Below are 115,343 nucleotides of genomic sequence, written 5' to 3'. Positions count from 1 at the left end.
GCAGCACCTTGATATGGGGGGATCAAAATCCAATCATCTTTTCTTAAAATGGTTTTGGTGTTTGCTTCTAACACTAAAGTATTTCTACCCTGATCAGATTTCCCCATAAACACATTTAATAAATCTTGGCTATCCTGCACGGTGGACTTACTTCCTACTAATTTCGCCAAAGAGGCGAATAAATCTACCTGACATACAAGCGCATCTGAAGTTTTAGGTTGAATCCTACCCTTCCAATAAGTAATAAATGGCACTTTGGTTCCCGCTTCAAACATGGAATATTTTCCACCTCTTAACCCTCCTGTAGGTTGATGATCTCCCAAACGCTCCACAGCTTCATCATAATAACCATCATTTAATACCGGACCATTATCACTGGAAAATACAATTAAAGTATTCTCCAAAAGGCCTTCCTTTTCTAGCGTTTTCACCAACTCGCCTACACACCAATCTGCTTCTACGATGACATCTCCCCTAGGTCCTAAATCAGTCGTACCAATAAATCTTGGATGAGGAATACGAGGAACATGCGGCTGTTGCATCGCATAATATAGGAAAAAAGGCTCATGCTGATGTGCACGCACATAAGCTTTGGCCTCTGCCAGAAAATGGTCTGCCATCTCAATGTCTTTCCATTTTGCAGACTCCCCCCCTTTCATAAAACCAATTCTTGGCACACCATTAACAATGGAATTATTATGCCCGTGATGCCATTTCATTGTTGTCAGCTCGGGCTGCTCCAATCCTGTAGGTTCCCCTGGGAAATTAGCCTCATAGCTTACTCTTATAGGGTCTTGTGGATCAAGCTTATCTACCTTTCCATCCTTGATATAAACCGTTGGGACACGATCCTGAGTGGCAGCCATTATATAAGAATAGTCAAATCCAACATCATTAGGATTCGGACTGATATGCTGATTCCAATCGACTTTACCATCCCCCAATCCTAAATGCCACTTCCCTACAACAGCAGTATGATATCCCTCGGCTTTTAACATTCGGGGGATTGTCATTTGATTAGTTCCAATTAACATGGGCGCTGTCCCAGGTAAAATTTTAGCATCCCTATTCCTCCAGGGATATACACCCGTTAATAAGCCGTAACGGCTGGGTGTGCAAGTAGCCGAAGTGGCATAGCCCTGTGTAAACCGTACTCCCCCATTTGACAATGCATCCATGTGGGGAGTAGGAATTCCAGTCGCCCCATAAGCTCCTAGATCACCATAACCCAAATCATCCAGGTAAATAAAGATGATATTAGGCTTATCCATCTCTGTATCCTTCCTATTAGGTCCCTTGGGCGAACAGCCCATATGAAATAATAGGACAACAGCAAAGATCGCATAAAATGTACTACGCATATAGTTTAAATTTTATTATAAATATTGAAAAAATGCCACTGTATTAAGAGCATGTATAAAAGCACATCCTCCGATTGTTAATTGCGTTTTAGAAAGCGATTTTGGATAATTATTCAACAATAGCCCTGCTATTCTCTCACAAATAATTGGGTACGGCTTCTGCAACACTTCAAAATTTTGCTGCGAATGTTGGCTCTCAAACACGCGCAATCAAAAACATAGTCTGATATATCATTACAATAATGACACTTAAACATTCCTGATTTTATTACATATATCCCCACAGGTTGAAGAACCACTGCTCAAAAAAATAAGATCAGACGATTTATCCCTCAATAAGCAGCCTACAGCCCTGGATTAGCTTTCTGGAAAAAATATTATTTATCATAAAAATATCAGTTTTCACGAAGGTAGTTGAACTAAAAATAAACACCAGAAAAAGTAGCAAATCGGTCAATATAGATTCATAATCTGTTAAAATTGCCCTTTTATATACCCCACAGAATACGCAAATTGCATAACATAAAGGAATGAGCGGGCCCGAATAATGACGACTTATAGGAGGGATTCAAAAAAGCATTATGAGTTAAAGATGAGTTTCCCTCTCACCTGAATTTTTCCTGGGAAAAACAATTCCTACCAATTGAATAAAAAATACTATAATGAGAAGAAGTTTATTTTTTAAATCGACCCTTTGGGCCATCCTAAGCTTATGTAAGCTTGAAACTTTTGGCCAGCATGTTCCATTGTCTGATCCCGAAAATAATGCAAACTGGATTCTAAATGAAAACCTTTCAGATGAGTTCAACGGCGAGGAGCTCGACAAGACCAAATGGTGGATTTTGGGGGAGAACAATGATTATCGTAGCAAATGGAAAGGCCGTGCTCCCGGACAATTTGCCCCCCATAATGTGAAGGTGGAAAACGGAGAGTTGGTGCTGATCAGCAGATGGGATCCGGACTTTAACTATGACCACAGCAAAAACAATGATGTTTATTATGGCGGGACCAAAGAGGCTGCGGACAAAAGTTGGCCCATTACCCAAGCCTGCATTATGAGTGAGTCTTTCTTCCGCTACGGCTATATGGAAATTCGTTGCAAGGCAGCCGATGCCCCGGTAACTGCCGCTTTTTGGACCACCGGCTACCAGTCTGAAATCGATATGATTGAAAATTTCGGAAAACTTCCCATTGGGAATCCAGAAAAAAAGCCGGAAACTCTGGAACGAAAATATCGCACCAATCTAATTAGTTGGGACCCGGATAAATCCAAAGATCACAAAAACTATAAAGTAGAAGATGTGCTGGAGCAAAGAGTAGCTGATGACTATTTTGTATATGGCTTCGAATGGGACAAAAATTATATCAAAACTTATTTCAATGGAAAATTAGTACGCCATGCCACACGGGAGGAACTGGAAGCGAAGAACCAGTGGAAATATGATGTACCCCAAGAACTATGGCTCAACTCGGAGGTTTTTAGCTGGTACGGACTGCCCACCGAAAAAGATCTGGCCCAACCGGCAGCCTTTAAAGTAGATTATGTGCGTATCTGGCAAAAAGAAATCACCGGACCGGAATTCGCGGCACTAGACTTTGAGGGCCCTTTCCATTATCAGGGCAGAAGCACCAACTGGTGGGCTCCGAAAAACTCCTGGTGGAGGATGAAAAATGAAAAGGCAGCCAGCGGGGAAATGAGTCTGCGTTTCAAGCCGGAAGCGCCTTTTAAAGGAGCCTACTCTGCCTTTTCCCCTTATGGTGCTATTGATTTACCTGCAGGGGATAATGAGGTGAAATTCAAAATATGGATCGACCCGGAAACGAAAATAAAGGAAATGAACCTGATTCTAAATGCGCCCTTCACCAAAATACCAGTAAATTTATCCAAAATTAAAAAAGGAGAATGGGTGGAAGTGAGCCGGACCTTTAAACATCCCCGTGCTTCCGTAACCGGCCTGGACAAAAATGCTGACCGACTACAAATAATGATTCCAGCTGATCAGATCAAAAGCCGCGAAGCCTTATTATACATTGATGACATTTCCTTTGGTAAAATGAATACCCCTTTCTAAAAGCTTGTTTAAAAGCACACCATCCGGCTACAAATTCGAATTATGGGAAGCGATTTTGGAGAATTTCTCAACAATAGCGATGTTATTCTCTCAAAATAATCCTTTATCCCTTCTGCAATACTTCAAATTTTCGCTGCGAATTTTGGCTTTTAAACACACTCTACGGCAAATCAGACACTGCCGGACTTAATAATCCTCCCAGGGCTAATCATTGCCGGTTGATTATCGGCTTCTTGGCAAACGAAAAAAAGCCCGGTCGGGAGAAAGGCTACATTGAAGTCCGAATTTAAATTAGCTGAAGTGATTTAAAAGCATTTCAGCCATTCTACAGATTTTCGCTACGAATCCAACTTATAAAATCATTCTTAAACCCCTTTGCGTAATTGGAAACCTTTTCGTAAAGGGGTTTTATTTTATTCTGCCCTAACAAAAAAACACCATTTACGCAAGTAAAAGATAAAATAAACTCATTTTTTAATAATATATAGCAATTCGAAAAATTGGATTTAACTTACATTTATATAACAAAATAAACTGTAATTTTTAAAAGAATCCGGCTAGGCTTTCACGCAAACAGGTACCGGAACTGTATTCCCTCAAAGGCCTGAATACCTACGGTCTTTATAATTGATCTGCATTTTTTTACCCAAAATAAAATACTATGAAAACCCAAAAATTTATCCACCTTAATACGGTGAAGTCTCTGCTAATGAGCAGTCTTATCGCTCTCTTCTATTCCTGTAGCCCGCAGGAGGAAATGTTACTGAACGAGCAAACTAATGCAGAAGCATCGCTCCCTCTTTCCTCTACCCTTTCAGATGCATTCAATAGTTCCAATTTTTACAGCTCTCCCTCAGGAAATTTGCCAAAGCTAACATTTAATGGGAGTACCAGCGCTAGCCTAAACACCTTTATTAAAAACGCAAGCAATGACGGAGGAGCTGTTATTACCATTCCCAAAGCCACCTACAAATGGAATGATATCCTACTACAATCAAATGTGCATTTAGAGATTGAAGCCGGTACTATTATTCAACCAGAATCAAATTCAACGCGAAGAATTTTTAATCTGGGAGGAAATAGTTCAAATAATAGTAGAATTGAAAATGTAAGTATTGAGGGAGTAGGTGGAAGGTTTACAGTAGACATTTCTGACCCGGCTTTTACCAATAATAATTTAGTGGCTTTTCGTGTTGGAAGAGTAGATAATTTTAAATTATTTAGTTTTGATATTGAAGATCGCAGATCGTCAGTTGCCTCTATTTGTTTAGTTTATGTAGGCAATACAAATGAAACACGCCCTTGGGCAACAAACGGAGTGATTCAGGGCATCACTCAATATAATGCTCATACCGGCTATGGCTTAGTACAATGCTACAGTGCGGAAAATATTTTGTTTAAGAATATCATTTGTCATGGTGGTGTTACCTTAAGACTGGAAACAGATGACAAAGTGATGAAAGAAGAAATTAAATTTGGAGCTAAAGAAGCTGGAGTAGATCAAATATTCGCTTCCAATGTACGCTGCACTAACGGCATCAGCCCACTGATGTTCTCGCCTCATTTCATGAAAAACGGGAGCGTCACCGTTGACCGGGTAGTGGCCAATGGCTGTGCTTTTGCAGTAAGAGTTGAGCAGGGATTTGTGGAGCTTTTTGATGTGGATTATCAATTCAGCACCGCCAACAATACCGAACGGGATAAATTTAAAGCCTTTATTGAGAGCCAATTCAACCTTTCCAATGGTCAGTCTGCCACCTCCGGCAATCCTTACAAAAGAAATAACGGTACTCAATGGGCGGTTAGACTATCCGCAGCCGCCATTAATGCTCCCCGAAATGCATACGTCTCCAATCAGCTGGGGAACCTGATGGCCGGGGAATTTGCCACCTCTTACGTAAGTGACATCACCGCCAATTACCGGAATAATGGTGCCAAAATTAAACAGGCACACTTAGGCTATATTCCTTGCAGTGAATGGTCTCGACTATTAAATCCTACCACTTCCTTGGGGATGTTTAATGGTTTTGAATACCATGGCCCTTCTGTTGCTTTAAGTGTAGATAATACCAATGGCACTTCGAACAATGGCAACTATATCATCCAACTCAGTGGACAACAATTCAGTGGGTTCCCATCCGGTCATATTCAAAATATAAAAAACAATACCGGAAAGCTCTGTAATAATAATGTAAATTCAATCACAACTTATGTGGCGGAATTTTAATTGAAGCAGCTGAAAAGCGGACCGGGGCTGGCTATGTAAATGCCTTAGCCTGCAAAAAGCGTAAATCCGCTTATCATAAAATCATTAAAAAAGGATTCCCCTCAGGCCGGAATCCTTTTTCTTTTACCTGAACACCAACATCCGCCCCTCATTACCCTGATCAGGCCTGTTGGGTATTCGCAAAAACCAGCGGAGGAGCATAGCATGCCGATACTATCCTTATCCTCTCCCGCTAGGGCAAAATTTGCCCCAACAACAAAAGTCCCCCTTTTGAAAAAATCCTTATATTGCAAATGATAATTCTAAACCGCAGCATGAAAGCATTAGCCATTAGGGCAAACGCATCAGGAGATGATGGATATAAGGTAGTTATGATCCATTGAAGCCTTGTATCTCCTCTTTTTCTTACTGAGTTTATCATCCATTCTAGAAATTCTCTGCAGTGCGATTTTTCGGAGGATATTTAAGTTTTCAGCGGAATGATCCTTTCTGGCTCTACAAGCATCCTCATTAAATGTCACATCCAAATGCCAGTGCAGTTGATTCTCTATGCTCCAATGTCCTCTTGCCAATAAATTGTAGTATTTTGGATCTGAAATTTCTTCAGAACTCATGTAGAATCTAACCTGCTTACTTTCCTTCCCTTTAACATTTCGATTACTCTCAATCTTAACAATAGTTTTTAGCCCTTCCCAACCAGTTAATTGCTCCTCTTCCGGCAAAGATGCCATTGAAATTATAGTGCATTTACGTTCTTCTTTTCTTCCATGCCCTTCTTCAATCATTAAGTCAAATTTGCTAGGATTGTGGAAGCGGAATGCATCTTCAACAATCTGATAACTGTTCCTCTGGTTTTTTTTAAGCGAAAGAAAGTATTGAGCATCACAATCTTGTGTTATTTTTTGAGCAATCTCCCTTTGACACCCTATCGCATCAATACTCACCGTAGCGCCGGCCAATTCTATGCTATCAAGTAATTCAGGAATGGCTGTAATTTCGTTGCTTTTATTTTTAACCTTTTGTTGGCCTATGCAAATATTATTTTCACCAACCCAAGCACTTAATATGTATAAACCTTTATTCCCTTTTTGATTTGGAGAAACTCCCCTTAATTTTTTCCCATCTAAAATCACCTGCTTTTCATTTACAACGTCCAGTAATTGTTGCCCATCTTCTTTGAGACTATTCAGCAATGAGTCTGGTCGTAATCTTTGTAGAACTCGATTAAAGGTATCATGAGAGGGGATACCATTCGATAAATCAAGGCACTCGGCTAGCCATTCATAATTTTGCTCTCCGAAAATTACCATATCTTCAAAATCTTCGCCATTACAAATCATTGTTGCTAAGGCGATAAAAAGGATATTTTCTAATGGATGAAGACATCTCCACTCTTGGCGAGGGTCTTCTACTCCTGAAAAAATAGTCGTGGGTGTATTCATAGGGCAAAAATAAACCAATTTCTCAATAGTTTTTAACTTGATGCGTTTGCCCTACATCGGAATGGTTTATCGAGTGACTGTAATCTCCAACCAAATGGGTACCACCCTTCCAATCGAAAAGGGTACCATTTGAAGTAAAATAAATAGGCTAAAAGCCCATGGTTGTTTTCAATAAATTATGCCTGTTGTGTAAGATTCATTGCCTCTCCTAATCGATAAGGATGCCCTTCCCTATCGCAGTCTCTTTGATTAGGAGTGGAACCTCTGTAATTGGTGGTTGTATCGGAAGCTATGAGCAGTGTTGCGGATTGAGCTATTAAAATATTAAATTGAAACTCTAAGACTAACCTCTTGCTACCCGCCGGCTTTTTTAGCACCTTGTCAACAGCCTAAGTAATCACATTATGAACAACATGATACAGACCTATAAAATCACCTTGAAAAGGAATCTTAAGATGCTTCAATATGCAGGATTTCTTTTGGTTTCACTGTTGATTCTAATATTGATAATGGCTAATAGTCAGGGAGTCTTTTTTGTTTACGATTCAAGCTTTGTAGTGATATTTTTTGTCTTTGAAATTCCGGCCATCATACTTCATGTCGAATATTTTATCGAAAACTATCAAACGGAATTGACGATTGATTATAAAGCAAGGACGATTCGCATAAAAAATCGCAATAAGTCATATGCCTATGATTTTGAAGATATTATGATATCAAAACTTTATAAATCTATTTACTATAAATATGAAACCGATAATAACCGTAGATGGAAAACGCCCTTTTCGGATTATGGTTATTGGTTTGTAAGATTCAAAGATGATAGAAGGTTTTATTTCACATCATTAATGATTGATACATCTGCAAAACCTTTAATAGGAGGAGCCGAGGTTAAATACCCTTTATTCCCATTAATTAAAAGAAACGAATTGACAGATGATGAAATAGAACATCGATTCGAATCTAAAGTAAAAAGCTATATGGATAAAAATCAGCATTTGACAATTCATGAGCTTTCCAACAGAATAAAAATGAAAGGTTCATTTAAGAGGGAGGTAAATGAGGCATTATCCCGATTGAAGAGTGTAAAGGAGGAGGATATTGGGGCTAAATAGCGATGATGAATTAGGAAGTGGGCAGGTCAAAATTTTTAAAGATATAACAAATAATAAATGACTTCCTCTGTACTTTGGCACCTGTCTAAGACTAGCTCGTCGAAAATTCAAAAAAAAAAGCGATTCCTGAAAAAAGGTTAAATTTGAGTATCTAATCCATCATTCAACCTTACCAGAATCGCCTTAAATAATAAAAACAGGAAACATTATCCTAAAAAGAAAAATACCATAACGATTCCTATTGCGGTGTGGCGCAAACTCAAAGTAAAAGTCAAGCGATTAGAGGCTCGTGAGGGGCAGCGGGTGAAAAAGGATATCCAAAAAAGACCAAAAACTTTTCAGCATTTGGAGGGCAAAAAAACAAAAACCACTGTTTCTGGCTATTTCGGTTCGAATCTGCGAGGTTTAGAGTATTCGGTTCCAGGCCTACATGAAAATTCCACGTTAACTCGTGTGTATTCCAAATTATTACAGGGCCTTGTAGAATTAGCCCGAATTATTCATACCCTTTATATCTAAAGAGATTTTGGTAGTGTATTTCCTGATATCTTTAACAAATGGAGTGGCACTTAAAATGATGAGGTGTATTATTTATTTATTCGGCTTTCAATAGCGAGATTTTAAGGCCAAAATACCAATTTGATGCTTGAAATAGCAGATTAGAGTGATTTGGACGGACCTCTTCCATGAAATTGGATTGTTTTTGCGAATAAATCTATTGCAGTAGTTCTAAAAATAATTTTTGTTGTGGAAATGCCTTGGAGAAGCTATAATATACTCGTCTAACCGTCGATTTTATCGTCCCACCAATTTTTAATAGGCACAGGCGAATCGTATCCACTTGCCATTTTTTTGCCCATTCATGCTTTGTCTGACTTATTTCTTTTTTTATTAACCTAAAAATTTCATAAGCCATCGACGATAGAATTAATCTGAAAAAGTTCGGCCAAAAAAAATGATTGGACAACCTATCGGCGAAACACATATTTTTCACTTCTTTTATCCTGTTTTCGCTGCTTTCTCCCCGTTTAACATAGAAGCCAAAATATATATCTCGTACACTTGCCTCATCCATATTACTGATTACAAATCGAGTGTTAAGTCCCTTTCCGGTCCATTCGACTTTAGCTATGCAATTTTGTTCTTGTTCCCAGGTTTGAGCCTGATATTGGAAATTAAAAAAGTGCTGATGTTTTTCGGAGCCATCTTCAAAAATATGACGCACAGCGCTTTGTACCTTCTCTGCTTTAGCCTTTAATATTGAATTACTGGCAATACCAATAGTATACTTCAAATTACATTCATTGGCTAATTTATAAAATGGAGCACAGCTAAACCCAGCATCTGCGCGAATGACAATTTCTATCTCGGGATAATGTGATCGTATTTTTTTAACTAACCTTTTTAAGATCGCGACAAACCAACGATTTGAATGACTATTGCCTGGACGTAATACTGGTAGAACTATTTGTCCTGTTTCCCCATCATGGACAAATAATTGATGATACATATGGTGCCCGTAATAGCCATTGAATAAGGCTAATTGCTGGTGCCCATGTGTTTTATCGTCTGTTCCATCAAAATCTAAAATGATTTTTTTCCTCCCTCTGAGTGAGTTAATGTAATGACTGACAAAGCTTTCACATAGCGAATAGATAACTTTTCGATCAACGCTCATCTCAAATCGGGATAGTGTTGGCTGAGAGGCAAGAGAACCATTTAAAATACTGGAAATCACGGGATCATTTTTTAAATAATTCACATCATTACAGTCCTGATATCCTAAGACTAAGCCGAAAATCCTCTGTTTGAACAAATCAACGGCTTTATGATGAATCAAACTTTGATTTCGGCTATCAATGTAAGCCTTACTTATTTCATTTATATAACCGAATTTCTTTTCTATTTTCTCCAATAGAACAACTCCTCCATCAGAAGTCATTTCATCACCATGAAAATCAACGAAAACGGCTTTACTCTTTTGATAAAATACTGTATTTTGATTGCTCATATTTGGGCTATAAATCGATGCTATATTTTTGATTTAACTAATTGTAATATAGTGATTTATAGCTTTTTTTGTGTGTTTTGTATGAATAATTCGGGTTAGGTATTGATTGCATTGCCCGGAGAACGAAATCTCGAAAGCTGCTCATATTGGCTCACTCAAGCTGTATGAATTTAAGGTGAGTTGGTGAAGATTGTGGATTCTACTCCCGTGGCTAACATTATCACCTTAAGCCACCACGATTTTATGAAAACAAGCACGGACTTTTAGCCCATTAGTTTAAATTTTATAAGTGCCCTTTTCGATTTGAAAAGTGATACCCATTTGGTTGGGGATTTAATAATTCGTAATCGAACCTGCAATACATCAAATTTTCGCCGCAAATTTTGGGCTTTAAACCCACTCTAAGCCTTAAGCATTATGTAAAATAAAAAAATCTGCCCCCAATAATGAGGCAGATCCCAACAATGATTTGATTAGAAATTATAACCTTAAACCCGCCATAGGCTTGAAGGGAATCTCTACAAAATCCGACAATAGTTTACCATCGGCGGATTTAGCTCTTACTCGAATAGTCGTTGGCTGATCCGTTGCCTGCACGGCCAGCAAACACTGTCCGAAATGGGTGGAGACCGTTTTGCTCTTAAAATTTTTCAGTTTGGCAGTATCCCCGCAATCCGTGCCCAGGAAAGTATGGGCTCCTTCGATTTCGAAAGTAACCTCTTCTTCCTGATATTTCACCTCACGGCCTTTTTTATCGACCAATTGAGCCACAAAATGCACTACATCGGTATTATTGGCGGTCAATGTTTTCTGGTCCGGGCTTAGACGAATAGCCACAGGCCCACCGGCGGTTTCCAATTGCATGCTGGCTTTCTTTCCATTTTTCAGTCCTTTCGCCATTAGCTTGCCGGCTTTATAGTCTGTTGCCCATTTGTAGGTATAGTCTTCCTGATCTTTCAGGTATTGTTTGCCCAGTGATTTTCCATTCTGGAAGAGTTCAATCTCCTCACAATTGGAGTACAGTTCCACTATCACTTTCTGGCCTTTTTCATAATTCCAGTACGGGTTCACCTCCTGCCATTCTCTCGGTGCCATTTTCCAATATCCTTTCTGCTTTTCCACGACCTTTCCATCCGGATTTTTGCTATATATGGACTTTTCTTCAGTCTGGGAATACATACTGATTACCGGAATATCATCCCGCCAAAGTGCTTTAAACATATAGTAGGAACCCCTCGGAAAACCTGCAATATCCAGAGGACCATGAGGAGTTACCTTCACAGGCCAATGATTCGCCCGGCACTCTCCCATATAATCCACCCCGGTCCACAGGAACAAGCCTGAAATAAAATCCCGCTCAATGACCGCTTTCCACTCATACCAACGCGGCACATTTTCAGTGCCCATCATCACCTTGTCCGGATAAGTTTCCTTAAAGTAGTCATATTTATGGGGTTTATAACTATAGCCAACCACATCCAGCACATCCGTATAGCCGGTCTCAAAACTGGAAGTAGGCAAAATACAATTGGCTGTAACCGGGCGGCTGGTGTCCATTTCTCTGGTCCAGTCTGCTAGTTTGGCCGCCGTCTCCCCGATATTGAAGGTTTGCTCCGGAAAGTCAGCCCAGAAAGCCCTGACTTCCTCCGGTTTGTGAGGTGGAATTTCCGTGCGCCAAAGCGTCCAGTCTATTTTATCATCTTTATTGGTTTCTTTAAAGATACCGGTCGCACCGCGATTCCCGGGATAGGTCCATTCTATTTCATTTCCGATACTCCACTGGAAAATACTGGGGTGATTTCTACTGGAAAGCATGACATTTTTCAAATCCGTTTCTGCCCATTTCTGGAAATGCTCCGAATGCCCGCGAGTGATATAATCGACTTCCTTATCATGCATATTGTAGCGCTTATCCTTAGGCAAATCCCACTCATCATAAAACTCATTTTGCACCAAAAAGCCCATTTCATCACAAAGGTCCAGGAACTCATCCGAAGCAGGATTATGTGAGCTGCGAATGGCATTACAACCCATCTCTTTCAACATGGCCAGTCTTCGACGCCAAACATCCTTGGGTACCGCTGTCCCCACCAAACCGGCATCATGGTGCAGGCAAACCCCTTTAATTTTCATATTCTCTCCATTCAGGAAGAAGCCTTTGTCCTTATCAAAATGAATAGAACGCAGGCCAAAAGTGGTCAGCCTTTCCTGCTTTTCCATACCGGAAGCAAGAATATAAGATTTTGCCTGATAAAGTTGAGGATTATCCACGCCCCACAATGCCGGACTATTTAAAGTTCCTCTTTGTTGCAGGCTGATTTTGTCCCCTGCCGCAATGGTGAAATCCGAAGTCAAACTGCTAACCTTCTTTCCATCCGGCGCATAGATATCCGTTACCAACTGGCCGGATTTATCTTGATTATAGCTATTCTCCAACTCAATTTGGAAATTCAAATTGGCCGTTTTCTTTGTAGGAACATCAGCGGTGACAAAAGTTCCCCATACCGGAATATGTAACTTATCCGTGACGAGCAGTTCTACATTCCGGTAAATCCCGGAACCGGTGTACCAACGGGAATCCGCATAGCGACTATGATCCACTCTGACGGAAATCCGGTTCTCCTCCCCTTCCGGGGCAAGCAAATCGGTCAGGTCGTAATATATCGGCGCATACCCATAAGGGTGATTCCCTAGTCGCATCCCATTGATCCAAAATTCTGCATTATTGTATACGCCGTCGAAAATGATATAACACTTTTCATTCTTGTTAATCGGCGTATTAAAAATTTTGGAATACCAACCGATACCACCGGGCATAAAAGCCGTACAACCTTCCAATTCCGGAGAGAAATCAAAATCGATGCTCCAGTCATGTGGAAGATTTACTGAAGTCCAGTGCGTTGGTGAATAAGTGGTAAAAGCAAATTCTGCAGAATCAGCCAGGTTAAATAACCAGTCCTCATTAAAATGCTGAGGATTTCCTTTTTGGGAAAAGGCCTGCAGGTTAGCATTAAGTAATAAAAAACATAACACTCCCCAAATACCTCTGGGAAAGTGCTTCAATAGTTGGATTGGAAAAACCATTTTAAAAGTCGAGCTAAAAAGAAAAAAATTACTCAACAAATAAAATGTAAAATTCACAAATTATATGTTTGTTTTTTAGCCTATAGTAGATGGATATTATCGGAATAAATCAAACACCGATGGCATAAGCCGAATTATTCACCGCTAAATTTAGTGACTCGCCTTAAATTGCTTATTGTCAATTCATTACTCTCACGCTAACTAATTTTTTTGAAACTATTCCTTCATTTTTTCCGCCTTACAACTAAAGGAGGATAAAAGCATGAGTAATCCGGGATAAACCACTGTTCTCCATCTCTTTTGAAGAAGACCAATCAGTGCAGTTCAACCGCTTACCTCAGACCGATTTCTTGCACACATTACAGATAGGCTTTATCCCTATTTACTTCTTCAGGAATTCCAGTCCAGGACCTCAAAATGGTTCAAATTACGATCCTGCTCGCTAAAGTGCATCCCCAGCAAAACCACCGACCGACCATCATTTAAATAAGGTTGATAATATTGCTGATCTATAATTTGTTGTATGGCTTCCCCTTGTTCATTTTCCCTGGGTTTTGAAGGCGTAACCTTAAACTCCACTATGTAAATATGAGTTGGCGTTTCCATGACCATATCTATTCTCCCCTGACTTGTGGGCTGCTCGGTATAAGTTTTTAAACCCAGCCCCAAAAGATAACAATACATCACGGAAGCATAATATCCCTCAAATTTTTGTAGGTTATTTTGTACAAAATTATTGTAAGGAATGGCTGCAAACATACTTCGGATCGAATGTTCGAAAGCCACCATATCATGATTAAATATGGCCCGAAGTGCATTTTGCTGTTGATGTTGAGCATTTTGCTGAAGATGGGTCAGGCTAGTCAAAAACAACGCATTCAGTGAACGCTGCACTTCACGATTAGGGGTAGAAAGCACAAAGCTCTGCCCTCCAAAGGGTTCCTCGATAGTTTCCACGATGGTAAGATAGCCTGTCTGCCAAAGCAAAGAGACCAAATTCAGATTTTTAAGAGAAAAATGGTGAAGCTCCTCAGCCGGCAGTTCCAAATGTCCCAACTGCTGTGGATGGTACTCTCCTTTTTCAAATAATCGCGCCAGAAAAGAGGGGGTTCCGGTTTGCCACCAATAATTTTGGAAACTTCCTTCTTTCTTCAAAAAGAGTAAAATATCAAAGGGATTGTATACTGAATCACCCAGATAATTATAGCCATTGTACCAGAGCTTTACCAACTCCATATCATAAGGCTCAAAGTAATCACCAAATCCCTGCTCCAGCTCGCCCTGAGTAAATCCACAAATAGAGGAATAGGCCGGATCCAGCGAAATATCTTCGAAATTATTGGCGCCACTGAACAAGCCCATACCAGTAAATTTAGTGATGCCTGTCATAAAGCAAAAACGGATATAATCATCCGAAGCTTTAATGGCACTATAAAACCCTCTTAATTCATCCATGGCTTGGGAAGCAAGTTGGCCTTCCCTGTTTAAAGTATCCTGAATCGCCTTATCATATTCGTCTACGATAATGACAACCTGCTTTTGATACTTTTCAAAAAGCTGAAATATTAAGGACTTAAAAACACTGGCCTGATCAGGTCCCTCTTCTAATTGAATCTGATGAAGTTGGGCATTTTCTTTTAATACAAATTGCAATTTATTCTTTACGGCCTGCAAATTGCTATAATTAGTCGCACTCATGTCCAGCCGAATGACCGGATGAGTGACGGACCAATCCCAGTGGTTTTCAATAAATAAATTGTTAAACAGGTCATTTTTACCGCTAAACAGGGCTTCCATAGTTGAACAAAGCATGGATTTCCCGAATCGCCGAGGTCGTGAAAGAAAGTAATAGCCCCGGTTTTGGGCAAGTTTGTAAATAAGGTCTGTCTTATCCACATACAAATAATCCTCTTTCCTGATGTTGGAAAAAGATTGTAATCCTATCGGTAATGCCTTTTTAAGTTGACCCATTTTTTACTCGTTTCACTAACAAAGATAATAATAGGACGCAGCTTTTTCATAAAGATAGTGGATCTTCCCTTGATATTTTTCAAAACGGGCTGTGACTCCCCCGCTCTCTCTCATTATCTGATAAAAAACTAAATAAATATCAAGGCTTTGATCTCTTCCGGAGGCCATCAAACCATTGTGACCATCAAAGCCCTAAGCCGAATTATTCACCGCTAAACTTACCAACTAAGTTTAATCAACTAAATTTCAGGTTTTTATAATCTACTTTCTTTGATTTATTATAGCCCAATATTTAATCATCAAACGTTTCTTTTTCATTTTTTCTTGATAAAAAACGAAACAAAAAATCAAGGCTGTGATCAATGTCGGCGGGACAACGAACCTGCTGGCGGAATCCATCAAGGCGACATTTGGACAGGGTGGAGACTGGTAAAATCTTGAAGAAATGTCGCTGTGATGCCTTCTGGTCGCCACCAGAACCCTTGCCTAACCGCCCATTGATCAAGGCCGATTATTGTAATGGAAGGTTTCGTAGTTACCTTCATTCTAAAAATCATTCGTGGCATTCATGGCATTGTGGCAAAAAATCTTCTTTCCAACTTCTCATCCAAAACAAGTAAAATAAAAAATTAAGCAAGACGGATCGTTGTGATCGTAAGTTTCCACAGCAAAGCGCATTAGTCAATCCACCTTCAAAATAATTCGTGTGACTTGGAGCAATTCAGGTTTAAAAGTCCTCTCCATCACCCCAAACTTTACAAAATTCCTTTTCATTTTTTCTTGATAAAAAACGACAAAAAAAATCAAGGTCGGATTGTTGAAGCGGAAGATTTTATATTATGAAGTCAATGCTAAAAAGATAGAAAGCTAACCCATAAACTAGCGCTCAAATCAAATAGACGCTCATTGGGAACCAGATCATTCCTATAATTTTCCCAATTGTAGTTTTATGAAAAAGCCGTGACCCATTATTAGAATCCAAAAATGTTGCATTTGAAATCATCATTCAGGGTATAAGGAAATTATAGAACAAAAAAAGCCTTAGGTGAACGCAATCGCTTCCCTAAGGCTGTAATCATTATATCAAGATGATCGTTACTGGTGCTATTTAAGATGGTATTTATCCATACGTTCGAGATCATACACATCCCACTTGCGGTCGATGATCCACAGTGGTGCAGGATGATGTCTTTCCCACTCCCATATTTTCTTATACATTTTCCTCACCTTATCCGGATAAGTCAATGCCAGGTCATTGGTTTCGGAAATATCCTCGGCAATATTGTACAATTCTGCCGGACGATCTGCATAGCGGATCAGTTTCCAGTCCCCTTCACGGAAAGCAGCACGCTCGGCTTTTTTCCAGTACAACTCATCGTGAGGGGCATTTGGTGTAACGGCATTCACAAAGGGCTTGAGGTCTTTACCATCCATGATCTTGTAATCTTGGGCTTTCAAACCGGCAGCTTTCAGGAAAGTTGGACCGAAATCAAGGGTAGAAACCGGCTGATCATAGGTTAAACCAGCGGGGAAGCCTGCTGGCCAAGTCATGAAAAACGGAACTCGAATGCCTCCCTCCAGGTAATTGGATTTGGTACCGCTCAAAGGCAGATTGCAGGACGCATTTTTATCCGTTGGACCGCCGTTATCCGAAACAAAGGCGATAATGGTATTGTCACTTAAACCCAACTCTTCCAGTTTATTGAAGATCGTTCCACAAGCACGGTCCAGGGCAAGGGTCATACCCGCGAGGACTTTACGCTTACCGTTCAGTTCCGGAAATTGAGCCGTATCCTCCGGCAAATATTCCAATGGTGTATGCACCGCATTGAAGGATACGATTTCGAAAAAAGGACCTTCTTTATGTTTTTCGATAAATTTGGCTGCTTCATCCCCTAAAAGATCCGTCATATAATATTCCGGTTCTTTAAATTTCTTATAGCCCCACTCCATTCGCTTATACTTCATATGGGGCTTCTTCAATTCTTTTTCCGGATAGGCAAAATAACTCCGACTACCATCACGGAAACCGATAAACTCGTCAAAACCACGCTTAGTCGGGTGGAACTGATCGCCATCACCCAAATGCCATTTACCGAAAAATCCGGTGGCATAACCTGCTTCTTTTAAATAGTTGGCCAAAGTTTTTTCACTTTCCGGCAAGCCCATATTCTCTCCCTTGAGGGCGGAGTTTTTATCCATATATCCGATGATATTGATCTGCTCGTAGCCGAAACGCTGCTGATAGCGACCGGTGATAATCCCGGCACGGGAAGGCGCACAAACGGCTGAAGTCACATAGCCCTCTGCGAAACGCACTCCGGAAGCACAAGCTTTATCCAGATGAGGTGTTTTCATGATCTTACTCCCCTGGAAGCCGAAGTCAGCAAAGCCTGCATCATCACAGATGATCAGTACGATATTGGGCTTTTTTTCCGCCCGGGCACTGAAGCATAGCGGTAAAAATAATAAAGCCAGAAAAAATCTTACAACGTTTTTCATACATCTAATAATTAACCTAATTCCACTACTAATTTGAGAAAAAATTACCGAAAATTATGAGTGAATTTTACGCCCTACTTCATCAAAATTGACCGAAAATACACCGATCCTGGAATTATTATTTTGACCCACTATTATCCAGAAACATTAATCAACCTGTCAGTTTCTGAAACCAAAAATTCTAGTCAAAAATAAAGCCCTGTGCAACAGTCACACAGGGCCCAAACATATCACAAAATTAGTATCTAATGATTATTAGAATAAACAACAGTGTCTTTTAATCAATATTTTTCTGATTGGAAGTAAAATGTGCTTTCCAAGGCTGAAAACTTCCACAAAGCTTTCGGGCCAGGGATGAAGGCGGAGGCGGCAGCCGTTTGTGGAGCTCTTTACCGGCGGACCTTAAAAACGAAAACAGCAAAGATTTTCCGCCGGTAAAAGCGACCGCCGCCAGCCCGGCTGCGCTTGCGCAGGGCCCCCGAATACTTCTACTACACCGGTTGTGGCAAGGCTATTTTTGTGGCGGCCACTATCTTGTCGAAATGCTGACGCAATTCGGCTTCTTTGCCTTCCACCATTAAGTCTTTGGGCAATAAGGAAGAACCCATTCCCACGCCTACGGCACCCACCTTCAGGAAGTCCGTGATGTTGTCTGCGGTTACGCCACCAGTGGGCAATAATTTGATGGTATTCAAAGGCGCCAGAATGTCTTTGATAAAGGTGGTGCCCAACTGCGTAGCCGGGAATACTTTTACGGCATTGGCGCCCAGTGTCCAGGCTTTATAAATCTCAGTCGGGGAATAGGCGCCCGGAAATACGGGTACCTGATTCGCCACACAGGTCGCGATGACTTCCTCATTCATAATGGGCGTCACGATGAATTGGGCACCGGCCTGCAAAGCACTTTCCAGATCTTCCAGTGTACAGACCGTGCCGGCACCGACATTCATTTCCGGATAACGCTCACTCATGTCGGCAATCAGCTCTAAAGCGGAAGGCGTATTCATGGTGACCTCCAGGGTGCTCAGGCCAGCGGCCAGATAAACGGGCACGAGGCGGTCAATAGTGGCCTGATCCAGATTTCTTACAATTCCCACCACCGGGCAGGCATTGAATTTTTCCCAGTGAAATTTACTCATAAGTTGCTAAAATTTTTCGTTGGCCTAAAAGGAAGGCATGTTCAAATTGTGCGGCGGTGATGAAGGTCAGGCGTTGCTGATCTTCCACTATGGTGGTCAGCGCCAGACGGTAAAGCTGCTCTAGTATGCCGGAGGCTGCCACCGCAATGGCCTGCTTTTCCTGCTGGAGATAGCGCAGCTCTTCGCCGATCAACAAACCACTCAGGAAGTAGAAGTTCTCTGTTGCGGTGGTCTTTTGCAGAAGATCCAACGCGCGAATGGAGAATAAGGAAGCACTGCTTTGTCCTTCGGCCGCTTTGGCGACTCCTCTCAAAAATGCGGTGCGGGCCTTTTCGTCAAAATCTCCGGCTTTTACCGAAGCGGAAAGAATACTTTTGGTGCTGATCAGGTCAAATAACTCCCCGGTCATAAAGGTTTTGAAACGGGTGAAATGGCCGGCTTCAAAACTCATATGTTTACTGTGGGTTCCGGGTAAAAGTAAAACGCCATGATCTTTCACATTCAGCACATCTGCCAGTCCTACGGCCTGAATTTCTTCCCCCCGCATCACCCCGGCATCATCATGTACGCCGGAGACCAGAATCAGCTGCAATCGCTCATTCAAAGGCAAAGCTTCGCGGTAAAGGGTTTCTCCCGAGGCCGCAAAAGGTGCGGCCACATAGGGTAATTCCTTCAGGCCAAGGGTGGAAGTAACCATGCCGGAAGCCACCACCTGATAAGCGGTTTCATTGCCGACCAGTTTTTCAATTTCCTGAATAAGGTACTGGGAGAAAAATTCAGTCTGTGACTGTTCGTTTTGCTGGCGGAAGTCCTGATTCAGGGACTTCACGCCAACATTACTTTTTCTTTCCTGCAGCACCTCCAGCGAATTTTTATCGACCAGTCGGAGGCGCAGATTACTCGTGCCCCAATCGCAACTGATAAAATGCTCAGGCTGCTGCATATTATAATTTTTTAGTGATTCTTTTCTTCTGCAGATAATCATCCAATGCCATGAAAGAGCAATCCATGCTGATGCCGGCATCTTTCACCCCGATGTGTGGCAAATAGATATCGTACTTCACGCCATTGATCTGCACTTCCCCGAATTCCAAAGCCATGGCCATTTCCTGCTGTAAAGCTTCGTCTTCGGTGAAAACATAAGAAGCCAGACCGGCATCCACGGAGTTGGCATATTTGATCACCTCTTCCTTGGTTTCGAAAGCACAAATCAGGGCTACCGGACCAAAGATTTCGTTCTGCAATACGGCTGCTTCGGGATTATCCAAAACAATTACCGTTGGTGGATAATAATAGCCCGGACCTTCCAGAGGAGCCCCACCATGCAATATTTTTCCGCCTTCCGCTACGGCCTGCTCTACAATGGCATGCACACTCTCCACGGAAGCTTTATTGGCCAAAGGCCCCATATCCGGCTGGTTTTCCCGTCCGTGGCCTACTTTCATGCTTTGTGCCTTGGCTACCATGCCTTCAACGAAAGCGTCAAACCTGGATTTGTGAATATAGAAACGATTCGGTGCCACACAGATCTGTCCGGAATTTCCAAACTTCACCCCGCCTCCAATGGCCAGTGCTTCGTCCATATCGGCATCTTCAAACACGATGAAAGGCGCATTGCCCCCGCACTCCATGCTGAAACGCTTGATGGAAGTCTGGCTACTCTGAACAATCAGGTTCTGTGCTGTACGGGTGGAACCGATCATGGTGATCAATTGCGGAATTTTAGATTCACACAACGGAATGCCCACATTCTGACGATTTCCGCAAAGCACATTGATCACCCCTTTCGGGAAACCAATTTCATGGGCAATCTCCCCGATCAGACAGGCTGAAATCGCGGAAGACTCCGAAGGCTTCATGATGATACTACAACCTGCGGCCAAAGCCGGACCTAATTTAAAGCCCATGTTCAGCAGTGGGAAATTGTAAGCCAAAAAGGCCACTACAACCCCCAATGGCTGCGACACGATTTCGTGCTGATGGGTGCCCTCTTTATCGGCGATTTCAAAGGACTTGCGGGAAGAGATTTCGTCTGCATAAAACTGCAGCGCATTGGTGATACTCACCAAATCTTCCTCTGAACCTTCCCATGTTTTACCCATTTCATCCATAATGGCGGTACGTAGCTCATCACCACGCTCCAGAATGCGGGTACGCAATTTCAGCATCCACTCCACCCGCTCTGCTACCGGCAATTTTGACCAGTAAGCAAAGCCTTCCTTTGCGGCCTGCAAAGTGGCTTCCGTATCGCTTTTTTGCGCCCAGGAAATGGTGGCAATCGGTTCCTCTGTGGCCGGAGACAACAATTGATAGGTTGCTCCACCGGTGGCAGGAACTAATTCCCCATTGATATATAAGTTTTTATGCGCGTACTTCAAACTCGCCGCTGATGGTTGTGTTGTTGCTTGCATATTTTTCTAAAAATTCCTGATTAACATCTACTCCTAAACCTGGTGCGTCCGGCACCGGTATAAAGCCATTATCAAATTTTAAAGAATGATTTACTACATCATCCCGCAGTGGATTTTCCGTCCGGTCCAGTTCGATCATCGGACATTCCCGGTTCATACGTCCCGGGTTCTGATCCAGGTTCCCGACCAGGTGTACAGCTGCACTGATGGCAATCCAGGTACCCCAGGAGTGAGGAACGATATCTTTATGATAAGCCTGGGCCAGGGTGGCGATGCGCTTCACTTCTGTCAATCCGCCTGTTGCGCAAATGTCCGGCTGTGCAATATCCACACAATCATTCTCGAACAATCGGCGGAATCCGTGTCGCAGGTATTCACATTCCCCTCCGGCAATCGGGATGCTGGTATTTTCTCTCAGCTTTTTATATCCATTATAATCATCCGGAGCAACAGGCTCTTCAAACCAGCCGATATTTAAATGCTCAATCTGGCGGCAAAGTTCATAAGCCTCCCGGTAATTATACCCATGGTTGGCGTCAATCATCAGGCGTACATCCTCTCCCAACGCTTTGGACAGGAAGTTGACCCAGTAAACATCTTTTTCCAAACCAAGGCCCACCTTCATCTTCGCCGCCTTGAAGCCTTGTTGTTTATACAATTCGGCTTCCTTGATGAAATCTTCCTCCATCGTTGGTGCATCAGTGAAATAAAAGCCGGTGGCATAAGGCTGAATCACCGGGTTTTTCACCCCACCCAAAAGCACGGATACCGGCTGATTCAAAACTTTGCCCTTCACATCCCATAGGGCCACATCAATAGCTGCGATTGCGGCCTGGAAAATGCCACTCCGGCCGAAATCCAGGGAACGCAGGTACATGATCTGCCAGATGGTTTCCGTCTCCAGTGCATTCTGTCCAAGAATATGAGGTTTAAAGAATTCGATTCCGGCTTTTATCACATCTGCCGGACCGTATCCTTCCCCCCAGCCATAAGTACCATCTTCCAGGGTTACTTTTACCAGACATATTTTACGACTGGCATAATGCCACTGAGAAAAATAAAATGGATTTTCTAGCTCCTGTTCAATCACCCAGGGCTGTATATCAACAATCTTCATCGCTTTCCGCTTTCCTATTTAAAAAACTATTCCATATTGGCATAACCCAGGATACAGGTCGCCACAATCAGTACTGCCAAGCCCATTAATAAAATCTTAAATGGTCCTTTAGCGCCTTTCCACTCTCCTGAACGATATCCCCAAATATTACTAATGATCAATGCTAAACCTAACAACATCGGCCAGCCAATTACCGGACCCAAAGGCCCCATTAAAGCAGCACCACGACCATAAACACCCAAGGCGGCGAACCAGAACAAACCGGCTAAAATCGCCCAGCCATAGGCTTTTTTACTATTGGCTACTTTGAAGGATGACCAGCTTTTGTTACGAGTCAATTTATATAATGCATAACCGCCATTCATGATGAAGGCTCCGATCAGTACCACTGCCCAGGCGACCAGACTGGCATCTTTCGGATCTGCTCCGAATTCATTGATGGCCATCTCCGCCACCGGCGTTGCGTTAGAAAAACCTACATTCAAAAAGGCAGACAATACCCCGCTGGTAACGGCAATCAATACCCCTGTTTTAATGGATTTTTGCTGCACATTTGTATCCGCTTCGCCTTGTAATAACTGGTCACGCTTCACCCCGGCAATAGCGGTAATTAACACGCCCACGAGCAATAGCCCCACACCGGCCAACACAATATAAAAGGAAGGTTCAGAAGTAGCACCTTCAATCTGGAACAATGGAATGATGGATCCGACCGAAGCGGCCAATCCCATTACAATACCATAGGTGATCGAAATTCCCGTATACTCCACACTCACCCCAAAGAGAATACCGCCAATCCCCCATAAGAAGCCATATAACATGGCATAAAATAGTACAGACTGATCCGTCAGGCTAATAATCGTAAATGTCTCAGGTACGGCGATATAAGACCACGCCATTACCATCAAAATCATGGCTACAAATGAATGTACCAACCACCAAGCCTCCCACTTCAATGGCGCCATATGCTTCATTCCCAAACCAAAAGAGCCCTGAAAGAAACTCGCAAAAATGATTAAAACTATCGCTAAAAAATGCATAATGAATATCTTTTATCCTGTACCAAAGGTAACTTTTCCCTTCCTGATAAAATGGAGGTATTTATCCCTTTACCTGCACTATTTTAACCATTCAGGATTTTGTTTCCTTAAAACGTTCGGGGTACTCTTTTACTATGACTTTCCATGCCCTTCCAAACCAAAACGGAATACCTTTCTTCGCAATTTTATTTAAGAAGCTTATAAGACGGGCGTAAGACTGAGGTCGCACTAATTGCCTGGGGATGTCCCTTTTCTAAAAAAACATTCGAGTACATTAGGGACATTTGTGGCTAAAATCATCACTCCTGGTCCTCAAACACTCATTAGTGGAATTGGCGTAATTGGTGGTTCTAAAAACACATTCCCTGAACCTTTCTTTTCATTTTTTCTTGATAAAAAACGAAACAAAAAATCAAGGCGGTGATCAATGTGGGCGGGATAATGCCCGGGCTGTCGGAATCCATCAAGGCGACATTTGCAAAGAGCTGTAAACTAGCTAATGATTAGTTGAAATGTCGCTGTGATGCATTCAAATTCGACAACCCAAGCATTCTCCTTTCGCCCATTGATCAAGGCCGTCCTGTTGGAGTGGAAATTTCTTCACTATATTTCAAAAAAGCACTAATTGCCAATGAATGCCCCTTTTCTAAAAAACATTCGAGCACATTAGGGACATTCGTGGCTAAAATCATCACTCCTGGTCCTCAAACACTCATTAGTACAATTGGCGTAATTCGTGGTTCTAATCATCACCACAACTACCCAACACAAAAATCAATAATAATTTGTGAAATTTGTGGCAAAAAATACCACTTCTATTCCTCATACAATAATTGAGGTAATTCGTGATTCCAAAAATACATTCCTTGAACCTTTCTTTTCATTTTTTCTTGATAAAAAACGAAACAAAAAATCAAGGCGGTGAGCAATGTGGGCGGGATAATGCCCGGGCTGTCGGAATCAATCAAGGCGACATTTGCAAAGAGCGGTAAACTAGCTAATGACCAGTGGAAATGTCGCTGTGATGCATTCGAATTCGACAACCCAACCATTCTCCTTTCGCCCATTGATCAAGGCCATCCTGTTGGAGTGGAAATTTCTACCATTTATTTCGAAAACATCACTTATGGCTCATCTATACCCCTATTCTAAAAAAACATTCGAGCACATTAGAGACATTCGTGGCTAAAATCATCACTCCTAATCCTCAAACACTCATTAGTGGAATTGGCGTAATTCGTGGTTCAATTCATCACCACAACTACCCAATATAAAAATCAATAATAATTTGTGAAATTTGTGGAAAAAAATACCACTTCTATTCCTCATACAATAATTGGGGTAATTCGTAATTCCAAAAATACATTCCCTGAACCTTTCTTTTCATTTTTTCTTGATAAAAAACGAAATAAAAAATCAAGGCGGTGATCAATGTGGGCGGGATAATGCCCGGGCTGTCGGAATCCATCAAGGCGACATTTGCAAAGAGCTGTAAACTGGCTAATGATCAGTTGAAATGTCGCTGTGATGCATTCGAATTCGACAACCCATCCATTCTCCTTTCGCCCATTGATCAAGGCCATCCTGTTGGAGTGGAAATTTCTTCACTATATTTCAAAAAAGCACTAATTGTCTGTGAATGCCCCTATTCTAAAAAAACATTCGAGCACATTAGGGACATTCGTGGCTAAAATTATCACCCCTGATCCTCAAACACTAATTTAGTGAAATTGGGGTAATTTGTGGTTCCAAAAATACATTCCCTGAACCTTTCTTTTCATTTTTTCTTGATGAAAAACGAAACAAAAAAATCAAGGCTGTGAGCAATGTTGGCGGGATAATGCCCGGGCTGTCGGAATCCACCAAGGCGACATTTGCATAGAGCGGTAAACTAGCTAATGATCAGTTGAAATGTCGCTGTGATGAATTCGAATTCGACAACCCAAGCATTCTCCTTTCGCCCATTGATCAAGGCCGTCCTGTTGGAGGGGAAATTTCTTCACTATATTTCAAAAAAGCACTAATTGCCTGTGAATGCCCCTTTTCTAATAAAACATTCGAGCACATTAGGGACATTCGTGGCTAAAATCATCACTCCTAATCCTCAAACACTCATTAGTGGAATTGGCGTAATTCGTGGTTCTAATCATCACCACAACTCCCTAACACAAAAATCAATAATAATTTGTGAAATTTGTGGCAAAAATCACCTTCCTACCCTTTAAAACTAGCCACATATTCTGTAATCGTATTCGGGGCATCCGTACACTGCAAGGGGGTATCATGTTTTATATGCTGCAAATGGTTAGCCGGAAATCCTTCCATCGATTCCTGATATAAAAAGACGGCATAATTCCCACCTATGGCCGTTCCATTCGTATTATTGATGCTCAAAGCCATGGAAGGCCCATGATATTCAAAACCGTTAGGCATCCCTAAAGAAGTAGTTGGATTTTTAATCTTTGACCATTGATCACAAGGGATATAGGCCAATTGGTTCTGCTTAATTTTTGCACCAAAACTTCCGTAAATGGCTTTAATATCGCGCACACTGGAGGTTAGGAAACTTCCTGCCTGAAGGTTCCCCAATTGAGCGGAGATATAAGCGTTTCTACTGGCCATAGATCCTTCCGAGGATAATCTTACCGCCCACTGCTGTCCATTATTTCGCTTATAAGGGTTGCCTGAGGTGGCGCTTACGCCTGCCGGCAGATCAAATTGGTTTTCAATAAATTGTTTAAACAATTCCCGGTTGGCATCGTCATTGGTGGGGAACTGGCTATCTTCATCAAATACTTCAATAAACCCATGCTCCACCCGAACAGCAAAAGCACAAGCCGTGGCCTCCACTTTTTGAATGGTTACTTCCCCGTTGGTAGTGAAATGCGGAGAGAACATCACCGGGCCAATTCCTTTGCTACATTTAATATCATAGGCAAAAATATCATGTATTCCGCCTTCTTTCTCTCCAAACTTAATTTCATCTTTCATCACCCGGTCGTCAGTCTCCATACGAAGCGTCACTCCACCCTCACAATCTAATTGCCTGAAAAGCACATGGTCTGCACTATAACACTGGATCAAGCCATAACCGGTATGGGCATTGGTCTGGCTGATATCGGTGATTGCGCCATTGGTTGGGAATGGACTCCTTTCGGAGGTATTTCCTACAAAAACTAAACAAATAGAAGCTACTGCCGAACGTCGGTCACGAATATTAAATCCTGAAATACTAAAATTATTTATACGGCCTATGCGACAAACCAGAATCTTTTCATTTGAATAAGCGGCATCGTTCATATCCACGGTAAAGCGCTCATCCAAAGCGGCAATACTTACATTCTCAATACGACCGTTATCTCCTCCACCATCTCCACCTAAATTAAAAATTCTGCGCGTAGTACTGCGCTCCGGCTTCACCACCGCCCCGGATTCAAAGACCAGGTGAATATTGGACTTCAGGATAATATCTTCCCAAAGATATTGCCCCTGTGGAATACGAATAACACTCCCGCCATTTTGAGAAAGTTGCTGCATTAAATTATTGATGTCTGCACTACTGGTACCCTCAAAGGTGACGGTATCCAGAGCCGTGGGCGCGGTAAAGAAGTGAGCCGTTTCAAAGATATCCGGCATTTCCTCCTCATCCGGTTCTTCCACCTTTGGGGGCTCTTCTACCTCCTTGTCATCATCCCCCGGCAATACCTCTTCAGGTGATTTTACACAGGACATCAAAAAAGAAAGACATAAAAAAATACTTAAAAATCGATACTTCGTAATCATGATGTTGAAATTAGATGTAAAAAAAGATTTCATATAAAAAAATCACCTCATCAGCCAGAGCAAAGCAGCCAGTGGCCGTCATCCATCCAAACTCCATTCTTCCCCTGAGGCTATACAGAAAAGGGAGTACCTGACCAGCACCCCCTTTGAACTATAAAACGGAAATATTACATACTGTTGATTACCAAACTACTGGCATAAATACGGTCATCTCTGCTGTTCCACGGTTAGACCAGCTGAAATAAGGTACCAACTGTGCGGTATAATCTTTCCATACCGGCTTACCTACCTGACGGTACATCCCGTCTTTTTTATCTTCGCGGATTTTCAGTTTCGCTTCAATAGTGGTTACTCCACCCAGGAAGTCTCCTTTGTAGTTCGCTTTCAGTGGCGCGTTACCATCGATATACACATCCAATACTTTTGCGTTTGCCGGAAGATCCGGAGTTTCGATACAGTATACAACCGGGCCGCGTTTCACTGCCACCTGATTTCTTACTTCCTCAATACGTGGATGGCCTTCCATGAATACCGTCTCCATTGGCATATCTAAATCAATCACATCTCCTTTTTTCCACTTACGATTGATCGTTGCAAACTCACCGGCATTTACTGCTGTTGTTACCGCTTCACCGTTCACCTTCACGGTAGCCCCTTTGGCCCAGTCCGGAATACGAAGCATAACATCGAACTCGCCCTTCTTACACTGATCCAAAGTAATTTTCACTGCACCATCCCATGGATAATTGGTCTCCTGTGTCAAAGCAATTTTAGATCCATCCTGCAATTTCGTTTCCAGCTTATTTCCACCATAAAGGTTGACTGCCACCCCATTTTTAGGTAAGCTATAAGCCCATGCAGACATTTTCGCCACCGTACGCACAATGTTTGGAGGACAACAGAAACAATCCAAATATGGCTCACGGTGAGGCGTTTCTGTATTATGGTGATTATAGTCACGAGCACCATCAACCATACGCAAAGGATTCGAATAGAAATAATCTTTTCCTTCTAAGCTGATACCGGACAATCCACTATTGAACAATACCAATTCCATTACATCCGCATATTTAGACTTTCCTTCCAGCCCCAACATACGGTAAGAGAACATGGAGTTACACACATTCGCACAAGTTTCATTATACGCGGTCATGTTCGGCATCATGTACTCATCAATGAAGCCTTCCTCAATCATATCACGATTGGTAGAAGCACCATAGTGCGCCTGCCCACAAGCACCGGTTACATACATTTTCTTCTCGGTCACATTTTCCCATAAACGGTTCAATGCATCCAATAATTCCTGCTCACCGGTTTCTGCCACTACATCCGCCGCACCTGCGTAGTAATAAAGTGCCAATACTGCGTGTCCTACCGCCTCATCAGCTTCACGAAGGGCAGTACGCTCCTGTACCATATCCCCGATAGGATAACCTTCGGTAGTCGGGGTTTCTTCTACCTTATATTTACCACGATTGTTAATGAATCGCTCGGCCAATTTCAAGTATTTCTCATCACGGGTGGTCCGGTACATTTCCACCAATCCCATGATTTGCGTTTGGTTAAAACCAAAACGAGCATAATGCTTATTCTCATGACCAAAGACCGAATACAACTGGTCGGCATGCTTAATGGCAATATCCAGGAAGTTACGCTGACCGGTGATGCGGTAATGAATACAGGCACTGGTTAACAAGTGACCGGTATTATACATCTCATGGTACTTACGATTTTCATAACGATCCACCTTCGGATTCAACTGTACCTGCGTTTGCAAATAACCATCTTCTTCCTGGGCCTGCGCGATAACGGCGATGCATTCATCAATATCCTTAAGGATTTGCGGATCTTTATTCTGTGCGTAAACATACATAGACGCTTCCATCCACTTATAAAAATCTCCATCATGCCAACGCATACCCTGATGCTTCCCTTCTTTCATCCCGGCGGCAATTTTGAAGTTGTTATAGGCATGGCCTACATCCCCTTTCAAAACCTGACCCATATAAGGCACCATAGATTCTTCACAAACATGGAATTTATCTGCCCAAAAACCTTCAGTCCATTGGCAATCTCCAATATTTATACTTTTCAACTTAACATGTGGGCTTTCGGCATGTCCCAAAATCCCCTTATCCTGCGCAATGGACATTTGCATCGCTGCAACGCCCAAAAGAGTCAAAACAAAACGCTTCATAAAAAAATAATTAAACGATATCAAACACTAATCTTCATCCCGCACTATATGCCTCCTCCAAGGCCTGAACACCGGGCTGAATTGATGATCTAAAATTCGGGATTCCCTTGAAAAAAAGTAATAGTTTGAAAGTGCTAAAATGACTTATAGGGGGTTAAAAATGACTCATAAACGCCCTCCAGGCCTATTTTCATAGGTTGCCTTCTATTTTAGAATGATTTTTTCACCCCAAAAAAGCCCTGCAGTATATATTTCCAAAAGGTAAATCCCCGCCGGATAATCCAGGGTGAAGCACGCCTTCCCTTCCCCAAATTCAAACTCCTGCAGGCATTGTCCATTCATCGTTCGCAGTACGACCTTGGCATGCACATGGGGTTTGGGCAATTGTATATTCAGGAAGCCCTTGTTTGGGTTAGGATAAACAAATGGACGACTCGCCCTGCTTTCCGCCTTCAAGGGAGGTTCGAGCGGCTTATCCTTCAGCAAAAAATCATCAAAATAACAAGCGCCCTGCCCACTGACCGTTGCCATCACCAAAACTGAATCCGAAGCCTGTGGACTAAAAGAGAGTGGGTAGGTCTGATAATCCGAACCTCTGACCGGAAGCTTGACCTCCTCTCCCCCGAAATACGACACTGATAATAAAGCCTGCTGTCCGGGAGCGCATTTGGCACTTGCTGCAAGCTCATATGGTTGTCCGGCAGTCAAGCCATAAACCCATTGTTGTAGCGTCCCATTTTGAACTTTGGCTGAAAAGTTTCCGGCCGCCACCTCGGTCGGGTCTCCGGTAATCGTTACAGAAGGGCCACTCGCCAGCCAGGAATCGAGTGTACCAGATTCAAATCCCGGATCGCAAATTTTTCCCATGAGATTATCCTCACAAGCAATACTTCCCACTTCTACCAAAGTCACATTATCCAGTCTGACCTCCACTCCGGGATCATGGCCGGGACGGTTAAAATCATAATTAGTAAAAAACAGATTTACTTTTTCGGCGACGGCACCGGTGGAAAAAGCGATGCTGTAAGACTGCCACCAGTGGTGAAACATTAACTGATTGCGGATCTCCCCCTGTTCATTTTCTATTCCTAAAAAGCCATTATGCCAAATTCCAGTATTGCGCCAGGCAGGTTCGAGCGTACCCGTGGTATTGGGACAACGCATATAAGCGGTGGCGACATAATGCGTATTGGGCTTCAGTAAAATTTCCTGACTGATCCTGGCTTTTGAACCAGACAGTACGGCGCATTTCATGCCTTTGGGATTATTGTGTTTTTGATCTCCGGCGGTAGTCATTTCTGCCTGGTGGGCATTTTGATAATCCCATCCGTCAAGATCATTTTCAAATTCCCCATTCAGGACCAGATTATTTTGACGATTAACGGCATCATCAGGGAGCTGCTCCCTTTGCCAGGTGCGGATATATTCAATGTCAAAAACCACATTTTCATAATCCTCGGGGCCCAGCAAATCCAGGTCATTTCCAAAAAACAACTCACTATCCATCCAGATGCGCATAGGCTCCACCACACACCAGGCATGCACTGGCGGACGCGCATTTTGTTCATCCGTCCCATAGCCATTGTAGCCAAATTTAATTTTTTCGGCTTCTTCCCTGCTAATCTCCCGCACCAGCTTCCCATCGAGATAAAACCTCAGGCCTTCCGGGCTCCAGTCCAGGGCATAGATATGGAAATCAGCCGTATAATCCGCTTCCATCAGGTGCTTATGCGTCCAAATCTTATTCTTCCAGTCATCTCCTCTCGGCCGCTCCAATTGCCAGTTGTGAATGGACATCTGCATCGTTTTCGCCATTTGCGGATCATTCTCAGTCTGATGATATTTTTTTGGAAAATGCTCAAAGACATCGATCTCCCCGCTATTCGCATTGTCTACTGCCCAAAAAGCACTAGAAATAGGGCCATTGGCGGCTTTACACTTAATCTCCATATAGCCGTATTTCAAAAGATTTTTGGAGATGACCGCCCCGGAAATCACCCGGCCATTTTCAAAGGTGGTGCGGAGTTTAAGCCTTCCGCCTTCCACGCTGATGGCTTTCGGATGAAAATCCTGTATGTAACGGCCTTTAAAGTTATTGTAAAAGGTGCCATTCAGTCCTTGCTGATGCCATTTGTCATGATCAAAGTCTCCCTCAAATTCATCGGAATGCAGGGGCTGAAATACCCATTGCTCCTTGTTATCGGGATCAGTATGAGGGAAATACTGGGCCATTGCTGAAGGGAAGATTCCCAGGCAGCCGATGATTAAAAAAAGTATCTTTCTAATTTCCATATAATAAAAAAAATAAGCCTCTACCCCTTAGAGATCGGGGAAGCAAAAAATTGCCCGAAGGAATGGTAAAGATCCCTCCGGGCAATTCAGACTAAACCATTATTGCTTTATAATTTTTTGCAGGGAAATGCGGGCGTCCGCAGCTTGTATTTTCAGCAAATATAGCCCGGCAGGAAGGTGAGATAAATCCAGTATAGCGGTGTCATGGGAAATTTCAAATACGCCCATCAACTGACCATTCAGATTCATTACTTCCACTTTTTGTAAGCCTGTACCTTCCAATCGTAATTGGCTTTCCACCGGATTTGGATACAGGCGCAAACCGCTGATCTCCTCCGCGGATAAAACAGGGGCATAAGTTGCCTTCAGACTAATATCTTGATCAGGCATAAAGAAGGTCTGGATTTCATCCTTCGCATCCACTATTCCAGCTGATTCAAGATCTCCCGTCCACTTCTCAAATAAAGTACCTGCCGCCGGGGCATTCGCAATAATGGTGACCTGCGCTCCTTGGGCGTAATCCCCACTACCGGAACCATTTTCCACCTTTAAGCTGTAGGTCGGAATGGCCGAATAAGTTGCCGTTAAATTTATTGCAGCGGCCGGCATTTCGAAAGAAATCCTTGGCTGGCTGGCATCCACCTCTGGTATTAAATGAAGATCTCCGGTCCAGCTGGCAAAGACTTCACCGGCAGCTGCTGCGTTAGCCTCCACTGTAACGGTTGCTCCCTCGGCATAATCTCCGGATCCTGTCCCATTAGTCACCGATAAGGTATAGTACTCATCCGGGGCCGAAACTTCTCCCCAAATTTCAACCTGATCGATATAAATTAAACCGGCTCCCTCATTCGGTTTCAAACGGAAGCCCAGGCGACCCCGATCGGTTAAGTCCTCCTCCAAAGTGAAATCAAAAGACAGCTCATTCCATTCCCCTTTTGTAAGGTTGGCCAATGAAAAAGGATAGACCGCCACCACATCCCCATACAGGACAAGCAATTCATTGAGGAGGCTTCCCTCTTCCACATACACCTGTGCTTTGAAGGTATAATCATTCCCATTTTCTAATGTCAGGCTTCCTCGTGGAGAGAAAATATTATGCTGACTAGTCGTGCCGGTCGTGCTTACGCGCAGCGCTTTACTTCCATGGAAAGCCATTTCATCGGAAATATCAAAATCAGTATCTGCTAAGCCGGCCCATTCGCCAAAAGGATCATTAGTCTCAAAGCTAAAATAGTTTTGGTCCAATAGATTATCAATGATCACGGGCACTTCCGGTTCATAGCCCAGCACCTGAATTTGATCAACATAAATCGTCCCGACCCCCTCTGAAGGTTTAACCCTAAGTCCTATTCTGCCTTCCTCACCCCACTGGTCGGAAGCGACAAAAGGCACCAAAACTTCCACCCATTTGTCTTTTTCCAAACTGCTCATCGTCGTGCTGCCAATGACTAAATCCGTGCCCTTGGAACCATAGGTATAGGTAAATTCGCTCATTTCACAATCTGCCGGAATATACAGATGGAATTTCAAATCATATTCCTCCCCGGCTTCCAGCTTCATACTGCCAAAGGGACTAAAAGTGTTTTCCTGTGCATTATCAGCAGTCGCATTGGTCACTTTCAGGGCATGGGCCCCATGCAGTGCCCTTTCATTCGTGACGGAAAAAACACTTCCGCTATTATTCGACCAGGCCCCATAAGGGTCGGTGGTTTCGAAACTAAAGTAGTCCTCATGCAAGTAGTTATAATCCTTGGCCGGTGGAATAACTGATGCCGCGGGAATGGTGACCTCAAAAACCTTTTCCTCCTGCAATTCGCCCAGGGTCACCAGGGCGGTCATAGTCACTTTTACTTCTTGTGCCTGTGGGTTTACCACTCCCGTTTCAGATAAAAATTCAGGGGCAGAGGAAGTCCATTCCACGCTTGCGCCAAAATCAATGATCGTTGGTAATTCGATATCTTCCCGAACAATGGCCGGCAAATTCAGGGCTTCCAGCGCAATCGCTAATTGCTCCGCCTCCGAAAGTGCCAATACACTTAAAACAAAAGTCTTCTCCACACTTTGTCCTTCTTTAATGATGGTGGCGGTGAGCGTCACCGTAGCAGCTTCTGCCGCACGGGTCACGATTCCTTTCTTAGAAATGGTTTCGGGCAGCTCACTTTCCCAGCGGATCAAGGTACCGTGCAAACCTTCCGCCGGCAGGTCTAAATCTGCGGTAACATGCTCGGCATGGTCTCCTTCCACAAAACCGATGGCCAAAGCTTCCCGGGCTTCTTCCAAAAGTGCCGGAACCAATTCGGCCGGTGTCGGGCCATACAATCTAAAATTGTCCATATAAAAATGGCCTTCATTTACATCTGCACCCATCACACGAATCTTAAGATGTCCGTCTTCAGAATCCCTTAAGTCGCGGGGAAAATCCAGCTTGCCACTGACTTCCACCCATTCATTTTTGGCAATATCTGCCGTACTGATGATCAACTGTTCGGTAGCGGCATCGCCTACCAATACCCGCAAGGCGGATAATGTTGTCCCCTCAGGAATATAAAGCTGTGTGCTTAACATATAAGCCCCTTCGGAAATTTTAACCGATCCTTTAGCAGCAGACAAGGTCTTATTTCCCGAGACTAAATCTTCGGCTCCCATAAATTTCAAAGCCTTTTGTCCTTCAAAAACCTGCTCTTCGGAAATTTCAAAATAGGGGGCCAGATTATTGGTAATATTCCAGCTGAAAACCTCATTCGCTTCAAAACCATAATAATCCTCTGCCAGATAATTATAGGTCGGGTCCGGAATGCCGCCATCAAAAGATTCCACCGAAATATCATCCAAATAGAATTGAACCGTGCTTCGTTCCGTGTCAGCATCGGCCAAATCACCGGACTGCAATAAAATGGAAACCGCTCCGCTGTAGGCCATGCCCAACTCCAAAGTCACCTTGAACTTCACCTCCTGCCATTCCCCACGTGGCAAATGACGAATGTCGACGGTATTGTTCACATTCGGATCTTTCAGATTGAACTTGAAACGATTCACCCGGCTATTCTCCGGCACTTTCACCATCGCCCGGAAAATGTGGTCGCCAGCGGCCAAACGTACTGCCCCTTTAGGGCCATGGGCAGCACCTTCTTCAAAAAAGAAAAGACTATGCGCTCCACCATGAAATTCAGAGGCAGAAATGGCGCATCCATTGCCTACCGTCCAGTTTTTATTCGTGCCATCAATTTTGACCGGACCTTCAAATCCGAAGAGCGTAGCATCAAATGGTTCACTATCCTGCACATTGCCGGCATTGGGATCTCCTCCTTCCTCTATGGTAATGTCATCAATATAAAGATTGGAATTAGCCCCCCCATTGGTGTCTCCCGGCTGGATAACGATGGACAAAGTTCCCTCCGCTGTAGTTCCTCCAAAATCAAAAACTTTCTCCACTTCCACCCATTGCCCATCGGCTATGCCGGCCAGGCTAATAGGGTCCAGGCTATGCCCGGGGTTTTTAAAGTTAATCCGCAAGCGATTGATCGCACTGCCCGCTTCTTTCCAAACTTTCATTCTGATCGTATAGATGCCCGCTTTAAGCTGCACCGCTCCCGCAGGTGCATGTGCCGCCGCATTTGCTGATAAAGCAGCGGTATGACTGATCTTTAAACTCTGTGAACCGGTGGCAGCCAGCTCAGTGGTATAGGCGGTAATATCGTTAAACGCCCAATCTTTCCGGGTATCATCAATAATGGCGCTGCCCTCAAAACCAAAAAGGGTTTCATTTAATGGCAATACGGACTCCTCCACCGTGGGCAATTCCGGAATTTCCGGACCTTCGGTAATCCACTGTAAAAATTTGGTTCCTGCCCCGTACAGCTCGTTATATTCCACCATCTGCCTTCTGAGCTCTGCTTCTAATTCCAGGGCAATGGCCATATTGCCCGCTTCATCAATGGCATTATGTAATTCCTGCGGATCGTTCTCCAGATCGATCAGCCAGGGCGTTTCTTTATTATTCAACACCAATTTATAGCGCTGATTCATCGCACTCACCCACCAGGAAGCATCTTCAGTAACGAAAATGGTATTGTCTCCGGTCTCATTTAAATTAGTACTCACCAAAATATCGGAGCGGTCCACCCCGTCAATGGCGGTCATGGCCGGCATGTCCATCAAGCCTAGCACCGTGGCAGCCACATCCACATTGACGATAGGCGTACTGATGATTTTCCCCGAAGGAATACGATCGGGATAGCGAATTAAGAAAGGCACTTTGGCCGATGGATCGTAGGGGACGCCCTTATTGATCCGGCTATGCTCGAAAAGCATATCGCCATGGTCCACGGTATAAATGACGATGGTATTGTCGGCAATGCCCTGTTCGTCCAGAAAATCGAGCATCCGGCCCACATTATCATCCACGCCGGCGACCATTCCCCAGTACTCCTTCATATAGTCTTCGTCAAACTCATGATATTTCCCGTCCTCGCCCACATCATTATTGTTCGCTTTATCAGCCCAGAATGGTCTTCCGTTTTCGTTGGCGTAAGTCATGGTCTCCGGTTCGGAAAAGCCCACTCCCTGACTCCACTCCACATGACGTTTGGGCGAATGATTCGGGGTATGGGGGTCCGGAATAGAAATCATTAAGCAAAAGGGATCTCCATCGGTCACATTCTGCCCCATAATTTCCAGGGCCTTATCCGTAAAAAAATCAGAGGCATGTTCAATGTCCACATGGTCTTCATCTTTTCCGGCGGGTAAATCATCCGGTGTCCAAATAGTTCCCGGAGGATTCTTACTAATATCATAATAAGTCCAGTGCTCCTTTTCAATTCTCCAGTCAATATTATCGAAGCCAAAATTCCGGCCTGCCCCGAAAGTTTCCGGATCCTGTCCTTCCAAATGCCATTTTCCAACATAGGCCGTTTTGTATCCATTATCCTTCAATACATGGGCAAAAGTTTGCATATCCCCATGCATGGGACGATCATTGCGTGGTGCTCCGGTGGCAAAGGGATACCTACCGGTCACCAAAGAAGCCCGAGAGGGCGTACAGGTGGGGGAACTGACATAATGGTTCGTCAAAATGGCTCCTTCTTTCCCTATGCGATCCAGATTTTGGGTTGGAATATGCGCTGTCGCATTCCAGGGATTCCCTATGTTGGCCGGAAGCAATTCCCGATAGGCCCCAATGGTTTTGTAGTTGTGCTCATCCGTGTGAATAATTAAAAGGTTGGGTTTTTCTTGTGCTCTTAAGCCCAAAATGGGGTTTACAAGCAGAAACAACAGTAAAAATTTAATGCTCCTCATAGTTTTAAAAATGGTATAGAAGTCAAACTATTTTTTTATAAAAAATTATTGTTTCAAGGAGGAAACTGCGTCTGGTAAAAAATTAAAGGCCATAGATTTCCAGCTGCGTAAAAATTAATCTTTAGCAGAAGCTCCTCCTATTAGCCCGGATTATTCATGCTTAAAACCTCGTTTAGCTGCAAGGCGGGAAAAATGAAGGAATAGTTCCCTATTTCAAGTTTTTTCCAACGAAGCAGATGAATGAGGAGAAAGCAAGCTTGCCCAAATTTGGGCTATTAATAATTTAGCAATAACGATCCTATCAGACTAAACATAAGTCACTTAAGACGACTCACTAAATCTAGCGGTGAATAATTCGGATTAGGAAAAGACAATAGTAAATCAATGCAAAAATGCCGCTAATCCAGCGCTATAACTTTTTATAAGTTAGCATTTAAAAGGAGGATGAGATAGCTGAATATTAACGGATCATTAGTCGATTTTATGCTTATGTTCGGCCACATATTTACTCGGTGCCACGCCAAAAGTTTCCTTAAAGATTTTGGAAAAATGAGCCCGGCTCTTAAAACCGGAACGCATAAAGACATCATTTACGGATAATTCATTTTCAGCTAATAGTGTTGCGGCTTTTTTCATTCGGCGGGAGCGCAGCAACTCCTGAGGGGTCATATCGGTGAGTTCTTTTACCTTCTTAAAAAAGTGAGTGCGGTTGATATGAAGTTTGGTATGAAAGTAATCAATGTTCAGGTCGGGATTATCCAGGTTTTCTTCGATGAGCTGGTTCAGTACTTCCATAAACTGAAAATCCTCTTCCACAGTATTCACCTTATTTTGCGTTAAGGGATAATTTATCTGATAACGCTTTTGCAGTTGTTCCCTACTTCTCAAAAGGCCTTCAATTTTCGCAAATAAATGTTCATTCTTGAAAGGCTTTTGCAGGTGAATATCCGCTCCCACCTGTGCACTTTTTATCTGATCTCCCATTTTTTCACTAGCCGAAAGCATCATCAGGGGAATATGGGTGGTTTTCAGGTCGCTTTTAATGATTTCGCATAATTCCAGCCCGCTCATTTCGGGCATATAAATATCAGAAATGATCAAATCCGGCCACTGAAATTCGAGTTGCTTTAAACAAGCGTCAGCAGTATGAAAGAGCATTACCTGAAAATTATGCGAAAGGGTATTCTTCAGGTAATTTCCCAAATCCACATTGTCCTCTACCACATAAATGAGGGCGTTTTGGTATTCACTTTCAAAAGCGCCATCCCAGCTTTCCTCTACTTCCACATGATCGGCAGAGGCGTCTTCGCTCTGATCCAGATTAATCTCTTCAGAAGAAACAATCGGTAATTTCACCAAAAAGGTAGCACCCTGTTGGATCACACTTTCCACCGAAATTACCCCATAATGCAAGCCCGCCAACTTTTGAGAAAAAGATAGTCCAATTCCACTGCCCTGAGGGTTATGCTCCTGTGCATGTTCACCTTTAAAAAAACGGTCAAAAATATGGGGCAAATCTTCGGAAGCAATCCCCATTCCGCTATCTTTTACCCAGACCATTACCTCATTCTCCTTCACCCGCACCGAAACGGAAATGCTGTCTTTTTCCTGCGTAAATTTAAAAGCATTGGACAATAAATTGTTGAAAATGATTTCCAGTTTTTCCTGATCTGCTTTTACGATGACCTGCTCCTCGGGAAGCGCTACGGTTAAGCTTTTTCCTTCATCCTCTGCCAGATATTCAAAATCCGCCAGTAAATTTTTCATGAATAAGCCGAAATCAAACACCTCCGGCTCCAGAGAAAGGGCCACGGATTCTGATTTATGGAATTCATGGACATGATGTACCAGTTCCGTCATTTTCCGAGACTGCCGCCCGATGGTCAGTAACTTCTGGTGGATCTCCTCATTACCTCTAAGTCTTAAGGACAGCTGTTCCACCAAACCCGTGATCAGGGTCAAGGGCGTTTTAAGCTCATGAGAAATATTGGAGAAAAAACTCAATTTAGCATCGTTTAAATCTTTCTGTTGCTTTTTCTCCAATTCCTTAATCTGCACCTGATATTTAAGGGAATTGAAATTTAATATCACCCTCATCAATAGATAAAAAAGTAAAATAAACACCAGCGTATAAACCACATAGGCATAAATGGTTTTCCAAAACGGAGGAGCAATATGGATATTGAGGGTCATGGGAGCCGTCCACTTATTCAGCGCATTGGAAGCCTGAATATTCAATTGGTATTTTCCGGCTTGGAGTTCATTAAAAACGATCCGACTCTGGTGGGCCGGAAGGTGAATCCAGGATTCATTGCCCGGTAGCAGCTGGTAACGAATCATGGTATTATCCATATTCCCAAATTGAATGGCTTTAAAATCTACCGCAAAGAAATTCTCGTCATAGCGCAAATCCAGTACATCTCCTGACTCCAAAGCCTTATCGAGAATCACCCGCCCCTGAATAGTATCTAATGGATTTACCTGTTTATTTTTTATATACAACTGACCAAAAGAAACGGTCGGAAATTGTTCATTCACACTCACTTCTTTGGGATCAAAAAAACTCAGTCCGGACCAGCCCGCCATTAACATTTTATTGTTCTTCAAACGCAGGGCGGAATACCAAAAATCCTGGAACGGTAAGCCGTCACCCAGGGTAAAACGGCGAATTTCTTTGGTATTGGTATGGATCAGGTTCAAGCCCAAATCCGTGGAAACCCAAATGCCCTCTTCTCCATCAAATAACATATTTCGGACAATATTATTGGATAGCCCCTCCTTTTCTGAAAGAATGGTATAGCTTGGTTCCTGCTGACTGAAATCAAATAAGTAAATCCCATTGAATTCCGTCCCTACATAAAAATCACCATTGGGCAATCGGAGCATACAGGAGATAACGCTATTGGTTAATTCTTCACTTTGAAGCCCAAGAATTGGAAATTCTTCCACTATGAATTCTCCCTGACTATTTTTGCGTTCAGGATTTAGGCGAATAAGGGACCCACTATTACTCCCTATCCAGATATAGGGTTCCCCCGGGTCTTTGTATAAAAATTTAAAAATGAGATCCTGATGTTCCGCAAAAAAAGACTGCTGACTGATATCCTCCACGGCTAAAATAGTGCGGTCCTCCTCCATCTTCACCAGAAAAATATGGTCCTTATCCGCCAACCATAGATTTAAATTATCATCCTCTGCCTGCCCACGAAGTCGCATACGGTAAGGAATGATGGCTTCCATTTCCGCTAAATACTCCACCTTATCCTTCTTTTTGGAATAGCGCATAATCCCTCTGTCCTCCCCAAAGTTCATCCAAAAATCTCCTACCTTATCCCCAAACATCCAGTGACATTGCGCATTCCTTAATGATTCCGGCAAAAAATCGATTGGATCTAATTGGTTGGTTTCCGTATTAAAAAGGTGCATGGAACCATAAGAAACCGTCACAATGGCACGACAACTATCAAAATCATCCATGGTATTGATATAACCTTTACTCAGGGTATTGTCCGTTTCGTAAAGGTGGAAAGGATTGGGGCGACCGTTAAAACAGAAGGCCCCTTTATTGTAGCTGCTCACCCATATACGTTGGTCTGAGGTCACATAAGATCCACTAATTCGCAAATTCACTGAAGGCAATTGGAATCGCCCTGGTTCAATGTCAAGATTTAATAAATCCGAAAGATTATTAAATTTATAAATCCCGGAAATTAAACTTCCCAGCCAGAATCCTCCAAAGCTATCTTGTTCCACACTTGTAAAGGCGGTGCCTTTTCTCACGACCCTCCTGTTCAGCAGTCTCAGTTGTCCTTGAGTACTTTCAAGCTTGAAGTAATGGATGCCATCAAAAGATGTACAAAGAAATTCCTCCGAATTTAATCGAATAACATTACCGTGAATGGAGGGCCTAATTTTAAACAGCAAATCATACTTTCCCTGCGCTGCATCATAGCTGAAAAGACCTCTATTGGTCTGCACCAAATATTGATCCTGGCTAATGGGCAAGAAATCAATCACATTTTGGTCAAAGCTATTCCATTGGCAATGGGGAAAATAATCTATCAATTCATATTCATGATTATAGAGGAAAGCGCCTTCTTCTGCTGACCAGGCGATAATACGTGCGCCTTCCGCCCCCATTTTTATTTTCCGAATTGACGGACTCTTGAAGGAGTGATAATCATCAATATCAAAAAACTGATCTAACTTTTGATTATAGCAGGAGATTCCCTTTTCCGTGCCAATCCAGACATTACCCTTAGTATCCTTGGCCAGGCTTTTTATCTGGTTATTTTTGAGGAGCGGAGATCCAATGGCGTTTTTATAAACTTCGGTATTCAGACCATCATATCGGCACAAACCTTCAAATGAACCAAACCAAAGATAACCCTTATCATCTTCCACCATGGAAGTCACACCATTGTGGATTAAACCATCTTCTATACTATAAGTCCCGGCAACTTTTAATGATCCCTGTGCTCTAAGGCATTGCGGAAACAATAAAAATAGAAAATTCACCCACTGGCAAAAATAAACAGAACCTCTTCTCATAACCTTCTTTTAAAAAATGCGCTCTCAGCTCGTAAAATCATGGCTGTTCCATTCAGGAAATTCACCATTTATACATTTTTGAGATAGCGTAAAGATAATAATTTTAGAGAACGGAAGGAAGGAAGTCCACATTTCTCCCGGACAAATTCCTCCCTCAGAAGTTGTTTCAAATGGAGTGAGGATAAAATAAGGAGGACTTGCCTTTTCTTGTTGATAGCAGCATCTCCCTTGCAGTGTACGGTTGCCCCGAATACGATTACAGAATGTGTGGCCAGTTTTTAGAGGGTAGGAGTGGTATTTTTTGCCACAAATTTCACAAATTATTATTGATTTTTGTATTGGGGAGTTGTGGTGATGTTTTTAACCACAAATTACGCCAATTCCACTAATTAACTTTTGAGGATTAGGTGTGATGATTTTAGCCACGAATGTCCCTAATGTGCTCGAATGTTTTTTAGAATAGGGGCATTCATTGGCAATTAGTGCATTTGAAAAATATACGGAAGAAATTTCCAATACAAGGGGATGGCCTTGATTTTTTGTTTCGTTTTTTACCAAGAAAAGTTCAGAGAATGTATTTTTGAAACCACGAATTCTCTCATGGTAAAGTCAAGCTTTTTCATTTATTTTAGTACAATTTTACTCTATTTTTTTCGAAAGACTCATTTCTCCAAATCATCCAATTATGCCACCTCAGCATTCCTCCAATTAGGTTCATATTCCTTACTGTATGGCCGGTCATCCCGAATGACCGCGTACATTTTCCTCACTAGTTTATCAGTTAGAGCGATCATCACAGAATAATGTTCTTTACCTTCTGAAGTCTTTCTTTTATAGTACCTGTATTCCTCTGAGTCCTTTACATTAAGCAGGCTTAGAGCGCCCATAAAAAGCAACGATTTCATCTTCCTGTTGGCTTTGTAGGAAACTTTATTTTTAGACCTTACGCTCGTTCCGGAAGTGTATCTAAAGGGCGCTATTCCGCTATGACAAGCAAATTTTTTTGCGGTTGTAATTTTGGTAAACCCCAAAGTCTCAATAATTACATTCAGTGCTATCTGCAAACCAATGCCTTTTATAGAGGTCAAAAGCTTCAAATACCTCTTTAGCTTTGGATCTTCATGTATTACCTCCTTTATTTCTTGGTCTAGTTGTTTGATTTGGCTATCCAGCAACTTGATCCTTGCCTTGTTTCTTTTCGCTCTTCCTTTATAAATCTCGGGAGAAATAAAATCTTTATGATCCGACTGCTGGGCTTGAAATTTCGCTCTGTCTTTTACCAGTAATCGACGCTCTGAACGCAAATAACGAAGATATTCAATTGACTTTTCCCCTAATTCAATGGGGGAGTACTTATCTCTAAAACGACGTCCGTATTCCGCTATTCGATATGCATCCACCTTGTCATTTTTCCCCCTTTGCAGCCCCTGGCTATGCTTAATTTCATAACCAGATTGTAGCCAAAGGCTCAAGCCTAATTCCGAGCATACCCGAATCAATGGATAGGTGTAAATTCCGGTATGTTCCGCAATAATGAGCGTGTTTTCACCCGACAACTGATAAAGCTTACACAACTCAAACAAACCGGTAGTGATGGCATCATCAGTATTATCAATAGGCTCAAATTCAATCGACTGATCCAGTGAAATAAGATGGAGTTCCAGACTTCCCTTACTTACATCAATACCTAAATAATGGTTAAAATCCATATCAATACAATTTTAGAAACCATGACTCAAATACCACCTAAAAACCTTATCAAATCTGATCTCTCATGCAGGTCCTGTCTGAGTCAAAGGGTTAGTTGTTAGAATTCGTATAGGTCTTACCTGGACGCAAAATGAAGTTCACTAACCCTTATGGTTTCAGGTTCTAGAATTGAAACCAATATCATTAAAGTTATATTTAACTCAAAATCAACCTCTAACATCTGATTGTAAATTACTTGGATTAATCCTACCCGTTTCTGCATTGCAAACCTAAGGTTACGCCAATTCCACTAATTAACTTTTGAGGAGTAGGTGTGATGATTTTAGCCACGAATGTCCCTAATGTGCTCGAATGTTTTTTAGAATAGGGGCATTCATTGGCATTTAGTGCGTTTTTGAAATATACGGAAGAAATTTCCAATACAAGGGGATGGCCTTGATCAATGGGCGGATAGACAAAGGTTCTGCTGGCGACAAGAAGGCATCACAGCGACATTTTAGCAATATTTCACCAGTCTCCTGCCCGCTCCAAATGTCGCCTTGATGGATTCCGTCAGCAGGTTCTTTGTCCCGCCGACATTGATCACAGCCTTGATTTCTTGTTTCGTTTTTGTCAAGAAAAAATGAAAAAGAAACGATTAATAATTAAATATAAGGTATTGAATGGTAGATCTAGCTTTTGATGAAAAAGCCCTTCCCCTTCCAGCAAGCAGAATACTTCTGTTTATCTCCAAGCCAAGTTCCGTTATTACATTTCCACTTCTTTCAAGGCCTCATTTCTTTCCCATATTTGAAACCAGGGATCACTGGTTTGCTGCTGAAATGCTTTAAGTTCCTGAATCATATCAGATAATACTTTTTCATAGCTGGGATTCGCCGCCAGATTATGCGCTTCTTCCGGGTCGTTCTTAAGGTCAAATAATTCAAATTCCGCGCGAAAGGTATAATCATATAAAGATCTGCGTCCATACATCTGCCCTGGAGACGCTAAGGCTTCCTGCAAGGTAGAAGAATTCCAGATATCTTTGGCATGAGGAAAAGGCGTTCCGGAGGTCACATTCCAAATCAGTTTGTAGCGATCTGTAATGATGGTCCGCATCGGATAATACATGGTCACCTCATGAAAAGTATGGGAAGCGAATGTTCGGTTCTCCCGCTTAAAATGCTTCGGATCTTCCAACACCTCTTTAAACGATACTCCGTGGAATCCATTTTTATAATAAGATTGGGGATTTAATTTAGGCTTTCCTTTAGCGATTTTTTTCACCCTGGCTTCTGCTTTCGGAAGGACACCTACCAGGTCCAGGATCGTTGGACTTAAATCCGTCCAATTGACAAATGCGGTGGTCACTTGTCCTGCATTTTGCTGCTTTACATTTTTAATGATCAGCGGCAGGTTAATGCCCGGCTGATATTGATTGGTTTTGGCTCCGGGAAAGGCCAGGCCATTATCCGCCAAATAGAGAATAAGCGTATTGTCCCAGAGTCCTTTTTGCTTAAGGCTGTCAAATAACAATCCCATGCCCTGATCCATTCGACTTATGGACTGATAATATTCGGCCAATTCTTCTCTGGAGCATTTAGAATCTGGCATAAAGGGCTGAACCGAAACCTCTTCCGGCTTATACTTGGTCGTACGAATACCGGCATAGCCTTCCTCGAGATTACCAAATTTATTGGCACCAAATTTTCCCGGATACTTATGCAATCCACGGTGAGGATCTTTTGGACAGTAGTATAAGAAAAATGGCGCTTCACCACAGTCCTCAATAAAGGCCAAAGAACGCTGACTCATCTCGTAGGTATTCCGGCCATCGGCCTGCAACACCTGCTGAAAATGGTAAACCGCCTCCGGTCCTAAATGATATTTGCCGATTCTGGCCGTTTTATAATCGGCAAATTGCTCCAGCATCACCGGCAAGGAGAGAATGTGATCATAAGTAGCAAAGTGATGATAGGCATGCTCATGTCCATAATGCCCTGTGGCATGATTGTACATCCCACTCATAATCACCGAACGGGAAGCACTACAGGAAGCGGTGGTGCAGTAAGCATTTTCGAAACGAATCCCCTCCCGGGCCAAGGCATCAATGCTGGGGGTCTGGATTACCTGATTACCGTAACAACCCATATCAGCCCTGCCGTGATCATCAGAAACGATGAGTATAATATTGGGGTGATCATTCCTTTGTGCCTTTAGTGGCATTAGCCCACAAAACAGGGCCACTATACTTAACAAACACTTCTTCATAGCAAAACAGCGTTAAAAAAAAGCCCGGTTCGAACCGGGCTCATTCTTCTCAAAAAATTCTTATGGTCGGTAATCTTCCCGGATAAACTGGATATAATCAATGTAGATTGTTCCGGTTCTTGGAAAGTCTTTATCCATCACGAACTGTGTTTTAGGCGTATTAAACTCAAGGGTTTCCGCAATATTCTGAGGAGCTTCCACTTCCACCCATTGGCCTTGTGGCACATCCGAAAGATCAAATACCATTGGCATCCACCAATTTGTATTCGTGGTCTTGGCACGGAAAGTAACATTTGGCATCATGCTGCCAGGCTCAATATATACGCGAATCTTCCGATTATACATTCCTGAGGGGATTGAAAAAGGACGATTTTCTTTATCTTCATGAAGAATAGCAAATTTATGTGCGTCAGGCACTTCCGAGGTAGAGAACTTAAGGACATGTGCCGCTCCATTAACATCTTCTTCAAAAGAAAACACATTGTTACTTAAATAAAAATCCCAATGCTCCTGCCCCTTAGCAAAACTAAAATAATCTTCCGGTAACACCTCAAAACCTATACGGGCATTCACTGTGGCATCAAACCCCTGTAAAACTCGCCCATCCTCAGACATAATGTTTCCACCGGTATACTCTACCACGATCAGATCATTTCCATATACGGGAGCAGCAGGGATTAATTCAATTACAGTATTATTATCACTCACTCTGACCTGCTCCACCAGAATATCTTCCTCAAACCCCTTGCCTGCATTCTTTACTTTCAAAGTAAAGTGGTCTTTTTCATTGGCAGGAATATTGGCCACTCCCCCATTGACTGAAAATCTAATCACTTTTTCTACATCCAGACTGATATCGCCTTCCTGAAAAAATGGCTTAGAAGAAGGAATCACCGAAATTTGCAATGGTATAGCTTTACGTTGACGATTAGACGAAATAATTTCATCACCGGTACGAATGGCTAATAACTCTCCTGCATAATGTGTTCCCAATTTAGAGTACAATGCAGCAAATTCCTCTTCCCTGCTCTCCTCTTCCTGCGCCTGGTTCAACAACCACTGTCTTGTATTAGGACGACCCTTGGTGGTCAAATCTCGGAATATCAGCGGCTCTCCGGCCTCAACCTCCAGTTTCTTCCAATTGGCCTTATCGGCATCCGTGGTAGGAACTTCCTGATCCCCCTCTATCTCAAGCACAATCTCCCCTTTATACTCTACTTCAAAGGCGGGTTTCACACTGCCATAGACATCCACCACGAAAGTAGTGTCTACATGCCATAGTCCGTCTTCGGCATTAAATGTACTCCGAAGGGTGTCATTGTCAAAACCTACACGGTACACCTCTTCCTCAAAACTGCTATTCAAATTAATTTCATAAGTACCTTCTGTCGGATAATAGATATGCACCATCTTTTCATTGGTATAACTCACTGAGTCTTCCAACACATGCTCAGACAAATCCGAATTGGCATCAAAATTACCATCGAGGAAATAAGTCCCTTCTGAAATCTCCCAGGATTGGTACACCAATCCCTGGGACAAATTATACATGGTCACATGTTCTCCTTCATTTAGCACCCAAAAACGTTCCCCGTTTTTATTAGAATTCCATGCTAAATCTGAAAATTCATGAGATGGAATTTGATAGTCCTGAACACAGCCCCACAACATCAATGTTGTGAAGGCTATAAATATATTAAAAAATCTCATACTACTTTTTCTTATTATAGATCCCTGGGTTAGCCATCACCTCTCTTGCCGGAATAGGTAAATAATTGTGGATTTGAGGATTGAAATTTTCAGCAGCTCTCTCAAAGTCTTTCAGTATTTTTGGTGTTCCGTTTGGAGGACCATCAATACTTACACATCTCAACAGTGCCCATTTCGTTTTTTCATTACCATCCTGCCCAACAAATTTATAGCCGAGGCCATAGTATTCCTCCTGAGCCAATTCTTCAAAACGCTCTTTTAAAACTCCCCAACGACGAAGGTCAATAAAACGCATAGAATGTCCTTCAATGGATAGCTCCAAGGGTTTTTCCTTATACATTAAGCGCTCCATCAGGCTTTCTGCATTATAAACAATTTCGTCATAATCATGATCCGTATCCCCATTGGAAGGTCCGATCAGCTGTAAGGCCCAGCGCTTGCGAACTTCATTCATTAAGGGAAGCGCTCGGTCCACCTGATTCGACTTAATGTAGCATTCTGCTAAATTCAAATAAACTTCGGCCAAACGAACCACGGGAACATTTTTACCCGAACGGTTACGGCCCTCTTCCATATTTAACTCACTGTCAATAATATCATGATTACTATACTTTTTAAAATAACCATATTCAAAGCTGTTAAAAGGAGCCATATCACGCGCCAAACCTTCCAGATAATAGGGGGTTTGATCATCCTCAATTAGGGCGATCATATTGGAAGAACGAAGGGAAACTACTTTCATTTTTTCCTCCCCTTCCTCAGTGGTATAATAATTCCGTTTGTCTTTCGTATCCAGGGTCTCTGCTCTGTAAGCATGGGTCAGCCACAATGAAGGAAGTAAGGTTCTCCCTCCCCCGGTACTCTGAGGAGATACCATATTGGCCAGTCGGTTACTTAAACTTTGCTCATCCCAAATTCCCATCTCAGGACGTAGGCCCAGGCCATAATTCACCTGGAAAATAATTTCATCACAGCCCGCCGCTTTATCGGTAAACAGTACTGTTTCGTCCTGCTCCAACTGATAATCTTTTAAATTACCGGAATGATTATAAATGATATCTTCATAAAGATCTTTCGCTTTATCATATTCCTTTTCATATAAGTAACTGGTAGCCAAATAATAGGCCGCAGCACCAGCGGTAACTCTACCCATCTGATTAGAAGGATAATCTGCCGGCAAATTATTCAAAGCATACTGCAGATCTGCGCGGAAGAAGTCCACCACTTCCTGATAATCAGAAATAGATCTGGTATAATCCGCGGTAGTCTTTGGCGTTTCATCATAAATAATGACCTCTCCTTCGTTAAAAATAGAGTGCGCGTAGAAGTGAAACAAGCCTCTTAAAAAGCGGGCCTGCGCCATTTGAAGCACACGTTCTTCCTCATCAACTGAGCCTTCTAATCGCTCCAAAGCCTCAATCACCTGATTGGCCCGGAAAGCGCCCTGATAATAAGCCTGCCATTTCAACAAAATTGGTTGTTCTGCCGCTCCATAGGTATAATAGTAATAAATGGCTTTATTTCCCCATGGACTAGGACGTCCCCCTCCGGGATATCCCAAATCTGAACGCAAACTTTCCTCCTCAATACTAAGGATAAAGTGATTCAGCAAGGTAGAATAAGTGGCATTTAATCCGGTATTGGTATCGTCTAAATCCTGCCAGAAATTATGCACCAGGGTTTTGTTCGGATTCTCCTGATCCAACAAATTGGAACAGGCCACATTAAAAAATAAAAGAATAAAAATAAATATATTAAATCTTTTCATGTCCGTAAAAATTAGAATGAAAATTTAAGGCCTAACAGATACTGAGATGCGATTGGATAACGTCCGATATCCAAACCACGGGTAGAGGTACCATTTCCTCCGACATCCGGATCAAAACCGGTATACTTGGTAAAGGTCAATGGATTTTGAGCAGTAACATACACTCTCAATCCCTGCACTTTAAGTTTATCATTCACTTCTTTTTTGAAGTTATAACCAAGGGTTACGGAGCGCAATCTTAGGAAGGAACCGTCCTCTAACCAGTAGTCCGTAGCAGCGGCATAATTGGCATGCTGGCGGCTGTCTCCTCTGAAGGCGGGCACATCTGATTGGTTATTGGCTTCAGACCAGGAATAGTACAGGTCTTTGTGGCGCTGGAAAGAATAAGCAGCTGCTTTGGTTCCGTTCATTACTTTATTCCCCACATTGGCATACCATTGCATACTGAAATCGAATCCTTTATACTCAATATTAGTATTTAATCCTGCTTCAAATAGTGGTAAACCACTACCGGAATAAACGCGATCTTCTTCTGTGATTCTACCATCTTCGTTGGTATCGATATACATCAGATCACCCATTTTTGCCGATGGCACCAAGGCTCTATAAGCATCCAGCTGCTCCTGCGTTTTAATCACACCCTCGGTCTGATAAAGGAAGAAAGCACCCACCTCATGTCCTAAGGCGACGGTAGTCACCATGGAGTTGGGATCACCAGCCATAAAGGTTTGATTATTATAAATAATATCTTCTCCAGACATGCGCGTAACCCGGTTGATATTCTTGGTGAAAGTACCATTTATCCCCCACTTAACGGCACGGTCAATGGAACGATATCCTGCAGAAATCTCAATCCCCTGGTTCATCATATCTCCCACATTCATCGTGATCCGGGAATCTGCTCCGGAACCAACACCGGCTGAAGGAGGTAATTGCACCGGGAATAGCATATCGTGCTTACGGGTATCGTACAAATCAACTCCAAAAGTCAAACGGTTGTCAAACATCCCGATGTCAATACCAAAGTTGGCCTGTACAGTGGTTTCCCAACGCACATTCTCATTGGCAAAAGCCGTTTGGATAGCGCCATATGCAATGCTTTCCCGTCCCTCAGCGCCGAAGATATAATCCTGGTTTCTGGTAATGGTGGGCGCGAAAGAATAGGATCTAAAATTCTGATTACCCGTGGTACCATAACTGGCACGTAACTTAAAGTTGTTCACCGTCTTGGCGATATTATCCCAGAATGGCTCATCCGAAACATTCCAACCTGCAGAGATGGAAGGGAAAAATCCCCAACGATAAGCTTCGGTAAAACGAGAAGATCCATCCCGACGCACAGAGGCACTCAACATATATTTACTATCATAATCATATTGCACTCTCGCTAAAGTTCCTAGCAGAATATCGGTACGGTCATTTCCGCCAGAGTAAGCATAGGGATTCAACAAACCTCCTTCGATCACCTTGATGTCATTATCAACGATGAATTGACGGCCCGCTGTAAACTGATTCATGCTGTACATCTCATAAGATGCCGCTCCAGTAGCTACGATACGATGTTTATCAAATTTCTTGGTGTAATTTAAACTCGCATCCGCGCTAATTGAACCGTTGTAGGTGAAACTCTGCTGAATATAGGAATCACTAATTTGCGTTAACAATAGCCCGCTTCGATCATAAATGGCATAATTGGGAGCGAACATTTTCCGTTGATAATTCACAAAATTTGCCCCCACTCGAGATTCAAATCTCAAATTATCCGTAATTCGATAAGCCGCACGCATATTGGCATTGATACGGTTTCGTTTTCCGGTATCTTCAAAACCAATCGCTCTCATCGTATTGGCCAGGGCCAAAACTAATGGATTGGTACCATCTCCGGAAGTATCAAAAGAACCATCATCCACACTTACGGCAGGCTGATAAGGGAAATAACGCGTCGATTGAATCAAAATATCTGCTCTTGGCTGTGCCTGATTTTCATGCATAAAAGCCAAACCGGTCTTTATATTTAATTTTCCTTTTTGAAATTCCGTATTGAAGCGGGTGTTGAAACGATCAAAACGCGAGTTAATAACAACCCCTTCCTGACCAAAATAACCGGCCGAGACATTGTACTTCATCTTTTTGGTACCACCAGCAGCATTTATGTTGTAATTATGCACGGCGGCCATATCATTAAGCACATAACTCACCATATCGGTATCATTCAAAAACAAATACTGAGAACGATTGTAATGAGTATTTGCTTCATCATCCACTTTACCATGAAAATTGCGAGAATAGACCAAATCATAATAAGACTGCTCATACTTATTCATCAGTGGAACACGAGATTGCTCCTGAATACGCTGAAATCCAGAGGACCCATCGAAAGAGATTTTCATCTCTCCTTCTTTCCCCTGCTTGGTGGTAATCAAAATTACCCCGGCGGCACCACGGGTACCGTAAATCGCACAAGAGGCGGCATCTTTCAATACATCAATCGTCTCAATTTCATTGGCAGCCAATCTTGGATCCCCTTCCTGAGGAATACCATCTACCACAAATAGTGGGGTATTGGAACCGCTGATGGAACTGATACCACGAATTTGAATATTAGACTCTGCCCCAGGCGCTCCAGAGCCGGCGGAAATATTCACCCCAGCAATTTGCCCCTGCAGTGCTGTTCCTAAATCTGCGGAAGTAAATTTGGTGATATCATCGGCTTTAATCTGAGCCACCGCACCGGTCAGCTCTTTCTTTTTTACCTCACCATAACCAATTACGACCACCTCTTCCAAATCGACCAGGTCTGAGGTCATGGTAATGGAAAGCTCTTCCCCAACAACGGTGTGGCTGACGGTTTTCATCCCCACGAAAGAGAAGGTTAGCAAATCCCCTACCGATGCAGGCAATTGGTATTGTCCTTCCACATCAGTAATGGTGCCCTTTTTCGTTTTTTCATTAATAACCGTTACCCCCGGCAAACTACCAGCGTCTTTCTCCGAAACGGTTCCCCGGACCTTAATATTCTGAGCCCAAGCGAAGGAGGTACAAAACATTAGTAAGGCAAAAACTAATATCCCCCTTTCCTGCAGGTGTGAATAAAAATATTTCATATAGAAAATACAAAAAAAATTAAAACATTAAAAAAGCTGCCTGAAATATTAGACTCATAAAATCCGCATGCGAAACTAAAAAATTACGAAATCATATACCATTAAAGACTGCTTTATTTACGCAAGTAAAGATAGGGGATATGGCGCGAGTTGAATGGGCCAAACTTAACCTATTGTTACAGTATATTACACTATCTTATTGGTTAAAAAATGAACTATTTAAGATAATCATAGCCTACTAATTATCAACTAATTAGAAAAAGGATTCAGCTATTAACTGAATCCTTGTCTAAAATTAACATTGGTATGAACATCAAAATTCTCCCAAGGAATAAACCCATCCATTAAGGGTAAACCCTTATTGCTGTATGATTAAAATCGATTTAACCTGAATGATGCATGCTTCGATCCTCCATTAACAGCAAAGCGGAAAAATGAAGGAATAGTTTCCTATTTTGAGTTTTTTCCAACGAGCAGTTGAATGAGGAGATCGCAAGCTTGGCCAAATTCGCGCTATTTTAAATCTAAGACAATGACCCTCAACGACCTGCCTATAAACCCCTTGCGCATATTTGGTAAATTTTTCAGATTAAAAAAAGGTACACTGAAAGGTTCTGTCAAACCTGGGCATCTCATTTTTCTCCCAAAGCTCCCTGGTATTGCCATCATGGAACCAACGAGGGGCATGGTGGGATTCACTCCAATCCTGGGCTTTTTGCACTAACTCTTTCACAATTTCAGGGTGCTTTGCACTCACATCCTTTTGCTCTCCAATATCTTTTTTAAGGTTGTAAAGCTGCCACACCCCTAATTCCTGGCTCAACAGCTTCCAGTCATTATAACGAACGCCCACCTCATTATAAGTATTGCGGTGACGCATCGCAAAAATAGCCTCATCTTTGCGGGTATTGCGGTTTTTCATAATATCGTTGATCACCACTTTACCATCCAGCACCTTTCCTGAGGGAATTTTAGCCCCGGCTAATTCCGCAAAAGTAGGGTAAAAATCCACAGAGGAAACCACATAATTAAAGCGCTTGCCGGCAGGGATATGTGCCGGCCAGTGGAAGAACATGGGTACTCGAAAACCTCCTTCGCAAGCACTACCTTTACCCTCTCTCAAAGGATAGTTATTGGCTCCACGGCCTATTTTACCGCCATTATCACTTAAAAATACAATCAAGGTATTCTCAAACTGCCCATTTTCCTTTAACTGCCTGACTACTTGGCTCACCCCACGGTCTACCGCATGCACCATGGCGGCATAAGTCCGGCGTTTTTGGTCTTTAATGCCGCTGTATTCGGCCATATCTTCCTCCTTGGCTTGCAAGGGGGTATGCGGAGCATTATAAGCTAAATACATAAAGAAAGGCTTGTCTTGTGCTTTAGCTTCATTCACCTGACGAATGGCCTGTTTCGAGAGCGCATCGGTCAAATATTCGTCTTCCTGTACTTCTTTGCCATTGTGCTCCAGCGGCAGCAGGTAATCAAAAATCACCTTCTTGCCTTGTTTTTTCTGACGTTCGTAAGCTTCCCGATACTGCTTAGGAAAATAGTTATGTCCTCCTCCCAGGAATCCATAAAAATCCTCAAATCCACGAACATTTGGATGGTATTGCGGCTCCGTTCCCAGGTGCCATTTTCCTACAATACCGGTATAATAACCTGCATCCTTCAACACCTTACTGATATAGGTTTCTTCCACCGGTATTCCCAATTCGGCCACCGGAATTCCCAGGTCCTCCTCTTCCGTATTTGGTGGCAAATTAAACTGAGTCCCCATCGGGTGCGGATAGCGACCGGTCAACATACTGGCGCGACTTGGGCCACAGAATGGATGGGTGACATAGCCGGAAGTCATGATGGTACCCGCTTTGGCCAATTGATCGAGGGCGGGTGTTTTTATATCCTTAGATCCGTTAAAACCTACATCATTATACCCTAAATCATCACAGACAATCATCAGGATATTGGGCTTCCGCTCCTGAGCAGAGGCGGATATGCTTCCCCAAAAACACAGGCAAAGCATCGCCAGAAAACTAGTATTTTTCATCTTTTTCATATGAGCTAATTTAAAGGGGCGTTTAAAACCACTCCACTGGAAGCAAGTTCCAAATATTGGCCGACATATGGCATAAACTTTCCACAATGCCGAGCTAATCCAATAAAAAAGCCATTTAACTGCTCGAGAAAAAAGCTGTTTTTTTTGAATTTTAGCTTTTAAACACTTCCTAAGCATGCCGAGCAGAAAGCTACTACCCGCTACCCAACATACCTCAAAAAAAAATCAGGGATAATAGGAAAATCATCCCTTGAATGATAATAATTTAAATCATAGTAAGACCGGCCCTGATTTTAGCCAAGGCCTCATCTAATTCTCCCGGGGTGTAACCGGTCAGCTGTCCCATGAATGACTTGAAATCTTTACTTGCATTTTTATTAATTTCCAATTGTTGATCTTTGGAAATGCTACCGTTTTTGAACTTTTGCTGCGCCTCAGAAAGCACTGCAATGTATTCTACCCGGGCTTCCTTTAGCTTTTTCGCCTGTTTTTTATCCAACTTAAATTCTTGTACACTTTGCTCCACAAAATACTGGATTTTTGCCTCCCGAGAAGCATGCTGTGCAAAAGAAGTATTTAAGGCTAAGAAAAATACAATAATTAAAATAAGGTTCTTCATGTCTATTATGATAAGCTTCACTAACCCGAATTATTCACCGCTAAATTCACTAACTAATCACAAGTGGTTTATTTTCAGGTCATTAAAATTTGTTTTCTTTGATTTATATTAGCCTAAATTTGGCAAGCTTGCTTTTTCCGCATTCATCTGTTTCGTTGGAAAAAACTCGAAATAGGAAAAATTCCTTCGTTTTATCCGCCTTACAGCTAAACGAGGATTTAAGCATAAATTATCCGGGCTAATTAACTATTTGGTAAACTTTCCTGCCAGCCCGCCTTTAATTGCTTGCTAAGCTTTGTTACCAATGCTTCCTGCTCCTGCGCCATATTTTTTGTTTCCAAAGGATCATTCACATGATCATATAATTCCACAAAAACCGGTGGCAGGGATTTATCCCGGCTGTCTTGCCAAAGCACCAAACGATACTGCTCCGTCCGCATGGTATAAGCCATCAGATGGTTTTCATATAAATCACGATCCCAACGATCGCCCATTTGCGCTTTGATTTTATCCTCTACTTCCTGAATCAAAGGACCGAAATAGGTCTCCCGCATACCGACCGTTAATGGGTTGGCTGCCCACTCGCGCAAAGCCGGCGTTGGGAATAAGGAGAAAGCCGCATTTTTCCAGGGCTGTTTTGGATCACTTAATAATGGTTTAAAGCTATGCCCTTCCAAATGTGCTGGCATGTCAATTCCGGCCATATCACACAGGGTTGGATACATATCCACCAATTCTACCAGGGCTTGGGTTGATTTTCCGCGAACCTCCATGGGCATATCCGGAGCAGCCACAATCATCGGCACACGTGTAGCCCACTCATAAGAGGTGGCTTTCCCCCAAATGCCCATTTCACCCAGATGCCAACCGTGGTCACTCCAAAGCATAATAATGGTATTATCCGCCACGCCGGCCTCTTCCAGGGCGTCGATCATGCGGCCAATCTGCGCATCAATATAACTGACACAGGCTAAATAGGCATGCTTATATTCTCTGGCCAAATCGTCCGTTATAGGACCTGATTTAGGCGCTCCCTGCCGTACTCTAAGCTCAAAAGAAGGATGCAATCCCATCGCCGCACCCCCCTCAGGTGCCTCAGGCTGTGCAGTCAAGGGTATTTGCTCCGGATCATAAAGATCATAATATTTTTTAGGCGCAATAAAGCTTAGGTGAGGCTTTTTAAATCCTAAACCCAGGAAGAAGGGCTTATCCGGATTTTTCTCCAGCATGTCTTTCAGGGTGGCAATGGCCAAATCTGCATTATAGCCATCCTCATAGGCATTGTCCGGTACATCCGCACATTCGTACACCGGCCCGTTCGCCAAACCATTCTGTGTCATCTCCAGGCCGTACTTTTCAATACTTTCTTTGCGGGTTTGCTTAAACAAAGCCTGGTTCTCAGGCAAGGCATAACCTCCAGGAAGCGCCGGTTTTTTGGCCTCCACTTTATCCGTAGCCGGTAGTCTTGACCAGGACAGCTCCGGGTCATTATATTTCCCATGGTAAATTTTCCCCACGTTCACCGTCTCATAGCCATTGGCTTTAAATTGCTGCGGAAGGGTAATAATATCAGGATTCAAATCCCGGAAATAGGTAAAGTTTTCCACCACGCCGATGGTCTCCGGACGTGCACCGGTCATTAAACTCGCCCGAGAAGGACTACAAATGGCCTGTTGACAATAGGCATTATCAAAGCGTAGCCCTTTGGCTGCCAATCGGTCAATATTCGGAGTAATGGCATATTCCGTTCCGTAGCAACCCAATTCGGGTCGGAGGTCATCTACCGCTAAAAACAGAATATTGGGCTTTTTCGCCTCTTCCTGGCTACTGGAAGCGGAAGGCTGACAGGCTGCAGCAGCAAGCAGCATCCCCATGGCCCCAAGATTAAGCATGAAATTTTTCATCAAAAAAATATTTAGTTCCATATAATGGGCATCCAGACGGTCATTTCACTATCCCCGCGATTGCTCCAGGCAAAATAGGGAATCAACTGACCTCTGTACGTTTTCCATTCATTTTTTTCTATTGGCTGATACATTTTATCGCGATTGGCCGGCTTTAGCCTTAAATCACTATGGATGACACTTAGCCCACCCAAAAAATCCGGCTGATAATCCACTTCCAGATTGGCTTGCTCCGGAATATGCACTTCCAAAATGTCCGTCCCTTTGGGCAAATCCGGGGTCTCTACACAATATACCACCGGCCCTCTTTGCACGGCCACCTGATTCCGTACCTCTTCAATACGGGCGTTCCCCTGCATATATTTTACCTCCATCGGTAATTCCAATCGCAGCTGGTCCCCCTTTTTCCATTGGCGATTGACCACTGCAAAGGTTCCTGCTGTAATTTTTGTAGGCACTTCCTTCCCATTCACCATCAGGCGGGCCGTATTGGCCCAGGCCGGGATGCGCAATAAAATTTCAAAAGCAGACTTTTTACACTTTTCAATCGTCAGATCAATGACTCCTTCCCATGGATAATTGGTGGACTGGCGCAATTTCAGAGGAGCACCATCCAACATCCGGGTGTCCAGGGCATTTCCCCCGAACATGTTAACTACTAAACCATTTTCTTTCAGGCTATAGGCCCAACCGGAAGATTTAGCAATGGTCCGCACCAAATTCGGCGGACAACAGAAACAGTCAATATAAGGCTCCCGGCAAGAAGCAGCGGTCGCTTTATAATCCAGTGCGCCATTTACTTTGCGTAAAGGATTCACATAGAAATAGTCTTTTCCTTCAATGCTAATGCCTGATAAGGCACTGTTGAACAATACCAACTCCATGATGTCGCCATATTTGGCATCTCCATGAATCCCCATCATGCGGTAGCTAAACATGGCATTGGCGATATTGGCGCAAGTCTCATTATAGGCCGTCAGGTTGGGCATCATATACTCATTAATGAATCCCTCATGAATGACATCCTTATGCTTCGATAGGCCGTGATGCGTCTGCCCCACTGCCCCGGTCACATACATTTTTTTGGTGGTTACATCTTCCCATAACAGATCCAGAGCATCAATCAGGGCTTTTTCCCCGGTTTCGGCATACACATCTGCCGCCCCCGCATAATAGTACAGTGCCAGCACCGCATGACCGGTGGCTTCTTTCGATTTACGCAAGGGAATACGCTCCTGCACCATATCCCCCACCATTTTGGGTTTGGTTGTGGCGTCCACCTTATTTCCACCTCTTCCCCTCATGTTGATGAAAGTTTCCGCCAGTTCCAAATAGCGGTGATCGCCTACGGTTCTGTACATTTCGACTAACCCCATGATCTGAGACTGATTAAAACCAAAACGTTTTAGGGAATCCGGCTGTGGCTGAAAAAGATCGTATAAATAATCAGCATGCTTCACGGCAAGCTTCAGAAAATTATCCTGACCGGTTAAACGCTTATGAATACAGGCACTGGTCAGTAAATGACCGCTATTATACAGTTCGTGGTGTTTTCGGTTGGAAAAACGCCCCAAATCACTGGTCTGCACCTGGGTAGAGATATAGCCATCTTCCTCCTGGGCTTGAGCTATAACGCCAATAATTTCATCCAGTTCCTGCAATATTTCCTTGTCCCCATTCTGGGCATAAATATACATAGCAGACTCCATCCACTTATAAAAATCGCCATCGTGCCAGAGCTCTCCCTGATGCTCACCATCTTTGATTCCGGCAGCAATTTTAAAGTTGTTATAAGCATGGCCAATGTCCCCTTTTAACAAGGTGCCCATATGGGGCATCATCACTTCCTCACAAACTTTAAACTTATCTGCCCAAAAACCTTCTGTCCAATGGCAATCTCCAAAATTGACACTTTTAAATACAATATTCGGACTGTCACTATTATTAATAATTGCTTTTTCCTGAGCAAATAAAGTGAAATTAAAAATCAATAAGAAAAGAGTAAAAATATTATTTTTCATATAATAATTTAAAAAAATATTAAGTGTTTTTATGATCAATGTTAATGAGACATAAATGAAAAAGTGGCATAGAAATGATCACCCCCCATGCGATCATTTCTATAGCCCTAAAGAAAAAGGTGTTGTGGTATAATACTTATTATCATCAACAGCATCACTGTTATCGTCTATCCGATTACCCAAATTTCGCATATTTGATTAATCCTAATCTAACATGCTTCCTTTTTCATTTTTATTAATACTTGTAATTGTCTTTACGAATTCTGACTGTTATCCTGGCTCTTATCATGCAATTTGATACCGATAGGTGTTGGGGGTAGTCCCCATAATCTGCTTAAACTGCTTATTGAAATGGGTGATAGAACGATAACCGACGATTTCCGAAATTTCCGAAATCAACAAATTATCCTGGATCAACAAGCGAGAAGCATTTTTTACCCGAACTTCATTCAAATACTGAAAGAAGGACTTGCTGGTCATCTTTTTAAAGAATCTGCAAAAATAATTAGGTGACATGCAGGCGATATCGGCCACTTGCTGCAAGCTGATATTGTCATTATAATGCGCTGCCACAAACCGAATCACCTTTTCTAAGCGCTCGGTATTGAATTCCTGCTCTTTACACATATCCGTAACGGACAGAAATATTTTATCTTCACTATTGGCCAGTTTATTTAATAAGCTTAAGAAGTGAATCAATTGCTCTGGCATGGACATTTGCAACAACTGCAATACCATATTGTGCCACACCCCGGGAATATTTTCAAATCGAATGCCATATTTGGACTGCTCCAAAAGCTGCGCTATATGTCGGAATTCCAAGCGCTTGAATGTATCCGTCCCCACCAGCTGGTCGGTGAATTTAATAACGACCTTATTCACCTCTCCTCCATTTTTATCTTTCCATAAATGCGGCACATTAGGCCCCACTAATACCAAATCTCCTTCCTGAAAACTTTGTGCACTGTCCCCGACAAACCTGATTCCACTACCCTTCACCACATAAATCAACTCATATTCCTGATGATAATGCCAATCATCATCATAACAAGGAATATTTTTCTCATGGATTTGCAATTGTTTCCCTTGTTCTAACTCCGGTTTTTTTACAATAAGTTTCATAATAGTTTGATTTTGGTTGGGTATAAATCGTGTTTAAAGAAAAAAATAGCAATGGCCCTTTGGACTAAATCGAAGCCATTGCTTCATCTATTGTGGATGGATTAAATGTCAAAGTGAAAAATCTTTGTTATCCGCTTTCAAAACGAAATGGAGCTTATATCTTCCAGATTTTAGCGCATATGGCGTAATCGGTTTTTGCTTCATTCCACCTACACCCGCTTGCGCAGCCAGTATATTCAGCGTATAGTAGCCCTGTGGGACCAAATCATAAGGATGTTTTGCTTCCTCCAAATTTTCCGGACTATACGGCCAGATAGAAAAATCAAAAGTATCCATTCCTTTTATTTGAAATTGATGACGCTTTTTCGCATCTCTCAATTGAATCCACTGGGTATCCGTTCTGTTGCCATTCGCCTGAGGATAAGCATACTGATAAAACATGTCCTCCGTAGGTGCGCTGTATAAACCCAGCTCAGTAGAACGCTTACGATCAGCATAACTTTCCCAAGGGCCATTTCCGTAATATACCGTTTCGGTAAATTGATCCGCTAGGCCCATCGTCAGACCGAATTGCATTAATTCCGGTAAGGTAGGATCAGCATCCAGCTCGAGTGCTACTTCCAATGCACCATCGGGAAAAATTTTATAGGTGCTTGTCAAAGTCACTTTATCTTCCATTTTCTGGTTTACCGCCAGAGAAACAAAGCCATTTTCCTGCTGTTTTTCAATACTAACCAGCTCTAACTTGTCCGCTAAGGTCCTCCAGAACTTTTGTTTTTTCCCGGCATTTCTAAACAGACGGTCATTATCAATTAATGGTCGCCAGAAAGTTGGCTTTAACGGAGCGAATATTTGTTCCTGGCCTTTAACGATATAAGAAGTAAGTGCTCCGGATTGTGCATCAAAAGCCGCGGAAAATTGTTTTCCCTCGATGGTCAGCTGACCATTTATTTCATTCAGACTCAAGGCTTCTTTTTGCTTGCTTACATAAGTCGTAAAAGGTGCTGCCTCCGCATAAGTTAATTGCTCTTTGGCTATTTCGGTACCCTTGGCACACCACTCACGCGCCTGGGCTTCATGCAAACTCATTCTTAAATGATAGTCTGCCGAGCTTTTCTTTTTGAATGCTTTCACGGGAAGCTGCACCACTTGAGAATTGTGCGCGGCAATATCCTGTGGAGCTAATTTCCCGGTCTGAATCACTTTTCCATTTTCGGACAAAGACCACTGTAGCTCATACTGATTCAAATTGGTGAAATCAAATCTATTGATTATTCTAACTTTAAAATCTTCTTTATTTGCCCATTCAAAAGTGGCTGGCTGGAAAACGTAACGACATTCCCAGGCATGCGGATTCGGTGTACGGTCTGAAGCGAAAACACCATTCATGCAGAAATTGGAATCGTTGGGCTTATCCCCGAAATCACCGCCATAGGCGAAGAATTCAGTACCATCTTCATGCGTTTTTACCAAGCCCTGATCAATCATGTCCCAAATAAAACCACCAATCAGATTCGGCTTCACCCGGATGGTATCCCAGAATTCGCCCAAACAACCAATCGAGTTCCCCATGGCGTGCAAATATTCGCACATAATGATCGGACGCGAAATATAAGGACTATTGGACATATTCGTCAGCTGATTCAGGCTCGGGTACATCCGGCTGATCACATCCACATAAGGAGGATCTGTCGGATTGGCCATCTCTTCAATTCTTCCCAGCTTAAAACCGATACCTTCCTGATAGGCCGGATGCGTTGGATCTCCCTGTGCCCCTTCATAGTGAATGAATCGCGAAGGATCGTAATCCTTAATCCAGCCAGCGGCAGCGGCAAATGCCGGACCAGAACCCGCCTCATTCCCCAGTGACCAGGAAATAATACTCGGGTGGTTTTTATCACGCTCCACCATTCGGATCACACGACTCAAAATAGCGGCCGGCCAACTTGGCTGCTGAGGAAGGAAACTTCCCAGGCCATGACACTCAATATTGGCTTCGTCCATTACATACAAACCGTACTCATTGCACAATTCATAGAAGTAGGGATCGTTCGGATAGTGAGAAGTACGAACCGCATTGAAATTAAATTGCTTCATCAGCTCCACATCCTTACGCATATCCTCACGGGTCAATGCTTTTCCGCGCTCTGCATGGTGATCATGTCGATTCACGCCCATGATTTTCACCGATTGTCCGTTGATCAACAATTCGTTTTTATCATTGAAAGCCACCTGGCGAAAACCAATCTTTTGGCTTCTGTATTCCACCGCTTCCCCGGCAGGATTATGCACCGATAATAGGAGCTGATAAAGATTCGGTGTCTCTGCTGTCCATTTTTCCGGATGCTTCACCTCTGCTTCCATCATGGCCCATTTGGTGATGTCGCGTTGTGGCCAACGTTCATAATAAACAGAAGCCAGATCTATTTCCATTGGCTGGGTATTCACCTTTTGGCCAGCACCGTCGAAAAGTTCCGCTTTCAGACTCCAGGCTTTCAATTCTGCTTTGGAAGTCTCCCGCGCTACCCACAATTTCGGACGCAACTCCAAACGGGCATTCTCTATATTGGCATCAAATTTTGTTCTGACAAATACATCGTTCAGCGCTACTTTGGGTTGTGCCATCAGCATCACCTCGCGATGAATACCTGCCAGTCGCCACATGTCCTGATCTTCCAGATAACTGCCATCGCTCCACTTATACACTTGCACGGCCAAACGGTTTTTACCCGGCTTCACATAATCAGTAATATCAAATTCAGCGGCCAATCGGCTACCCTGACTATAGCCTACTTCTTCTCCGTTCACCCATACATAAAAGGCAGAGGTCACCCCACCGAAATGCAGAATAATGGACTGACCGTCCCAGTCTGCCGGCACTTCCATATCTCTGAAATAACTCCCCACCGGATTGTCTCGATAAATCTTCGGCGGACGAGGTGGCTGTGGCCCCATATAGTTTTCCGCAATCAAAGGTTGATCTCCAAAAGCCCCCGGTGTAAAAGGATAAACAATATTTGTATAGATCGGCTGGCCAAAACCCTGCAATTCCCAATTGGAAGGAACCGGAATCGTGGCCCAATTTTTTCCTTTAAAATCGGCCGCCATAAAATCCGTAGGACGATCTTCCGCGCGACCTACATATTTAAACTTCCAATCACCATTTAACAACTGCATTTTGGAAGCCTGACGGTCTCCCTTCAAAGCGGCTTCTCTGGTGGAATAAGAATAAGAAGGAACACGGGCTTCCATTTTATTTTTCTCGAACATCAGTTCATTCTCCCAGTCAGCTTGCGCAAGCGCTCCAAGAACACTGAAAACCCACAAAACACTAAAAAGAGTAAAAAAACGCATAAAAAATCACTTTAAAAATAAATCCTACGGGCCCTTATAATACAGGAATAGGAACTCCCTAAACCCTTCATTAAAAATTATACAATTAAGAGACTTAAAAAGTGACTCTTATTGCGAATCCCATCACAAAGGATCAAAAAAAGTGACTTGAATTATGACGCTATTGTAAATGGAGATGTACACTAGCGTAAATCAGACCATGTTTACGGAAAAATACATAGGTGATACGAATTCGTCATGGAAAAAAATTTGGGCGTGAGCAAAAAAAGCCCCTCCACTTCTGTTGTCCATCCAGAATAACCACCTCATAGTAAGAGGAAGAGTTCCAAAAAGAATCATATACCCTTCATTTTTTTAGAAAAAATTACCCCCGATTCCTAAAAAACGAAGCCTTGCCTATTGAACCAAGGTGGATGTTAGCGCTCAAAAAAAAATCCATTTGACTCAAAAAAAGGGCGGTAAAATCAGAAATAATCACCCAGGCGTACTCCAATTTCGGAGCCAAAAGTACGCTTTCGTCTAAGAGTATATTTAAAAACGCACCATCTGGATGCAAATTCGAATTATTGCAAGCGGTTTTGGGTAAGTTCTCAGCAATAGCGATGCTATTCTCTCAAAAGAATCCTTTATCGCTTCTGCAATAAGCAAATTTTGGTTGCAAATTTTCGCTTTCAAACCCGCCCTAATACATTACCGGAGATGCTCACCAGTCCTTTAAGTGAAAATGACAAGTCCGATATTGGCAGAAACAAAAAAGGACTCCGCTGCTGCGAAATCCTTTAAAAAAAAAATAATCCGTTATGAGCATTTAATATTCGACATTACAGCCTCAATAATTGTGTGAGCCGAATTACGTATGCTGAAATCCTTATTTAGCTTCCAGGGCGAAAAATGAAGGATTCGTTCCAAGTTTCATTTTATCCGCCAAAGCATATGGAGAAAGCAAATTCTCCCACATTTAAACCTTAAAAATATCAATAAAAGCAAGCACAACAAACTGATACAATTCTCCTTATCGTAAACTGCTAAATTTAGCGGTGAATAATCCGGGTTAAAGCAAATCATCCAGCTGCAAATTCAAATTATTGGAAACGATTTAGAATAAATTCTCAACAATAGCGATGCCATTTTCTCAAAATTATCGGGTATCGTTTCTGCCATTCTTCAAATTTTCGCTGCGCATTTTGGTTCTAAAACACGCTCTGGACCAGTGCTGCTACACCATCCATTGTGCGTCCATTCTCACCGTTTCTCCGCTATCAATCGCTTTTTCAGTCAACAAAGTCCAGATGCTGGCATGATAGGCTTCCCTGAGCATCCAGTCCGGAGCGGCTTTGGCTTTAATAAAATCCACAAAACCCAGCAGCAATTCCTGCGTCCCATCCCCTTCTTGCCCCTTATAGATCGGCTCTTTCTTCCCTTCTATTTCGGTTTCCGGATCCCAGCTGGGGCCACCAATGGCATTTCCCATTTTCAGATTATCCTTAATGGCTTCCGACATCGCCTTCAGGGGCGCCGGATCATTTACCGTTTTATTGGGGCTGTCCCACTGAATGGTGTTGGTCTCCAATCGCAGACTGGCCAGGTCGGTGATCAAGTGTTCCTCCACCCCGTAATTTCGGTTCATATTCATGGAATCGTAGATCAGCTGGTTACCATTAGGGTAGGTAAAAACCGCGGCAAAATTATCCGCTACTTCACGGCCATCCTGCCAAAACTGAATACCACCCGAAGCCTGGACCGAAACCGGAGCAGATTGGAAGGCCCAGTTCGCCACTTGCAACTGATGCGACATTAATTCTGACAGTAATCCGGCCGAGTACTCTTTGTACAATCTCCAGTTCAATTGCCTTTCCAGTTCAGGAGAATCTGCCGGCACCTTTTTCCGCCAATCCTTATTGCGGTGCCAGTAAGCCCGCACCTGTCCCAAAGGCCCAAACTCCCCCTGATGGAGGCGCTCCATGGCATTCAGGTATTTTTGGTTAAACAATCGCTGATGCCCGATCAATAAGACACTACCGGAATTTTGCTGTGCATCATACATGGCCCTGACCTCCTCAATAGTCCGGCCCATCGCCTTCTCACAAAAAACGTGTATCCCTTGCTGCAGGCAATCAATAGTGATATGGGCATGCTGATATAAAGGAGTCGCCACAATCACCCCATCCACCGGACAGTCCCGGATAAGACTTTTATAGTCCGTAAAAGTTTTAGGATTTTTCTTATAACGCCCACAAAGGGATTTTGCCAATTCCAGATGGGGACTATAGGTATCACAGACCGCCACCACCTCAAAAGTATGATGGCGCTTGTTCAGATAAAATAGGTGCTCCATCAGATACCTTCCCCGACTTCCTGTCCCGATAATTGCCAGGCGAACGGCTTTTCCGTCCGCTACTATATCATTGCAGGAAGATAAGGCAGAGGCTCCCAATGCAAGCCCCATTCCGGCCAGGGCCGAATTTTTCAAAAACTTTCTTCTTGTCTCTTTCATATTAAAAAATATTCATAGGGAATTATGTTAAATGAACAACAGGAAAATCAGCACCAGTTTGACTACCCTTCATTTTATGTTTTGCCCTATAAAGTCCTTCCAAAGCAAAATGCTTTTTCAACTCCCCTTCCATTCCGGGCTCCAAATAAAGCGTGGTGGAAATGGCTTCCAAAGCCAAAGGGCAATCCCCAACAACAGCCACCCCATGATTGCAGGGCAAATTCCCCAGCTTATCCCGAATATGAGCCGACTGCCCGTGCATCCCGCTGACCGACAAAAACTGATTAGTCAACCTCAGTTGCTGATCAAAACCACATTCGGGGCTTAACTGCAGCGTCCATGCTACGCCATCCGGCCGGTGCCCTCGGGCGTAAATCGAACTCTCCCCAAAACTTATAAAAGCATTTTCAATCTGAAACTGATCCAGTATTTCCGGCAATTGTTTCAGAAAAAGCCCTTTTCCCATGCCCCCAAAATCAACTCTTACCTCTTCGGTCAAAAACTGAATGGTATGTGCTGTTTCCTCCATGGCCACCAGGCTATCCACCGCACGTTCCGCATGCTGATTCACCAGATGAAAAACATCGAAAAAGCCGGAGGTCTTCTCCCGGAAATCCACCGCGAAACTGAGCGCTTCCCATAAATCTTCACTTAAGGAAAAAGGCATCCGAAAAGCCCCGGAATTCATTTTATAAGTCTCTGCTTCGGGATCAAAACGGCTCAAAACCTGTTCCCAATGCCATAAGGCCGCCTGGATACGGCTGATACAAGCCTGGAGAAGATATTCAGTGTCACCACACAAAATCATCTCCAGGCGAGTATTCATCCCTCGAAGCTGCTCATACTGAAAAGCCTGCGGTTGCTCCATCTTTAAACCTTTATTTCCCAACCTTTTTCATACTTCCGCTTCCATAATTTTTTGGCACGCTTACAGCCCACCACGCGGCCGCTTTGGGGTTCAATTTTCAGGTTTTCCTGCAGGTCCTGGGCAATATTTCCTAAATGACATAATTGGGTGGAGATGGCCGCATCCGCAATTGGCGCGGTAAGTTCATCGCCTTTCAAAATGGCATCCGCAAAATTCCGCATATGAGCGGTGGTTAAGCCATCAAATCCCTGAAGATCCGCGGTATCATTGGCCGAGTACTGTCCCTTTTCCCATTCGGTTTTGATCACATTTCCTTTCAGGTCCAGTAAATCATATTTGGCCCGATTCAAATAAATCGACCCCTCCGTTCCGTGAATCACCACGCCCCGGCCACCAAGACCTTTGTAACCGTTACAACTTCTGCCTTCCCAGCTGATAGTTTTACCACCCTCATACTCAAAACTGGTAGTCTGGGTATCAAAAAATTCCCAATCATCTCCTTTGAAATGATTACGCCCGCCGGTAGATACTACACGATTAGGATAATTCACGCCCAGCATCCAGCGGCAAACATCAATTTCATGGGTGCCATTGTTGTGAATTTCTCCGGTGCCCCAACTCCTAAACCAGTGCCAGTTATAAGGATGGATATTATCCCGATAATCCTCTCTTGGCGCAGGCCCCTGCCATAAATCCCAATCCAGCGTAGCTGGTGGCGCCATCTTTTTCCCATTGCCAATAGACTTTCGGGTATTGGCATAAAAAGCCCGACCAGCATATACTTCACCAATCACCCCCTCCTGAATATCGCGGTAAGCCAGCGTAGAGGATAGGGCCGAACGTTGCTGATTCCCCATTTGGCAAACTTTATTATACTTTTGCTGCGCCTCAATCAACAACTCGGTTTCCCGGGCATTATGACTGCAGGGCTTTTCCACATACACATGCTTTCCTGCCTGCATGGCCATGATGCTCATAGGGGCATGCCAATGCTCCGGAGTAGAAATTACCACCGCATCTACCTCTTTGTCCTCTAAGATTTTACGAAAGTCTTTTTCCGCCTTCGGGGTATATCCAATTTTCTCTTTAGAAAAAGTTTTAAATTTCTCTAAACGATTACTATCCACATCACTAATATAGGAAACCACCATAGGCTTGGATAAATGCACTGCCTGTACCAGTCCATGTGCCCGTCCTCCACAACCAATTATGGCGGTGTTGATCCGGTCATTGGCCCCCACAATATTAGCGAAAGTATTTACGCCTGAAAGCACACTAATACCTGCAGCACTTACTGCAGATTTCTTCAAAAAATTTCTTCTGGAACTCATCTATTTTCAGATAAAAATAAAAAACGATACAAAAATTATAGGGCAATCTCTAAGGGCTTAATTTTAATATTCTTAAAATGCACTTCATCCCCATGGTCCTGCAAAAGAATTAATCCTTCCTCCGCTTCCCCAAAGCCCGGCCATTTTTTATACTTGCTATAGGCCACAAGCGCTTTCCACATTTGCGTATTCCGCTCGTATTCTACCACCGTACAGCCATTGAGCACATGCCGTACCTTATTGCCTCTTACTTCAATACGGGCCCGGTTCCATTGAGAAGGATGGACATACTTTTGAGGTTTCAGGCCATTCACAAACAGGCGGGAGTCAGCCGTAATCAGATCATAGAGCGAACCCACCGTTCGGTTTCCGTTCACGCCTTTTTTGGCATCGGGATGTTGCTTATCATCCAGAATCTGGAATTCACAGCCAATAGCAGAACCCTTTCCTTTATTCAACTCTGTATCCACAAAATATTTTATACCACTGTTGGCGCCCTCGGTAAATTTAAAGTCCAATTCCAGTATAAAATTCTTAAACGGACGGGTGGTTACAATATCTCCCCCATGTGCGGACTCCGCTCCTCCGGAAGATAATACCGTCAATACGCCATCCTCAATTTTCCATCCTTTCTCCGGAAAATCATCCCGCTTTGCACCACGCCAGCCGTTAGTCGTTTTGCCATCCCACAATAATTCCCAGCCTTCCTGCTGTTCTTCTGCCGTTAATTCATTTTTTAAATAGCTGACCATTGGCGCTTTTACTCCTGAAAAATCCGGTGCCTGATCCAACTCCACGATGGTAATATTTCTCCAACGGTTTTCCATGCCCTCTTTATTCTTCCCACAACCATGTACCTGAAGGGCAATAATGCCGGACTCCGTGTCTTCTTCCAACAAATTGGCCACATTTACCCCGTTCAGCCAGCTAACGATCCTATTTTCATAAGCCACCACTTTCACCTTATTCCATTGCCCTTTGCGAACCGCCGATTTTGCTTCCGGATGATACTCCAGCGGATATCGCCAGCCCCGACGAGATTGATCATAAATCCCCGCGGACCAGGCCCGATCTGAATCTTCGGCTTCCACCTGCATACCATATACCACCCCCTTTTCATTGACCTGACTCCGAATCTGAACCCCGGAATTAAGCCCTTCCCCTAACAGGTATTCATATTCCAAAATAAAATTGGTATAGCTTTTTTTAGTAGCCAAAAAAGTACTTTGTCTACCGGCTTTTGACACGCCCACAATCTCCCCATTTTCCACTTTAAAGGAAGCTCCACCTTCCAGTGTTTCCCAACCTTTGAGGTTTTTACCATTAAATAATTTCTTTTTCTGATCTTTAGCCACCACTAAAGTACTCACCAAAAAGAAGAGGATTAAAAAATTTAGCTTTCTCATAATATGCTTATTTGTTGAGCACAAAGTAGAAATACAAGCCGGGCGACAACACCTGCTTTTGCGCCAAATATGCGTGATTTTGTTTCATTCGGGAGAAAGTGAGCGATCAAAGCCCACTTTTATTAAAGCACCCCTAAGGAAGTGGAAAACAGCAGCTGTAGGCTGGATTAGAATAAATAGATTTGAAACAAGGGGTAAATACAGGAAATCACAGGGGTGAAAAAATAAACGTGTTAAATTAATTATAACTCAAGCGAACAGGAGGATAAATAGGTTTCAAATTTTAGCTCCTGATTGGAATATCGACTATTTTAGGTATAATTTTTTAAAGCCTGCTGATTTCGAATTGATCAGCTTTGTATAGCAGGAAATTACCACACATTAAAGTCAGGGATAAACCATGAGTTTTTGGAAAAATATTTTTGGAAATAAGAATGCTTCAGAAAGCAATAGTAATCAGCATAAAACCGGACAGGAAGCTGATTTGAAAAAAGTTATTGAAATATTAAGTAAATATAAGAGAACGGCCTATTTACCTCAGATTAAGAAAACTAAGCATGAGTTTTCTACGGCAAGTAAAATTGGAGGATTGCCGTATTTGAGAAATGGGCATGATTGGCCGGTCTGTCCCAATTGTAAAAAGAATTTGCAATTATTTCTTCAATTGAACCTAAATGAATTACCGGAAAGAAAGGATAAAGGTTTAATCCAACTCTTTTATTGTACAACAGATGAGCCTAACTGCGAATCAAATTTAGAAGCATTTTTCCCATTCTCTAAAGCCGTATGTTGTAGAAAAATAGATATTGCTGGAGAATCAATTCAAATAAAACCTGACATACAGGAAATTTTTAATGAAAAAGTAATTGTAGGTTGGAATCCTGTGGATGACTATCCGCATTTTGAAGAATATGAACAGTTAGGAATTGAAATTGATGATGATATTTATGAGTTAATGGAGGAGAAAGAGATCGGATTGCCAATAGAAAAGGATAAACTATTTGGCTGGCCATATTGGGTTCAATCCGTTGAATATCCCTTTGACCGAAAAACTGAAACTCAAATGGAATTATTGTTTCAGCTTGATTCTGAAGACAATTTACCTTATATGTTTGGAGATGCAGGCATTGGACATTTAACACAAAGTCCGGATAATAAAGAAGAATTAGGATTTGGTTGGGCTTGCTCCTAAGCTGGAAATTAAGATGTGGTGACAATGAATAAATTTCACAACCGAGATAGTGGAAAACTGAAGGCTTTCAGCCCGCATCTAAATTGTGACGGTTTGATGCAAACGTTTCACCCATTCCGCTAAGAAATTTATACGCACCGGAAAGCATCAAAAAAAAAGGCCAAAACTGTTTTCGCTTCTCTAATTCAAGCTTCAATTTTCAGGCATCATTTTTTTAATTTTATTTTGATACCAAAGTCGATCCTTTTTACCCTTTTATTCACCATCCCTCAATTGCTGTGGGCTAATGAGGTGAAATTTGACCATCTGGATGTTAAAGAGGGACTTTCTCAAAAGAATGTCTTTTGTATGAAATTTGATAGTCGAGGACTACTATGGGTAGGTACGCTAAATGGGCTCAACAGATTCGACGGGGAAGAATTTACCAACTACAAACCGGATATTCAGAATCCTCATAGCCTCAGTGGTAACAATTGCAAGGCGCTGGCCCCTGGGCCGGAGGGTGATATGTGGGCAATTACTGCTACTGGTGGACTGAACCATTTCGTAGCGGCACATCAAAAGTTTGATCAGGTGCCTGATAGTCTTTTTTCCACTAAGTTGGCCGCAGGCGTAAAAGACATGGTAATGAAAGGTGACTGGCTGTGGATGCTTCATTATAATAGAATTTTGGCTTATCACACCAAGCGACATCAATACCATGAAATCCGGCTAAAAACAAGTTTGTTAGGAATTCTACATAATTCAGATTTAGGGATAACGCTTTTCGGGACCTCAGGAATTTTTAGGGCAAAACTGGAGGGCGATAAAATCGTGCTTCACAAATCCTATAATCAACCCATTTATGGTTTATGTAATGGGGAAGATCAAATTATCGGCTTGGGAGAAAATAGCATTCTAATATTTAATAAATCTGGGAATCAGGTCCTATTTGAAAGCTCAGAATTAAGCGCTTCAGCTAAGCGTATGGAAGCAATTCCGATGACTTTTAGCAAAGATGACCTTTGGCTTGGCATGAATGGATTTCCCCTGCGCATAAAAAACCTTAAAAAAAAGCCGGAAATCCAATATTTAGTAAATGATCCATCCTCTTCCAATTCATTTCAGGGCAAAAGTATCAATGTGATAAGGGCAGATAAAGCGGGCAATATTTGGATGGGTACCGCCAAGAATGGAATTAATTTCTTTGGAAGACGGAAGAATAAATTTCAACATATTGATTGGAATGAAGGAGGAAAAACCAATAACCATATTGTGCGCGCCATTTGCCGTCGGTCATCAGGTCAGCTATGGCTGGGCTTTGATAATTCCGGTATTGGAATTATTCACGAAGATGGCCGGCAGGAAAAACTAAACGAACGGATAAACAAAAAGGGCGAAAAAGTCCCATTAGGAGGGATAAGGGAACTATTTGAAGACCAAAACGGCCGGTTATGGATTACGGGTATTTTTGGCTTGGGATATTATAATGAGCACTTGAAACAGGTAGAAAGCATAGGATTACACCACCGGTGGGACTGGCCCGGTTGGAGTTATGCCATCACTCCTTACGATAAGGATCATCTATTAATTTCCAGAAAAGGAGAAATAGCTGTAATCAGCCTTGAGGGCGATTTGGTAGAGGTATTGGAGATAAAGAACCAAATGGCTATCCGGGATATGGAGGTAGATAATGAGGGAAATATCTGGATTGCCTTCGACAATAATGGAATAGGACTAATAGAAAGCGAAACAAAAAAATTTACTTCCCTTAACAGTGAATCCATCGGACTGAGCAATAACAAAATTTACGATCTAGAGATACAAGGGGAGTTTCTCTGGATTGGGACTAATATAGGCTTAAATAAATTCAGCCTGAAAAACAGACAGGTCATTGCGCAATACTTTGAAAAGGATGGTCTTTCGAATGACCTCATTTATGGTATTGTCTCAGATAACAAAGGCCATTTGTGGATGAGTTCAAATCGGGGAATCACCAAATTTAATCCCGGTAGCAATACCTTCTCCAGCTATTTGAATTACCGTTATTTTATGGATGATGCCTATGGGTCGGATGCTGAAGGGTATCTGTATTTTGGTGGCTATGAGGGCGTGGTAAAATTCAGAGCGGAAGATATTACAAGCTCCGAATCCTTGCCAAAAGTCCATTTTCAAAATTTCAAAATATTCAATCAGGAGATTTCCCCCTCCCCGGATGGAATTTTACAAACAGACATCGATTTACTTCAGGAAATTCAGCTGAAGTACAACCAAAACACCTTTTCACTTGCCCTATACTCTAGTCCATTTGATTATCCAATCCGCAAAAAATTCAGAGTTCAGCTAAAAAATTGGGAGCAGGATTGGACTACATTCAGTGGAAAAAATACCGTTCATTACACCCAACTCCATCCGGGCCAATACGCACTACAGGTGGAATACCTCAGTCCGGAAGGAAAATGGCTGCTAATAAAAGAGATAAACATCAATATACAGCCCCCGTTTTGGCAAATGTGGTGGTTTCAATCAGGATTAGTATTGTCTCTTATCCTTTTAATATTGATTTTCATTCAATATCGATTACGTCAGGTAAAGTACGCCAATGAGCAGCTCCAGGATTTGGTGGAACAAAAAACCAAACACCTGAAAGAAAAAAATAATGAAATTCAGCAAATTTCGAAGGAGCTCCATGAAGCGGATCAGGAAAAATTGCAGTTATTCACCTACATTTCCCATGAATTCAGAACTCCGCTAACGGTCATATTAGGTTACCTGGAAAAATATCCCAAACAAAACTCCCGAAAAGTGCAGCAAATAATTAAAAATAATACGCTTCGACTTTTAAGATTAATCGACCAGCTCATGGATGTTCGCAAACAAGATTTGCAATTACATGAATTATATATTGATGAAATTGATTTACAGCATTTTTTAGAAGGCCTGGTGGATGAATTCAAAGTGTTGGCTTCCAAAAAACAGATTAAAGTCTACCTCATCTGTCCCCGGAAAATAAACCTTTGGACCGATATTGATAAAATGGATAAAATCATTTCGAATCTCCTGTCTAATGCCATAAAATACTCCCCGGAACTTCACAACATTTATTTGACAGTCAAGGAAGAGCAGGGATTCATTCATATTGATGTGGAAGATCAGGGAGTGGGCATTGCCCCGGAAAATAGACAGCAAATCTTCCACCCCTTCTTCAGAAGTACAGTAAAGGAAAAGCTCAAAAAGGAAGGATATGGCATCGGGCTTGCGCTGGCCAAGGAATTAAGTTTGCTCCTTCAGGCCGAACTTTCCCTGCTAAAAAGCGGAGAAACAGGAAGTACCTTCCGCCTATCCTTAAAGGAGGGAAATGGTCATTTTAAGCCCACTGATTTTAAAAGCAAAAAGCAACCTTTTCCTCATCCGAAGGAAATAGAAAAGGGGAATATGCTGCTGCAACCCTCCGCCAAAGAATTTACCCTTCTAATACTGGAGGATCAGGAGGATTTATTAGAATTTTTAGTAGAAGCCTTATCCTCAAAGTATCATTTATTGACCGCTGAAAATGGTTTACAAGGTTTAGAAATTATGCAAAAAGAGCAGCCCGATTTAATCCTAACTGACTTAATGATGCCCCGAATGGATGGTTTACAATTTTGTCAAAAAATTAAAGAAGATCCGATCTATAGACATATTCCAATGATTATGCTTACCGCAAAAAACGCTAAACCCTCCTTTCTACAGGCCATGGAATTAGGCATTGATGATTTCATTACCAAACCCTTCGACCTGGATATCCTTTCAGGAAAAATAAACCAATTACTCCACCGACAACAAAACTTAAAACAGCAGGTGCTCACACAATCCACCCATTCGAATATAAATTTTCATCATCTTTCTAAAAAAGAGCTTGAGTTCTGGCGGAAGCTTAATCAAATTATGGAAACACAACTGGCAGATCCTAAACTTAATATGGAGGCCATCAGTGAACAACTGTGCATGAGTAGGTCTACCTTTTATCGGAAATTTAAAAGCATCACAGGAGAAAATGCCGCCCACTACTTCCGAAAAATGAGACTCCAACGTGCCGCGGTGCTAATAGGTGAAGGGGAACATAAAATAAATGAAATCAGCACAATGGTGGGTTTTGAAAGCCCGGAACAATTCCGAATTAAGTTTAAGGAATATTTTGGAGTGAAGCCATCGGAATATCATTAATGCTATATGCAGGCCTCCATATTATCCATAACCTAAATACAGACGGTCTATCTGAAAACACCTATCTGTCATATCCTGAAATACGTTGCCACCATTTCAACGTAATAATACCACCCAAATAATTGTACTATTTGAATAATACTAGAGTAGAACCTCTCGGCGGGTCATTTTGATAGCTCATCCATGAAGCAGGTAGCATTTGCTATTTGCTTGGCATGAACTCCCCCTTAAAACGTTTCTTCCTTCTTTTCTCAAAAGGTTTATTACTTTCCCTATTCAAGAGTTTTAATTGATAGTAATTCTTCCATAATTTTTTTATTGGCCCACTCACCTGATGGGCTTCATCCGGTGTTAACATGTTGATAATTGGATGAGGCCTGTTGAAATTGTAAACCTCTATAGCATCTCTTGTCCAGGCTAATACCTCCTCAAAACCCATAAATCGAGCACCCAAGTCCAATTCGTCCTTTAACCCGGATTATTCATGCTTAAGTCCTCGTTTAGCTGTAAGGCGGAAAAAATGAAGGAATAGTTTCCTATTTCGAGTTTTTTCCAACGAAACAGATGAATGAGGAGAAAGCAAGCTAGCCCAAATTTGGGCTATTACAAACCAAAGAAAATTAATTATAATAAACTAAAAATAAGCCACTTGAACTTAGTTAATTAATTTAGCGGTGAATAATTCGGGTTAATATGCCATTCACGCGCTCGGCAGCAGCATTTTGATAAGGATCATAACTTTCCGTCATACTTATGCTGACACCGGCATTTCTTAAATCCTGTACGTATTGATTACTAAAGTATAAAACCCCGCGATCTGAATAATGAATAAGAGGTAAATTCTTATTTTTTCGCTGGTTAAGCGCAATTTTCAAGGCTTTCCTGCTTTCTCACGCAGAATTTCCATAATCAGATATTTCAATGCTTTAGGATCATCAGGCCATTCACTTTTTTCATCTTAGGTCGAATTTTATACTTTTTCTGGGTTAACTCCTCATACGACCAATACCAGCGTCGAAAGTTTCGTTCAATAATTTCTCATTTAAGCTTCTTGGTTACTCTAACTTCCCTTTTCTTAATATTCTACAAATCAAAAGTTTAGTACATGATGAAGACTCATTTAAGCTTATTTCAATAATTAATTTATTTTTTCTGTTAATTACGGAAGGAACGGCATATAATACCTCACTAAAGAACGCATAAAAGCTTTTTCTACATAAGTTGAGGATTAAAATATGACGGTAAATAGTTGTTTACGAGCTCATTCAAATGGTTTACAAAACTGTAGCTCAAAAAAGTTGGTAGGAGATGACTAAATCATGAAATTTAAGCATCTAGAAAATCAATTTAATGAAATAAAAGTAATTTCAATTATGACCATGAAGAAAATACTATTATTGGTAATGGGGACTATGCTTCTCCTTACACAAGGATTGGCTCAAAAAAAAATGGTTAATAAAACAGATGTCAGCTTATTTTATAAAAAAGATAAAATTCAAATTAAGGAAGTAATTAGCCCAACCGGAGATCTTTACCAAAAGCTAGGTCATCATGGCCCTGCTATTGAAAATGAATATATGGCTATCCGGTTATATTTTAGCCAAAAAACTGCCATTGATATTTATTCCAAATCCAAAAAAGGGCTGGAACTGGCTAGGACGAAATGGTATCCAACAGAAGAACAACAGCAAAAAGGTTGGGGAGCGGACTATTATAAGGTAGGCAATACAGTCGGTTTAGGAGGTGTCAAGCTTTGGGATGAGGGGCAATTGGTAGATTTAAATCCAGTAGATATGAGAATTGCTCGAGTAAAAAAGGAAATTCATTCCTCTTATATGGAAATGATATCTGAGGGTGTCCCCTATCAGGGCAGAAAAATCGATGTGTTAGTACGAGTTACTGTATTTTCTGGAGTAAGAAAAGCCAAAGTGGAAGCATTTGCTTTAGGTGAATTGCCCGTACAATTTGCAACAGGAATAAATTATCATAGTAAAACAAATACTCAATGTGGTGAAAATTTCATTGCTGTTTGGGGAGAGCATCCTGAAGATGTAGCGGTGGAAAAAACAGCTGTTGGAGGAGGGATTACCTTTCAACCAGCGGATTTTATGGAAAAGATTGACGATGGCAAACAAATTCTGCTCATTAGTAAAACAGGAAAGTATATGGAAGCATGGATTACCTCTGCTTGTGGTCGAGAAAAAGGAATTAGTGATTTAGAAAGTTTTATCGAAAGTTGTATAAATTCTGAGGGGAAAAAAATGTAATACACATTTACATGTGACTAGATCAGTAAAGGTGATTAATTAATGCTATTTAATATTTCTTCGTAACTTACAAAGTTATCGCTCTTAAGCGACAAAAATCAATCAGCATTATTTTTTTAGTCTTTTGATTTTTTTGTTTGAATATTTATAAATTAATAAAATACTATTTTAGCATTAACATTTTGAGTTTTAGCAACTTTTTTACAGACTATATTTAAATAATTTTGAATAATTTCAATATTTGAATCACTTTTCTATCTTAAGGTCGAATCTAGACCTCTACTATTTAGTTAACAAAGTTTCAGATATGGATAAAGAGTGTAGCCCTATTTTAAGTAATGGAGTACTGAAAATAGGGCCTCATTCATCTTTTGGGATTTTGTATTTCGCTTTTTATCTATCCAACAACAGCTTTATCAAAGATGATTAATTTTGATATGATGCATATTCTTCCTGCAATTCAAAATGAATCCCCAGCAGCCCACTTCGACCTGTTACCGGATTAAAAATTGGTATTTTTTCAACCTGCCAGTACTTGGTTTCTCCCTTAAATTCTACCCATTTCTTAGTAGTACATTTTTTCCCTAATTGGATTAATCTTTTTTCCTCTTTCTGGAATTCTTCCGCTTTCTCTCTAGTGAAAAATTCAAAATCACTTTTACCAATTAATTGATCTTTTGAAACCCCATACTCATCGGCAAATCTTTGATTAACCAATAGAAATTTCCCATCTAAATCCTTTAAATACACTTTCCCATCTACATGATCCAGGATATCTAACATGAGCGTCTGATGCTGTTCTGCCTGTACCCTTTGCTCCTTCTGCATCCGCTCCAATTGTTCTTGTGTGGCGGAAATTTCCTCTAAATTTTGACGTAACTCCTCCTCTTTTTCCTGGGTTTCCTGTAATAAAAGTGCCGTCTGCTCTGCGTAACGTACCATTTCTATGTGACTCGCCAAACTCTCACCCACCTGCCGGATAAAATCCATTTTAAAATCATCCAAAACATGAAAAGAGGCAAGTTCCAATATTCCAATCACCCGATCATGTAATAACATGGGATAAATCAATAAAGATCTTGGGGAGGCATCTCCTAATCCGGACCTAATTTTTAGATAGTCCTCCGGAATATCAGTCATAAAAATTGGCTGTTTCTCTAAATAAGCCTGCCCAATCAGTCCCTCACCAATCTCAATTTTTTGATCTAAGTACTTCTGTCGGCCAAAAGCATAAGCAGCGGACAATTTTAAAATATTTTCCCCTTCATCCCTTTCAATAATGTACAGACCACCCATGGAAGCATCCGTATGAGATATGATATTTTTTAACCATACATTAGCTGCAGTGTCAAATGAGACCCCCTGCTGTTGCCTAAGGGCCTGTTCAAAAGAAACAATGGCATCTCTCATGAGGGCACGCTGCTGGCTTTCTATCAAACTATGATGAAATGCTTTTGCAAAATCATTCATTAAAAGAGATAGTTTATCCTTTCCTTTTAATTGAATAACTTGCCTTTTTGTATTCAATACATTAAGTAATTGACAGATATCATCATATTGATTTTCTAATTTTTTCACCCAATCTCTACTATTCTCTGAAGCTATTCCAAAAAAATCGATAATTTCCCGAATCTCTAACTCAAGAGATTTATTGATATTCTTTTCCCTGTAAAGCCCAAATAACAATAAGCTAAAGAGTAAAACCGTGCCTACAAGCAAAAAGATTTCATAATCAAGAAAATAACATATAATGCTAATGGAAAAAACAATTATACTTAGCACTATAATTTTATCAAACTTATCTTCCATTTGAATAAAAATTTAAGTGTAACTAAATACCTCCAAAATTGGATACACCACCATCCACGACAATGGTGGAACCTGTTAAGAATGAGGCCAAATCTGAACACATCCATAAGGCTGCTCCTTGAAAATCCTCCGCTGAACCCAAACGTTTCAGAGGTGTTCGCGAAATAATTTTTTCTCCCCTTTCGGTGAAACTACCATCTGGCTTTTTAAGCAAGAACTCATTTTGATTGGTTAGAAAAAAACCGGGCGCAAGGCTATTCACCCTAATATTTTCAGAAGCCAAATAGTTAGAAAGCCATTTGGTATGGCTTTCTAGTGCTGCCTTCGCAGCTGAATAAGCACCTACTTTGGTTAAAGGTTGTAAGGCAGCGATAGAGGTGACATTTAAAATAACCCCTTTGTTTTTCGCAATCATATCCACAGAAAAAAGCTGGGCGGTATTCCAGCAAGCCTTAAAATTTTTTTCAAATACTTCAGACAGGGCATCAGGTTTAATTTGAGCGAAATTTAGCCCCTGTTCCTCCCACTTCTCGGCATTGGTGGTCGCCCCCTCTATGTTACCCCCTACAATATTGACTAATATATCAACTAAGCCAAGCTGCTCAAAAACTTCCATTTTCACCTCTTTCAAAGCCTCCATATTCGTCACATCAACGGCATAGCCACGGACGTCTACCCAATATTTTTGCTTCAATTTGGCTGCTAAATTTTCAGCACGTTCTTTATCTCGGCCAATTATGGCCAGTTTTGCCCCACAGGCAGCAAAAGCGGTCGCTAAACTTATTCCTAAAGCGCCGGTTCCACCTGGCATAACCACTAGCTTTCCTTTCAGATCATTAAATGAAAAATTATCCATATAATAAAAATTAGTACAAAAAATACTTCCCTTCACTTCCCTACTTAAAAAATATAATATACTTATGAATACATAGACCGGTATTCAGGCAGTACAGTAATCAAATATTGGGGATTTGATTGTATTGTCTATATAGTCCTAGGGAAGGGTCAAATAGTCTGAAAATATCCCCAATTGTTCAAAAGTTTTTAAATTTTTAATTATTGATCCACTCGAAGAGCATAAATATGCGGGCATAGGTCTAATAACAATCCGGAAGAATTAAGTTCAAGGCGGACAATCATTCCTTCCATAAAACATAGCGATCGAAGTCCAAATTAATTGGTATTACTTTTAAACAACACTGATTCCGTATTTGGAACCCAGTCATCAAATATGTATTTAAAACGATAAAAAACCATTTCCCGCGAACTTAACTTATGAGACCATTTCACCCTTTGCTGATCACCTGCACCAGGGCCAAAACAGTTAAACTCAGCATAGAAAGCAGTTTGCTCCCTTTCAGGTTTATTCCAATTATGCCAGCCTTCAGGATGAATATGTTGACCAAACTCACAGGATAAATAAACCGTTTTGGCATCGGGCCTCCAAGGTCTTCCCAAATAAACTGATTGGTCCGGGGCGTCTGAAGTTAGTTTGCAATTGATAAAAACAAAACCAAAGTCATCCGCTTTATTTGTAGAGGCCGCCGTAATATATTTGCCCCCTTTTCGTGAAAAAATCTCGCAATCTTCAAATACCGCTGTAGCCCATCCAAAAATAAAATCAGTAGCTCCTTCGATATAACAATTTTTATAATACTGCCTACTTCCTTCCTTTTTAGGATAAAGTGTATCTTGGAAACCCAGGAATCGACAGTTGTCAAATATTACCCTATCTCCGGACACCAAAACAGCAACTGCCTGGCTACCTGCACCAAAACTATTCTCAAAAGTAAGGCTTTTAGCAGTAAAATCATTGGCATATATATATACTGAAGAAGAGCCTGATGTACCTAGATTCTCTCCAAACCGATTCTTTTTACTAGCAAAATCATCAAAGCTAATCACTGTTTTTTCTGATGACTCTCCAATTAGGGTGATATTTTCCCGATTCTGAGGAATGGTTAATTTTTCTTTATAGACGCCATTTTTGATGAATATAGAGGTCTCTTTTTTTCTAAAAACCGGTACCTGATCTATCGCTGCCTGAATGGTTTCAAAATCACCGCTTCCCTTACCATCCACAATAAAATCATAAGCTTGACCATAAGCTTGAAAGGTCAACAAACAGAAGAATATAGAAGCTAATTTACTGATTTTCATAATGCACGAAGTTTTTCATATTCGATACCTGCCATTATAAAAGGACCAACTCCTTTAGGATCATTATCCCTAATGATTTCATTGATATAATAATCAAAACTACCATCCCGATAGGGATTACCTCCTAATCCCGCAACACCACAAATTTTAGTCAGGGAAATGCCACTAACAGCACCCTTCACCACCATTTTTTCTAAAATACTGTTGTAGGCCCTTAGACCCGCTTCACCATAGGAATTACTCAAATATCCATTATTATAGGATTTCAGTAAAAAATAAGCGAACATGCTGGAGGCAGAAGCTTCTAAATAGTTCCCATCTCTGCCTGCCTGGTCTAATACCTGCCACCATAAACCACTCTCATGTTGATGTTTAATAATGGAATCCGCAAGTTTTTGATGGATGCGCTTAATCTCACTAAATTGAGGATGGTCTTTTGGGAAATAATCGAGGATATCCACCATCGCCATGGCGAACCACCCCATCGCACGGCCCCAGGCATGAGGCGCTCTACCATTTTCTGAATTTGCCCATCTTTGCTCACGCGATTCATCCCATGCGTGATGGTATAAACCTTCTTCTTCTACCCAGGTGTATTTGTCTATTAAAATTACCTGCTGCGCGACTACATCAAAAAACTCCGGTGCATTGAACTCCATCGCATATTGTGCTAAAAAAGGAGAACCCATATACAAACCATCCAGCCACATTTGCGAAGGATAGCGCTTTTTATGCCAAAAGCCACCTTCCGAGGTTTTTGGATGTTCTTTCATCTGATCGATCAGCTGATGAAGTGCAATTTCATATTTTTCTTTGGGTGCCACTTTCATGACTTCCATCAATACTTTGCCAGAATTCACCCGGTCAATATTATAATCAGATTTTTTATAAGTTAAAATATGGCCATCTTCCTGAATCATGGAGTCCAGATAATACTGCGCATAGTCAAAATACTTTTTATCTGATGTTTGCTCCCAGACTTTCATCATAGCAGAGCAGACCAAACCATTGGTGTATTCCCATTTGGGTTTATCCCGAAAATCTAATAGTCGAGGATCGGGATTTCGAAGGATCTCTGCATCCGCCATTTGCTGGAATACGGGATCCTCCCCTGTGTTACTTAGAACGGTTTTATTGCTTGTTTTGGACTGACATCCTACAAAAAAAATAAGAACCAGACATTTAATGATCAAATTACAATTCATGGTTTTCAATTATTTCATTTAAAAAAATTTCAATATTAGTATATATTGGACTTAGAGAATACAAATTTTGGTCGTTAGGGTCTTGAGGATCTAATCCATGTTCCAATTCCCAATAATCAGGAATTCCATCTCGATCAGAGTCTAATGGAGCTTGGGTACTAGATAAGGCAGGCCATCCGCCCACATCAGTTTGACTATTGATAATTCCATTTTTGTTTACGCCCGCATCAGGCTGACCAGACCTCACTTCGGCTATTATTCGACGATCCGCATCATCTCGTGCCAAACTCATTCCTACAGTTTGCAATACCTTTTCGTAGGCAGTACGGGCGGTGGTAGACCAACTGGTATCCACCTCAAAGGGCTCCTGCAGAAGAACTTCCTTAATATCGGCTCCTTTAACCCCTAAACTATTTTCCTGGCTAACTTCGGGAAAACCCTCAATATAATTTCCATTTAGAAAAAATTTACCAAAAGGAAAAGAAGGATTTACCAATTGACCTATGGTAGATTTTTTGGAAGCGGGACCTGCTTTAAAATAATTATTCACCATATTATGGTTCCCTTTTTCTCCTCCATAAACATTATTGTGTCCCCAATTAAAGATTACATTATTTCGAAAGTCCACCCATTCTTTATTGGATTGTTGATGATATCTTGCTCCACAAAACCTCGGGTTCCTGCTCGCATGGCAAGCCAATAGGTTATGATGGAAACTGGCCTTATTACCACCCCAAATCCCCCCATAACCATGATTTCCCTTAGCATGTACCGATTCATTTAAACTTTCAGAAATAATACAGTATTGAAGAGTGAAATTTTCATTATCATAACAGGTTACCACTTCGTCTGTACCCCAGGAAAAAGAACAGTGATCTACAATGATATCCTTTTGTCGTAAAATTGTAAGGCAGTCATCTTCTTGTTGAGCCTCATCTCCCATTCTGCTTCGGATATAACGAATAATCACATTGGAAGCTTTAACTTTCAGAACATAATTTTTTAAACAAATACCATCCCCCGGAGCACTTTGCCCAGCAATCGTAAGGTCCCCATGAGCGATAACCAAGGGAGAGTTCAAGGCGATATTGCCGGACACCTTGAAAACTATTATCCTCGGGAAATCTTTTGCTATGGCATCTCTTAAACTTCCCGGCCCACTGTCATTTAAATTTTCAACTAATAATACTCGCCCCCCTCTTCCTCCTGTAGTATATTTCCCAAAGCCTTCTGCCCCCGGAAAGGCTGGAGACTGGGCAAATAGGCGTACCGTACAAAAAACACAAATAATTACTAAAACTACTTTATTAAAAAACAGTCGGTTATGAAAAATTGTATCTCCCATTATTAGTCATTAAAAAAAATTAACTTCGGAGTTAAAAACTCCGAAGTTCAAACCTTACAATAAATACATCTATAAAACTAATGCGTGCCCTTTTATGCTTTTCGATGTACTCACCTCTTTTTCAGAGATATCGCTATTTTTAACCTTAATATTTTCAGTAAACGGACCAGTTAAGGAAAGTTTAATGGTTTGGTCCGTTATGCATTTTGCATTCTCGAGCATAATGTTTTTCGAATTATGAAACATAAATGGTATTCCATCTCTTGTGGAAAGCTTTACATTTTTTAAATAAATTCCGTCTGCATCAAAACAACTCAACCCCTTGTCCGCGGCAATATCAATATTCGTCATATAAACCTCAGCCAAATTCATTTCCGGAAGCCCCTGCAAGGCAATTGCCTGATGAGCTCCGCGACATACTACATTGTTGACATGAATATTTCTAAAAATTGGTGTTTCATCATTCACCTGGTGTAATTGAGCTTTTAAGGCCTCCAAATCCACTACTTCTTCCTCCGGTTCTGCTACGGGTGATTTACCTGTATAATACATATTGAAACGAATGGCCTCTGCAGGAATATCTTTCATCTCTACATTGGAAATAAAAATATTTTCTACTTTTCCGCCTCTACCTCTTGTACTTTTGAATCTTAACCCTACATCAGTCCCTATAAATGTACAGTTGGAAACATGGACATTCCTCACACCACCAGACATCTCTGATCCAACTACTACCCCTCCATGACCATGGTAAACTACATTATCAATTACTACCAAATTCTCTGTTGGGATCCCACGTCTTCTTCCATCAGCATCTTTACCAGACTTTATACAAATCGCATCATCTCCAACATCAAAATTGCATCGATTTACCAATACATTTTTACATGATTCAATATCAATACCGTCCCCATTTTGAGAATACCAGGGGTTTCGTACTGTTAGATTACGAACAATTAAATTCTCACACATTAATGGATGAATATTCCATGCAGGAGAATTTTGAAATGTAGGCCCATCTAATAAAATATTCCTGGATTTAACTATACTTACCAATACCGGACGTAAGTACTCATGTATTTGCTGATGCTCCTCTAAGGTATTTAAATTTTCAGGAACATTCATGGTACTTAACTCGTCCCCTCTTTTTGCCTTTTCAGTAGGATACCAGATATTTTTCTTTTCATTTAAAATCCCCCCAGAGGCCAATAATTTTTTCCATTGATTAGCGGTCATTTTGGACTTTTTTACCGGACGCCAACGATCTCCATTTCCATCAAAAATTCCATGACCCGTTATCGCTATATTTTCAGCACCTAAGGCACTGATAGGCGATTGACAACGATAGGTATCCAAGCCTTCAAAACTGGTTTCCTGAAGTGGATAAAGAGAAAAATCGTCACTGAATAATATAAAAGCGCCATATTCCGTGTGTAATCTCACATTGGACTTTAAAACAATTGGCCCCGTCAACCACATACCCCGGGGAATCACTACGGTACCACCACCAGATTTATGTACTTTATCAATGGATTTATTGATGGCTTCAGTGTTAAGGCTAATGCCATCATTCTGAGCACCAAATTCCAAAATATTCACGGAATAATCGGAAAACTGTGGCGCCGCTATTGGCTCCATCGGAAATTCCAATTCTTGATAAAACTGGTTGTTCAAAGTCTGAGAACTATTTTCCAAGCCACTATGAGCCGGGGGTTGACAACCAATCGTGATAAAAAGTACCCCAATAAATAATACTAAATTTTGCATATTCTATTCGAAATTATTTATTCTAAAAAAATCAACATCTACATATCCTACTGGTCCGGTATAGCTGTTTTTTTGGCTAAATAAACCAATTTTAGCCCCTATCCATCTACCCTCTTCTGCTGTAAAGTCACCTATTATTGGATTAAAGTTCTTACCATCTATACTATAAGAGAATGTGGTAGTACCTCCTTCTTTCATCTGCATGGATAACCAAATGGTTTGTTTATCCAAAACTTTGGAAAGTAAAACCTCTTCCAGATTACCCTTATGGGCTTTATAGTTCCGAACCAATTTTAATTTAGATTTTCCTTCCCCTACATTTTCTAAATTCAATGCAGCATAATCCATTCCCATCATAATGAAGCCCGCTCTTTCGCCCTGGAGTAATTGAGAAACGTCAAAACAAGTCTGGGCTGAAAACGAAGGACCCGGAATTTTTTGTAATAATAGGTTTGGCTGTTCCCACACATTTTTACTGGTTTGGGAATGATATTGGCTGTACAATCGCAAATATCCCGGACGCTCATTCATGGCGTACCAACTGTTATGGGGATTAGCCTGCCATTGCCATCCTAAATGAAATTGATCCTGATTAAATTCATCGCTCAGGGGTAATTCGAATTTGGGCCCTTTGTACTTTATATTAGGCTTTGAATGCATAGTTACTGGCATTCCTACAGCCATTTCGGAGGGATGATATCCTATAATCGGCCAGTCGTTTTCCCAGGACATGGGCTGTAAATGAACAATTCTACCATAGGGTAACTTTTCCTGAAAGTGTACAAACCAACATTCGCCATTATCTAATTCAACGTAGCCCCCCTGATGAGGACCATTAATCGGACTATTTCCCTGCTCTAAAACTTTCCTGCCTTCATATGGACCGAAAGGGTTATCGGCTCTGAATACCATTTGCCAACCTTCAGCTACGCCTCCGGCAGGAGCAAAAATATAGTAATACCCATTTCGCTTGTAGAATTTGGGGCCCTCTAAGGTGAAATTTTCAGGGTATCCCACGATCACAATCTTCCGATTACGGGTCACACTCATATCTTCGGGACTAAGTTCCTGCACCTGTAAAACATCGCTTACACCTGCTCGGCTATTGGCGAATGCATGAACCATATACACCTTACCATCATCATCCCAAAGCGGACAAGGGTCAATATTACCCGCTGCTTTTTTTATTAAAATTGGCGTTGACCAGGCACTTTCCGGATCCTTTGTTTTCACCATATAGATACCACGATCAGGATCTCCCCAAAATATATAAAACCATCCCTGATGATGGCGAATAGAGGGAGCCCAAACGCCATTGCCATGCTGTACCTTATTATAATATTCATCCGGAAAATGAGGTATAGCATAATTTATTATTCTCCAATTTACCAAATCTTTAGAATGCAGAATTGGTAAGGCCGGTACACAATTAAAGGAGGAAGAGGTCATATAGAAATCATCCCCTACTTTACAGATATCCGGATCGGAATAATCCGCGTAGAGTATTGGGTTTTGGTATTTTCCCTTATTTAAATCAGCCTGCCAAATATTATTTGAAGCAATTTGAGCATAGAGGTTTAAACTGAGAAGGAGCCATCCAAAAACGGAACTATTAAAAATTATTAATCGAATTTTCATAATTCAGTATTTAATATAATAAAATACCTTTATTGGTATCCATACGAATTTGCTTAAATTCATTAAAGACTAACTGTGCTACAGCATATGCACCCTCCACCTGAAAATGAGTGTTATCTTCTATTCCCTTGGGATAAGCCTCAAATTTATCAGCTGCCAAATTCATAAAATACTTACTGGAAACATACTCCTGTCCTTTATCTGTAAAGTGCGCTAGAGATAAGTTAGTTAAATCAATACATGGAATCCCAAACTCTTTCGCAACGGATTTGACCGCATTAGGGTATTCCCCATGGCAACTTACCAGTTTTCCATCTATCCATGGATAATTTCTATTCACCGGAGTGATCAAAATTGGAAAAGCTCCCTTCTGAAGGGTTTGTGAGATGTAAAGCCTTAGAAATTCTTTATATCCCTCCACATTAACATACCTTAATACTTTCTGTACAGATTGATCATTATGTCCAAATTGCATCAAAACAACATCCCCTTTATTCAATTGGTCATATACTTTCCGCCAGCGACCTTCCTGAAAAAATGTGCGTGTACTTCGTCCACCTTTGGCCCGATCATCCACAATAACTGTTTCCTGATGAGATAAAAAGGGCACATTTCTTAGACTATCGGACTGCATAAAGTCCTGAAACACCTGCCCCCAACCCATTTGAGGAAACCTCTTTTTCTGGTAGTCTTCTTCCAGTGCATAATTCGCTACAGTCGAATCTCCAAGAATATATATTTTCTTTACATTTTTTTTCATCACAAAGCCAACACCCACGACTAATACCAAACTCAATATAATCACTATTGATAGCTGGGAAATTCGAGCATTATTTAAATGAAAATGCATAGTCCTATACTGTTTTATTTTTCCATTAATATTGTCCATCAGATATATCTTTTACCAGACTATTGATATATACTTCAATATTATCATAGGCACTAGAAAGATTATGGCCGATAGCATCTGGGGCATCAGGATCCAACTTATATAAACGCTCCCATTCATCCGGAATACCATCACCGTCAGTATCCAAGGGAGCATCAAAACTTTGCAAAAGCGGCCACCCACCTACATCGGTATGACTATCAATATGTCCATTAGTACTTCCATTGCTGCCTTCATAAGTATATTGGCCGCTCCTCACCTCACTGACTACCCTTAAATCAGCTTCATCTCTCGCTTTGGAAGCACCTGCCCACTCCAGCACTTTTTCATAAGCCTCCTCCGCTGAATGAGTTTTTACATTATTCTGAATATCGTGTGCTGAATTTATTTTTATATGAGCAATATCCTCATCTGTTATGGTTCCATATTTCCCATGAAATTGATTTAATACACCATAAGTCCAATTATCATCCGATGCCCGAATACTACCGTCGATAATATTTCCATCTATGAAAAATTTCCCCCAAATATCATAAGTAGCATGAGTGGATGTATTAATTTCTTTATCAATGGCAATAATTCTCTCTCGCTTACTGGAAGGGGTCGCCGGACCGGGCTTATAGTAACAATTTACGATATTAACATTCATGGCCTCTCCACCATAGCAACTGTTATTCCCCCAATTATAAATGACGTTATTTCTTAAATCCACCAAATCTGTCAACGCAAAAGGATCACCTTCTACTTCTCTCAATCTTGGATTTCGACTATCATGGTGAGCAAGCAAATTATGGTGAAAAGAAGCCCTCTTGCCTCCCCATAAACCACCATATCCGTGTGCTCCCTTATCATGGGCAGAATTCACCAGGGATTCATATATTAAACACCATTGAACGGTGGTATTTTCATTCCCATAGAGCGAAACAGCTTCATCAGTACACCAACTCATGGAGCAGTGATCTATAATAATATTTTTCTTGAACCGCCCTTCCAGTGCATCGGCTTCCATTCCGGCCTCATCCCCCGGACGAAAACGCAAATAACGGATTATGACATTATCGGCATTAATAATCACCGGATATTGGTTAATACTAATTCCATCACCGGGAGCTGTCTGCCCGGCAATAGTGATATCGCCCTGACTGATTACAAGTTTTGAATTTAATTCAATATTACCACTTACTTTAAAAATAACATACCGGGGACCTGAGGTAGACTCCACCGCCCACCGAAAACTCCCCGGACCGCCATCATTCAAATTAGTAACAAAAATTACCTTTCCTCCCCTACCACCAGTAGCATCTTTGCCAAAACCTTCAGCTGAAGGAAAAGCAAGGGGATCCTCCTCCACTCTTTCAGGGCCGTCCGCTTTTGATTCATCATCATTTTCGATAGGATTGTCCGTAGAACAACCACACCAAAAAAGTATATAAAAAATAAATACTCCAATATTAAAACACCTCATCATAATGTTCTTCAAAAAAATAAGATAGGATGACATTCATCAGCCACCCTATCATTAATGAAACTATAGCTCAATTCTCCATCTTGGATCACCACAATTGAATGCACCCGAGAATCCCTTGTCCTTAAAATTAAAATCCCCCTCTTGTGGCTTTTCCCACAAGTCTTCAATGCTACCACTATAAGTCAAAGGGGTTAACATTTCCCCATCATGCGACCAAACAAAGTCGCCTGTTTTGAAAGAGTTAGTAGCCGAAACGTTGGTGTTATCTCCAAAGGAAAATCCTCTGGAAGTATACTCTTCCGGCTCGGTTGAACTATTGTTCCAGCCGCGTCCAAAGATACAATTGGTAATGCCTACGCCTCCACTAACATCATTACTTCCAAAATCAAAAATATAACTGGAGTCATTGTGTCGTGGTGCTTCTGAGAAAGTACAGCTTGTAAAATCGATACGCTCGGCAGAAGTACTGGATCTTAAAACTCTTCTACACTGGTAAAAAGTAGAATTTTCAAATAAAATAGTACCTACTGGACCTCCTTCAAATCTAGCAACCGCATTGTCATCCGGCAAATTATATACAATACTATTCTTAATACTAAAAGCACCCACGGTAATCGCCCCTCTTAATCGCGCCACAGACCGGAAAGTGTGAAGACGACAATCTTCAAATGTGATTTCACCAATACTGGTATTACTTCTATTGGAATTAAACACATAGTGTTTGGATGTTAATCCCCTAAGTTCCACATTCTTAAAACGAATAAAATCAATGGATACTCCATCCGGAATATTCCAGTCAGAATCGGCATCAGTGGTTTCAATGATAGCTTTTTGTTCCCCAAAACCCAGTTGCGCCTGAACCGTAATTGATTTATTCAGATCAGCTGATGGTATATGATAAAAGTTGCCATATTTTAGTAAAATAATATCACCATCAGCAGCCATTTCAAAGGCCGCATTCAATGCAAATGGATCATCCAAATCCGTAATATCAATTACCCCGGGAGCATTTGGATCAATATCAGCAGGCTTGGTGGTGAAATTAGTCCAACCCCGAAGTGTTTCGCCGCTATAAATAGCAATTTGATAAGTTTTCTCCGGCTCCAGGCCAGAGAAAATTTTCTCTCCATTATCACTATCCGAATCTGATACTTCATCTTCCAAAATAGGATGCTCCAGCCGTAAATCATCCGGATCAAAAGCCTTGACACCTGTAATGGCTGCACCAGCTTGTTCCCAGGTCACTCTTGCGGCTTTATCTGTAACATCAAAGGGGGACGGGTTAATCAAATTGGAAGGGAAGGTTTGCGTCCTTATAGTTCCTAAATCAGACACATTGCTATTATACTCTTCTTTATCCGCAATAGCCCTCACCTGAATCTGATATCGGGTATTCCAAAACAACTCTTCTCCGACAGTTTCTTCGCCGATTACGGTATAAGAGCTATCACTTACATAGCTATACTCCACGGTAGAGAAGGAATCACGACTTACTTCAATATGGTAACCCACTGCATCAGAGAATGGCATCAGGTTAACCACAATTTCGTTATTAATGGACTCCAGATTGGATTTTAACACCGGACTAAACATTCGCACGCGCAGAAAATCCTCCTCTTGCCTGCAGGAGCTCAGGCCTATTACAATAGCCAGAAAAAATACCGCTAACGCTCCTATATTCTTATTAAACGATTTCATATTCTTAAAATCTTAAATAAATACTACTAAAAATTGTATCCATTATTATCCAATTTGCCCTCACTGGCAGAAATTGCACCTATTGGAATAGGGAAAATATATCGTACCGGGTGAACATAGTTGGCCCAATCTCTGGTAATCCATTCAGCATAGGTGCCATTGTCTTCATCATAAAGTTTAATTAACCAGTCCTGTCTGCTCCATAATTCTGGATCAGGATTAAAGCTGACTTGCTCATGTGTATTGAAAATTATTAATTCACCACTGTCATCAGTTCTGGTATAAAAATCAGCAGGTAAAGTACTTGTACCGGCTTGCACTTCATCACATATCCTTTTAATGTCGGTGACGGCTTGTTGGACTTTTTGGCCGTAAAGATTCCAGCGAATCAAGTCCGTTTTTCGAACCAGTTCGCCCCCAAGTTCCCAGGACCGCTCATCTACCAAAGCTTCAAAGAAACGCTCTTTTCCCGCAGATACCGTACTGATATACTCATCCACCATAGTCGACCAATCCTGCGCCTCAAAAGCCCGCTCACGAACTCTTCTCAGGGCGGCCTGTGCTTCAGCGGTAGGGCCATTAAGTTCATTTTCTGCCTCAGCAAACATTAATAATACATCGGCATAACGGAGCATGGGCCAGTTGATACCAGTACCCTTGTCAGATGCCTGGCCCGGAGGGGTATCCAGAAAATGTCTACTCCATTTACCCTGAGAAATATTCATATTTCCTCTGGAAACCAATTCTTTTTCGAAAGAGCCATTAATGGTGTAAAGACAACAGGTCACCTCTAAACGTTTATCCTTTTGATCAAAGGAGTAATAATAGCTCGGAGACATGGCCATATAATTTTGTCCACCTCCATAAGGGTGAGTCCCTGCATCTACACGTATACCAATATTCCAACCTACATCTCCACGACCTATTGGAAAGGGTACTTCAAAAAGAACATCATCATTCACAGGAGAAATAAATTTACACTGGTTCATAAATACCTGACGATAATCCGTTGGCAACGCACGATCTTTCAATTCTATCAGTTTTTTAGAATAGTCTCTCGCTATGGTATAAAAGTCTAAATAATCGGAGGCACGGGCCATCGTCATATCAGGTTTTAGGAACCATCCCCCTCTTTGCAATGCCAAACGAGCGATCATCCCCAGACAATATTCCCGATTAGCCTGCTCAATTCCATAAGGAAGAGCATCTGCCCAGGCCATATGTTCCTCTACCTCCATTAAGTCATCGATCAGCGATTCCAAAATTTCATTTCTGTCCGTTTTAGGCAAATTAAATTCGACCCCGGCTTTAGGTGCCTCGTTCATAAAGGGTACATCTCCCCAAAAATAAATGAGCATACTATACCAATAGGCCTTAATGGTTACCGCTTCACCCAGGAAATTATGCATGGTTTGCTTTTCTAAAACAGTACCTCTTTCCATAAGCTCACTATTCTGAACTCCTTCAATCACGATATTGCAATCACGAATAGCTTTATAGGCAGTTTCCCAAACCGTAGCCAAATCCGAATTAGAGGAGCTGGCATTCAGGCGCCAAATTTGGTATCTATCCCCCTCACTGGTACCTCCTGCGTGTACAATATCGGTACAACCCATCATATTTGTAGATAAGCGGGAACGAAAGGCATCTTCATTAAAGTGTCTGTAAATGGAATTGGTGGCTTTGCGCGCATCATCTGTATTGGAAAATACCGCCTCCAAATCACTCACCGAAACCGATCCGGGATCTAAAAAGGACTCACAACCAATTGTAGTCAAAGCCAATAATAAAAGGCTGAAAAAATATTTTAAATTTCTCATTGTTGAAAAGATCTAAAGTCTACAATCTTTAAAAAGTTAAATTAACACCCAGGGTATATGACCTGCTTCGCGGGAAAGCGGAATAATCAATTCCAGGGGTAAGTGCTCCATACGAATTGCTTCTGGTGGTACTCACCTCAGGATCATAACCTGAATAGCTGGTCCACAACCAAAGGTTATAACCTGTCAAATAGAACCGGCAATTAGAAATCCCTACTTTCTGAGTCAGCGTTTGTGGCAGGGTATAACCCACAGTCATTTGTGAAAGGCGTAAAAAGGAACCATCCTCCACTGCCCAGTCATGGAAAACTGTTCTAGATTGCCCAAAACTGGTGTGCGACCACATCTGTTTTCCCTGATTAAGTTGATCCAATTGATCCATATCAGTGATAATTCCACCGGCAACCCCTGTATACGAACCATCCACATCCAAATAAGTGTAGCGATTATCCATTCGCATATTGTCCAGCATATTACCATTATTGGTTCTATACATCTGATTGAACTCAATTTTACCGGTATTGTAGACATCATTCCCATAGGAGAAGTTAAAGAATGTAGAAAAATCGAATCCTTTATAACTAACATCTACTCCAAAACCACCAATCACTTTGGGGAGGGCATTACCAATAACCGTTCGGTCACTGTCATCAATCTTTCCCTGATCAGCTTCATCTTTATTCTCTCTATTGGTTTCTTTTAATTTTAAATATCCGGGTTTCACATTATCAACTCCTAATATACCCGAGGCATCCGGAACACCATCTTTTAGGATATAAGTATCATTTGTAGCATCATAACCTTCGAAATCATCAGTGGTATACATCCCGTCAGATACAAAGCCATACATTTGACCAATACTACCTCCCACATTCAGGTAATAGTCATCAATGTGCATCAAATTAGTACTCGACCAATTAGATTGGAAAAACCTTTCATCCACTCCATCCAGCGCATCAATACGAGAGCGGTTAAAACCGGCATTTGCGTTCAATTTAACGGTGAAATTTTCCTTTTCAACCACATAGCCATCAATTTGGAATTCAATACCACGATTAGAGGTACTCCCGACGTTATTCCATTGGTATTTGAAACCAGAGACCTCCGGGATTCTGGATTGTAACAACAAATCATTGGTCGTATTCCAATAAGCATCCACATTACCATAAATACGAGAACCAAAGAAGGCAAAATCCAAACCAATGTTACGGTTAATGGTGGTTTCCCATCTCAAGTCGGGATTATACAAAACATCTCCATCCGGGGTAAAATAGGGGTTATAACCATTGGTTCCCATTCCCGGGCCTTTATCATTAGAAGATTTGAACAGAAATTTAGTGGAATTAGCTGGAATACGGTCATTTCCTGTGGTACCTGCACTTACCCTTAATTTCAACTCATCTATTTTTTTAAATCCTCTCAAAAAATTTTCTTCTGATAATTTCCAACCGGCTGCCACTGCAGGGAAAAGTCCCACTCTGTTATCGCCAGAAAATTTACTACTCATATCAGATCGTAAAGTCGCCGTGAGTAAATATTTATTATTATGGCTAAAATTAGCGCGTCCAAAATAGGAAAGCCGGTTTTCTCGGGTATCCAAATAGGAACTATGACGGTCCACTACTCCTAGTTGCATATTGGAAAACATTTCTTCCGGTGTAATGCTTTCTCTGAAATTTAAGGCACGCATATATGTCTGGTAACTACCGTTGGAATAGATCTCATGTCCTGCCATTATATCCAAATTGTTCTTGTTACCTAAATTAAAATTATAGGTCAAAGTATTTAACCAACGATAGGAATCTCTATTGCTATTGGTCATTTCTCCTAATGGAAGTGAATTTCCCTCTTGCCGAGACCTAGAGGTTAATGGTCCGTAGAATCGCAAACTTTCTCTGTATCTGGTCTGGCTGGTAAAGGTGGTATTGTAAACTAAATTATCTAATATCTTCCAATTCAAGCCAACATTAAACACATATTCCTGATCATTTCTTTGGCGCCAGTCATCCTCTACCAAATCCCGGGGATCCACCATACTTAATAAAAATGACTGGAAATCATCGTTTCCATCCAAATCATTCATATCCAGATCCATATCATCGGTAATGCCATTTACCGGACGTGTAGCAATACCATCCTTGACCCTAAGCTGAGCTCCGCCGGAAGTCCCCGCTCCATCTACCACGCTATTACTAATTCGCGCTCCAGCATCCAGTCGCAATTTTTTACCAATATTTTGGTTTAATTTGAAGTTAATAACCGTTCTTTGGAATCCATTATTCTTCAAAATTCCCTGGTCATCATTATGTGTAAGACTCAACATGGCTTTGGTCGTTTCCCCACCTCCACTTATGCTCAGGTTATGAAATTGAGAAATCCGGGTTTGTCCGAATAATTCATCCTGCCAGTCAGTAGCCGGCTTATGCTGATAAAGCTCCAGGTCCTCGTAATTCCCGTAGAATTTAGCAAAACGATCCACATCATCCTGAGAACGCAACCTATTGAGCTCATAATTTGCCAAAACATATTCATAAGGATCCAAAACACTGTACTTACGCTCTTTTGGAAGCTGCTTGACCTGAACAAATCCGTTGTAGGAAACTTCTGTGCTTCCTGCTTTCGGTTCTTTAGTCGTGATTACCACTACTCCGTTGGCGGCCTGAGCGCCGTAAATGGAAGTGGCTGCTGCATCTTTTAAAACGTTAATACTCGTAATATCGGAAGGAGGAATGTTATTTATGCTTTCAACAATAAATCCATCTACCACATATAAGGGCGTATTATCCTGGGTAACTGAACCCCCACCACGTACGCGAATCACAATTTCAGCATCCGGAGATCCATCCGTTGTTGTTACATTAACACCCGGAATCCGACCACTAATTGCGGCAGCCGGACTAGGTGAGGGCGCCTTTTGAATATCCGTGGCCTTTAATTGGGAAACAGAACCGGTCATATCGGATTTCTTCACCGATCCATAACCAATGACGACTAGTTCCTCCAATTCGGTAACCTCGGGGTTTAATGCCACATCAATGGTGGTTTGATTTCCCACCGCCACTTCTTCAGTAGTAAAACCTACAAAACTAAAAATCAACACTTCATTTTTAGAGGCTTTAATACTGTAATGGCCTTCTACATCTGTAACTACCCCAATGGAAGGGTTGGATTTAAGGGTGATATTTACCCCGGGAAAGCCCTCCTGGTCAGTGGCTGAAATTACCTTTCCCTTAATTAAACTTTGTGCCAGAGTAGGCATCAGGCAAAAAAGTTGAAATACTACGGCTAACAGGGCAGTCTTCTTCCAACCTTTGCTTAGAAAATTTGTAACGATTTTCATGCTGCTCACATTAAAAAATAATAAATAGGTATGATTACAAAAACCGGCTTTTGAGCTGAAAAAAATTGATAGTATAAAAATAGCTAATCCAACAACTAATAAATAGATCAGCCCATAGCGCGGAATTGATTAATTATAAAAATTATTAGTTTAGTTGAATTATTTAACAGATGATACACTAATTGGATCAATTTGAACCATCTCTTTTAACATATTAATCACGCCTTTTTCCTGTAAATCCTGAATCTGTGCCACCACCAAATCGGCTAAATTTGGTATCTCCATACTATGGGCAGTAAAGACATTCGGATTAGTTAAAATTTCATTAACAGCGACAGTCAAATTATCCTGCTGCCAAAGTGATTGAAGTTGTTTAACTTTTCCCTCATCATCATTTACCGCTGGATGTGCCTGGGCATACATCAGAATATAAGCAGAAAGTGGTACCACCAACTTCGCTGGTAAACATCTTTTCTGCTCATAGAAAGTTTTTACACAAGGAAGAATTCGAGTTTCATATTTGGATAAAGCATTTAATGCAATAGAAGAAAGATAATGTTTTATATAAGGGTTTTTAAACCTTTCAAAAACCGCGGCGCCAAATTCAATGAGTTCATTTTCAGATAAATCAAGCGTAGGATTTATTTCCTTACTCACCATTTGATCAAGGAAAAGACTAAATACCTCGTGCTCTACTGTTTCTTTAACCGTTTCCAATCCTGCTAACAGCCCTAAGGGTACCATTGCGGTATGCGCACCATTTAAAATGTGGACCTTTCTTTGACGGAAGGGCTGCTGATTATCGGTAAAAATTACATTCAATCCCAACTTCTCAGTTGGAAAATGAGCCTTTACCTTATCTCCTCCTTCGATTACCCAAAGATGGAATACTTCCCCCTCCACTACCAATTGATCTTCATAACCAATTTCTTCCTGAATTTCACTGATGGTTGATTTAGGAAAGCCGGGCACAATTCTATCCACCAATGTATTGCAAAAGGTATTGGCCTTATCAATCCAATTTTCAAAGTCAGCCTCTAATTCCCAAAGGGCGATATAATTTTTGATACACTTCTTTAATTGATCACCATTATGATTAATCAATTCGCATGGAATAATGAATAAGCCCTTATCCAAATCTCCATTATAGTATTGATACCGATGATATAGTAATCTACATAGTTTCGCCGGAAAGCTTACCTGCGCATCATCCTCAAACCGATCCGTATCCACAAATGTGATGCCTGCTTCAGTAGTATTGGAAAAAACGAAACGCAATTCTTCCTCCAGCCCTAGTTCTAAATAACCGCTAAAATATTGATAAGGATTATTAAAGCGTGACAAACAATCAATTAATTCAAAATTTCGAACTAATGAACCATTTTGAATACCCTGCAGTACCAAATGATACAAGCCCTGTTGCTGCTCCAAAAGCGGCACCATTCCTTCAGCTAGTGGCTGTACGACCGCAACATTTCCATGAAAATCCCCTTCTTGATTCAAGCGATGAATCACCCAATCTATAAAAGCGCGAAGAAAGTTTCCTTCTCCAAACTGAAGCACCTTAATGGGGCGGTCAGTGGTTGTTGTTGTATTTCTATTCAGTTGCATATTTATAATAATTATTATATCATAGTGATAAATCCTGACGCCAGGGAATAAAGTCCTCTTGCCCCAATACTTCGGAACAAGAGTATTCCTGCCCACTTGCAATTCGGATCATAAGTTCCAATAAATCATCCGCGGCCTGTTCCATGGTTTGCTGACCATCAATAATAGTTCCTGCATCAAAATCAATAATATCCGACATCCTTTTGGCAAGCACAGAATTACTGGAAACCTTGATTACCGGAGCCGCAGGGTTACCCGTTGGCGTACCTAAACCGGTAGAGAATAAAATCAAATTGGTACCAGAGGCAGCCAGAGCGGTGGTTGATTCCACATCATTTCCCGGGGTACATAATAAGTTCAAACCCCTGAAGTTCAATTGCTCTGTAAAATCCAACACTTGCTGAATGGGTGCCTCTCCCCCTTTTTTAGCGGCTCCTGCAGATTTCATGGCATCCGTTATCAGCCCATCCTTTATATTTCCGGGAGAAGGGTTAAACTCAAAGCCCGAACCAGCAGCTTTTGCCTTTAAGCCATACTCTTCCATTAAACGCTTAAAATTAAGGGCATCAGATTTATTCACACAACGGTCTAGTATATTCTGCTCCACCCCATTAAGTTCCGGAAACTCCGCTAAAATGGCGGTTCCACCTGCAGCCACGACACGGTCAGAAATCTTACCCAAAAGAGGATTGGCAGAAATGCCGGAAAAACCATCAGATCCTCCACATTCAAGCCCTACCACTAAATGTTTAATGGAAGCCGGAGCTCTTTTGATCTGATTTATTTGACTTAGGCCTGCTACAGTGGATTTTACCGCATCTGCAATAAAAGCTTTTTCGGAAGCACTTTGTTGTTGTTCATGAATGTATACCGGTTTGTCAAAAGCCGGAGCCATTTGTGCTAAAATTTCCTCAAAAAGGCTGATTTGCGCATTCTGGCAGCCCAAACTTAAAATGGTGGCACCACCCACATTGGGATTCAATAAATATCCGGCCAACATCCGGCAAAAGCGTTCAGCATCAGCCCGCGTTCCCCCACAACCTGCGTGGTGGGTAATAAATTTCACTCCATCTACGTTTTTAAAGGGTCGATCAAGTGCCAAAGGAGCATCCGATAAATTCAAGCCATAATTTTGAATATCATTTACCGAAGCTCCTTGGCTACCCAAATGAACCAATTCTCCCAACTGATCAAAGTCCGGAGAATTGTATCCCAAATAAGGTTCCAGTTGTCTTTTAATCTCTAAAATGTTGCGATTCTCACAAAATACCAAGGGCACCACCAACCATACATTACGAGTACCTACCTGCCCATCACTCCTATGGTAACCCATGAAAGTGCGCCCCTCCTCTACCTGAGGGGGTTGCCATTGGTAGTTAAAAGAATCAGCAATCACTGCCGGTTTTGTTGCATGCTTAACGTTATCCACAGAAATAAGCTCCCCAGCTTTAATAGATTGAAAAGCCTGACCAATGACAAGACCATACATGATAATTAAATCACCGACTTCAAAATCCTTAGCAGCAAATTTATGCTTTGCGGGTATTACCTCCTTTATCAAGTAACTCGCACCGGCAGTGGCTACTGTCTCCCCCTTATTTAGATCGCGTAAAGCTACTATGATATTATCGGAAGCATGAACTTTTAACGTATTCACATGCATCTATCTAAATATTTTAAATTTATATATAAAGTTTAGTATCAATCTGCTGGATAAAATTTGCAGATGAAGGGATTTTTTAATCCTTGATTGTATTCCCTGAACTCCTTGTTTTTCAATTGGAAGAAGTATACTTAAACAGCTATCCTCCAGAAGCTTAAGCTTTTCTATTAATCCTGATACGCTTCAATTAATGAGAAAGCGTAATCTTTAACATTATAATAACAGATATTCTGAATGATTTGCCCGATCCAGTCAAGGTCATTAGGCAGTAAACCTGCTTCTATTTCTTTCCCAAACAGATTACATAGTATTCTACGGAAATACTCATGGCGTGGGAAAGATAAAAAGCTTCTGGAATCCGTCAGCATTCCAATGAAACAAGGAAGTAATCCTAAATTGGATAAAGCGTTCAGTTGCCATTCCATCCCCTCTTTTTGATCCAAAAACCACCAACCGGAGCCAAACTGAATTTTACCCGCAACTTCTCCCTGAAAGTTGCCAATCATCGTACCGATGACATAATTATCAGCTGGGTTAAGGTTATAAATAATGGTTTTGGCAAGCTGATCATTATGATCAAGTTTACCTAAAAATCGAGACAAACTCTCTGCTTGTGGCCAATCTCCAATAGAATCAAAACCGGTATCAGGTCCCAGATTTTCATATTGACGGATCGAATTATCTCTTAGTGCTCCGAGGTGGTACTGCTGTGCCCATCCAAATTTATGATAACGGATACCTAACTCATAGAAAATAGCAGACTTGTACTTTCCGATCTCGGCATCAGATAAATCCCCGGCCTGAAGGGCTTTTTGGAAAATTACCTCTACCTCCTCGGTCTGGTAATCTTCAGCATGGATTTGCTCCACTCCATGATCAGACATCCGGCAATGGTGCGCATCGAAATGCTTCATCCGAATTTCTAATGCTTCCAGGAACGCTGCAAAGGAATCAATCTGATTTTCAGAGACTTTCGAAAGTTTTTGAATATAGATTAAAAACTCTTCCCCTTTATTTATATTAATGGCCTTATCAGGACGCCATGTAGGGAATATTTTTGTAAAATCATTGGTGGCATTATTCATTCGGTGATACTGTAATTCATCCAAAGGATCATCCGTGGTGCAGACCACCTTCACATTCATTTTTTTTAATAATCCACGCGTAGAAAAATCCGCATTTTCAGAAAGCAAGCGAGAGGTTTTTTCATATATTCTTTCTGCAGATTCTTCATTTAAAATTTCGTCAACCCCGAAATATCTTTTTAATTCCAGATGCGTCCAGTGATACAAAGGATTACGCATGGTATAGGGAACCGTTTTTGCCCAGGCCACAAATTTGTCTTTGGCAGACTGCTGGCCAGTGCAGAAAGACTCATCAAGTCCTAAAGTACGCATGGCGCGCCACTTATAATGATCTCCCTCCAGCCAAGCTTCCGTAATATTATTAAAACATCGGTTTTCAGCAATATCCTTAGGTGAAAGGTGGCAATGGTAATCGATAATTGGAGCCGGTGCTGCAAATTGAGTATACAATTGCTGAGCAGTTTCTGACTCTAAAAGGAAATCATCTTTTATGAAATTATTCATATGAATTTAAATTTAAATTTTTGCTCTTTCCAATTTTGGAATGATCAAATGAATCAAAGCTAAGCAGACCAAATAAATAGAACCTGCAATAGCGAAGGCAAATACATATCCCTCTTTTCCACTAGCGGTGAGGACCGAACCCAGAGAAAAATCCGCCAACATGCCCGCCAGGGCACCGATCATCCCGCCAATCCCCACGACAGAGGCTGTGGCTTTCTTCGGCATAGTGTCTGAAGCTACAGTAAACAAATTGGCAGACCATGCCTGGTGACCACCCGCCGCGAAGGCCATTAATAAAACGGCATACCATTGATTGCTCATATAAGGAACAAACATTGCCGGCAAAATAAATAGTGCACAAATTAATAGGGTAAGCTTTCTGGCAACATTCAGGGAAGCCCCGCGATTAAGAAAAATTTTGGGTAAATATCCACCGGCAATACTCCCCACATCCGCAATTAAAAATACAATAATCATGGGCAAGGCTAATCCATGAAGATCCAGACCAAACTGATCATGTAAAAACAAAGAGCCCCAAAACAAATAAAACCACCAAACCGCATCTGTAATTTTTCCGATGGCGAAAGCCCATGTTTGTTTTAGCGGCAGTACCTTAGCCCAGCTCATTTTTTCTTTTTCCTGCTCAATCTCCCCTTCCTCCACATCCGACTGAATGTAAGCTAATTCCTCCTGTGATACTTTGGGGTGTTCTTCCGGCTTCTTATAAATTTTTATCCAAACTAAAACCCAAATAAAACTAAAAGCGCCGGTCATTAAAAATGCAAATTGCCAATTGGTACCATCGGGCAATACCACCAAAGGAATGGCTAAAGGAGCCAAAATTGCCCCAATATTCGAACCCGCATTGAAAATACCAGTTGCAAAAGCCCGGTCTTTTTTCGGGTACCATTCTGCTACTGTTTTAACCGCAGCTGGGAAATTTCCAGCCTCTCCGAAGCCCAAACCTGCACGCGCCATACAAAAGCCAATAAAACCAAAGGCAGGTTGAACCAAAGCATGTAACATCCCAAAAACAGACCAAATCCCAATGGCCAAAATATATCCGATTCTGGTACCAAATCGATCGATTACACCACCCATACCTAACATACCGAGTGCATAAGCGAACTTGAATACCATATTGATCTGTGCATACTCCATTTTCGTCCAATGAAATACATGTTCGATCAAAGTTGGCCCCAATACCCCAATGATACTTCTATCCATATAGTTGATGGTAGTAGCAACAAAAAGCATGGCCAGTATTCTATACCGGTATTTTGATCCGCCCTGCTGCTTAGCTTCAACAACCTGCGGCTCCCTTTGCATTTCAACTTTCATAAAAAAATGTTTCTTTTGATAAAAAATTATTTATTTCTCAAAAAACCATGAATATTATCCTTAGTATATACCATAGAATAATGGTGCTTCTCTTTGGTTAAGAGCACCTTCTTTTGAAGAATACCCCAAATTCCTTCTAATATATCACTCCCCTGCTGCACACTGTCCTGGGCGATCAGGAAATCTATTTTATCATCTAATAATAAACTAATATTTTCAGGTAATGGATCATGACCAATAAATATGACCCCTTTAGCCATTCCTATTTCCGCAAAATACTCATGAATTAATTTTATCCGGGAATTGGTCACATACACCACTCTGGGTTTAGACAAATGCTTCGTTTGCTCCTCAATCTTTTTAAAAATAGCTGCTCGATCTAAATGAGCATAAGGGAAATCCAGCACATGAATACACTGTTCATGGGAAAAAAAATGCCCTAATGTATCTACCGCCCCTATTTCTCTTTGTAAATTGGTGGACGTCCTTTTGCCAGGGGAAAGATTGACCACCCATACCTGTTCTGAGGGCTGCATGATATATTTGATTAGCCCCCCTACCAATGCACCACAGTTTTTTGCATCCTGCCCTACAAAGTAGTCAGGTTCCAATTCCGGAAAATTGGCGTCCATAAAACCATATAGGATGCCTGATTTTCGCATCTCCCGCACGAGTTTATAGCTTTCCTGCCGATAAAGTGGCGTTAAAATAACCGCATCTACATGCTCATTCAACAATTCCAGCCCCCTTTGGAAATAGTCTTCCGCGCAAAAAGCATCGAAATACACCTTTTTTAAAGTTAAACCGGTGGATTGCAAAAGTTCCGCAGTTTTATCAATCCCTCTTAAGGGTAGCTCCCAATAGTGACATTCCTCCGGACGCGGACAAAGCACTCCAACGGTTTTAATACACGGCCGGGTGTTTTTATGAATATATCCCAGTTCTTCCACCAGGCCAATAATCTTCGCCTTTGTTTCATAAGAAACTCGGCCACGATTATGTAAAACACGGTCTACTGTTCCAATAGAAACATTTGCTCTTTCAGCAATTTCCTGTAGTCGAACACTCTTTCTTCTGGTCATATCTAAAAAAATTTACCTATGATAACATGACTTTAAAAACAGTTAAAATAACGTGCGTTAAACCAACATTACGGTGCTAAAATGTTAACAATACATGCTATTTTAGTAAGAACATGTTTAAAAGCGCCCCATCCGGCTGCAAATTTTGTATTCTAAACTCGTTCTACATCAGCCTTTTTGCTATACATTATTGTAGAGACAATACCCAATAGAGGTAATATATCCCAAGTAATATGTTTTTACCTCATTAAAAAATATTTAACGTCCAGGATAGTCGTGCTTTTCCTAGCCCCTTAAAAAGTATTTTCTTTTCAAGAATGAAAACATCAAAGTCAATAGGACTGGCCCTAAAAATAACTTCTTCTGAGTTTCATCAATATTAAATACTATTTTGGTACAATAGCTTAAAAAGCTATGCTCTGGCTCTCTATCCATTCTACTCATAGGCTTTTTCTTTTAGGGTTTGAATATCATTTATGTCAATTGCTAATCTAGCTAAAAGATGGTTCTTGTTCCTTTTGTATAATTAATAATAGCGATTTTGGAGGGAGAAAATCAAGATCATTTATTAAACAAATTCTCAATTTCATCAGCTTCTGTTTACCAATTAAAAAAATAGCGTTTAAGTTATCACCAACTAATGTTTTGCTCCAATATTTTTTATTATTCACAATTAACCATTGATTTTAAAGTGTGAAATTTATTCTTTCGGATCCCGGAATTGAATAAAATGCGTTAATACCACATTTATTTCACGCAAAATTAACATTTAATACCTTTCCGGGACGCTTATGCAAAACCTTTGTCCTCATCCGAAAAAAGGTAAGAATAGCTCCAAGGATAAACGAAAAATCAAGATATTTTTACTGGGCCATATCAAAGTAAAAAAAACCATTGACCCAATAGCGGTTCATCCTTTACTCTCCAATAATTATCTTTGACAAGACAAAAGAGGAATACCCACTTTTTTCAAAAAACTATCCTTTTACTTCTGCAATTACGGCCAATGCCTCTGCTGTTGCAGCCCTAATGGCCATAGTATCAAAATTTCCTTCAGGATCCTTTTTCATTAACTTCGAACCCATCCCCACACAATGTACTCCGGCATTAAACCACGCGGTAAGGTTCTCGCGAGTCGGACTAACGCCTCCTGTAGGCATAATACTACTCCAAGGGAAAGGGCCTTTAATCGCTTTTACAAATTCAGGACCTCCTACTTGCTGACCGGGAAAAATTTTAACTACTTCAGCCCCCAATTCTTCCGCTTTAGAAATTTCAGTCAATGAACCACAACCAGGAGACCAGGCTACCTTTCTGCGATTACAGATTTTTGCCATTTCCGCAGACAGAATAGGCGATACAATAAAATTGGCCCCTAACTGCAAATATAGCGCCGTTGTGGCCGGGTCTACCACGGATCCAACCCCTAAGATCATTTCCGGTGTATGCACTGCTCCCCACTTCACTAATTCACCGAATATTTCATGGGCAAAATCGCCTCTATTCGTAAATTCGAAAACCCGGGCACCACCATCATAACAAGCCTTAAGAATGGCTTTATTAACCTCTAGATCTTTATGATAAAACACGGGTACCATACCGGTAGCCCCCATTTGCTGTACTACTTCTATTCTGCTAAATCGAGCCATAATGTTGTAAATTATATCGGGAGTGTTCCTGAAGGACCAAAAGGAGCAACCCCCGAATCAAATAATGAAATGCGAAATCAAATACTTATCTATAGAACATGTTTAAAAACACACCATCCGGCAGCAAATTCGAATTTTGGGAAGCGATTTTGGCACATTTCTCAACAATAGTAATGCTATTCTCTCAAAATAATCGGGTATCACTTCTTCAATAATCAAACTTTCGCTGCGAATTTTGGCATTCAAACACGCTTTAACGTGCTACTCGCCCGGAAGCGTCACCGCCCATTAATTTTAAAACTTCTTCAATCGTTACCAGATTAAAATCACCTTTTATGGTATGTTTTAAACAGCTGGCAGCTACTGCAAAATCTAATGCCTTCTGATCATCTCCTGCGAAATTTATTAAACCACATATTAGACCGCCCATAAATGAATCTCCTCCACCCACACGATCCACAATATGTGTAATATCATATTTTCTGGCAGACTTGAATAATTGTTCACCATCATACAGCACCCCTTCCCAGGTGTTGTGGTTCGCATTTATGGATCCGCGTAGCGTCGTAATCACTTTCTTTACACGCGGGAATTTTTCCATAATTTTCTTAGATACCGAAAGATAGGCTTCTCCATCCACATGGCCCCCAGTAACGTCAACCCCATCCGGCTTAATATGAAGTGCCATTTCCGCATCTTCTTCATTTCCCAAAACAATATCAGTCAAGGCTACCAAATCCGGCATCACCTCATGACAAGCCTTTCCATATTTCCATAATTTTGCACGGTAATTCAAATCACAAGAAACAGTAATCCCCATCTCCTTGGCTACCGAAAGGGCCTCCTTTAAAGCATCTGCTGCGCCCTGAGACAAAGCCGGAGTGATCCCCGTCCAATGAAACCACTGGGCATCTGCAAATACCGCCTTCCAATTCACCATACCGGGTTGTATCTCAGCTATAGCAGAATTTGCCCGATCATACACGACCTTGGAACCTCTGGATACCGCACCGGTCTCTAAAAAATATATCCCTAACCGATCTCCACCGATCACAATATTTTCAGTCCCCACATTATAGCTACGCAATCGCTTAATGGCAGCATCCCCAATATCATTTTGTGGCAATCGAGTGACAAACTCAGCATTCATACCATAATTAGCCAGAGACACCGCCACATTAGATTCTCCTCCACCATAGGTAGCCTCAAATTCTGATGCCTGATGAAATCTCAGATAACCTGGCGTCGCTAATCGCAACATGATCTCTCCAAAAGTTACAATCTTTTTCATTTTGCTGTATTTATTATCTCAAAAAATATATTTACTTTCATTAACTGATACCCCTGTATATGGATAATAATGTTGAAATTCCATATTAGGAGAATGCTAAATATTGATTCTATATATAAATCAGACTATGCGCTTTACTCAACGCTCCTAACGACTTATTAAACCCCTTTGATCTTCGTAAACTAACTTATGTACCTCCTCAATAGTACAAATATTTTGGTCACCCGGGATAAAATGCTTCAAAGCAGAAGAAGCTGTGGCGAACTCCACCGCCTCCTGCTTATCTTTCAAATTCCTTAATCCATAGATTAAACCTGCCATGAAAGCATCCCCTGTACCCACTCGATCCACAATATGCGTTAAATTATATTGCTTACTTCTATACACCTTTCCTCCATCATAAAGTGCACCACTCCATAAATTATGGCTGGCTGAGACCGATCCACGACTGGTAAAAACCACCATTTTACAATTTGGATACTGGCCCAACATTTCTTCTCCGGCCTGTTCAAAAAGAGCATCACTTAAGCCTTCCTTTACAATATCCACATCAGGGTGAATGCCGGACATAATATCACAATACTGGAGTAATTCGGGCATCACTTCAGTATGCCCCTTTCCCCAATTCCATAAATTAGATCTATAATTATAATCACCGGAAATGGTAATCCCTCTAAATTTAGCCTCTTTCAAGGCTTCAAGAGTAGTATAATAAGCAGATTCAGAAAGTGCCGGACTAATGCCGGTCCAATGGAACCAATCTGCTCCCTCAAAAACCTTATCCCAGTCCACCATTCCCGGAGCAATAGTGGCCATAGAAGAAAAGTCACGGTCATAGATCACCTTTCCACTTCGATATACCGCCCCATTTTCATAATAATATAGTCCCATCCGGTTTCCTCCCTTTAAAATAGGCTTAACATCCACCCCAAAACTTTTTAAAGACATTTTGGCCTGGGCTGACATATCATTTTCCGGAAGGCGGGAAACAAAGCTCACCTCTTCTTCAAACTGAGCCAAGGACACCGCAACATTCGCCTCTGCCCCACCAAAATCGATTTCCAAGATTTTAGACTGTTTCAGGCGGGCAGCACCAGGCGCAGATAAACAAAGGAGTATCTCTCCAAAAGTAATGATTCGTCCCATTTTCAAAAAATTCGGATAGCCTTCCCGGAAAAAATACGCTCCGGCTTCCCATAAACATACTGTTGATTTAAAAGTCAATCAAAAGTATAGAAGAGGTGAGATATGCGGTAATCAAAAAAGATAAATAAAGTTAACTCATTTATTATTAGCGCTTTATGTTATCCCCTATGTCTATTTTGCTATCGATTGCTGTGATTTTACGTGTATTTAACGCAGAATAGAAATGCAATTAAGGGAGCAGCCTCAGCAATCAAAGGGTTTAAAAAAGGCAATCAGTGTAATCATTATTTGAAAACTCAAATTTGCTACCCCTGTCATACTTATATAGCGTGCTCCAAAATATTTTGATTGCTTGGAGCGTGTTTAAAGATCAAAATTCGTATCGAAAATTTGATTATTGCAGAAGCGATACAGGCTTTTTTTGAGAGAATAGCATCGCTATTATAAGAAATTATCCGAAATCGCTTCCAATAATTCGAATTTGCAGCTGAATGGTGTGCTTCAAAATACACTCTTAAGCCGAATTGTTCATGCTTCAATTCTTGTTGGGCTGCAAGGCGATTAAACTGAGGGAAGAATTCCCGGAGTCGATTTTTTTTTAGGTAACAGAGGAATGAGCAGAAAGTAGGCATAGCCGAAATTGATTCAGGAAACAATCATCAAAACCACCCATAGTTTACTGAAATGCAGCACATTACATCAAGCCCTCTAAATTTGCAGGTTAATAACTTGGTTGAATACTAACCCAACTCAATTCCACGCATTTAAAAGCCCAAAAAAAATTCTTTTTGCCCTATTCAGCGGTTTTTAGGTATTTATACCTAATCACCTTGACATCGTCATGAGAAAGTCATTAAAATAGATATGGATATCCAATAGTATTTATTGATTATGTTCCTAGGCCATAATCTTCACAAATTTTTTTAATGAACCCTATTCCGTAAGGAATAAAATAGAAAATAAAATGAAGATAAAATTTAAAATATTTGTAGCCTTGCTGTGTCTCATCATGAGTTCTGCCAGGGCCGCAGACTATTATGTCTCCCCTTCCGGAAACGACAGCCAAAGTGGAAGTATCAGTAACCCTTTTAAAACTTTCGCAAAAGCTGTCAGTGTTATACAGGCTGGTGATTATATCTACCTCAGGGGTGGTACTTATTCAATGGGCAATACCTTTATGATTGATCGCAGCAAAAATGGTTCCGCCTCCGCCATGATTAGCGTATTTGCTTATGAGGGAGAAACCCCCATTTTACAATTTGATGATATTGAAAATTCTTCCAGTCGGGGGATCGTTCAGGATGCCTATTATTGGCATTGGAAAGGAATAATTATAGAAAAAGCGGGAGACAACGGCATGCTCCTTTCAGGAAATCATTGCATTATAGAGGAATGTGTTTTCCGATATAACCATGATACTGGCCTGCAGCTGAGCCGCTATAACACCAGTGCCAATTCCATTTCCGAATGGCCCTCTCATAATCTTATCCTGAATTGTGAGTCTCATGACAATGCGGATAGCGGTAATGAGGATGCCGATGGCTTTGCCGCTAAACTCACTTCCGGGGAAGGGAATATTTTTAGGGGATGTGTAGCGCATCATAATATTGATGATGGATGGGACCTTTACACCAAATCCTCTACCGGCCCGATAGGGATCGTCACTTTCGAAAATTGTATTGCCCATCATAATGGTACATTAAGCGATGGAAGTACTTCAGGCGGAGGCGATAAAAATGGCTATAAATTAGGGTCCTCAGCTCATAATATTAATCACATCGTAAAAAACTGCATCGCATTTAACAATGGAAAACATGGTTTTACAGATAATGGAAATGTAGGAAGCATAAAATTCTACAACAATACCTCTTACAACAATCAAGACTATAATTATCACACCAGAGATAATGCTACCCATATCTGGCGCAATAACATCACTCTGAATGGTGCGCATACGGATAGAATCCGAGGGAATGCTCCGGAAAGTTGTAATGCATTGGACGATACCAATAGTAGTTGGAATTGGACGATATCCGCCAGCAGTTCCGATTTCCAAACGATGACCCCAGGCCCGGATAAAGATCCTATCAGCAATGGTTTTTTACACCTGGCAGCCGGAAGTAAGCTCATCGATGCCGGTTGCACTGACACTGGCTTGGGATATAACGGATCAGCACCTGACTTAGGAGCCATTGAATATGGTGGGGAAGTTAACCCACCCTCCTCTTATCAGCTCACCACTACCATTAGCGGAGCAGGAAGCGTTTCTCCTTCTTCCGGAACTTTTGACGCCAACTCGGTGATCAATCTGCAAGCTACCGCATCGGAAGGCTGGGTATTTGCCTCCTGGTCAGGAGATATCAGCGGAACCTCCAATCCCATTAGCCTCAACATGAACAGCAACAAGTCGGTCACCGCTATCTTTGAAGAAGAGGGTGATAATGGAGGCGGAACTACTCCCGGAGAGCTGGGATCAAATTTAGCGATAACAGGTTCAGGCGCCGGAGCGGATGGTTCCAGTAAAGCCAGTGGCACTTCATATGGAAACAGTCGGGATGGAGACCTGACCTCCTACTGGCAGCCAGGGTCTTCCTCCAATGAGCGAATCTCCATAAAATGGTCTGGAAGTGTGAGTTGTAATACGGTCATTATTAAAGAAATTGGTGATGTGGTGGGTAGTTGGCAATTAAAAAACCATGATACAGATGAAATTTTAAATAGTGGTAGCGGTCTGGGATCCTCCAAAGTAATTACATTCTCAGAAGTAAATCTTTCCAAGATCAACCTGGAAATTTTAAGCGCTTCTTCAGCTCCAAAAATTGCAGAATTTGAAGTATATCTCGCAGATGGAACGGTATCCCCGCTCACCTATAAATTGACAACCAGTATTTCAGGGCAGGGCAATTTAAGCCTGGAAGGTGGAAATTATGAGGAAGGCACCAGCCTTAGTATTGAAGCCACTGCAGCCGAAGGCTATCAGTTCAGCCATTGGGGTGGTGATGCCTCCGGATCCGAGAATCCATTGCAAATCACCATGGACAGTGACAAAAATATTACCGCCAATTTTGAAGAAAGCGCCATCGCCGAATATAATGTACAAGTCAATATTCAGGGGCAAGGCAGCGTAAATCCTCCCTCTGGCAGCTATGCGGAGGGAAGCAGCCTATCCATTTCGGCCAGCCCGGAACAGGGTTGGAAGTTTAATGGCTGGTCGGGAGATATTAATAGCAGCAATAACCCTTTACAGATTACCGTAGATGGACACAAGAACATCACTGCGAATTTCATAGAGCAAACGACCTCCGTCGACTTGGGGGATAATTTAGCCATTAGCGGTCCAAGCCCGGGTGCAGATGGTAGCAGCAAAGGTAACGGTAGTTCTTATGGCAATGTCAGGGATGGAAACCTAAGTACTTCCTGGGAACCTTCCGGAACAAATAATGAACGAATTTCCGTGAAGTGGGGAAGCAAGGTCACTTGTAATACCGTCATCATTAAAGAAATTGGCGATGTGGTGGGAAATTGGAGTATTGTGAATCATGATAACGGTAATACTTTAGCCACCGGAAATGGCCTTGGCACTGAGAAGTTAATTTCATTCGAAGAGGTAAGCCTAAGTAAAATCAACCTGGTAATCACTGATGCCAATAGTGCACCAAAAATTGCAGAATTTGAAGTATACTATGCCACCGGTACCGATAACCCAGCTGAGGATTACTACAACCTCAACGTATCGACTAATGGAAATGGTAGTGTTAACCCAGGCAGCGGAAGCTATGCCGCAGGAAGTATAGTAGAAATTACAGCCAGCCCATCAAACGGTTACATTTTTACAGGATGGTCCGGAGATGTAAGCAGTGCGAGTAACCCACTTTCTCTGACGATGGATAACCATAAAACCGTAGTGGCCAATTTCAGTCAGGAAGGTGGTACTAATCCACCCTCCACCGATGGACCTGTGGGTTATGCTGCTATGAATGGTGGCACTACCGGAGGACAAGGAGGCCTTAGTTATACCTGTAATACGGGCGACTGTATCCTGGATTTAATTTATCAAAAGCGAAAAGGCATCATTACTGAGCCCATAACCATCTATGTTAACGGTACCATTACCCCATCAAATACCACAAGCGCCTCGAAAATTGATATCAAAGAGGTTCGTGATGTTTCCATCATAGGAGTAGGCACTTCAGGAGAGTTTAACGGTATTGGAATAAAGATCGTAAAATCCGGAAATATCATTGTACAAAATGTGATTGTACACCACGTGAATATCGGGGATAAGGACGCTATCAGCATTGAAGGTCCGACGGATCATATCTGGATTGATCATTGCGAGCTTTATGCAGAATATCAGGGTGTTGATAAAGATTACTACGATGGGCTACTGGATGCCAAATCAGATTCCGAATACATTACTTACTCCTATAATTATTTACATGATAGCTGGAAAATGATGCTCGTGGGTTCTTCTTCCAGTGATAGTCATGACCGTAAGCTGACTATGCACCACAACCTGTTTGAAAATGTCAATTCCAGAATGCCCCTTTTCCGCCACGGAAATGGCCATATATTTAATAACTATTATTTAGGTGTAGTGTCCACGGGAATTAATAGTAGAATGGGGGCTTGTTTAAAAGTGGAAAACAACTATTTCAAAAACTCACATAACCCCATCGTTTCGGCTTATACCAGTACTTTAGGGAAGACAGAAGAAATAGGCAATAGCTTTGACAATGTCAGTTGGGATTTATCAAGGGATGATGTTTATGAACCCCTTAGTTGTGTAGCCAACATTCCTTATCCGTATTCAAATGCCCTAATCTCAAGTGCTGAAGTTCCTCAGTATGTATTAGCTAATGCAGGGGTCGGTAAAATTGCGCAAAATCAGCGAATTTTTGGCGAACAAGCTAATTTACCCCAGCTATTGGTATACCCCAACCCAACTTCAGAATTCCTGTATTATGAATTGGAAAATGATCAATTACAAAGCGGTCAGTTGAGAATTCTTGATTTGGGAGGAAGAGAGTATCTAAAAATGGATGGACTGTTAGAAAATCGTATATATGTAGGCGACCTAAGCCCGGGAACCTATATAATACAATTACGAACATCTGGATATACCAACTTCAAAGTTTTTATTAAAAAATAAATAGTTATAATACTTATAAAAAGGCCTTTCACCAGAGGCCTTTTTTTATAGGCCTCATCAATTAAAACAGCGTTAAAAAAGAGTAAAATAACACATTTACAACCTTTTAACCAGTCACCCTCTCAACAAAAAAGGTCTATCCTTACCAAATAAGCATATTTAAATATCATTTTTTCGAAATCCTGAATTCAGCTTGAAAAGCATACAGGTAAATCAATAATTTCATTACTAATGAACAGCAACAGTGATACTTCTGAAACCAACCTTGGCTCTTGTAGCTAACTTTTTATGTCAAATAAACTATTTATGGAAATGTTAATTAACACTAACATTATTTTTTTCACAAAAACCTTTTTTACACATGAGAAATAATTTTTTACGATTTCATTGGCTAAAAATGAAAGGTGAGCATCGACTCAGAAAAATGTATCTGCTCCTTTTATTCGTTTTAAGCCCTCTATTTCTCCATCCTACATTTGCTCAGAAACAAATTGAAGGATTGGTAACTGACCCTTCGGGCTTCGCTCTTCCAGGGGTAAACCTCATTATTGAAGGCACCTCACAAGGTACCACCACCGACCAATATGGAAAATTCATCCTCAAATTACCGGATGGTAAAATTACGCTACTCGTATCCTATGTAGGGTATAAAGAGGAAAAGATCCTCGTGGGTAACCAATCCATGATAGAAATTATTCTAAAAGAAGATACCGAAACCCTGGAAGAAGTAGTCGTAGTGGGTTACGGAACGGTAAAAAAATCAGACCTGACCGGATCCATTATAGATGTGGAAGCTAAAACACTTACCGAAAGAGGAACAACCAGCCCGGTTCAGGCACTTCAGGGAGCGGTAGCAGGGGTTCAGATTAATAATTCCACCGGTGTGGTAGGCGACAACTTCTCCATCACTATTCGCGGTAAAAACACGCTACAAGATGGCGCGAACTCCCCACTGTTTGTAGTAGATGGGGCGATTGTGGACAATATAGATTTCCTTAACCCTCAGGACATCGCTAAAATGGATATCTTAAAAGATGCCTCCTCAGCAGCTATTTATGGATCCAGAGCGACCAACGGGGTCGTGATCATCACCACCAAAAAAGGTAATGCGATCCCTTCTGGTACCAGCATTACTTTTGACTCCTTTGTGGGGATAAAAACACCTGCAAGACTGCCCAAAATGATGGGTTCGGAGAAATGGCAGGAATACCATATGTCCGCTTACTTAGCCACCGTTAGTGATTTGGAGTCTCACACTCCCGAATCCTTCTATGATGCGGTATTACCACTTTCCTCCAATGAGGTGCTCCGACAAAGATTTGACGATAATTATTATTTTGACTGGTATGATGCTGTCCTGAAAAATGGGATCCAAACCAATAACAATGTGAATCTGACACACCGAAATGGTGGATCGGCATATACGCTCAGCCTGGGCCACCAAAAAGAGACTGGGGTGATAGAGAATGAAGGCATTGAAAAACTCACCTTACGCCTTGGAATGGATCAGGAATTTAGTAAAAGTTTGAAAATTGGTGCAAATATTACCTTAGCGCATACTGAAATTGAGCAAGGAAGTAGCATCGCGATGCAGGAAGCTTTTCGCCTCAGCCCAATGATGAGCCCATATGCAATAGATGATAACCACAATGAAATAGATGGGGAATTATTCTTAATGCCTGGCAAATTAACAGATCCCTCCGGAACCATGGTAGTGAATAAAACCAGTACTATTAATCCATTACTGGAAATTGCCAATTCGCATAATGTTACTAAGGACTGGAACCTATTAACTAATGCTTATGTGGATTATAAAGCAACAGATTGGTTAAGTTTCCGATCAGCCTTTTCCAGTAGCCTCAGATCTTCCAGGCAAGGATTGTCCTGGGGATCAGAGACTCAAAACGGAACCAATAATGGTGGGTTGCCAATGTCGGAAATTATTCAAAACGAGAACTTCAACTATACCTGGGACAACCAGTTTAACATCAACAAAGAAGTGGGAATACACCGATTTAACTTCCTTGGCCTACAGTCCATTTTCGTTGATCGATATGAAAATTCATTGATGTCCTCAAGGGAACAACCATTCGATACTGAATTCTATAACGTAGGTTCCGGCCAGCAAGGAAGCTTTTATATGCAAAATGGATTCCAAAAATTCCAACTGGCCTCTTTTGCTGCGCGCTTGAATTACGCTCTTAACGAAAAGTACTTATTAACCTTAACGAATCGTTGGGATGGCTCATCACAATTGGCATTAGGCAACAAATGGGCATCTTTTCCTTCTGCCGCAGTGGCCTGGAAATTGAAATCCGAAGATTTTATGCAGGATTTGAAATTTGTTTCCGACCTAAAAGTGAGAGTTTCTTATGGGGTGACCGGTAACAATAATGTGGCGGCATATTCATCAATGAATGCGCTAACCGCTCAAAGCTATTATAACTATGGGGCAAAGCCAGTTACAGGCTGGTCTGCTGCCACCCTGGCTAACAAAAATTTGGGCTGGGAGACTACTTCAGAACTAAACTTTGGTTTAGATTTTTCTTTATTGGATCATCGGATCCGTGGATCTATCGACATCTATAACAGGCTTTCTGACGACTTACTGGTAGATCAAAAATTACCCTTGGAAACCGGCTTTGAAATTATTCGTGCTAATGCAGCATCTGTCCGCAATAAAGGGGCGGAAATCATGCTGAC

General features: G+C 41.6%; 59 protein-coding genes and 1 pseudogene (2 of these 60 only partly in view). 8 read left to right on the top strand and 52 right to left on the bottom strand.

What is annotated here, in order from left to right:
* Nucleotides 1-1,361 carry the 5' portion of a sulfatase family protein gene (locus tag AAA970_RS23635; protein ID WP_420916750.1) on the bottom strand. Its footprint begins 193 nt before the window's first position, so 1,361 of the gene's 1,554 nt are visible here — the first part of the coding sequence; it begins with the start codon at nucleotides 1,359-1,361; its stop codon lies off the left edge, out of view.
* 662 nt (nucleotides 1,362-2,023) lie between these two features.
* On the opposite strand from AAA970_RS23635, the gene AAA970_RS23630 reads away from it, so the two are divergent.
* Together AAA970_RS23630 and AAA970_RS23625 are read left to right on the top strand one after the other, a co-directional pair.
* Nucleotides 2,024-3,433 carry a family 16 glycosylhydrolase gene (locus AAA970_RS23630; RefSeq protein ID WP_338239357.1) on the top strand — a complete coding sequence of 470 codons (1,410 nt, stop codon included), beginning with the start codon at nucleotides 2,024-2,026 and terminating at the stop codon, nucleotides 3,431-3,433.
* A 661-nt stretch (nucleotides 3,434-4,094) separates the two neighbouring features.
* Entirely contained in the window at nucleotides 4,095-5,660 is a 1,566-nt protein-coding gene (locus tag AAA970_RS23625) for a hypothetical protein (RefSeq protein ID WP_338239356.1), read from the top strand.
* A 344-nt stretch (nucleotides 5,661-6,004) separates the two neighbouring features.
* Here AAA970_RS23625 and AAA970_RS23620 read toward each other — a convergent pair whose 3' ends face one another.
* Nucleotides 6,005-7,102 (bottom strand): ISAs1 family transposase, encoded by a 1,098-nt coding sequence (locus AAA970_RS23620; RefSeq protein ID WP_053404476.1) that lies wholly within the window; start codon nucleotides 7,100-7,102, stop codon nucleotides 6,005-6,007.
* Nucleotides 7,103-7,506: 404 nt separating this feature from the next.
* Here AAA970_RS23620 and AAA970_RS23615 point away from each other — a divergent pair, with 404 nt between their 5' ends.
* On the top strand, nucleotides 7,507-8,217 hold the full coding sequence (locus AAA970_RS23615; protein WP_479531371.1) for a PH domain-containing protein: 711 nt from the start codon (nucleotides 7,507-7,509) through the stop codon (nucleotides 8,215-8,217).
* A 715-nt stretch (nucleotides 8,218-8,932) separates the two neighbouring features.
* Here AAA970_RS23615 and AAA970_RS23610 read toward each other — a convergent pair.
* The 29 genes from AAA970_RS23610 to AAA970_RS23470 form a co-directional block, all read right to left on the bottom strand.
* On the bottom strand, nucleotides 8,933-10,228 hold the full coding sequence (locus tag AAA970_RS23610; protein ID WP_053403863.1) for an IS1380 family transposase: 1,296 nt from the start codon (nucleotides 10,226-10,228) through the stop codon (nucleotides 8,933-8,935).
* Between the two features lie 480 nt (nucleotides 10,229-10,708).
* The gene (locus tag AAA970_RS23605) at nucleotides 10,709-13,312 is read right to left on the bottom strand and encodes a glycoside hydrolase family 2 TIM barrel-domain containing protein (protein ID WP_338239353.1); all 2,604 of its coding nucleotides are present in this window, start codon (nucleotides 13,310-13,312) and stop codon (nucleotides 10,709-10,711) included.
* A 390-nt stretch (nucleotides 13,313-13,702) separates the two neighbouring features.
* Nucleotides 13,703-15,283, bottom strand: a complete 1,581-nt coding sequence (locus AAA970_RS23600) for an ATP-binding protein (protein WP_338239352.1) — start codon at nucleotides 15,281-15,283, stop codon at nucleotides 13,703-13,705.
* A 1,104-nt stretch (nucleotides 15,284-16,387) separates the two neighbouring features.
* The gene (locus AAA970_RS23595; protein ID WP_338239351.1) at nucleotides 16,388-17,785 is read right to left on the bottom strand and encodes a sulfatase-like hydrolase/transferase; all 1,398 of its coding nucleotides are present in this window, start codon (nucleotides 17,783-17,785) and stop codon (nucleotides 16,388-16,390) included.
* 491 nt (nucleotides 17,786-18,276) lie between these two features.
* A complete protein-coding gene (locus AAA970_RS23590) occupies nucleotides 18,277-18,924 on the bottom strand; it encodes a bifunctional 4-hydroxy-2-oxoglutarate aldolase/2-dehydro-3-deoxy-phosphogluconate aldolase (protein WP_060689997.1) in 648 nt (215 codons plus the stop codon).
* Nucleotides 18,917-19,867: a 2-dehydro-3-deoxygalactonokinase gene (locus AAA970_RS23585; protein ID WP_338239350.1), complete on the bottom strand. Its 951-nt coding sequence runs from the start codon at nucleotides 19,865-19,867 to the stop codon at nucleotides 18,917-18,919. Before AAA970_RS23585 ends, AAA970_RS23590 begins: the two co-directional genes overlap by 8 nt.
* A gap of 1 nt (nucleotide 19,868) precedes the next feature.
* The gene (locus tag AAA970_RS23580) at nucleotides 19,869-21,335 is read right to left on the bottom strand and encodes an aldehyde dehydrogenase family protein (RefSeq protein ID WP_338239349.1); all 1,467 of its coding nucleotides are present in this window, start codon (nucleotides 21,333-21,335) and stop codon (nucleotides 19,869-19,871) included.
* Nucleotides 21,286-22,452 carry a mandelate racemase/muconate lactonizing enzyme family protein gene (locus tag AAA970_RS23575; protein WP_338239348.1) on the bottom strand — a complete coding sequence of 389 codons (1,167 nt, stop codon included), beginning with the start codon at nucleotides 22,450-22,452 and terminating at the stop codon, nucleotides 21,286-21,288. The genes AAA970_RS23580 and AAA970_RS23575 overlap by 50 nt, the downstream gene beginning before the upstream one ends.
* Before the next feature lie 26 nt (nucleotides 22,453-22,478).
* Nucleotides 22,479-23,492: an L-rhamnose/proton symporter RhaT gene (locus AAA970_RS23570; protein WP_338239347.1), complete on the bottom strand. Its 1,014-nt coding sequence runs from the start codon at nucleotides 23,490-23,492 to the stop codon at nucleotides 22,479-22,481.
* Between the two features lie 2,214 nt (nucleotides 23,493-25,706).
* Entirely contained in the window at nucleotides 25,707-27,275 is a 1,569-nt protein-coding gene (locus AAA970_RS23565; protein ID WP_338239346.1) for a hypothetical protein, read from the bottom strand.
* Nucleotides 27,276-27,456: 181 nt separating this feature from the next.
* Nucleotides 27,457-29,472, bottom strand: coding sequence for a glycoside hydrolase family 127 protein (locus tag AAA970_RS23560; protein WP_338239345.1), 2,016 nt, complete (start codon nucleotides 29,470-29,472; stop codon nucleotides 27,457-27,459).
* A 204-nt stretch (nucleotides 29,473-29,676) separates the two neighbouring features.
* Complete coding sequence (locus AAA970_RS23555) at nucleotides 29,677-31,764, bottom strand: family 16 glycosylhydrolase (RefSeq protein WP_338239344.1); 2,088 nt, start codon at nucleotides 31,762-31,764, stop codon at nucleotides 29,677-29,679.
* Nucleotides 31,765-31,863: 99 nt separating this feature from the next.
* A complete protein-coding gene (locus tag AAA970_RS23550) occupies nucleotides 31,864-37,059 on the bottom strand; it encodes a sulfatase-like hydrolase/transferase (RefSeq protein WP_338239343.1) in 5,196 nt (1,731 codons plus the stop codon).
* A gap of 471 nt (nucleotides 37,060-37,530) precedes the next feature.
* Nucleotides 37,531-41,610 carry a hybrid sensor histidine kinase/response regulator transcription factor gene (locus AAA970_RS23545; protein WP_338239342.1) on the bottom strand — a complete coding sequence of 1,360 codons (4,080 nt, stop codon included), beginning with the start codon at nucleotides 41,608-41,610 and terminating at the stop codon, nucleotides 37,531-37,533.
* A gap of 683 nt (nucleotides 41,611-42,293) precedes the next feature.
* Complete coding sequence (locus AAA970_RS23540; RefSeq protein WP_060688498.1) at nucleotides 42,294-43,319, bottom strand: IS110 family RNA-guided transposase; 1,026 nt, start codon at nucleotides 43,317-43,319, stop codon at nucleotides 42,294-42,296.
* 748 nt (nucleotides 43,320-44,067) lie between these two features.
* A complete protein-coding gene (locus tag AAA970_RS23535) occupies nucleotides 44,068-45,570 on the bottom strand; it encodes a sulfatase family protein (RefSeq protein WP_338239341.1) in 1,503 nt (500 codons plus the stop codon).
* 60 nt (nucleotides 45,571-45,630) lie between these two features.
* The gene (locus AAA970_RS23530) at nucleotides 45,631-47,280 is read right to left on the bottom strand and encodes a hypothetical protein (protein WP_338239340.1); all 1,650 of its coding nucleotides are present in this window, start codon (nucleotides 47,278-47,280) and stop codon (nucleotides 45,631-45,633) included.
* A 1-nt stretch (nucleotide 47,281) separates the two neighbouring features.
* The gene (locus AAA970_RS23525) at nucleotides 47,282-49,048 is read right to left on the bottom strand and encodes a RagB/SusD family nutrient uptake outer membrane protein (protein WP_338239339.1); all 1,767 of its coding nucleotides are present in this window, start codon (nucleotides 49,046-49,048) and stop codon (nucleotides 47,282-47,284) included.
* An 11-nt stretch (nucleotides 49,049-49,059) separates the two neighbouring features.
* Nucleotides 49,060-52,152: a SusC/RagA family TonB-linked outer membrane protein gene (locus tag AAA970_RS23520; RefSeq protein WP_338239338.1), complete on the bottom strand. Its 3,093-nt coding sequence runs from the start codon at nucleotides 52,150-52,152 to the stop codon at nucleotides 49,060-49,062.
* Between the two features lie 589 nt (nucleotides 52,153-52,741).
* Nucleotides 52,742-54,214 carry a sulfatase-like hydrolase/transferase gene (locus AAA970_RS23515; protein ID WP_338239337.1) on the bottom strand — a complete coding sequence of 491 codons (1,473 nt, stop codon included), beginning with the start codon at nucleotides 54,212-54,214 and terminating at the stop codon, nucleotides 52,742-52,744.
* 265 nt (nucleotides 54,215-54,479) lie between these two features.
* Nucleotides 54,480-54,833 (bottom strand): hypothetical protein, encoded by a 354-nt coding sequence (locus AAA970_RS23510; protein ID WP_060689983.1) that lies wholly within the window; start codon nucleotides 54,831-54,833, stop codon nucleotides 54,480-54,482.
* Between the two features lie 242 nt (nucleotides 54,834-55,075).
* Nucleotides 55,076-56,737, bottom strand: coding sequence for a sulfatase (locus tag AAA970_RS23505; RefSeq protein WP_338239336.1), 1,662 nt, complete (start codon nucleotides 56,735-56,737; stop codon nucleotides 55,076-55,078).
* A gap of 11 nt (nucleotides 56,738-56,748) precedes the next feature.
* The gene (locus AAA970_RS23500; protein ID WP_338239335.1) at nucleotides 56,749-58,758 is read right to left on the bottom strand and encodes a glycoside hydrolase family 127 protein; all 2,010 of its coding nucleotides are present in this window, start codon (nucleotides 58,756-58,758) and stop codon (nucleotides 56,749-56,751) included.
* Between the two features lie 285 nt (nucleotides 58,759-59,043).
* Entirely contained in the window at nucleotides 59,044-59,880 is an 837-nt protein-coding gene (locus AAA970_RS23495) for an AraC family transcriptional regulator (protein ID WP_338239334.1), read from the bottom strand.
* Nucleotides 59,881-59,988: 108 nt separating this feature from the next.
* A complete protein-coding gene (locus AAA970_RS23490; RefSeq protein ID WP_338239333.1) occupies nucleotides 59,989-63,234 on the bottom strand; it encodes a glycoside hydrolase family 2 TIM barrel-domain containing protein in 3,246 nt (1,081 codons plus the stop codon).
* A 1,216-nt stretch (nucleotides 63,235-64,450) separates the two neighbouring features.
* A complete protein-coding gene (locus tag AAA970_RS23485) occupies nucleotides 64,451-65,728 on the bottom strand; it encodes a Gfo/Idh/MocA family protein (RefSeq protein WP_338239332.1) in 1,278 nt (425 codons plus the stop codon).
* Nucleotides 65,729-65,750: 22 nt separating this feature from the next.
* Nucleotides 65,751-66,596: an FAD:protein FMN transferase gene (locus AAA970_RS23480; protein WP_338239331.1), complete on the bottom strand. Its 846-nt coding sequence runs from the start codon at nucleotides 66,594-66,596 to the stop codon at nucleotides 65,751-65,753.
* A gap of 2 nt (nucleotides 66,597-66,598) precedes the next feature.
* Entirely contained in the window at nucleotides 66,599-67,927 is a 1,329-nt protein-coding gene (locus AAA970_RS23475) for a Gfo/Idh/MocA family protein (protein ID WP_338239330.1), read from the bottom strand.
* Nucleotides 67,928-67,962: 35 nt separating this feature from the next.
* Complete coding sequence (locus AAA970_RS23470; RefSeq protein ID WP_338239329.1) at nucleotides 67,963-69,333, bottom strand: 3-keto-disaccharide hydrolase; 1,371 nt, start codon at nucleotides 69,331-69,333, stop codon at nucleotides 67,963-67,965.
* 400 nt (nucleotides 69,334-69,733) lie between these two features.
* Here AAA970_RS23470 and AAA970_RS23465 point away from each other — a divergent pair, with 400 nt between their 5' ends.
* Nucleotides 69,734-70,525 (top strand): DUF1963 domain-containing protein, encoded by a 792-nt coding sequence (locus AAA970_RS23465; RefSeq protein WP_338239328.1) that lies wholly within the window; start codon nucleotides 69,734-69,736, stop codon nucleotides 70,523-70,525.
* A gap of 225 nt (nucleotides 70,526-70,750) precedes the next feature.
* Nucleotides 70,751-74,710 (top strand): hybrid sensor histidine kinase/response regulator transcription factor, encoded by a 3,960-nt coding sequence (locus tag AAA970_RS23460; RefSeq protein WP_338239327.1) that lies wholly within the window; start codon nucleotides 70,751-70,753, stop codon nucleotides 74,708-74,710.
* A 689-nt stretch (nucleotides 74,711-75,399) separates the two neighbouring features.
* Here AAA970_RS23460 and AAA970_RS23455 read toward each other — a convergent pair.
* Nucleotides 75,400-75,588, bottom strand: a pseudogene (locus AAA970_RS23455) (IS3 family transposase); the annotation flags it as partial.
* Between the two features lie 441 nt (nucleotides 75,589-76,029).
* Between AAA970_RS23455 and AAA970_RS23450 the strand changes: the two are divergent.
* The gene (locus AAA970_RS23450) at nucleotides 76,030-76,977 is read left to right on the top strand and encodes a DUF4861 family protein (protein WP_338239326.1); all 948 of its coding nucleotides are present in this window, start codon (nucleotides 76,030-76,032) and stop codon (nucleotides 76,975-76,977) included.
* Nucleotides 76,978-77,403: 426 nt separating this feature from the next.
* Here the strand turns inward: AAA970_RS23450 and AAA970_RS23445 are convergent, their stop codons facing one another.
* The 20 genes from AAA970_RS23445 to AAA970_RS23350 form a co-directional block, all read right to left on the bottom strand.
* Nucleotides 77,404-78,447, bottom strand: a complete 1,044-nt coding sequence (locus tag AAA970_RS23445; protein ID WP_338239325.1) for a GAF domain-containing protein — start codon at nucleotides 78,445-78,447, stop codon at nucleotides 77,404-77,406.
* Nucleotides 78,448-78,808: 361 nt separating this feature from the next.
* Nucleotides 78,809-79,642, bottom strand: coding sequence for an SDR family oxidoreductase (locus tag AAA970_RS23440; RefSeq protein ID WP_338239324.1), 834 nt, complete (start codon nucleotides 79,640-79,642; stop codon nucleotides 78,809-78,811).
* Between the two features lie 317 nt (nucleotides 79,643-79,959).
* The gene (locus AAA970_RS23435) at nucleotides 79,960-80,946 is read right to left on the bottom strand and encodes a pectinesterase family protein (protein WP_338239323.1); all 987 of its coding nucleotides are present in this window, start codon (nucleotides 80,944-80,946) and stop codon (nucleotides 79,960-79,962) included.
* Entirely contained in the window at nucleotides 80,943-82,151 is a 1,209-nt protein-coding gene (locus tag AAA970_RS23430) for a glycoside hydrolase family 88/105 protein (RefSeq protein ID WP_338239322.1), read from the bottom strand. The genes AAA970_RS23435 and AAA970_RS23430 overlap by 4 nt, the downstream gene beginning before the upstream one ends.
* The gene (locus tag AAA970_RS23425) at nucleotides 82,141-83,496 is read right to left on the bottom strand and encodes a pectate lyase (RefSeq protein ID WP_338239321.1); all 1,356 of its coding nucleotides are present in this window, start codon (nucleotides 83,494-83,496) and stop codon (nucleotides 82,141-82,143) included. The genes AAA970_RS23430 and AAA970_RS23425 overlap by 11 nt, the downstream gene beginning before the upstream one ends.
* A 69-nt stretch (nucleotides 83,497-83,565) precedes the next feature.
* Nucleotides 83,566-85,263, bottom strand: coding sequence for a glycoside hydrolase family 28 protein (locus AAA970_RS23420; protein WP_338239320.1), 1,698 nt, complete (start codon nucleotides 85,261-85,263; stop codon nucleotides 83,566-83,568).
* Between the two features lie 3 nt (nucleotides 85,264-85,266).
* Nucleotides 85,267-86,901 carry a glycoside hydrolase family 43 protein gene (locus AAA970_RS23415; protein WP_338239319.1) on the bottom strand — a complete coding sequence of 545 codons (1,635 nt, stop codon included), beginning with the start codon at nucleotides 86,899-86,901 and terminating at the stop codon, nucleotides 85,267-85,269.
* Nucleotides 86,902-86,911: 10 nt separating this feature from the next.
* On the bottom strand, nucleotides 86,912-87,706 hold the full coding sequence (locus tag AAA970_RS23410; protein ID WP_338239364.1) for a rhamnogalacturonan acetylesterase: 795 nt from the start codon (nucleotides 87,704-87,706) through the stop codon (nucleotides 86,912-86,914).
* A 70-nt stretch (nucleotides 87,707-87,776) separates the two neighbouring features.
* Nucleotides 87,777-89,258 carry a pectate lyase family protein gene (locus AAA970_RS23405; protein WP_338239318.1) on the bottom strand — a complete coding sequence of 494 codons (1,482 nt, stop codon included), beginning with the start codon at nucleotides 89,256-89,258 and terminating at the stop codon, nucleotides 87,777-87,779.
* 60 nt (nucleotides 89,259-89,318) lie between these two features.
* Nucleotides 89,319-90,956 (bottom strand): DUF5123 domain-containing protein, encoded by a 1,638-nt coding sequence (locus AAA970_RS23400; RefSeq protein WP_338239317.1) that lies wholly within the window; start codon nucleotides 90,954-90,956, stop codon nucleotides 89,319-89,321.
* Nucleotides 90,957-90,982: 26 nt separating this feature from the next.
* The gene (locus AAA970_RS23395; protein WP_338239316.1) at nucleotides 90,983-92,776 is read right to left on the bottom strand and encodes a RagB/SusD family nutrient uptake outer membrane protein; all 1,794 of its coding nucleotides are present in this window, start codon (nucleotides 92,774-92,776) and stop codon (nucleotides 90,983-90,985) included.
* A gap of 28 nt (nucleotides 92,777-92,804) precedes the next feature.
* Nucleotides 92,805-96,116 carry a SusC/RagA family TonB-linked outer membrane protein gene (locus tag AAA970_RS23390; protein WP_338239315.1) on the bottom strand — a complete coding sequence of 1,104 codons (3,312 nt, stop codon included), beginning with the start codon at nucleotides 96,114-96,116 and terminating at the stop codon, nucleotides 92,805-92,807.
* Nucleotides 96,117-96,275: 159 nt separating this feature from the next.
* Nucleotides 96,276-97,727 (bottom strand): tagaturonate reductase, encoded by a 1,452-nt coding sequence (locus AAA970_RS23385; protein WP_338239314.1) that lies wholly within the window; start codon nucleotides 97,725-97,727, stop codon nucleotides 96,276-96,278.
* A gap of 19 nt (nucleotides 97,728-97,746) precedes the next feature.
* Complete coding sequence (locus AAA970_RS23380) at nucleotides 97,747-99,390, bottom strand: UxaA family hydrolase (protein ID WP_338239313.1); 1,644 nt, start codon at nucleotides 99,388-99,390, stop codon at nucleotides 97,747-97,749.
* 167 nt (nucleotides 99,391-99,557) lie between these two features.
* Nucleotides 99,558-100,979, bottom strand: a complete 1,422-nt coding sequence (uxaC, locus tag AAA970_RS23375) for a glucuronate isomerase (protein ID WP_338239312.1) — start codon at nucleotides 100,977-100,979, stop codon at nucleotides 99,558-99,560.
* Nucleotides 100,980-100,991: 12 nt separating this feature from the next.
* Complete coding sequence (locus AAA970_RS23370; protein ID WP_338239311.1) at nucleotides 100,992-102,320, bottom strand: MFS transporter; 1,329 nt, start codon at nucleotides 102,318-102,320, stop codon at nucleotides 100,992-100,994.
* A 26-nt stretch (nucleotides 102,321-102,346) separates the two neighbouring features.
* Nucleotides 102,347-103,402 (bottom strand): LacI family DNA-binding transcriptional regulator, encoded by a 1,056-nt coding sequence (locus AAA970_RS23365; protein ID WP_338239309.1) that lies wholly within the window; start codon nucleotides 103,400-103,402, stop codon nucleotides 102,347-102,349.
* Between the two features lie 977 nt (nucleotides 103,403-104,379).
* Nucleotides 104,380-105,051 (bottom strand): bifunctional 4-hydroxy-2-oxoglutarate aldolase/2-dehydro-3-deoxy-phosphogluconate aldolase, encoded by a 672-nt coding sequence (locus AAA970_RS23360; protein ID WP_338239308.1) that lies wholly within the window; start codon nucleotides 105,049-105,051, stop codon nucleotides 104,380-104,382.
* 253 nt (nucleotides 105,052-105,304) lie between these two features.
* Complete coding sequence (locus tag AAA970_RS23355) at nucleotides 105,305-106,342, bottom strand: PfkB family carbohydrate kinase (protein WP_338239307.1); 1,038 nt, start codon at nucleotides 106,340-106,342, stop codon at nucleotides 105,305-105,307.
* A gap of 147 nt (nucleotides 106,343-106,489) precedes the next feature.
* Entirely contained in the window at nucleotides 106,490-107,488 is a 999-nt protein-coding gene (locus tag AAA970_RS23350; protein WP_338239306.1) for a PfkB family carbohydrate kinase, read from the bottom strand.
* Nucleotides 107,489-108,452: 964 nt separating this feature from the next.
* On the opposite strand from AAA970_RS23350, the gene AAA970_RS23345 reads away from it, so the two are divergent.
* Together AAA970_RS23345 and AAA970_RS23340 are read left to right on the top strand one after the other, a co-directional pair.
* Nucleotides 108,453-112,640, top strand: a complete 4,188-nt coding sequence (locus tag AAA970_RS23345; protein ID WP_338239305.1) for an InlB B-repeat-containing protein — start codon at nucleotides 108,453-108,455, stop codon at nucleotides 112,638-112,640.
* Between the two features lie 361 nt (nucleotides 112,641-113,001).
* Nucleotides 113,002-115,343, top strand: partial view of a SusC/RagA family TonB-linked outer membrane protein gene (locus AAA970_RS23340; protein WP_338239304.1) — the 5' portion only. It continues 796 nt past the right edge of the window; only the first 2,342 of its 3,138 coding nucleotides appear in the window; its start codon is at nucleotides 113,002-113,004; the stop codon falls past the right edge of the window.

Origin of the sequence: Persicobacter diffluens (assembly GCF_036244895.1) — a bacterium.
In the GTDB taxonomy this organism is placed as follows: domain Bacteria; phylum Bacteroidota; class Bacteroidia; order Cytophagales; family Cyclobacteriaceae; genus Persicobacter; species Persicobacter diffluens.
The sequence above is the reverse complement of the archived record's forward strand: the minus strand, read 5'-3'. Positions and strand labels throughout refer to the sequence as shown.

Coding starts and splice junctions, on each gene's coding strand:
- AAA970_RS23495 (WP_338239334.1), bottom strand. CDS start 59,880: ATGAAACTTATTGTAAAAAAACCGGAGTTAGAACAAGGGAAACAATTG.
- AAA970_RS23535 (WP_338239341.1), bottom strand. CDS start 45,570: ATGAAGAAGTGTTTGTTAAGTATAGTGGCCCTGTTTTGTGGGCTAATG.
- AAA970_RS23395 (WP_338239316.1), bottom strand. CDS start 92,776: ATGAGAAATTTAAAATATTTTTTCAGCCTTTTATTATTGGCTTTGACT.
- AAA970_RS23520 (WP_338239338.1), bottom strand. CDS start 52,152: ATGAAATATTTTTATTCACACCTGCAGGAAAGGGGGATATTAGTTTTT.
- AAA970_RS23480 (WP_338239331.1), bottom strand. CDS start 66,596: ATGGAGCAACCGCAGGCTTTTCAGTATGAGCAGCTTCGAGGGATGAAT.
- AAA970_RS23485 (WP_338239332.1), bottom strand. CDS start 65,728: ATGAAAGAGACAAGAAGAAAGTTTTTGAAAAATTCGGCCCTGGCCGGA.
- AAA970_RS23440 (WP_338239324.1), bottom strand. CDS start 79,642: ATGGATAATTTTTCATTTAATGATCTGAAAGGAAAGCTAGTGGTTATG.
- AAA970_RS23570 (WP_338239347.1), bottom strand. CDS start 23,492: ATGCATTTTTTAGCGATAGTTTTAATCATTTTTGCGAGTTTCTTTCAG.
- AAA970_RS23610 (WP_053403863.1), bottom strand. CDS start 10,228: ATGAGCAATCAAAATACAGTATTTTATCAAAAGAGTAAAGCCGTTTTC.
- AAA970_RS23540 (WP_060688498.1), bottom strand. CDS start 43,319: ATGGATTTTAACCATTATTTAGGTATTGATGTAAGTAAGGGAAGTCTG.
- AAA970_RS23555 (WP_338239344.1), bottom strand. CDS start 31,764: ATGGAAATTAGAAAGATACTTTTTTTAATCATCGGCTGCCTGGGAATC.
- AAA970_RS23470 (WP_338239329.1), bottom strand. CDS start 69,333: ATGAGAAAGCTAAATTTTTTAATCCTCTTCTTTTTGGTGAGTACTTTA.
- AAA970_RS23620 (WP_053404476.1), bottom strand. CDS start 7,102: ATGAATACACCCACGACTATTTTTTCAGGAGTAGAAGACCCTCGCCAA.
- AAA970_RS23600 (WP_338239352.1), bottom strand. CDS start 15,283: ATGGGTCAACTTAAAAAGGCATTACCGATAGGATTACAATCTTTTTCC.
- AAA970_RS23515 (WP_338239337.1), bottom strand. CDS start 54,214: ATGAAAAAGATGAAAAATACTAGTTTTCTGGCGATGCTTTGCCTGTGT.
- AAA970_RS23405 (WP_338239318.1), bottom strand. CDS start 89,258: ATGATGAGGTGTTTTAATATTGGAGTATTTATTTTTTATATACTTTTT.
- AAA970_RS23435 (WP_338239323.1), bottom strand. CDS start 80,946: ATGAAAATCAGTAAATTAGCTTCTATATTCTTCTGTTTGTTGACCTTT.
- AAA970_RS23575 (WP_338239348.1), bottom strand. CDS start 22,452: ATGAAGATTGTTGATATACAGCCCTGGGTGATTGAACAGGAGCTAGAA.
- AAA970_RS23390 (WP_338239315.1), bottom strand. CDS start 96,116: ATGAAAATCGTTACAAATTTTCTAAGCAAAGGTTGGAAGAAGACTGCC.
- AAA970_RS23505 (WP_338239336.1), bottom strand. CDS start 56,737: ATGAAAAATTTCATGCTTAATCTTGGGGCCATGGGGATGCTGCTTGCT.
- AAA970_RS23450 (WP_338239326.1), top strand. CDS start 76,030: ATGAAATTTAAGCATCTAGAAAATCAATTTAATGAAATAAAAGTAATT.
- AAA970_RS23430 (WP_338239322.1), bottom strand. CDS start 82,151: ATGAATTGTAATTTGATCATTAAATGTCTGGTTCTTATTTTTTTTGTA.
- AAA970_RS23490 (WP_338239333.1), bottom strand. CDS start 63,234: ATGCGTTTTTTTACTCTTTTTAGTGTTTTGTGGGTTTTCAGTGTTCTT.
- AAA970_RS23365 (WP_338239309.1), bottom strand. CDS start 103,402: ATGACCAGAAGAAAGAGTGTTCGACTACAGGAAATTGCTGAAAGAGCA.
- AAA970_RS23545 (WP_338239342.1), bottom strand. CDS start 41,610: ATGAGAAGAGGTTCTGTTTATTTTTGCCAGTGGGTGAATTTTCTATTT.
- AAA970_RS23355 (WP_338239307.1), bottom strand. CDS start 106,342: ATGAAAAAGATTGTAACTTTTGGAGAGATCATGTTGCGATTAGCGACG.
- AAA970_RS23595 (WP_338239351.1), bottom strand. CDS start 17,785: ATGAAAAACGTTGTAAGATTTTTTCTGGCTTTATTATTTTTACCGCTA.
- AAA970_RS23425 (WP_338239321.1), bottom strand. CDS start 83,496: ATGGGAGATACAATTTTTCATAACCGACTGTTTTTTAATAAAGTAGTT.
- AAA970_RS23345 (WP_338239305.1), top strand. CDS start 108,453: ATGAAGATAAAATTTAAAATATTTGTAGCCTTGCTGTGTCTCATCATG.
- AAA970_RS23385 (WP_338239314.1), bottom strand. CDS start 97,727: ATGCAACTGAATAGAAATACAACAACAACCACTGACCGCCCCATTAAG.
- AAA970_RS23630 (WP_338239357.1), top strand. CDS start 2,024: ATGAGAAGAAGTTTATTTTTTAAATCGACCCTTTGGGCCATCCTAAGC.
- AAA970_RS23445 (WP_338239325.1), bottom strand. CDS start 78,447: ATGAATGATTTTGCAAAAGCATTTCATCATAGTTTGATAGAAAGCCAG.
- AAA970_RS23415 (WP_338239319.1), bottom strand. CDS start 86,901: ATGAAAATTCGATTAATAATTTTTAATAGTTCCGTTTTTGGATGGCTC.
- AAA970_RS23530 (WP_338239340.1), bottom strand. CDS start 47,280: ATGAGATTTTTTAATATATTTATAGCCTTCACAACATTGATGTTGTGG.
- AAA970_RS23370 (WP_338239311.1), bottom strand. CDS start 102,320: ATGAAAGTTGAAATGCAAAGGGAGCCGCAGGTTGTTGAAGCTAAGCAG.
- AAA970_RS23400 (WP_338239317.1), bottom strand. CDS start 90,956: ATGAAATCGTTTAATAAGAATATAGGAGCGTTAGCGGTATTTTTTCTG.
- AAA970_RS23605 (WP_338239353.1), bottom strand. CDS start 13,312: ATGGTTTTTCCAATCCAACTATTGAAGCACTTTCCCAGAGGTATTTGG.
- AAA970_RS23585 (WP_338239350.1), bottom strand. CDS start 19,867: ATGCAGCAGCCTGAGCATTTTATCAGTTGCGATTGGGGCACGAGTAAT.
- AAA970_RS23465 (WP_338239328.1), top strand. CDS start 69,734: ATGAGTTTTTGGAAAAATATTTTTGGAAATAAGAATGCTTCAGAAAGC.
- AAA970_RS23510 (WP_060689983.1), bottom strand. CDS start 54,833: ATGAAGAACCTTATTTTAATTATTGTATTTTTCTTAGCCTTAAATACT.
- AAA970_RS23380 (WP_338239313.1), bottom strand. CDS start 99,390: ATGCATGTGAATACGTTAAAAGTTCATGCTTCCGATAATATCATAGTA.
- AAA970_RS23420 (WP_338239320.1), bottom strand. CDS start 85,263: ATGCAAAATTTAGTATTATTTATTGGGGTACTTTTTATCACGATTGGT.
- AAA970_RS23590 (WP_060689997.1), bottom strand. CDS start 18,924: ATGAGTAAATTTCACTGGGAAAAATTCAATGCCTGCCCGGTGGTGGGA.
- AAA970_RS23500 (WP_338239335.1), bottom strand. CDS start 58,758: ATGAAAAATAATATTTTTACTCTTTTCTTATTGATTTTTAATTTCACT.
- AAA970_RS23550 (WP_338239343.1), bottom strand. CDS start 37,059: ATGAGGAGCATTAAATTTTTACTGTTGTTTCTGCTTGTAAACCCCATT.
- AAA970_RS23475 (WP_338239330.1), bottom strand. CDS start 67,927: ATGAGTTCCAGAAGAAATTTTTTGAAGAAATCTGCAGTAAGTGCTGCA.
- AAA970_RS23615 (WP_479531371.1), top strand. CDS start 7,507: ATGAACAACATGATACAGACCTATAAAATCACCTTGAAAAGGAATCTT.
- AAA970_RS23580 (WP_338239349.1), bottom strand. CDS start 21,335: ATGCAAGCAACAACACAACCATCAGCGGCGAGTTTGAAGTACGCGCAT.
- AAA970_RS23625 (WP_338239356.1), top strand. CDS start 4,095: ATGAAAACCCAAAAATTTATCCACCTTAATACGGTGAAGTCTCTGCTA.
- uxaC (WP_338239312.1), bottom strand. CDS start 100,979: ATGAATAATTTCATAAAAGATGATTTCCTTTTAGAGTCAGAAACTGCT.
- AAA970_RS23360 (WP_338239308.1), bottom strand. CDS start 105,051: ATGGCTCGATTTAGCAGAATAGAAGTAGTACAGCAAATGGGGGCTACC.
- AAA970_RS23565 (WP_338239346.1), bottom strand. CDS start 27,275: ATGATTACGAAGTATCGATTTTTAAGTATTTTTTTATGTCTTTCTTTT.
- AAA970_RS23560 (WP_338239345.1), bottom strand. CDS start 29,472: ATGAAGCGTTTTGTTTTGACTCTTTTGGGCGTTGCAGCGATGCAAATG.
- AAA970_RS23525 (WP_338239339.1), bottom strand. CDS start 49,048: ATGAAAAGATTTAATATATTTATTTTTATTCTTTTATTTTTTAATGTG.
- AAA970_RS23350 (WP_338239306.1), bottom strand. CDS start 107,488: ATGGGACGAATCATTACTTTTGGAGAGATACTCCTTTGTTTATCTGCG.